This window comes from Streptomyces sp. C (genome assembly GCF_000158895.1).
Taxonomy (GTDB): domain Bacteria; phylum Actinomycetota; class Actinomycetes; order Streptomycetales; family Streptomycetaceae; genus Streptomyces; species Streptomyces racemochromogenes.
On sequence record NZ_GG657750.1, the window covers coordinates 3,370,156 to 3,468,348 of the forward strand.

At 72.1% G+C, this 98,193-nt stretch carries 100 protein-coding genes and 3 pseudogenes; 41 read left to right on the top strand and 62 right to left on the bottom strand.

Features of this window, described 5'->3' with window-relative positions; all coding sequences use genetic code 11:
* The first annotated feature begins 199 nt into the window (after window positions 1-199).
* Together SSNG_RS14940 and SSNG_RS14945 are read left to right on the top strand one after the other, a co-directional pair.
* Window positions 200-1,084: a helix-turn-helix transcriptional regulator gene (locus SSNG_RS14940; RefSeq protein WP_007264671.1), complete on the top strand. Its 885-nt coding sequence runs from the start codon at window positions 200-202 to the stop codon at window positions 1,082-1,084.
* A gap of 202 nt (window positions 1,085-1,286) precedes the next feature.
* A complete protein-coding gene (locus SSNG_RS14945) occupies window positions 1,287-1,499 on the top strand; it encodes a DUF397 domain-containing protein (protein ID WP_007264672.1) in 213 nt (70 codons plus the stop codon).
* A gap of 143 nt (window positions 1,500-1,642) precedes the next feature.
* Here the strand turns inward: SSNG_RS14945 and SSNG_RS14950 are convergent, their stop codons facing one another.
* Window positions 1,643-2,497, bottom strand: coding sequence for a hypothetical protein (locus tag SSNG_RS14950; RefSeq protein ID WP_007264673.1), 855 nt, complete (start codon window positions 2,495-2,497; stop codon window positions 1,643-1,645).
* Between the two features lie 128 nt (window positions 2,498-2,625).
* On the opposite strand from SSNG_RS14950, the gene SSNG_RS14955 reads away from it, so the two are divergent.
* Window positions 2,626-3,846: a PLP-dependent aminotransferase family protein gene (locus SSNG_RS14955; RefSeq protein ID WP_007264674.1), complete on the top strand. Its 1,221-nt coding sequence runs from the start codon at window positions 2,626-2,628 to the stop codon at window positions 3,844-3,846.
* Here the strand turns inward: SSNG_RS14955 and SSNG_RS14960 are convergent.
* Window positions 3,843-5,639: a long-chain fatty acid--CoA ligase gene (locus SSNG_RS14960; RefSeq protein WP_007264675.1), complete on the bottom strand. Its 1,797-nt coding sequence runs from the start codon at window positions 5,637-5,639 to the stop codon at window positions 3,843-3,845. The genes SSNG_RS14955 and SSNG_RS14960 overlap by 4 nt on opposite strands.
* Window positions 5,640-5,756: 117 nt before the next feature.
* Between SSNG_RS14960 and SSNG_RS14965 the strand changes: the two genes are divergently transcribed.
* Both SSNG_RS14965 and SSNG_RS14970 read left to right on the top strand, forming a co-directional pair.
* The gene (locus tag SSNG_RS14965; RefSeq protein ID WP_007264676.1) at window positions 5,757-6,767 is read left to right on the top strand and encodes an AraC family transcriptional regulator; all 1,011 of its coding nucleotides are present in this window, start codon (window positions 5,757-5,759) and stop codon (window positions 6,765-6,767) included.
* A gap of 146 nt (window positions 6,768-6,913) precedes the next feature.
* On the top strand, window positions 6,914-8,071 hold the full coding sequence (locus SSNG_RS14970) for a lipase family protein (RefSeq protein WP_007264677.1): 1,158 nt from the start codon (window positions 6,914-6,916) through the stop codon (window positions 8,069-8,071).
* Between the two features lie 28 nt (window positions 8,072-8,099).
* On the opposite strand, the gene SSNG_RS14975 is transcribed toward SSNG_RS14970, so the two are convergent.
* Window positions 8,100-9,656 carry an alpha/beta hydrolase gene (locus tag SSNG_RS14975; protein ID WP_007264678.1) on the bottom strand — a complete coding sequence of 519 codons (1,557 nt, stop codon included), beginning with the start codon at window positions 9,654-9,656 and terminating at the stop codon, window positions 8,100-8,102.
* Between the two features lie 114 nt (window positions 9,657-9,770).
* The gene (locus SSNG_RS14980) at window positions 9,771-11,681 is read right to left on the bottom strand and encodes an AMP-dependent synthetase/ligase (protein WP_007264679.1); all 1,911 of its coding nucleotides are present in this window, start codon (window positions 11,679-11,681) and stop codon (window positions 9,771-9,773) included.
* A gap of 221 nt (window positions 11,682-11,902) precedes the next feature.
* Here SSNG_RS14980 and SSNG_RS14985 point away from each other — a divergent pair, with 221 nt between their 5' ends.
* Window positions 11,903-12,634: a hypothetical protein gene (locus tag SSNG_RS14985; protein ID WP_007264680.1), complete on the top strand. Its 732-nt coding sequence runs from the start codon at window positions 11,903-11,905 to the stop codon at window positions 12,632-12,634.
* On the opposite strand, the gene SSNG_RS44840 is transcribed toward SSNG_RS14985, so the two are convergent.
* Entirely contained in the window at window positions 12,619-12,750 is a 132-nt protein-coding gene (locus tag SSNG_RS44840; RefSeq protein ID WP_277752146.1) for a hypothetical protein, read from the bottom strand. The two genes, SSNG_RS14985 and SSNG_RS44840, sit on opposite strands and share 16 nt — an antisense overlap.
* Before the next feature lie 175 nt (window positions 12,751-12,925).
* On the opposite strand from SSNG_RS44840, the gene SSNG_RS14990 reads away from it, so the two are divergent.
* Window positions 12,926-15,925, top strand: coding sequence for a HEAT repeat domain-containing protein (locus SSNG_RS14990; protein ID WP_007264682.1), 3,000 nt, complete (start codon window positions 12,926-12,928; stop codon window positions 15,923-15,925).
* On the opposite strand, the gene SSNG_RS42100 is transcribed toward SSNG_RS14990, so the two are convergent.
* A complete protein-coding gene (locus SSNG_RS42100) occupies window positions 15,903-16,619 on the bottom strand; it encodes a PASTA domain-containing protein (protein ID WP_042801039.1) in 717 nt (238 codons plus the stop codon). The two genes, SSNG_RS14990 and SSNG_RS42100, sit on opposite strands and share 23 nt — an antisense overlap.
* Before the next feature lie 125 nt (window positions 16,620-16,744).
* Window positions 16,745-17,782, bottom strand: a complete 1,038-nt coding sequence (locus SSNG_RS15000) for a DUF4173 domain-containing protein (protein WP_063749893.1) — start codon at window positions 17,780-17,782, stop codon at window positions 16,745-16,747.
* Between the two features lie 173 nt (window positions 17,783-17,955).
* Between SSNG_RS15000 and SSNG_RS45270 the strand changes: the two genes are divergently transcribed.
* The gene (locus tag SSNG_RS45270; RefSeq protein ID WP_347232450.1) at window positions 17,956-18,270 is read left to right on the top strand and encodes a hypothetical protein; all 315 of its coding nucleotides are present in this window, start codon (window positions 17,956-17,958) and stop codon (window positions 18,268-18,270) included.
* Window positions 18,271-18,752: 482 nt separating this feature from the next.
* On the opposite strand, the gene SSNG_RS42970 is transcribed toward SSNG_RS45270, so the two are convergent.
* Window positions 18,753-20,198, bottom strand: a complete 1,446-nt coding sequence (locus SSNG_RS42970) for a hypothetical protein (RefSeq protein ID WP_007264685.1) — start codon at window positions 20,196-20,198, stop codon at window positions 18,753-18,755.
* 101 nt (window positions 20,199-20,299) lie between these two features.
* Here SSNG_RS42970 and SSNG_RS15010 point away from each other — a divergent pair, with 101 nt between their 5' ends.
* Window positions 20,300-21,208 carry a DUF2199 domain-containing protein gene (locus tag SSNG_RS15010; protein WP_007264686.1) on the top strand — a complete coding sequence of 303 codons (909 nt, stop codon included), beginning with the start codon at window positions 20,300-20,302 and terminating at the stop codon, window positions 21,206-21,208.
* On the opposite strand, the gene SSNG_RS15015 is transcribed toward SSNG_RS15010, so the two are convergent.
* The 3 genes from SSNG_RS15015 to SSNG_RS15025 form a co-directional block, all read right to left on the bottom strand.
* The gene (locus tag SSNG_RS15015; RefSeq protein ID WP_050779631.1) at window positions 21,201-22,721 is read right to left on the bottom strand and encodes an FAD-dependent monooxygenase; all 1,521 of its coding nucleotides are present in this window, start codon (window positions 22,719-22,721) and stop codon (window positions 21,201-21,203) included. The two genes, SSNG_RS15010 and SSNG_RS15015, sit on opposite strands and share 8 nt — an antisense overlap.
* 120 nt (window positions 22,722-22,841) lie before the next feature.
* The gene (locus tag SSNG_RS15020; RefSeq protein ID WP_007264688.1) at window positions 22,842-23,390 is read right to left on the bottom strand and encodes a DUF1062 domain-containing protein; all 549 of its coding nucleotides are present in this window, start codon (window positions 23,388-23,390) and stop codon (window positions 22,842-22,844) included.
* Between the two features lie 179 nt (window positions 23,391-23,569).
* Window positions 23,570-24,406, bottom strand: coding sequence for a hypothetical protein (locus SSNG_RS15025; protein ID WP_042801042.1), 837 nt, complete (start codon window positions 24,404-24,406; stop codon window positions 23,570-23,572).
* A 318-nt stretch (window positions 24,407-24,724) separates the two neighbouring features.
* Between SSNG_RS15025 and SSNG_RS15030 the strand changes: the two genes are divergently transcribed.
* Window positions 24,725-25,018 (top strand): hypothetical protein, encoded by a 294-nt coding sequence (locus SSNG_RS15030; RefSeq protein ID WP_129593307.1) that lies wholly within the window; start codon window positions 24,725-24,727, stop codon window positions 25,016-25,018.
* Here SSNG_RS15030 and SSNG_RS15035 read toward each other — a convergent pair.
* The gene (locus tag SSNG_RS15035) at window positions 24,990-25,418 is read right to left on the bottom strand and encodes an ATP-binding protein (protein WP_042801044.1); all 429 of its coding nucleotides are present in this window, start codon (window positions 25,416-25,418) and stop codon (window positions 24,990-24,992) included. The genes SSNG_RS15030 and SSNG_RS15035 overlap by 29 nt on opposite strands.
* A gap of 156 nt (window positions 25,419-25,574) precedes the next feature.
* On the opposite strand from SSNG_RS15035, the gene SSNG_RS15040 reads away from it, so the two are divergent.
* From SSNG_RS15040 to SSNG_RS15055, 4 genes are read left to right on the top strand one after another with little or no spacing between them, the layout of a single operon-like run.
* On the top strand, window positions 25,575-26,432 hold the full coding sequence (locus SSNG_RS15040; RefSeq protein ID WP_007264692.1) for a helix-turn-helix transcriptional regulator: 858 nt from the start codon (window positions 25,575-25,577) through the stop codon (window positions 26,430-26,432).
* Complete coding sequence (locus SSNG_RS15045) at window positions 26,429-26,668, top strand: DUF397 domain-containing protein (protein ID WP_007264693.1); 240 nt, start codon at window positions 26,429-26,431, stop codon at window positions 26,666-26,668. Before SSNG_RS15040 ends, SSNG_RS15045 begins: the two co-directional genes overlap by 4 nt.
* A gap of 44 nt (window positions 26,669-26,712) precedes the next feature.
* The gene (locus SSNG_RS37950) at window positions 26,713-28,665 is read left to right on the top strand and encodes a serine/threonine-protein kinase (RefSeq protein WP_007264694.1); all 1,953 of its coding nucleotides are present in this window, start codon (window positions 26,713-26,715) and stop codon (window positions 28,663-28,665) included.
* Window positions 28,666-28,691: 26 nt separating this feature from the next.
* The gene (locus tag SSNG_RS15055) at window positions 28,692-29,000 is read left to right on the top strand and encodes a hypothetical protein (protein ID WP_042803563.1); all 309 of its coding nucleotides are present in this window, start codon (window positions 28,692-28,694) and stop codon (window positions 28,998-29,000) included.
* On the opposite strand, the gene SSNG_RS15060 is transcribed toward SSNG_RS15055, so the two are convergent.
* Window positions 28,997-30,232, bottom strand: a complete 1,236-nt coding sequence (locus tag SSNG_RS15060; RefSeq protein WP_007264696.1) for a glycosyltransferase — start codon at window positions 30,230-30,232, stop codon at window positions 28,997-28,999. The two genes, SSNG_RS15055 and SSNG_RS15060, sit on opposite strands and share 4 nt — an antisense overlap.
* Before the next feature lie 97 nt (window positions 30,233-30,329).
* On the opposite strand from SSNG_RS15060, the gene SSNG_RS15065 reads away from it, so the two are divergent.
* Complete coding sequence (locus tag SSNG_RS15065; RefSeq protein WP_007264697.1) at window positions 30,330-30,764, top strand: VOC family protein; 435 nt, start codon at window positions 30,330-30,332, stop codon at window positions 30,762-30,764.
* Between the two features lie 65 nt (window positions 30,765-30,829).
* Here the strand turns inward: SSNG_RS15065 and SSNG_RS15070 are convergent, their stop codons facing one another.
* The 12 genes from SSNG_RS15070 to SSNG_RS15120 all read right to left on the bottom strand — a co-directional run bounded on the left by SSNG_RS15070 (window position 30,830) and on the right by SSNG_RS15120 (window position 39,581).
* Entirely contained in the window at window positions 30,830-31,297 is a 468-nt protein-coding gene (locus SSNG_RS15070; protein ID WP_007264698.1) for a GNAT family N-acetyltransferase, read from the bottom strand.
* On the bottom strand, window positions 31,294-32,199 hold the full coding sequence (locus SSNG_RS15075) for a phosphotransferase (protein ID WP_007264699.1): 906 nt from the start codon (window positions 32,197-32,199) through the stop codon (window positions 31,294-31,296). The genes SSNG_RS15070 and SSNG_RS15075 overlap by 4 nt, the downstream gene beginning before the upstream one ends.
* A complete protein-coding gene (locus SSNG_RS15080) occupies window positions 32,115-32,813 on the bottom strand; it encodes a DUF6875 domain-containing protein (RefSeq protein WP_007264700.1) in 699 nt (232 codons plus the stop codon). Before SSNG_RS15080 ends, SSNG_RS15075 begins: the two co-directional genes overlap by 85 nt.
* Window positions 32,810-33,211, bottom strand: coding sequence for a hypothetical protein (locus SSNG_RS15085; protein WP_007264701.1), 402 nt, complete (start codon window positions 33,209-33,211; stop codon window positions 32,810-32,812). Before SSNG_RS15085 ends, SSNG_RS15080 begins: the two co-directional genes overlap by 4 nt.
* A gap of 135 nt (window positions 33,212-33,346) precedes the next feature.
* The gene (locus SSNG_RS15090) at window positions 33,347-34,195 is read right to left on the bottom strand and encodes a helix-turn-helix transcriptional regulator (RefSeq protein WP_007264702.1); all 849 of its coding nucleotides are present in this window, start codon (window positions 34,193-34,195) and stop codon (window positions 33,347-33,349) included.
* A gap of 10 nt (window positions 34,196-34,205) precedes the next feature.
* A complete protein-coding gene (locus SSNG_RS15095) occupies window positions 34,206-34,736 on the bottom strand; it encodes a DUF6879 family protein (protein WP_007264703.1) in 531 nt (176 codons plus the stop codon).
* The gene (locus SSNG_RS43820; RefSeq protein WP_007264704.1) at window positions 34,660-34,971 is read right to left on the bottom strand and encodes a hypothetical protein; all 312 of its coding nucleotides are present in this window, start codon (window positions 34,969-34,971) and stop codon (window positions 34,660-34,662) included. Before SSNG_RS43820 ends, SSNG_RS15095 begins: the two co-directional genes overlap by 77 nt.
* Window positions 34,972-35,139: 168 nt before the next feature.
* Window positions 35,140-36,465 carry a dicarboxylate/amino acid:cation symporter gene (locus SSNG_RS15100; RefSeq protein WP_007264705.1) on the bottom strand — a complete coding sequence of 442 codons (1,326 nt, stop codon included), beginning with the start codon at window positions 36,463-36,465 and terminating at the stop codon, window positions 35,140-35,142.
* Window positions 36,466-36,882: 417 nt separating this feature from the next.
* Window positions 36,883-37,188, bottom strand: a complete 306-nt coding sequence (locus tag SSNG_RS15105; RefSeq protein ID WP_042801046.1) for a DUF4229 domain-containing protein — start codon at window positions 37,186-37,188, stop codon at window positions 36,883-36,885.
* 80 nt (window positions 37,189-37,268) lie between these two features.
* Window positions 37,269-37,793, bottom strand: coding sequence for a GNAT family N-acetyltransferase (locus SSNG_RS15110; protein WP_007264707.1), 525 nt, complete (start codon window positions 37,791-37,793; stop codon window positions 37,269-37,271).
* A 106-nt stretch (window positions 37,794-37,899) separates the two neighbouring features.
* Complete coding sequence (mqnE, locus tag SSNG_RS15115) at window positions 37,900-39,063, bottom strand: aminofutalosine synthase MqnE (protein WP_007264708.1); 1,164 nt, start codon at window positions 39,061-39,063, stop codon at window positions 37,900-37,902.
* 62 nt (window positions 39,064-39,125) lie between these two features.
* Entirely contained in the window at window positions 39,126-39,581 is a 456-nt protein-coding gene (locus SSNG_RS15120) for an Lrp/AsnC family transcriptional regulator (protein ID WP_007264709.1), read from the bottom strand.
* Window positions 39,582-39,702: 121 nt separating this feature from the next.
* Between SSNG_RS15120 and SSNG_RS44845 the strand changes: the two genes are divergently transcribed.
* The gene (locus tag SSNG_RS44845; RefSeq protein WP_007264710.1) at window positions 39,703-39,837 is read left to right on the top strand and encodes a hypothetical protein; all 135 of its coding nucleotides are present in this window, start codon (window positions 39,703-39,705) and stop codon (window positions 39,835-39,837) included.
* 11 nt (window positions 39,838-39,848) lie between these two features.
* On the opposite strand, the gene SSNG_RS15125 is transcribed toward SSNG_RS44845, so the two are convergent.
* Window positions 39,849-40,520 carry a UbiX family flavin prenyltransferase gene (locus SSNG_RS15125; RefSeq protein ID WP_007264711.1) on the bottom strand — a complete coding sequence of 224 codons (672 nt, stop codon included), beginning with the start codon at window positions 40,518-40,520 and terminating at the stop codon, window positions 39,849-39,851.
* Window positions 40,521-40,611: 91 nt separating this feature from the next.
* Here SSNG_RS15125 and SSNG_RS15130 point away from each other — a divergent pair, with 91 nt between their 5' ends.
* A complete protein-coding gene (locus tag SSNG_RS15130; RefSeq protein ID WP_007264712.1) occupies window positions 40,612-41,229 on the top strand; it encodes a rhomboid family intramembrane serine protease in 618 nt (205 codons plus the stop codon).
* Here the strand turns inward: SSNG_RS15130 and SSNG_RS43825 are convergent.
* The 4 genes from SSNG_RS43825 to SSNG_RS15150 all read right to left on the bottom strand — a co-directional run bounded on the left by SSNG_RS43825 (window position 41,222) and on the right by SSNG_RS15150 (window position 44,677).
* Entirely contained in the window at window positions 41,222-41,596 is a 375-nt protein-coding gene (locus SSNG_RS43825; protein ID WP_277752165.1) for a Uma2 family endonuclease, read from the bottom strand. The genes SSNG_RS15130 and SSNG_RS43825 overlap by 8 nt on opposite strands.
* A gap of 224 nt (window positions 41,597-41,820) precedes the next feature.
* Window positions 41,821-42,729 (bottom strand): menaquinone biosynthesis prenyltransferase MqnP, encoded by a 909-nt coding sequence (mqnP, locus tag SSNG_RS15140; RefSeq protein ID WP_128637468.1) that lies wholly within the window; start codon window positions 42,727-42,729, stop codon window positions 41,821-41,823.
* Window positions 42,730-42,749: 20 nt separating this feature from the next.
* Complete coding sequence (locus SSNG_RS15145) at window positions 42,750-43,223, bottom strand: hypothetical protein (RefSeq protein WP_007264715.1); 474 nt, start codon at window positions 43,221-43,223, stop codon at window positions 42,750-42,752.
* Window positions 43,220-44,677: a menaquinone biosynthesis decarboxylase gene (locus SSNG_RS15150; protein WP_007264716.1), complete on the bottom strand. Its 1,458-nt coding sequence runs from the start codon at window positions 44,675-44,677 to the stop codon at window positions 43,220-43,222. The genes SSNG_RS15145 and SSNG_RS15150 overlap by 4 nt, the downstream gene beginning before the upstream one ends.
* A 90-nt stretch (window positions 44,678-44,767) precedes the next feature.
* Here SSNG_RS15150 and SSNG_RS15155 point away from each other — a divergent pair, with 90 nt between their 5' ends.
* On the top strand, window positions 44,768-45,109 hold the full coding sequence (locus tag SSNG_RS15155) for a PLD nuclease N-terminal domain-containing protein (RefSeq protein ID WP_007264717.1): 342 nt from the start codon (window positions 44,768-44,770) through the stop codon (window positions 45,107-45,109).
* A gap of 9 nt (window positions 45,110-45,118) precedes the next feature.
* On the opposite strand, the gene SSNG_RS15160 is transcribed toward SSNG_RS15155, so the two are convergent.
* On the bottom strand, window positions 45,119-45,484 hold the full coding sequence (locus SSNG_RS15160; RefSeq protein WP_241695057.1) for a cupin domain-containing protein: 366 nt from the start codon (window positions 45,482-45,484) through the stop codon (window positions 45,119-45,121).
* A gap of 131 nt (window positions 45,485-45,615) precedes the next feature.
* Between SSNG_RS15160 and SSNG_RS15165 the strand changes: the two genes are divergently transcribed.
* Complete coding sequence (locus SSNG_RS15165; RefSeq protein ID WP_050779633.1) at window positions 45,616-46,092, top strand: MarR family transcriptional regulator; 477 nt, start codon at window positions 45,616-45,618, stop codon at window positions 46,090-46,092.
* 83 nt (window positions 46,093-46,175) lie between these two features.
* Window positions 46,176-46,721, top strand: coding sequence for a hypothetical protein (locus tag SSNG_RS15170; RefSeq protein ID WP_007264720.1), 546 nt, complete (start codon window positions 46,176-46,178; stop codon window positions 46,719-46,721).
* Here SSNG_RS15170 and SSNG_RS15175 read toward each other — a convergent pair.
* The 8 genes from SSNG_RS15175 to hemL all read right to left on the bottom strand — a co-directional run bounded on the left by SSNG_RS15175 (window position 46,697) and on the right by hemL (window position 55,106).
* Window positions 46,697-47,200 (bottom strand): SRPBCC domain-containing protein, encoded by a 504-nt coding sequence (locus tag SSNG_RS15175; RefSeq protein ID WP_007264721.1) that lies wholly within the window; start codon window positions 47,198-47,200, stop codon window positions 46,697-46,699. The two genes, SSNG_RS15170 and SSNG_RS15175, sit on opposite strands and share 25 nt — an antisense overlap.
* A 25-nt stretch (window positions 47,201-47,225) precedes the next feature.
* Window positions 47,226-48,317, bottom strand: a complete 1,092-nt coding sequence (ccsB, locus tag SSNG_RS15180; protein ID WP_042801050.1) for a c-type cytochrome biogenesis protein CcsB — start codon at window positions 48,315-48,317, stop codon at window positions 47,226-47,228.
* Window positions 48,314-50,053: a cytochrome c biogenesis protein ResB gene (locus tag SSNG_RS15185; protein WP_007264723.1), complete on the bottom strand. Its 1,740-nt coding sequence runs from the start codon at window positions 50,051-50,053 to the stop codon at window positions 48,314-48,316. Before SSNG_RS15185 ends, ccsB begins: the two co-directional genes overlap by 4 nt.
* Before the next feature lie 13 nt (window positions 50,054-50,066).
* Window positions 50,067-50,849, bottom strand: a complete 783-nt coding sequence (locus tag SSNG_RS15190) for a cytochrome c biogenesis protein CcdA (protein WP_128636975.1) — start codon at window positions 50,847-50,849, stop codon at window positions 50,067-50,069.
* A 4-nt stretch (window positions 50,850-50,853) separates the two neighbouring features.
* Entirely contained in the window at window positions 50,854-51,498 is a 645-nt protein-coding gene (locus SSNG_RS15195) for a TlpA disulfide reductase family protein (protein WP_007264725.1), read from the bottom strand.
* 98 nt (window positions 51,499-51,596) lie between these two features.
* The gene (locus SSNG_RS15200) at window positions 51,597-52,832 is read right to left on the bottom strand and encodes a hypothetical protein (RefSeq protein ID WP_007264726.1); all 1,236 of its coding nucleotides are present in this window, start codon (window positions 52,830-52,832) and stop codon (window positions 51,597-51,599) included.
* A gap of 280 nt (window positions 52,833-53,112) precedes the next feature.
* Window positions 53,113-53,787, bottom strand: a complete 675-nt coding sequence (locus SSNG_RS15205) for a histidine phosphatase family protein (RefSeq protein WP_007264727.1) — start codon at window positions 53,785-53,787, stop codon at window positions 53,113-53,115.
* Window positions 53,784-55,106 carry a glutamate-1-semialdehyde 2,1-aminomutase gene (hemL, locus tag SSNG_RS15210; protein ID WP_007264728.1) on the bottom strand — a complete coding sequence of 441 codons (1,323 nt, stop codon included), beginning with the start codon at window positions 55,104-55,106 and terminating at the stop codon, window positions 53,784-53,786. The genes SSNG_RS15205 and hemL overlap by 4 nt, the downstream gene beginning before the upstream one ends.
* A 352-nt stretch (window positions 55,107-55,458) precedes the next feature.
* On the opposite strand from hemL, the gene SSNG_RS15215 reads away from it, so the two are divergent.
* Window positions 55,459-55,896 (top strand): hypothetical protein, encoded by a 438-nt coding sequence (locus SSNG_RS15215; RefSeq protein WP_007264729.1) that lies wholly within the window; start codon window positions 55,459-55,461, stop codon window positions 55,894-55,896.
* A 910-nt stretch (window positions 55,897-56,806) separates the two neighbouring features.
* Complete coding sequence (locus tag SSNG_RS37955) at window positions 56,807-58,396, top strand: ice-binding family protein (protein ID WP_007264731.1); 1,590 nt, start codon at window positions 56,807-56,809, stop codon at window positions 58,394-58,396.
* Window positions 58,397-58,524: 128 nt separating this feature from the next.
* Here the strand turns inward: SSNG_RS37955 and SSNG_RS15225 are convergent, their stop codons facing one another.
* Together SSNG_RS15225 and SSNG_RS15230 are read right to left on the bottom strand one after the other, a co-directional pair.
* Window positions 58,525-59,427, bottom strand: coding sequence for a helix-turn-helix transcriptional regulator (locus tag SSNG_RS15225; protein ID WP_007264732.1), 903 nt, complete (start codon window positions 59,425-59,427; stop codon window positions 58,525-58,527).
* Between the two features lie 429 nt (window positions 59,428-59,856).
* Complete coding sequence (locus SSNG_RS15230) at window positions 59,857-60,459, bottom strand: DUF2867 domain-containing protein (RefSeq protein WP_042801054.1); 603 nt, start codon at window positions 60,457-60,459, stop codon at window positions 59,857-59,859.
* Between the two features lie 95 nt (window positions 60,460-60,554).
* On the opposite strand from SSNG_RS15230, the gene SSNG_RS15235 reads away from it, so the two are divergent.
* Window positions 60,555-61,124 carry a TetR/AcrR family transcriptional regulator gene (locus tag SSNG_RS15235; RefSeq protein WP_007264734.1) on the top strand — a complete coding sequence of 190 codons (570 nt, stop codon included), beginning with the start codon at window positions 60,555-60,557 and terminating at the stop codon, window positions 61,122-61,124.
* Between the two features lie 114 nt (window positions 61,125-61,238).
* On the opposite strand, the gene SSNG_RS15240 is transcribed toward SSNG_RS15235, so the two are convergent.
* Window positions 61,239-62,135 (bottom strand): NADP-dependent oxidoreductase, encoded by an 897-nt coding sequence (locus tag SSNG_RS15240; RefSeq protein ID WP_007264735.1) that lies wholly within the window; start codon window positions 62,133-62,135, stop codon window positions 61,239-61,241.
* Between the two features lie 137 nt (window positions 62,136-62,272).
* Between SSNG_RS15240 and SSNG_RS15245 the strand changes: the two genes are divergently transcribed.
* Together SSNG_RS15245 and SSNG_RS15250 are read left to right on the top strand one after the other, a co-directional pair.
* Window positions 62,273-62,689, top strand: coding sequence for a helix-turn-helix domain-containing protein (locus SSNG_RS15245; protein ID WP_007264736.1), 417 nt, complete (start codon window positions 62,273-62,275; stop codon window positions 62,687-62,689).
* A 53-nt stretch (window positions 62,690-62,742) separates the two neighbouring features.
* Window positions 62,743-63,480: a Mut7-C RNAse domain-containing protein gene (locus SSNG_RS15250; protein WP_007264737.1), complete on the top strand. Its 738-nt coding sequence runs from the start codon at window positions 62,743-62,745 to the stop codon at window positions 63,478-63,480.
* Between the two features lie 18 nt (window positions 63,481-63,498).
* On the opposite strand, the gene SSNG_RS15255 is transcribed toward SSNG_RS15250, so the two are convergent.
* On the bottom strand, window positions 63,499-63,981 hold the full coding sequence (locus tag SSNG_RS15255) for a hypothetical protein (protein WP_241695058.1): 483 nt from the start codon (window positions 63,979-63,981) through the stop codon (window positions 63,499-63,501).
* 130 nt (window positions 63,982-64,111) lie between these two features.
* Between SSNG_RS15255 and SSNG_RS15260 the strand changes: the two genes are divergently transcribed.
* Together SSNG_RS15260 and SSNG_RS15265 are read left to right on the top strand one after the other, a co-directional pair.
* Entirely contained in the window at window positions 64,112-64,444 is a 333-nt protein-coding gene (locus SSNG_RS15260) for a YnfA family protein (RefSeq protein WP_007264739.1), read from the top strand.
* A gap of 148 nt (window positions 64,445-64,592) precedes the next feature.
* Window positions 64,593-65,360: an SDR family oxidoreductase gene (locus SSNG_RS15265; RefSeq protein ID WP_007264740.1), complete on the top strand. Its 768-nt coding sequence runs from the start codon at window positions 64,593-64,595 to the stop codon at window positions 65,358-65,360.
* A gap of 9 nt (window positions 65,361-65,369) precedes the next feature.
* Here the strand turns inward: SSNG_RS15265 and SSNG_RS15270 are convergent, their stop codons facing one another.
* Window positions 65,370-66,044 carry a polysaccharide deacetylase family protein gene (locus tag SSNG_RS15270; RefSeq protein WP_042801057.1) on the bottom strand — a complete coding sequence of 225 codons (675 nt, stop codon included), beginning with the start codon at window positions 66,042-66,044 and terminating at the stop codon, window positions 65,370-65,372.
* A gap of 136 nt (window positions 66,045-66,180) precedes the next feature.
* Between SSNG_RS15270 and SSNG_RS15275 the strand changes: the two genes are divergently transcribed.
* The 3 genes from SSNG_RS15275 (at window position 66,181) to SSNG_RS15285 (ending at window position 68,853) form a co-directional block, all read left to right on the top strand.
* Window positions 66,181-66,756: a Uma2 family endonuclease gene (locus tag SSNG_RS15275; protein WP_042801058.1), complete on the top strand. Its 576-nt coding sequence runs from the start codon at window positions 66,181-66,183 to the stop codon at window positions 66,754-66,756.
* Window positions 66,757-66,909: 153 nt separating this feature from the next.
* Window positions 66,910-67,743 carry a hypothetical protein gene (locus SSNG_RS42975; protein ID WP_129593308.1) on the top strand — a complete coding sequence of 278 codons (834 nt, stop codon included), beginning with the start codon at window positions 66,910-66,912 and terminating at the stop codon, window positions 67,741-67,743.
* Between the two features lie 276 nt (window positions 67,744-68,019).
* Window positions 68,020-68,853: a hypothetical protein gene (locus SSNG_RS15285; protein WP_042801062.1), complete on the top strand. Its 834-nt coding sequence runs from the start codon at window positions 68,020-68,022 to the stop codon at window positions 68,851-68,853.
* A 48-nt stretch (window positions 68,854-68,901) separates the two neighbouring features.
* Here SSNG_RS15285 and SSNG_RS15290 read toward each other — a convergent pair whose 3' ends face one another.
* Window positions 68,902-70,095: an RtcB family protein gene (locus SSNG_RS15290; protein ID WP_007264745.1), complete on the bottom strand. Its 1,194-nt coding sequence runs from the start codon at window positions 70,093-70,095 to the stop codon at window positions 68,902-68,904.
* 208 nt (window positions 70,096-70,303) lie between these two features.
* On the opposite strand from SSNG_RS15290, the gene SSNG_RS43830 reads away from it, so the two are divergent.
* Both SSNG_RS43830 and SSNG_RS43835 read left to right on the top strand, forming a co-directional pair.
* On the top strand, window positions 70,304-72,106 hold the full coding sequence (locus tag SSNG_RS43830) for a DUF3558 domain-containing protein (protein ID WP_241695059.1): 1,803 nt from the start codon (window positions 70,304-70,306) through the stop codon (window positions 72,104-72,106).
* Between the two features lie 107 nt (window positions 72,107-72,213).
* Window positions 72,214-73,653: pseudogene (locus SSNG_RS43835) on the top strand (DUF2637 domain-containing protein).
* Between the two features lie 84 nt (window positions 73,654-73,737).
* Here SSNG_RS43835 and lysS read toward each other — a convergent pair.
* Window positions 73,738-75,480 (bottom strand): lysine--tRNA ligase, encoded by a 1,743-nt coding sequence (lysS, locus tag SSNG_RS15310; protein WP_007264749.1) that lies wholly within the window; start codon window positions 75,478-75,480, stop codon window positions 73,738-73,740.
* Window positions 75,481-75,671: 191 nt separating this feature from the next.
* Here lysS and argS point away from each other — a divergent pair, with 191 nt between their 5' ends.
* Together argS and SSNG_RS15320 are read left to right on the top strand one after the other, a co-directional pair.
* Window positions 75,672-77,441: an arginine--tRNA ligase gene (gene argS / locus SSNG_RS15315; RefSeq protein WP_007264750.1), complete on the top strand. Its 1,770-nt coding sequence runs from the start codon at window positions 75,672-75,674 to the stop codon at window positions 77,439-77,441.
* 181 nt (window positions 77,442-77,622) lie between these two features.
* The gene (locus SSNG_RS15320; protein ID WP_007264751.1) at window positions 77,623-78,420 is read left to right on the top strand and encodes a VOC family protein; all 798 of its coding nucleotides are present in this window, start codon (window positions 77,623-77,625) and stop codon (window positions 78,418-78,420) included.
* Between the two features lie 88 nt (window positions 78,421-78,508).
* Here SSNG_RS15320 and SSNG_RS15325 read toward each other — a convergent pair whose 3' ends face one another.
* From SSNG_RS15325 to SSNG_RS15350, 6 genes are all read right to left on the bottom strand, one after another.
* Window positions 78,509-78,748: a type II toxin-antitoxin system Phd/YefM family antitoxin gene (locus SSNG_RS15325; protein ID WP_007264752.1), complete on the bottom strand. Its 240-nt coding sequence runs from the start codon at window positions 78,746-78,748 to the stop codon at window positions 78,509-78,511.
* 202 nt (window positions 78,749-78,950) lie between these two features.
* Window positions 78,951-80,984: a tetratricopeptide repeat protein gene (locus SSNG_RS15330; RefSeq protein WP_007264753.1), complete on the bottom strand. Its 2,034-nt coding sequence runs from the start codon at window positions 80,982-80,984 to the stop codon at window positions 78,951-78,953.
* A gap of 348 nt (window positions 80,985-81,332) precedes the next feature.
* Window positions 81,333-81,662, bottom strand: coding sequence for a hypothetical protein (locus SSNG_RS15335; protein ID WP_206731298.1), 330 nt, complete (start codon window positions 81,660-81,662; stop codon window positions 81,333-81,335).
* A gap of 105 nt (window positions 81,663-81,767) precedes the next feature.
* Window positions 81,768-82,316, bottom strand: a complete 549-nt coding sequence (locus tag SSNG_RS15340) for a hypothetical protein (RefSeq protein WP_007264755.1) — start codon at window positions 82,314-82,316, stop codon at window positions 81,768-81,770.
* A gap of 5 nt (window positions 82,317-82,321) precedes the next feature.
* On the bottom strand, window positions 82,322-82,825 hold the full coding sequence (locus SSNG_RS15345) for a DUF11 domain-containing protein (RefSeq protein ID WP_007264756.1): 504 nt from the start codon (window positions 82,823-82,825) through the stop codon (window positions 82,322-82,324).
* Between the two features lie 93 nt (window positions 82,826-82,918).
* Complete coding sequence (locus SSNG_RS15350) at window positions 82,919-83,284, bottom strand: ATP-binding protein (RefSeq protein WP_007264757.1); 366 nt, start codon at window positions 83,282-83,284, stop codon at window positions 82,919-82,921.
* A gap of 140 nt (window positions 83,285-83,424) precedes the next feature.
* Here SSNG_RS15350 and SSNG_RS15355 point away from each other — a divergent pair, with 140 nt between their 5' ends.
* Window positions 83,425-84,249, top strand: a complete 825-nt coding sequence (locus SSNG_RS15355; protein ID WP_007264758.1) for a helix-turn-helix transcriptional regulator — start codon at window positions 83,425-83,427, stop codon at window positions 84,247-84,249.
* On the top strand, window positions 84,246-84,485 hold the full coding sequence (locus SSNG_RS15360; protein ID WP_007264759.1) for a DUF397 domain-containing protein: 240 nt from the start codon (window positions 84,246-84,248) through the stop codon (window positions 84,483-84,485). Before SSNG_RS15355 ends, SSNG_RS15360 begins: the two co-directional genes overlap by 4 nt.
* On the opposite strand, the gene SSNG_RS15365 is transcribed toward SSNG_RS15360, so the two are convergent.
* Both SSNG_RS15365 and SSNG_RS15370 read right to left on the bottom strand, forming a co-directional pair.
* Complete coding sequence (locus SSNG_RS15365; RefSeq protein ID WP_042803571.1) at window positions 84,475-84,747, bottom strand: DUF1876 domain-containing protein; 273 nt, start codon at window positions 84,745-84,747, stop codon at window positions 84,475-84,477. The two genes, SSNG_RS15360 and SSNG_RS15365, sit on opposite strands and share 11 nt — an antisense overlap.
* Before the next feature lie 48 nt (window positions 84,748-84,795).
* A complete protein-coding gene (locus SSNG_RS15370; protein WP_241695060.1) occupies window positions 84,796-85,572 on the bottom strand; it encodes a TetR/AcrR family transcriptional regulator in 777 nt (258 codons plus the stop codon).
* Window positions 85,573-85,666: 94 nt separating this feature from the next.
* Between SSNG_RS15370 and SSNG_RS15375 the strand changes: the two genes are divergently transcribed.
* Together SSNG_RS15375 and SSNG_RS15380 are read left to right on the top strand one after the other, a co-directional pair.
* Entirely contained in the window at window positions 85,667-86,587 is a 921-nt protein-coding gene (locus SSNG_RS15375; RefSeq protein ID WP_007264762.1) for a daunorubicin resistance protein DrrA family ABC transporter ATP-binding protein, read from the top strand.
* Window positions 86,584-87,330, top strand: a complete 747-nt coding sequence (locus SSNG_RS15380) for an ABC transporter permease (RefSeq protein WP_007264763.1) — start codon at window positions 86,584-86,586, stop codon at window positions 87,328-87,330. Before SSNG_RS15375 ends, SSNG_RS15380 begins: the two co-directional genes overlap by 4 nt.
* 62 nt (window positions 87,331-87,392) lie before the next feature.
* Here the strand turns inward: SSNG_RS15380 and SSNG_RS15385 are convergent, their stop codons facing one another.
* The 8 genes and pseudogenes from SSNG_RS15385 to SSNG_RS15420 all read right to left on the bottom strand — a co-directional run bounded on the left by SSNG_RS15385 (window position 87,393) and on the right by SSNG_RS15420 (window position 94,818).
* Window positions 87,393-87,665 (bottom strand): DUF1876 domain-containing protein, encoded by a 273-nt coding sequence (locus SSNG_RS15385; protein WP_007264764.1) that lies wholly within the window; start codon window positions 87,663-87,665, stop codon window positions 87,393-87,395.
* 69 nt (window positions 87,666-87,734) lie between these two features.
* A complete protein-coding gene (gene hemB, locus SSNG_RS15390) occupies window positions 87,735-88,736 on the bottom strand; it encodes a porphobilinogen synthase (protein ID WP_007264765.1) in 1,002 nt (333 codons plus the stop codon).
* Between the two features lie 195 nt (window positions 88,737-88,931).
* Window positions 88,932-90,560, bottom strand: coding sequence for a uroporphyrinogen-III synthase (locus SSNG_RS15395; protein ID WP_007264766.1), 1,629 nt, complete (start codon window positions 90,558-90,560; stop codon window positions 88,932-88,934).
* On the bottom strand, window positions 90,557-91,525 hold the full coding sequence (hemC, locus tag SSNG_RS15400; protein ID WP_007264767.1) for a hydroxymethylbilane synthase: 969 nt from the start codon (window positions 91,523-91,525) through the stop codon (window positions 90,557-90,559). The genes SSNG_RS15395 and hemC overlap by 4 nt, the downstream gene beginning before the upstream one ends.
* A pseudogene (locus SSNG_RS45275) lies at window positions 91,522-92,133 on the bottom strand (glutamyl-tRNA reductase); the annotation flags it as partial. The gene hemC and the pseudogene SSNG_RS45275, both read right to left, overlap by 4 nt.
* A 472-nt stretch (window positions 92,134-92,605) precedes the next feature.
* Window positions 92,606-93,433 (bottom strand): annotated as a pseudogene (gene hemA, locus SSNG_RS45280) (glutamyl-tRNA reductase); the annotation flags it as partial.
* Window positions 93,430-94,266, bottom strand: a complete 837-nt coding sequence (locus tag SSNG_RS15415; protein WP_007264770.1) for a redox-sensing transcriptional repressor Rex — start codon at window positions 94,264-94,266, stop codon at window positions 93,430-93,432. The gene SSNG_RS15415 and the pseudogene hemA, both read right to left, overlap by 4 nt.
* A 273-nt stretch (window positions 94,267-94,539) precedes the next feature.
* Window positions 94,540-94,818: a glutaredoxin family protein gene (locus tag SSNG_RS15420; protein ID WP_007264771.1), complete on the bottom strand. Its 279-nt coding sequence runs from the start codon at window positions 94,816-94,818 to the stop codon at window positions 94,540-94,542.
* Window positions 94,819-94,917: 99 nt separating this feature from the next.
* On the opposite strand from SSNG_RS15420, the gene SSNG_RS15425 reads away from it, so the two are divergent.
* The 3 genes from SSNG_RS15425 to SSNG_RS15435 all read left to right on the top strand — a co-directional run.
* The gene (locus SSNG_RS15425) at window positions 94,918-95,949 is read left to right on the top strand and encodes an HAD-IB family hydrolase (protein WP_007264772.1); all 1,032 of its coding nucleotides are present in this window, start codon (window positions 94,918-94,920) and stop codon (window positions 95,947-95,949) included.
* A gap of 342 nt (window positions 95,950-96,291) precedes the next feature.
* Window positions 96,292-97,098, top strand: coding sequence for an ECF subfamily RNA polymerase sigma factor, BldN family (locus tag SSNG_RS15430; RefSeq protein ID WP_007264773.1), 807 nt, complete (start codon window positions 96,292-96,294; stop codon window positions 97,096-97,098).
* A 232-nt stretch (window positions 97,099-97,330) separates the two neighbouring features.
* Window positions 97,331-98,193: DUF5667 domain-containing protein (locus tag SSNG_RS15435; RefSeq protein WP_042803573.1), on the top strand; the 863-nt coding region annotated here is incomplete at its 3' end.

Sequence of the window (98,193 nt, forward strand, 5' to 3'; positions counted from 1 at the left end):
CCGTCGATGATCTCGTCCTGGGCGATGCCGGCGACGGGCGAACCGAGGATGACGCGGGGCAGTCACCGCAGGCCTCGGTGGTCGACCACGCGCGCCGCTTTCCCGCGTTCCCCAGCGCCGTCGCACCCTTCGGTGGCAGTCTGCTGAACACCAGACACTCAGCGAGACAGCGACAGAAGAAGGCGGAGGTGCCGTCCACGTGGCGTCCAATGTCAATCCCACCGTCCGACGCCGCCGACTGGGCATGGAGTTGCGCAAGCTCCGCGAGGACAAGGGCATGACGGCCGAGCAGGTCGCCGAGCGCCTCCTCGTCTCCCAGTCCAAGATCAGCCGTCTGGAGAACGGCCGCCGGTCCATCAGCCAGCGCGACGTCCGCGACCTGTGCGAGGTGTACGAGGTCGAGGACCCCCGGCTCGTGGACTCCCTCATGCAGATGGCCAAGGACTCCCGCCAGCAGGGCTGGTGGCACGCCTTCGGCGAGATCCCCTACAGCGTCTACATCGGCCTGGAGACCGACGCGGCCAGCCTGCGCACCTACGAGCCCCAGATGGTGCCCGGCCTGCTCCAGACGCCCGAGTACGCCCAGGCGCTGATCCGCGGCGCGCTGCCCGAGACGGCGCCCGCCGATGTGGAGAAGCGCGTCCAGGTGCGCATGCACCGCCAGAAACGGTTGTCCGAGACGGAGAACAACAACCCGGACGTCGGCCCGCTGCGACTGTGGGCCGTCATCGACGAGGCGGCGCTGCGCCGGCACGTGGGTGATCCGCAGTTGATGGTCCGGCAGCTGGAGTACTTGATAGAGCAGTCGCAGCAGCCGTACATCACCGTGCAGGTGATGCCCTTCACGATGGGCGCCCATCCGGGAATGAACGGGCAGTACGCAATTCTGGAATTCCCGGACGCGTCGGACTCGACGGTCGTCTACATCGAGGGCGTCACGAGCGACCTGTACCTGGAGAAGGCCAACGACGTCCAGAAATACAGCGTGATGTACGAGCACCTGCGCGCCCAGGCCCTCAACGTGGACCAGACGCGGCAGTTCATCTCCGGGATCATCGAACAGCACGCGGCCAAGGCGGACTGACCTCGAAGCGGACGGAAGTGGTGAGGGGGCCAGCACGGTACACCGTCGGTCCCCGGCCACAGAAGGCCTGAATGGAATATGCCACCCGGTCGAGTGAATGCCTCCTTCGGCCATCGGGAGCTGCCGGTAGCGTCGATCACGTCGGCCTGGGATATCCCCGGCCGGCACGCAACCGGAACTACTCGCTGAACCGGAGAAGAACATGTCTATTCGTCAGGGCGGCACGGAAAACTGGACCAAGTCCTCCTACTCCGGCGGGAACGGAGCCTGCGTCGAGGTCAAGTCCCCCGTCACGCAGGCCATCGCCGTCCGCGACTCGAAGGTGCAGGACGGTCCGTCCCTCACCTTCGCGCCGGGCTCCTGGACGTCCTTCGTCACCGGTGTGGTCGAGGGCGGACTGGGGCCCCTCGCCTGAACCGTCGAAACCCCCCACACAGCAGAACCCCGTACGGAGCCCTCTCGACCGGCCCGCCGTCCTGGCCGAGGGGGCTCGGCCGTGTCCGCCTCCGGCCGCCGCACCCACCCCCGCGCGCGGCCGTCAGCCACCGCGCGCGGCCGTCAGCGCAGCTGGTCCACGTACCGGTCGGTGCCCGGCACCGTCGGGACGAACGGCGCGACCAGCTCCACCCGCCCCAGCCCCGACTCCGCGACCTCCGCGTCCAGCCCCTGGAAGCGGTCCCAGCAGGTGCGCGGGTCGGCCTCCAGGAACCACAGCAGCGTGAGCCGGGTGTCGACCCCCTCGACCTGCTTGACGTAGGTCATCCGGTCGCCGGGCAGCGGCGTCGGCCGGAAGACGGTGACCATCGCCGCCGGAGAGCCGTGCAGCCGGCGCGGCAGCGCCCTGGAGCGCAGCCACTCCAGCAGCTCCGCCCGCCGCCCGGGCCCGTCGGCGTCGACGACCTGGAGGACGAGCCCGGCGTACGGGTGGTCGAGGGCGTGGAAGTCCCGCGGGCCGGCGGCCCCGTCGCGGTAGACCGTGGCCTCGTGGTCCTGGAAGGCCGTGAAGACGTGCGTGCGGTCCTGGTAGACCCGGCCGTCGCGGTTGAGGCGCTTGTTGATGCCGACGGTCCACTTCATGTGCTCGTCGTAGCGGCCCTCGGTGACCCAGTACGTCGATATGTAGCAGCCCGCGGTGACGGGCTGGGCGACCGCCGACTTCTCGGGGTAGCGCAGCTCCTGGAGGTCGCGGGTGGCCACCCAGCGGCGGCCGGCGTACATCCAGGGCATGGCCATGGCGCCGGCGTAGTAGTGGTCGTCCTCGTACCAGCGGTTGTACGCGTACTCGTGACCCGGGTGCGGTTCCACCATGGTGATCAGGGCGTGGCCGGGGCGGACCCCGTACGGGCCGACGGCCGCGAGCTCCGCGTAGTCGCCGGCCCGGGTGTCCTCTCGTTCCCGCTCGTCTCTCGTCATGACACCGGTGTATCTGATGTCCCGTCAGTTGTGGAGGGGGCATGCGGTGTTCACCCCTCGGAAGGGTAGGTGCCTACTACAGGTTTCCCCGTTAGGCTGCGGCCACCCGCCACCGAAGGAGCCGACCCATGCCCCCGAGCACCGCCTCCACCCCCACCCCTGCGGCCGCCGTCGCCCCGCCCGCCTTCGCCGCGCGGGCGCGCGCCGTGGGCGGCTCACCCGTACGGGAGATCCTCGCGCTCACCGAACGCCCCGGCGTGATCTCCTTCGCCGGCGGCCTGCCCGCGCCCGAGCTCTTCGACACCGAGGGCCTGCGCGCGGCGTACGACGCCGTCCTGACCGGCGCCGGAGCCGCCCGGGCCCTCCAGTACTCCACCACCGAGGGCGCCCCCGAACTGCGCTCGGCCGTCGCCGCCCGGGCCGCCGCGCGGGGCCTGGCCACCTCGGCGGGGGACGTGCTGGTCACCACCGGCTCGCAGCAGGGGCTCACCCTCCTCGCCGCCACCCTCCTGGAGCCCGGCGACACGGTGCTCGTCGAGAACCCCACCTACCTGGCGGCCCTCCAGTGCTTCGCCCTGGCCGGGGCCCGCGTCATACCCGTGCCCTGCGACGGGCAGGGCCTGCTGCCCGATGCCCTCGCCGAGATCACCGCCCGGGAACGGCCGAAGCTGCTCTACACGATCCCCACCTTCCAGAACCCGACCGGCCGCACCCTGCCCGGGGACCGCCGGGCCGAGGTAGCCCGGACCGCGGCGCGGCTCGGGCTGTGGCTGGTGGAGGACGACCCGTACGGCGACCTCCGCTACGAGGGCGCCCACGAGCCCTGGATCGCCGCCCACCCGGGCGCCGAGGACCGCACCGCCCTGCTCGGCAGCTTCTCGAAGGTGATGGCCCCGGGGCTGCGCCTGGGCTGGCTGCGCGCCCCCGCCGCCCTGCTCCGCGCGGCGGTCGTCGCCAAACAGGCGGCGGACCTGCACACCTCGACGGTGGACCAGCTGGCCGCCGCGCACTACCTCGGCGCCCGGGACCTCGACGCCCACGTCGCGCGGGTCCGGGACGCCTACCGCGCCCGCCGCGACGCCCTCCTCGCGGGACTCGGGGCGGCGCTCTCGGCGGGCTCGGAGTGGAACCGCCCGGAGGGCGGCATGTTCGTGTGGGCCCGCCTCCCCGAGGGGTACGACGCGGGGTCCCTGCTGAAGTCCGCCGTCGGGCACGACGTGGCGTACGTGCCCGGGGCGCCCTTCTTCACGGGCACCCCGGACCCGCGCACGCTGCGGCTGTCCTTCACCACGCACACCCCGGAGGAGATCACCGAGGGCCTGGACCGGCTCCGCCTCGCCTTCTCCTAGGAGGCGTACAGCTCCTCGATCTCGGCCGCGTACCGGCGGGCGACCTCCGCGCGGCGCAGCTTCAGCGTCGGGGTGAGGGTGCCGGCGCCCACCGACAGCTCCTCGTCCAGGACGCGGAAGGCGCGGATGCGGGCCGGACGGGAGACGGTGGCGTTGGCGGCGGCGACGGCCTCCGCCACCAGCTCCCGTACCGCCGGGTGCGCGGCGGGGGACGGGCCGAGGTCGAGGGACTCGCGGGCGGCCCAGGCGGCGACCTCCTCGGCGTCCAGGGTGATCAGGGCCACCGGGTGGGGGCGGCGGTCGCCGATCAGGACCGCGCGCGAGACGAAGCGGGAGGCGGCCTGGACGGCGAACTCCACCTCGGTCGGGGTGATGTTCTTGCCGGCGGAGGTGATGATCAGCTCCTTCTTGCGGCCGGTGATGGACAGGAAGCCGTCGGCGTCGAGTTCGCCCAGGTCCCCGGTGCGCAGCCAGCCGTCCGGGTCCAGGGCGCCGGCCGTCGCGTCCGGGTTCGCGTGGTAGCCCGGGAAGACCATCGGGCCCCGGGCGAGCACCTCGCCGTCCGGGGCGATCCGCACCTCGCAGCCCGCCACCGGCCGGCCCACCGTGCCGTACCGGACGGCGCCCGGGTGGTTGAGGCTGATCACCCCGGCCGACTCGGTCATCCCGTAGCCCTCGAACACCCGGATCCCGCAGGCGCGCAGGAAGTCGAGGGTGGCGGGGGCGATCGGGGCGCCGCCGGTCAGGGCCCACCGGAGCCGGCCCCCGAAGGCCGCCCGGACCAGGGCGTAGAGGGAGCCCTCGGCCGCCTCCCACGCCGGACGCAGCTCCGCCGGCAGGTCCCCGTCGGCGGCGAGCACGCCGAGCCGGACGGCCTCCTCGAAGCGTTCCCGGCCGCCGTCCCGGCCCTCCGCCAGGCCCAGCACCACCGCGTGGACCTTCTCGAACAGCCGGGGCACCGAGGGCAGGTGGGTCGGCCGGGCCTCGGCGAGCTCGGCCACCACGTCCTCGATCCGGCCCCCGAAGTAGCAGAGCTCCCCGCCCTCCAGCAGGGTGGTGAACTGGATCAGCTGCGCCAGCAGGTGCGCCAGCGGCAGGTACAGGTACGTCGAGTCGCCGGGCCCGCCCTGGACGAGCGGGAGGGTGGCGTCCTGGACGGCGCCGAGGTTGCCGTGGGTGAGCCGGCAGCCCTTGGGCAGGCCGGTGGTGCCGGAGGTGTAGACGATCGCGGCGTCCGCCCCGGGGGTCACGGCGGCGGCCCGCGCGGCCAGCGCGGCATCCGGGGCGTCGCGGGCCTCAAGGGCCTCACGGGCGTCCCGGGCCTCCGGGGCGTCCCGGGCCTCCCGCGCGTTCGCCAGGGCGCCGGGCCCGTCCATGCGTACGACCGCCCGCAGCGCCGGCAGCTTCGGGCGCAGCGCCTCCACCCGGGCCGCCTGGGCCGCGTCCTCGCAGACCGCCACCACCGCCTCGGAGTCGGACAGCACCCAGGCCAGTTCCTCCTCCCCCGCCGTCGGGTACACGGGCACCAGGACCGCGCCCGCCGCCAGGATCCCGAAGTGGGTGTAGGTCCACTCGGGCCGGGTCTCCGCGAGCACCGCCACCCGCTCCCCGGCCCCGACGCCCAGCCCGAGCAGCGTGCGCCCGGCCGCGCGTACGGCGGCGCCGAGTTCGACGTACGTACGGGTCTCCCAGCCGTCGCGGCCCGGTGTGCGGAAGCGGAGCGCCGTGGCGTCCCCGTACCGCTCCTCGGTCCACTGGGTGAACACCGCCAGCGTGCTCGGACGACCGTCCATCGCTTGCCCTCCCGGGATAGGTGACCCCCGATGGTGGGCACGCCCGTACCCGGTCCGGCATGACCGGAAGCGTCACCCCCGCTGACCGCGGCGCTCATTGGGGCTACCTTCGAAGCCATGGGGAGGCGGACGGTCACCGTGCACCACGTGCGGGCCGTGCTCGCGGGGGCGCGGCGGGCCGGCTTCGACCTGGTGCCGCTGCTCCAGGAGGCGCAGATCCCGCCGCTGCTGCTCGGCGACGACCGGGCGCGGGTCGCGCCCGCGCAGTTCGCGCGGCTCTTCCGGGCCCTGTACCGGACCACGCAGGACGAGTTCCTCGGGCTGTCCGCGGTGCCGAGCCGGCCGGGGACCTTCGCGATGATGTGCCACGCCTGCCTGGGCTGCCGGGACCTGGGCGCGGCCGTGGAGCGGGCGGCGGCGTTCTACGGGCTGTTCCCGGGCGGGCCGGAGCTGGCGCTGGAAACCGGGGGCGGGCAGGCCCGGTTCACCGTGCGCAACGACTTCGACGGGGACGAGGAGCGGTTCCTGACCGAGTGCGTCCTCGCGATCTGGCACCGGCTGTGCAGCTGGCTCGTCGGCCGGCGGATCCCCCTGGAACACGCCGCCTTCGCCTATCCCCCGCCGCCGCACCGGGCCGAGTACGACGCCCTCTTCGACTGTCCGGTGCGCTTCGGGGCCGGTCGGACGGAGGCCGTGTTCGACGCGCGCTGGCTGACCGCGCCGCTGGTGCGGGACGAGGCCGCGCTCGACGCGATGCTGCGCCGGGTCCCCTTCGACCTGCTGTCGCGCCCCGAGTACGGGACCACGGTCGCCGAGCAGGTCCGCCGGACCCTGACCCGGCGGCTGCGCGGCTCGCCGCGGCTGCCCGAGCTCGGTGAGGTGGCGGCGCGGCTCGCGGTGTCCCCGGCGACGCTGCGGCGCCGGCTGCGGCAGGAGGGGACCTCCTTCCAGCAGCTCAAGGACGACGTGCGGCGGGACGCGGCGATCGCGGGCCTGGCCGAGGGCGGCGAACCGATCGCGGAACTCGCCGCCCGCCTGGGGTTCTCGGAGGACACCGCCTTCCACCGCGCCTTCCGCCGCTGGACGGGCACCACCCCGGGCGCGTACCGCATCGCCGCCGGCGGGTAGCGGGGGCGACGGCCGCGCGGCGCGGCGGGGCGGGGTGGGTGGTGGGGTCAGGAAAGGTGAGCTTTCCGGTCAGCGACGTGCCGACCGGTCGGTCACTACCTTCGCCTCACCTGCCCCCACACCCACGGCCGTTGGGAGATCCCCCCATGCGTCTGCGCAGTACCGCCCTCGCCGCCACCGCCGCCCTGACCGTCCTGGCGTTCTCGGCCTCCGGGCCCGCCGCCACCGCCGAGGAGGCCGACGGGAGCCGCCCCGGCGACGTCGTCAGCAGCGCTCCCTCCGCCTTCCACCCGCTGCCCGGACAGCCGACCGGCACCAAAGCCTGGAAGGTGCACTACCGCTCGACCACCGCCGACGGCGCCCCGAACGTGGTCTCGGGCACCGTCATCGTCCCGCAGGACGGCCGCACCGGCCCGCGCCCGTTGATCACGTACGCCGTCGGGACGGTGGGCCTGGGTGACTCCTGCGCGCCGAGCGCGAACCTCCCGAACGGCACCGCCATGGAGGCCAACCTCATCCAGCAGTACACCCAGCGTGGCTGGGCCGTCGTCGTCACCGACTACGAGGGCCTCGGCACCCCCGGCGTCCACACCTACACGGTGGGCCCCTCGGCCGGCCACGCCATGCTCGACGCCGCCCGCGCCGCGATCCGGCTGCCCGGGACGGGGCTGGACGCCGACACCCCGGTCGGCATCGTCGGCTACTCGCAGGGCGGGCAGGCCGGCAGTTGGGCCGCCGAGCTGCAGGGCTCGTACGCCCCCGAGCTGAAGGTGAAGGGGACGGCGACCGGCGGTGTCCCCGCCGACCTGCTGAAGGTGGCCGCCTTCAACAACGGCTCCTACGGCTCCGGCCTGATCTTCATGGCGGCCGCCGGCCAGGACGCGGCCTTCCCCGAGCTGAAGCTCGACTCGTACCTCAACCCGGCGGGCCGGGCGCTGGTGGCCGGGATGAAGGAGAACTGCGTGGCCGTCGACGCCGTCGCCGGCTCCTTCAAGCGGATCTCCGACCTGACCACCCGCGACCCGCTCGCGCAGCCCGACTGGCAGGCCCGCCTGAACCAGAGCCGGCTGGGCCGCACCGCCCCGGCCGCGCCCGTGCTCCAGTACCACGCGCTCGGCGACGAGCTGATCCCGTACGCGGTGGGGCGGCAGCTGCGCTCGGAGTGGTGTGCGCGGGGCGCGGACGTCCAGTTCGACACGATCGTGCTCGGGGAGCACGTCAGCGGGGTCATCACGCACTCCCTGGCGGTCGGGAACTGGCTGGCGGACCGCTTCGCGGGCCGTGCCACCCGCCCCGACTGCTAGCGGGGCCCTGTCGCCCTGCCCCGCCGGTTCACTCGCCGGCGGGGCAGGAGCGCGTCCCGCCCGGCAGCTTCCCCGCGATGAGGAACTCGTCGACGTAGCCGCGTACGCAGGCGGAGGTGGCGTAGCCGGTGTGTCCGTCGCCCTTGTGGTCGATGACCACCGCCGAGCCGAGCCGGCGGGCCGTCTCCTCGGTCCATTCGTAGGGGGTCGCCGGGTCGCCGCGCGTGCCGACGAGGAGCATCCGGGGCGCGCCCGGGTGGTCGATGCGGCGGATGAAGTCGGTGCCGGCGGGGCGGCCGTAGCAGGAGAGCACGGTCATCAGCTGGCCCGGCCCGAAGACGGGGGAGGTGCGGTGGAACTCGTCCCGCAGGTCGCGGATCTCCTGCTCGATGGCCTCCGGGCTGGCCTTGTCGTTGCTCCGGTCGGGGTCGTCGGCGCAGTTGACGGCGGTGAGGGCGGCCGCGGCGTTGTCGTCGGGGACCTTGGTCGGGCCGTCGGTGGGCGGTGACGCGTCCGGGCCGCCGAGTTCCATCAGCGGGACCGGGTCGTGGTCGCGCTCCACGCGGGCGAGGGCTTCGGCGAGGTCGGGCCACAGGCTCCGGGAGTACAGGGCGGCCCCGATGGCCCCCACCGCGTCCTGGCCGGTGAAGTGGGAGCCGTCGTCCCCGACGAGGGGGTGCTCGTCGAGCCGTTCGACGAGGGCCTCTACCTTCTCGCGGGCCGTGCGGGTGTTGGTGCCGTAGACGCAGTCGTACTGGTGGGCGCACCAGCCGAGGAAGTTCTCCAGGGCCCGCTGCTGGCCGCGCGCGGAGACGAGGGCCTGCTCGGTGAGCGGTTCGGTGAGGGTGTCGACCCCGTCGAGGACCATGCGGCCGGTCCGCCGGGGGAACTGGGCGGCGTAGACGGCGCCGAGCCGGGTGCCGTAGGAGAAGCCGAGGTAGTTGAGCTTCTTGTCGCCGAGGGCCCCGCGGATGCGGTCCATGTCGCGGGAGACGTTGACGGTGCCGATGTACGGGAGCACGGGCCCGGAGTGCAGGGCGCACCGCTCGGCGACGGCGCGGAGGGCGGCCAGCTGGGAGGCGGCGTCACCGGGCACCTCGTCGCCGGTCTCCTGGGAGCCGCCGCAGGAGACGGGGGTGCTGAGGCCGACGCCGCGGGGGTCGAAGGCGACGAGGTCGTAGCGTTCGCCGAGCTTCGCGAAGGGTCTGGGGTCGGCGGCGAGGGAGGCGATCCCGGGGCCCCCGGGGCCGCCGAAGTTCAGCAGGAGGGAGCCGAGGGGCCGCCGGCCGGGGGCGGTGGCGGGGATGCGGGCCACGGCTATTCGGGTGGTGCCCTTGGCGGGGTGGGCGTAGTCGAGGGGGACGGTCACCTCCGCGCACCGCATCCCCGCGGGCACGCGTTCGAGGGGGCAGTCCCCCCAGCGTATGGGCGCACGGGTCGCCGTCGGGGTGATCGCGGGGGCCGCCGGAGCGGCCGGAGCGGCCGGGGCCGCCGGAGCGGCGGTGAGGGAGGCGGCCAGTACCACCGCGGAGGCCGCGCAGGCCGTTCCGGTGGCCGTACGCAGACGGGGACGGGGACGGGGCATGCGCCCTCCTCGGGTCGCCCCCCGGACCGGTCGGCCCAGCTCACCATAAGCGGGCCCCGCCACCCCCGCCCCTCGGGCCGGCCCCTCGGGCGGCCGCCCGGGGCCGCGTACGTCTCAGGCGGTGCGGGGCGCCCGGTACAGCTCGTCGATCTCGCTCGCGTGGTCCCGGGCGATGGCGCCGCGCCTGAGCTTCAGCGACGGGGTCAGGTGGCCGCGTTCCTCGGAGAACTCCCCCGGCAGGACGGTGAAGCGGCGGATGGACTCGGCCCGCGACACCAGCTTGTTCGCCTCGTCCACGGCCCGCTGGAGCTCGGCCAGCAGCTCCGGGTCGGTGACCAGCTCGCGGATCGGCACGCCCTGCTTCTTGTGCATCTGCCGCCAGTGCGCGAGCCCGTCCGGCTCCAGGGTGACGAGGGCCGCGATGTAGGGGCGGTTGTCGCCGATCACCAGGCACTGGCCGACCAGGGGGTGGGCGCGCAGCCAGTCCTCCAGGGGCGCGGGGGCGACGTTCTTGCCGCCGGAGGTGATGATCAGGTCCTTCTTGCGGCCGGTGATGGTCAGGTACCCGTCGGCGTCGAGCTCGCCGATGTCCCCGGTGGCCAGCCACTCCCCCGGCTGGTGGGCGGACACGTTCCAGTACCCGGCGAAGACGTGCCGGCCGCGCAGCAGCACCTCGCCGTCGTCGGCGATGCGCACCGCCGTTCCGGGCAGCGGCCAGCCGACGGTGCCGAGCCGGGGGCGCTGGGGCGGGGTGACGGTCGAGGCCGCCGTCGTCTCCGTCAGCCCGTAGCCCTCGAAGACGTCGATCCCCGCGCCGGTGTAGAAGGCCGCGAGGCGCCGCCCGAGGGGGGATCCGCCGCTGAGGACGTAGCGGACCCTGCCGCCGAGGGCGGCCCGGATGCGGCGGTAGACGAGCGGGTCGTACAGGGCGCGGGCGGCCCGCAGCCCCATCCCGGGCGTCTTCCCCTCCATCGTCTCCCCGTACCGCTGGGCGATCCGCGCGGCCCGGTCGAAGGAGGAGGCCCGGCCCATCTTCTCGGCGGTGGCGCGGGCGGTGTTGTAGACCTTCTCCAGGACGTAGGGGATGGCGAGCAGGAAGGTCGGCTGGAAGCCGGCGAGGTCGGCGAGCAGTTCCTCGGTGCCGATGCTCGGCGCATGCCCCAGCTTGACCCGGGCGCGCAGGCAGCCGACGGCGACCATCCGCCCGAAGACGTGCGACAGCGGCAGGAACAGCAGGGTGGAGGCCGGGTCCTTGCTCGCTGAGCGGAAGACGGGGTGCAGGAGCTCCACCGCGTTGTCGACCTCGGCGTAGAAGTTGCCGTGGGTGAGGGCGCAGCCCTTCGGGGTGCCGGTGGTGCCGGAGGTGTAGACGAGCGTGGCGACGGAGTCGGGCGTACGGGCGGCCCTGCGCGCGTGCACGATCGCGTCGGGCAGGTGCTCCCCGGCCTTGACGAGCCGGGCCAGGGCGCCCGTGTCGAACTCCCACAGGTGCGCGAGCCCGGGGAGGTTGGCGCGCTCGGCGCTGATCAGGCGGGCCTGGACGGTGTCCTCGACGGCGCAGGCCACGGCCCCGGAGTCGTGGATGATCCAGCGGGCCTGGAGGGCGGAGGAGGTCGGGTAGATGGGGACGGTCACCAAGCCCGCGGCCCATCCGGCGAAGTCGAGCAGGGTCCACTCGTAGGTGGTCCGGGCCATGATCGCGAGCCGGTCGCCCTCGGCGAGCCCTTCGGCGATCAGCCCCTTGGCGACGGCGAGGACCTCGCGCGCGAACTCGGCGGCGGTGACGTCGCGCCAGGTGCCGTCCCGGTCCTTGCGGGCGAGGACGGCCTCGCGGGGGGCCTCGCGGGCGTTCTGGAACGGTATGTCCCCGAGGGATCCGCTGGCCGGCGGCCCGGCGAGCGCCGGCACGTACACCTCGCGCACCACCCCGCCGACGACCGTCTTGACGGGCTCGACGGGCTCGACGGGTCCGACGGGTCCGACGGGCTTGACGGGTCCGACGGGCTTCGGCTGGCCTGCGTCCACGGCGTTCTCCTCGGTCATCCCGCTGTTACCGGCGGTAATGTACGCACGCCCCCACGCCCGGGACCACCCCCCGTACACCATCTCCCCGCCGGCTCCACACCCCGTCGACGGCGTGCACACGCCGACCCCGCATGCCCGGAACCCCTGCGTCAGCGGGCGTTGAGGGGGGAGAATCCCGCTGGGAATCCCGCTGGGCCCATCCCCACCCCTAGGAGCAGCCGGTGTCGCCGTCCCAGGAAATCGAGCTGGTACTCACCCCCGCGCAGGCCGCCACGGGCCTCGTCGTCCCGGTCACCCTGCCGACCGGCCCCCAGCGCCTGCGCATACCCCCGGCCCGCAACGGCGACCTCATCCGGGCCCGCGTCGGCGACACCGAGGTCCTCCTCCGCATCCGCGTGTCGGGCCCGCCGACCCCGACCCCGACCCCGGCCCCGTCGCAGCCGGCCCCGTCGGGCAAGAGCGGGGCGCTGGGCTGCCTGGTGGCGTTAGCGGTGGTGGCGGTGGTCATCGGCCTCGTCATCGCCAACTCCGACGACGACTCGACCCCGACGGCCTCCGCGTCCCCGACGAACAGCCAGTACACCCCGCCGACGTACAGCCCGCCGACGTACACCCCGCCCACCTACACCCCGCCGACGTACGACCCCGCACCGGCTCCGCCCCCCACCACGGAGGCGGCCCCGAGCCCCTTCGACACGGGCACCTGCCTCAACGGCCAGCTCCCGGACTCCACCACCGCGCAGACGGTCCGCGGCGTCAAGGAGGTCTCCTGCTCGGCCGACGACGCCCACTACCGCGTCATCCAGCGCTTCCCCGGCACCCACGACATGAGCCGCTGCGACGCCAACCCCCGCACCGAGTACGGCTTCTCGTACCAGTACACCCTCAACGGCAGCGTCATCAACGAGTACGTCTACTGCCTGGTCGGCATCGGCTCCTACTCCCGCGCCTGACCCTTCCCGCCCAACCGCCGCCACACCCGGACGCCCACCCCGACGACAACGGCGGCAACCACCCCACCGACCGCCTCCGGCACGGCGGCGAGCAGCAGCTCCTGCACAGCGGACATACGCATCTCCTTCACTGGAGCGCCCCGGAACCGGGACACGAGAAGACCCTGACCCGTTTGCACCCGGTCCCCGCCTGGGCAGGGACGCCCTGGGACGGACACCCGCGCCGACCGGGGGCGGATCCCCGCCCGCCGGGGACGCGCGGATCCGTCCGGGGGACGGCCAGGGAGGAACATGCGGTCCGACACCGAGGCGTGGCAGCGCTACGGGCGCTTCCTGCGCGCCCAGGCCGCGGAGGCCGGCATGGGCTCGCGCGACATCGAGCAGGCCTTCAGGGAGGCGGCCTTACGGGAGCCCGAGCGCCGGATCGGCGAGATGAGGTGTTCCAAGTCCCACATCGACCGCCTCTACAGCGCCCAGGCAAGGCCCCAACCCCCCGTCGCCTTCACCATCGAGTTCCTTCGCATCACCAACAAGGCCGCCCGCCTCACCCAGCAGGACCACGACCGCCGCTGCGACGAGGCCCGCTCCCTGCTCCGGACGGCCATGGCCCCCGCACCGCTGCCGGTGCCGCGGACGCAGGACGGGGAAGACCTCGCCTCCCTCCGCCACCAGCGGGACCTGGCCCTCGCCCAGCGCGACCTCGCCGAGGCCACCGCCACGGAGACCCGCCTCCGCTACGCCCTGCGCGACGCGGAGTTCCTGCTCCTGACCCTGTTCCAGATCACCGGCGCGCTGCGCGAGATCATCGCCGGGAACGACGTCCGCGCCCTCCGGACCGCCGACGCGCACGAACGCGCCCGGCTACGCGACGAGACCGGCCGGGCGGAGACGTACAAGACGACGGCACAACAGGAAGCGGACCGCGTCATCGCCCGCAAGGCCACCCTGGAACAGCTCTGGGACCGCGCCCGCGCCGACCTCCACCGCCTCTCCCAGCACCCGGACGTCTCGGAGCTCGCCCTGACCCACCCGGACACCACCAGCCCACCCCGCCCGATGCCCCCGGCCGACCTGTTCACCCAGCCCGCCCTGGACGACATCGCTGCCGCCCTGACGAAGGCGCACGAGGTCAACACCCGCGAGGAGGAGTCCGTCCGCGCGCTGCGCAGGACCTTCGTCGACCAGGACGGCTTCCTCGACCGTGACGGCGAGTTGGACGTCCTCCTGGCTTCGACCCGCCTCAACGACCCTGACGCGCGCCACTCGGTCATCGACGCGCTCGCCAACAGCTGGCGTCACAGCGAGGCCGCGAGGGCGGCCGTCATCCGTCTGGCCGCCGATCCGGACCCCACGGTCAGGCGCTACGCGGCCGAGGGGCTGGCAGACGGCTGGGCCGGCGACCCGGACGCCCGGGAGGCGCTGCTGCGGATGGCCCACGACGGCGACGCCGACGTTCGGCAGTCCGCCGTCCATGCTCTGAGCAGCGGCTGGAGTGGCGACCCCGTAGCCCGTGACACCGTTCTGCAACGAGCCGCGGATCCGAGTCCGGAGGTCCGCAAGAGCGTGGTGAGGGCGCTCTCCCGAGGGTGGCCCGGGGAGCCCACGTCTCTGGCCACCCTCCTGCTCCTCGCGGACGACCGGGAGCCGTCCGTCCGCGAGACGGTTCCGAAGGCGCTCTCGGACGGCTGGCCCGGCGATCACACGGCAGGCGAGACCCTCCGGCGGCTCACGGCGGACGGGGACGCGGATGTCCGCCGACGGGCCATCACTGCGCTGGCCTCGGGCTGGGCGGGGGAACCCGCGACCCTGCGCGCCGTCCGGGAGGCGGCCTCCGATACGGACGCGGTCGTACGCACGGCCGCCGCCCATGCCCTCGTGGCCGTCCGGAACGGAGATCCCGCCGCCAGGACGTTGGTCCTGCAACTGGCCCGCGACGGGAGCGCCGAGGTTCGCCAGGCTGCCGCCCGCGCGCTCCGCAGGGGCTGGAGCGGCGACGAAGAAGCCCGGCACATGCTTCTGCAACTGGCACGGGACCCCGGCCCGCAGGTACGCGAGGACGCACTCGGCTCGCTCGCCACTGGATGGCCGAACGACCAGACGAGCCGGCATGCCCTCGTCCAGCTCGTCCGCGACGACAGCGCCGAGGTCCGCCGCCAGGCGGCCGCCTCCCTCGCGAGGGGTTGGGCGGGTGACCCCTTCGCGCGGGAAGCCGCGATCCACCTCGCAGCTGATGGCGACCCGGCTGTCCGCCGTTCGACGGCGGAGGCGCTGGCGGACGGCTGGCCGGGTGCCCCTGAGGCGTTGGACGCCCTACTGGATCTGAGCTTCGACCACAGCGCGGACGTGCGCCAAGGGGTCGCCGACGCCCTGGCGCAGGGCTGGCCACGGGACCTCGCGGGCGGGGCGGCGTTGCTCCGACTGGTACACGATCCGAGTGCGGACGTCCGGCGGTCCGCCACCCGGGCCCTCGGCATCGGCTGGGGTGGGGTCCGAAGCGCCCTGGGCGCCGTCGTCCAGCTCGCTGACGACTCCAGCCCGCCGGTTCGCGCGACCGTCGCGACCGCCCTTGCGGAGGGCTGGCCCGTGGACGCCTCGGCCCGCAGCGTCGTCCTGCGGCTGGCGGACGACGGGGACGCGGATGTCCGCCAGCGGGTCGGCTCGGCACTGGCGAAAGGCTGGCCTGGTGATCCCGCAGCCCTGAGGGCGCTCTCACGGTTGCTCGACGACACCGATGTGGGTGTCCGGCAGCGGGCCGCGGACGCGGTTGCGAGGGGGTGGTCCGGGGATCCCACCGGCCGTGACGCCGTACTGAAGTTGACCGGCGACCCGGACATGCTCGCCCGCCGGCTCTCGGCCGATGCGCTGGCAGCCGGCTGGCCCGACGACCCCGTCGCCCGGGGCGCCGTCCTGGAACTGACGCACGACGTGAGTGACGAGGTCAGGGCATGGGCTGCTGACGCCCTCGCGGAGGGCTGGCCCGGCGACGCCGAGGCGCGGGACCGTGCCGTCGAGCTGCTGGCCGAAAGAGCCTGCCGGCCGTACGTCACCAGCGCGCTCGCGGAGGGGTGGCCTGGCGATCCGATCGCCCTGGACGCCGTCCTCCGGCTCGTGACCGACCGGGATGCCGAGGTCCGTGAGACGGCTGCCGAGGCGCTCGCCCACGGGTGGCCCGGCGATCCGGTGGCCGAGGGGGCCCTGCGGCGGCTGGCGGACGACCCGGCGCCCGCCGTGCGCCGGGCCGTCGAGGAGGCGATCAAGGCGCGGGACGCTACTGCCAGCGGTACGGCTTGATGCTCGGGTCGTAGGAGCAGGTGACCGTGGTGCCGTTCGTGGCGCGGGCCGTGCGGCCGCGGTCGGCGTTCGGGCAGAACTGGCCGTCCACCACCGGGTGGCCGTTCGAGGTGCAGGCGTAGCCGCTCTTGCCGTCCGGGCAGGTGGTCATGGAGCCGGACCCGCCGCCGCTCGTGCTGCCGCCGCCGGTCGTCGTGGACGGCTTCGTCTTCGCCGGCGCCGGGGCCGGGGCCTCGGTGGTGGGGGCCGGGGGCGGGGTGTACGCCGGGTCGTTCTTCTGGTCCAGGTAGCCGTGGTGGCTCACGGAGCAGTCCGCCTGCTTCGCCGCCAGGTTGAGGGTGACGTCGGTGGTCGCCGGGAGGGGGGCGCCCGCCTTGGGGGTGGTGGTGCACACGTACCAGGTGTCGTGCGCCTCCGGCAGGGTGACGTCCGTGTGCAGGGCCGTGATGGTGATGCGCGTGACCGACACGGACAGGGCCGCGAGCGCCTCCCGGGATGCCTGGGCGGTGCGGCCCGTCAGTTCCGGCATGGAAGGAGGGGCGGTGGGCGGGGCGACCGTCGGGGTGGCCTTCGGTGAAGGTGCGACCGTTGCCGCCGTGTTGGTCTTCGGGGCCGCCTGGGGGGCGCCTCCGCAGCCCGTGAGGGCGAGGACGCCGAGGACTGCGACGGGGGCGAGGTACCGGGATATCCGCACGGTGGGGGTACTCCTGGGGCGAAGCGGGCGGGCTGGCGGGCCGTCATGATGGCATGCCCACGCCCACTTCGCCCCGGAGTTCCGAGTTCCGAGTTCCGGATTCCGAGTTCCGGGTTCCGGGTCCCCTACTCCACCCGACTCGCGAACGCCCCCAGGCGGCTGCATTCCGCGACCGTCGCCGTCACCGGGCGGTCGCGCAGGATCCGGCGGGCGCGGTGTTCGCCCAGGCTCGTCGCGTACCAGGGGGTGTCGGAGGCGCGGCGCAGGTCGGCCTCGATGCCCATCAGGGCGCAGGAGCGACGGGGTTCGGGGAGGCGGTCCAGGTAGGGGGCGGCGTCCGCGGAGAGGTCGCGGAGGTAGGCGAGGTCCAGCTTGTTGTCCTGCTGGTAGCGGTTCACGTTGTACTCGGCGATGATCCCGTCCGGTGAGGCCAGCCCGAAGGCCAGCACCGCCGCCGCCGCGCTGCCGACCACCGCGCGGGCCAGCCAGCGTCCGCCCGCGATCCCGGCCGCCATCAGCAGCACGATGACCAGGCCCAGCCACAGTTCCATGGTGACCACCGACAGCCGCAGCCGCGTCAGCCCGTACGCGTCCACGTACAGGTCCATGCGGCGCACCGCCGAGGCGACGACGACCAGGGTCAGCAGGCACAGCGTCCCCAGCACCGAGCGGACCAGACGCCGGTCACCGGTCCCGCCGCGCGGCGCCCAGCGCAGGGCGAGCGCGATGACCGCGAGGACGAACACCGTCGCCCAGAGCAGCTGCCAGAAGCCCTGGCGGGCGTACTCGGCGTACGTGAGGCCCGTGCTCTCCAGCACCTTGTCGTAGCCACCGAACAGCACCGCGAGCTGTACCGCGTTGAACCCGGCGAAGAGCAGGTTCAGCACGATCAGCGGCAGGCTCCACTCCAGCCGCGAGCGGGCCTTCCACTGGCGGGACTTGACGCGGTCCCAGCGGTGCGGGGCGGCGGCCGTGCGGGCGGCGGCGAGCGCCAGGACGGCGCCGAGCAGGAAGAGCAGGAACCTGAACGGCCCCTCCCCCACCGAGACGTCGGGCAGCAGGCCGCCGAGCAGGTCCGCGAAGGCCGCGTCGGCGGAGGCGAACAGCGCCCCGAAGACGATCAGCAGGACCGCCGCCACCAGTGCCGCCAAGAACACGGACACCCAGCGGTCGCGGCCCGCCCCGCCGCCGCGCGAGCGCAGCCCCGGCCCAGGCCCAGCCCACGCCGGTGACCGCGCTGTCGAGGAAGCCGAGCGGGGCGAGCAGTACGCCGGGCCAGCGGCTGGTTCCGTGCAGGGCGAGGGCGGCGAGCAGTACGGCGGCGAGGATCGCCAGCGTGGAGGGCCAGGCGGAGTCCCGCAGCGCGGGGACGGCGAGCAGCGCCACGCAGCCGGCCGCCCACAGCAGGCTCCAGGGGCGGGCCTTGCGCCCGGCGGCGCGGGCGGCGGCGTACGCGGCCACCATGGCGGGCAGCACCGCGAGGAGCAGTCCGGGGCCCATGCCGTCTCCGAGGACGGTGGCGGTGGTGAGGCCGGCGGCGAGTACGGCGACGAGGGTGGCGGTGCGGACCGGCGCGGCCTCGGCGGGCCGGATCCGGCGCCACATGGAGTTCGCGGCCCGCGCGGCGGCCTCCTCCCGGGCCTTCTGCTGACGCAGCTGGAACTGCTGCATCTGCCAGAGGTGCCAGGCGGCCGGATCGTGCCCGCGCAACCCGGGCGCGATGGGCGGCGGAACCGGCGCGGCAGGAGGCGGCGGCCCGACGGGCCCCGCGGCCGGAGCCGGACCGACAGGCCCCGCGGCCGGAGCCGGACCGACGGGCCCCGCGGCCGGGACCGAAGCGGCCGATGCCGGGCCCTGGGCAGCGGGCCCCGCGGCCGAAGTGGCCGCCGTCGACGCCGGGTCGGCCGGCGGAACCGGCGGAACCGGCGGAACCGCCGGAACCGGAGCCTCGCCGCCCGGCAGGGCCTGCGCCGGGTCGCCCGTTCTCGCCTGCTCGGCGCCGTCTGCGTTCTCGGACATCGGGTCCCTCCCCCTGGTGCGGAGCCGCCAGCGTAGGCCCGCACCCCCCGGTTTTGAACACATTCAACTCGCCCTTGTGTCAGGATCGTGACAAACGCCGAGCCGCCGGCCCGACTACGGACGCGCCGCCAGCAGCTCGGCGTACGGCACCGCCGTGCGACCGGAGTTGTACTGGGTGACCCCGTACCTGTCCTCGCTCTCCACGTCCTTGGACAGCCGCCCCGCGGAGTCCAGCGGGGAGATCTGGACGCTGAACCCGCTGTCCGTCCCGTTGATCCACCGGGTCGAGGTGAGGTACCGCGGCCCGCGCGTCACGTTCACGATGTTGTTGTTGTGGCGCACCCGGCCGTGGTGCATGACGTAGTCCGGGCAGGGCGCGGGGCAGTCGAAGTACCTGCCCGGCTTCTCCTTCCACGAGAAGACCGGGCGGTAGTACCCGGAGTCGATCTCTCCCCGGTCACCCCTCATGAAGATGACCGCCATGTCGGACAGGACGACGTCGTACTTCTTGTCCGCGGGGATCTGCACCACCCGGTCCGTGGTGAAGTCCGTCCCCGGCGCGATCCAGGCGCCCTCCCCCGGGACGACCGGACCGGTGTGGATGAACGCGTACCCCGTGGGCCGTACGAACGTCTCCGTGTCGAGGCCGGTCTCCATGTCCGCCCGCCACTTGTCCCGGCCGAGCCCGGTCCCCGCCGCGTCGAAGGCCGACTCCCGCGCCCACACCCGGTAGAGGCTGTTGACGATGTACGCCGGAACGGCCCCGTCGTTCGTGACGCGGAGCTTCACCGGGAGGTAGACGACCGGGCGCTCCGGATCCTTCCTCGGCGTCCCGAACTTCGCCTCCACCTTGAAGTGGAAGAGCGCCGCGCTCGGCTGGTACACCGCCGAGTACGCGAAGTTCGCGGACGCCAGCACCGCCGTCGCCACCACACCGGCGGTGAAGCTCTTCGGGTGCGGGATCCCCTTCCAGGCACGCTCCCGCCACACCGTCCACGACGCCCACAGCGCCCACGCCGACAGCGCGAGGAACACCGGCAGGTACGGCGTCCACTCCCGCTCCTGGAACCACACCGCCAGCAGCAGCGCCTCGGTCCCCACCGTGACGAGTACGCCCGCCAGCACCGCCGCGCCCGAGTACGGGACCGTCCGCTTCCCCCAGTAGTCGAAGACCGCGGCCGCCGCGACGACCTGCACCGCCCCGGCGAGCACGAACAGCATCCCGGCCAGCCGCGCCGAGAAGGTCAGCGCGCCCAGCGCGTCCACCATCCCCACCCGGGCGAGGAGCAGCGCCGAGACCAGCAGCCCGGCGGCCAGCACGGCCATGACGGCGCGCCGGCGCCACGCACGGTCCGGCCAGGTGGCACCGTCCGCCCCGCGCCAGGTCACCCGGGACCGGTCCGACAGGTCCGTGCCGGGCGGCAGCCCCGCGCGGCGCAGCCGCCTGCGCAGGTCGGCCGGGGACCAGGCGCTCCCGGCCGGCTCGCCGTCGACGGTGACCGCGCGCAGCCCGCGCGCGTCCGGCGCCTGCACCACCACCCTGCGCACACCCGTACCCATGCCCCCAGGCTCGGCCCCGCACCGGGCCCCCGCACCCGGGGCTACTCCACCCCGCGCCGGGCCGCTCCTCCGCCGGGAACCGGCCCCCGTAGGGTGCCCGGGTGACGACGCACCTCCCCACCTGCTCCTGCTGCGGTGACGCGCTCGACGACGAGCGCCGCATCGACTTCGGCTTCAACCTGCCCGACGCCGCCCTCGGCCTGCCCGGTGAGGCCCTCCTCCCGCTCGGCGTGCGCGCCCTGCTCCGCGTGGACGGGGTCGGCTCCTTCATCCGCTGCCTGCTGCCCGTCCGGCTGAGCCACGACACCGAACTCGTCCTCGGCGCCTGGGTGGAGGTGGACGACTCCACCCTGCGGCGGGCCCACGAGCTGTGGGAGGAGCCCGGCTACGCCGACTTCTCCTTCACCGGCACGTTCGCCAACCTGATCCAGCCCTGGGGCGACGACCTGCTCGGCGCCGAAGTCACCACCCGAGTCGCCGACCCGGACGAACTCCCCGTCGTCACCGGCGTACGCCACCCCGTGGCCGCCCGCGTCCTGACGGAGGTCTGGGACCGCGACGAGGTCCTCAGCCGCTTCCCGTACCCGCTGCCCGTGGACGTGCGCACCGACCTCGGCGACCACTGGTCGGTGGTGCGCACCGCCGGCCTCACCGCCGGCTTCGCCGACGGCTACGACCGCTTCACCGCCCCGGACCGCACCGCGGCCGTCAGCCTGAAGCTCGACGACGTCCCGGGCCGCCCCCCGGCGGACTTCCTCACCGCCCTTCTGTCGGGCGCCCCCGACACCCGGCCCGCCCAGCGGCTGCGCGAGGAACTGCCCGACGGCGGCCTGCGGTACGCGTTCTGGCTGACCCCGCAGGACCACGGCCGCCCGCGCCACGAGTTCTACGGGTTCACCCTGCACCCCTCCGGCAGCGGCGCCGGGATCTTCTGCACCCACGAGGACCCCGCCACCCTGGACTGGGCGCAGCGGACCTGGCGCTCCCTGACGTACGACGGGGTCAGCTGACGGGGCCGGGGCCGCCGAACCACCGGGTCAGGTGGGCCGGGAGTTCGGCCGGGTCCTCGCCCGCCCAGGCCACGTAGCCGTCCGGGCGCAGAAGCACCGAGGGCGCGCCCGGCTCCGCCTCCGCGCCGGGACCGGTACCGGTGTCGGTACCGGTGTCGGTGACGTGGTCGACGCGGTCCTCCCAGCCCGCCACCGACAGCCCGCCGGTCCGGTCGAGGAGCAGACCCCGGCCGGTGTGCATCAGCTCGTACAGCCGCCGCCCCGTCCCCAGCGTGACGTCCCGCATCCGGCGACCCAGCAGCTCGTGGCCGTCGCCGAGGTCGTAGCGGACGCCGACCGCCGAGGTCAGCTCGGTCACGTACCGGTTGACCTCCTCGAAGTCCAGCAGCTTCGAGAACAGCTCCCGCAGCGCCACCGCCCCGGCGGTGTTCTCCAGCAGTGCGGTCTGCGCGCGGGTGTTGGCGATGACGGCCGCGCCCACCGGGCGGCGTTCGGCCTCGTACGTGTCGAGCAGCCCGGCCGGGGCCCGGCCGCCCACCTCGGCGGCGAGCTTCCAGCCGAGGTTGAACGCGTCCTGCACCCCGAGGCTGAGCCCCTGGCCGCCCGTCGGCGGGTGGACGTGCGCCGCGTCGCCCGCCAGCAGCACCCGGCCGACCCGGTAGCGCTCGGCCTGCCGGGTGGCGTCGCCGACCCGGGACAGCCAGCGCGGCGAGTGCGCCCCGAAGTCGGTGCCCGCGTGGGCCCTCAGCCGCTCCTTGACCTCGTCGAGCGTCGTCTCGGCCGTACGGTCCTCCGCCACCCCGTCGGCGGGCACGATGACCCGGTACACGCCCTCCCCCATGGGGACGACGCCGAACCGGACGTGGACCTTGCGCACCTCCGCCGTGACGGCGGCCACCGTCTCCGCGTCCTCCGCCAGCTCCATGTCGCCGAGCAGCGTCTCGACCTTGGCCGCCTCCCCCGGGAAGCCGACGCCGAGCAGCTTGCGGACCGTGCTGCGGCCCCCGTCGCAGCCGACGAGGTAACGCGCCCGCAGCCGCGTGCCGTCGGACAGTTCGACGTCCACCCCGTCGGCGTCCTGGGCCAGCCCGACGACCTCGCAACCGCGCCGGACCTCGGCACCCAGCTCCACCGCCCGCTCGGTCAGCAGCCGTTCGGTGACGGTCTGCGGGGTGGCGAGGCCGTACGGGTGCGCGGTGTCCATCAGCTCCGGACGCAGCTTGACCAGCCCGCCGAAGTCGGCCGTCCGGTACGGCTCGCTGACCGCGAGGAACCGGTCCAGCAGCCCCCGCTGGTCCAGCATCTCCACGCTGCGCACCTGCATCCCGCGTCCCCGGGACTGCCCGGCCGGCTCGGTGAGCCTTTCGAGCACGACCGTCCGCACCCCGGCGAGCCGCAGCTCGGCGGCCAGCATCAGCCCGGTGGGCCCGCCGCCCGCGATGACCACGTCGATCGCGTCGATGGCGTCGATGGCGTCGCTCTTCTTCAACTGCTCCCCGTTTCCCCAGGTCATGACTACGAGTGAGGATTCTGGAGCATGACGGGGGCCTTGCGGCAAGACCCCCGTCGGGCTATAACTTGATCATGGCGAGGTGCTCATGAGCTCCTCGCCATCGCGCTTTCCCAAGAGGGGTCAGCGCTTGAGCAGGAAGCTGAAGTCCCCGGAGAGCTTGCCGCCCAGCCGGACCGCCGAGACGAGCTTCCCGGCCGTGATCAGCCGCTCGACCTCGGCCCGTGGAAGACCGCACCCCTCGGAGATCAACCGCACCGGCCGGACCGGGATCCGCGCCGCGAAGCGCACCGAGACGTCGATCACCTCGCGGTCCAGGTGGTCGGAGCGCCCGGTGTCGAGGCGCCAGGCGCCGTCCCAGTCGAGGGCTACGCGATTGCGGCGCCGCACGACCGGATCCTGGAGCAGCTCGGCCGCCAGGCCCGGGTCGTTGTCGTGCATCCGGTCCAGCAGCTCGGGTCGTACGGATCGCACGTGCACCCGCTCCAGGACCGTGAGCTTCGCCGTGTCCCCGCAGCCGGTGCAGAGGACGAGGAGCCAGGCGTCGAGGAGCTTGTGGCTGGCGTTGACGCGGAACTTGCCGTTCGGCCGGAAGGACCCGGACGCGCACGAGTGGCATCGGCGGAGGACGAGAGGCAGGCAGGTGGGAGCGACCACCCAGGTATTGAGCACAGGAGTACACCGGTTCCAGTGAGAAGACCGCAGCAGAAAGGAGCGCGGCGCACAGGCGCGACGCGCGACGAATCAGCACTCGGGGGGTCTCACACGGTGTACAACGGAACGCCCTTGCCTCGACGACGTGTTCGGCAGGACGGTAACGGCGCCCGGCAGCGCAACTCCACTGGTTTTCTCTAGGCGGCGAGCGGGTCTTCGGGAGGGCATTCGCGGCAGCGGCTCGGTTCGGGGGCGCGGAAGGCGCGTTCGCAGCCGTCGCAGGTCTGCCACGGGTCCGGCCGCCGGGCGGCGTTCACGGCGGGCGGCGGGGCCGTCGGCGCGCGCGGCGGGATGCCCGCGCGCAGCCGGTACCCGATCACCGCCGCCGGGCTGCGCATGTCGGACGGCAGGCCGGTGACCAGCGCCTGCCGTACGGCCTCCGGCTCGGCCCCCCGGTCCAGCCAGGCGGCCACCCCGGGCGCGAGCCGCTGCACGTCCCGCTCGGCCAGCAGCAGCCGGGGGTCGTCACCGCGCAGCCGGGCGAGCAGGTCGGCGGCGTCCTGCCGGGCGGCGGGTTCGGGCGCGGGCTCCGGCTCCGGCTCCGGTACGGCGGCCCGGTCGGTCGGCGGCGGGGACGGTGGCGGGTCGTCGTCCGGCGGCGGGACGGTGCCGCGCGGGCAGTTGTAGGACACCGTGCGGGTGACGAGCCTGCCCTCGGGGGTCCGTACGCGGCTCCGCTCCAGGTACCCGGCCGCCTCCAGCTCCCGCAGCGCGGCGGCGATCCGGATCCCCCCCTCGGGGAAGCGGGCGGTGAGGTCCTTGATGCCGATCCTGGTACCGGAGGCCAGCGACTGGATGTGCACCGCGAGCCCGATGGCCACCAGCGACAGGGTCTGGTGCTGGGCGAGGTGGTTGCCGATCACCACGTAGTGGCCGGCGTGCCGGACGTTGACGTGGATGACACCTGATGGGATGGTCCCGCTTCGAACACGGGACGCCGCGCGCGTGGGCGCGCTAGGGTCCTTGAAAGCCATTGGGAAGGTGGGAACTTCCTGGTTGGTCAGGCCCTCGCCCGGGATGCCAGTCCCGGCGGGGGCCGTCTCATGTCTGGTTTGTTGTCGCGGCGAGCATATGCCCCGCAACCACCCGGAAATCCAGCCCAGTTGGCAGGGTTCACCCGAGCGAGTGAGCGCGGGGGTTGGGGGGTGGGTTGGTGGGTTTTACCCCGGTACTTAAAGGATGTCGAGGGTCGCCGGGTCCCGGTGGCCCACGTCCCGGATGAGTACGCGGACCGGCGGATCCTGAGTACGGCGGCGCAGGTGGGAGGCCCCCGCGACCGCTTGGCTGGGGCCATGCGAGACGAGACCAAGAACACCGCACTGGCGTGGACCACGGCCCTGGCATTGGCCCTGGTCCCGGTGGCCTTCGTCTTCGGCGCCCTGGGCGGGATGGCCGAGCAGGTCCACCCCGAGGCGGTGGCGGTGCTGAAGGTGTTCTGGCTCGCCTCCTGGACCGCCACCCCGCTGCTCGCCCTCGCCGGCTGGCTGTTCCGCCGACGCCCCGCCCTGGCCGGAGCCGGTCGCTGGACGGGCTGGATCGCGGTGGTCCCGGTCCCGGTCACGATCCTGCTGGCGTCCCGCCTGTAGGCAGGTCCACCTCCGCCCACACCGCCTTGCGCGGCGGCGGCCCCTGCTCCACCCCCCACCGGTCGGCCAGCGCCGCCACCACCGCCAGACCCCGGCCCCCTTCCGCGCAGGCTTCGGCGTCGCGGAGAATCGGGATCCGGTCCCGGCACGTGTCCACCACCTCGATCCGCAGCGCGCCGCCGCCCAGGCTGAGCACCACCAGGAAGTCCCGCCCGGCCACCCGCCCGTGGGTCACGGCGTTGGCGGCCAGCTCGGCCACGATCAGCGCGGGCCCGGCCGTGGGCAGCCCCCACGCCCGCAGCTTCTCGACGGCGAGCTGCCGCGCCTGCCGGGCCCCGCGCGGTGTGGCGGGCAGTTGGACGCCGAACTGATGTGCAGAGCACCAGATTTGAGTAGTCACGTCACCCAGCGTGGGGCGGCGTGGCTACCGTGAGAAGCGTTAACGCCGGTGCGTCCGGGGTTTGTCCGGCGCTTGTCCGGCGCTGTCCGGGCTGTCCTGGAAGCCGTGTGGGCATTGGGCGTTGAGGAACTTCGGTGCGTCGGAGGTGGGGCACGCATGGCCGTGGACAGTGACGGTACGGAAGACGCGGGCTGGGAGATCGATCCCGAGGACGAACAGGGAGCGGCGGTCCTGGCGGCACTGGGGCGCCAGCTGCGGACCTGGCGGGAGAAAGCGGGGAAGCGGGTCGCCGACTTCGGGGTGGAGATCGGGTACGGCGAAGACCAAGTCCGGAAGGTCGAGGGCGGCAAGCGGATCCCACGCCCGGAGTACCTGGACAGGGCGGACAGGACACTGGGCGCGGGCGGGCAGATCTCCGCGATGAAGGCGGACATGGAGCAGGTCCGCTACCCGAAGAAGGTCCGAGACCTGGCGAAGATGGAAGACCAGGCGATCGAGATCCACACTTACAACAACCACAACATCCATGGCCTGTTGCAGACGCCCGAGTACACACGCGCTCTGTTCAACACCTGGCGCCCTGTCTACACGCCGGACGAGATGGAGCGGATGCTGGCCGCCCGGATGGCCCGCCAGTCGATCTTCGAACGCTCACCCGCGCCGGCGCTCAGTTTCGTCCAGGAACTGGTCACGCTAAGCCGCCCGATCGGAGGGACAATGGTCCTGCGCCGACAGCTCGAACGCCTACTGGAGGTGGCTCAGTTGCCGAACGTCGAGTTCCAGGTCATGCCGACCGATGTCGAAGAGCACGCGGGCATGGCGGGGCGAATTCAGGTGCTGAAGTTCCCGGACGGCTCGGCGGTGGGTCGATCGGAGGGGGCGTTCAACGGCCGCCCGGTCTCCGACCCGAAGCAGCTCCGGATCCTCGAACTGCGCTATGGCATCATCCGAGCTCAGGCGCTCACGCCACGGAAGTCGCTGGCCCTCATCGAGGAACTGCTAGGAGAAACATGATCCACAATCCAGAGCTGGACTGGTTCAAGAGCAGCTACAGCGACAGCAGCGACGGCAACGACTGCGTTGAGGTGGCCTGGCAGAAGAGCAGCTACAGCAGCGGCAGCGAAGGCGACTCCTGCGTCGAGGTGGCCTCGACCCCCACCCGGATCCACGTCCGCGACTCCAAGGACACCACCCTCCCCCACCTCACCTTCGGTCCTTCCGCCTGGACCGGCTTCCTTGCGGCACAATGACCCCTTGCACAAGCACTAGTTGACGGTTTCGGCCAGGGGGCGGAATGCAGCCGGGGGCACAGCTGGCCGGGCGGTACCGGCTCGTCGAGCGGCTCGGGCAGGGCGGAATCGGCGAGGTCTGGCGGGCGCAGGACGTCGAGCTGGACCGGGCCGTGGCCGTGAAGGTGCTGCTGGAGTTCGACGCGTCCGAGGAGCTGCTCGGCCGGTTCCGCCGCGAGGCGTCCATCGGGGCGCGGCTCCAGCATCCCGGGCTCACCGTCGTCCACGACATCGGCCGCCACGGCGACCGGCTGTTCATGGTGATGGAGCTGCTGGAGGGGCAGGACCTCTCCCGCCTCCTGGCCCGTACGCCCGGCGTGGGCCTCCCCCTCCCCCAGGTGCTCGACCTCGCCCTCCAGACGGCCGAGGCGCTGGCCGCCGCGCACGCGCAGAAGGTGGTGCACCGGGACCTGAAGCCCGGGAACCTCTTCCTCCTCTCCGACGGCCGCCTCAAGATCTGCGACTTCGGCATCGCCCGCACCGCCGACGCCACGGGCGGGCTCACCGTCACGGGCCGGGTGTTCGGGACGCCGTCGTACATGGCGCCCGAACAGTGGCGGGGCGAGCACGTCGACGGGAGCTGCGACCTGTACGCCCTGGGGTGCGTGCTGTACGCGTTGCTGACCGGTGCGCCGCCGTTCGCGGGGACCGAGCAGGCCTGGGTGCTGATGCGGATGCACCTGGAGGAGGCGCCTCCGGCCCTGGGCGCCGTACGGGCCGACCTGCCGCCCGGGCTCGTGGAGCTGGTGGACGCGCTGCTGGCCAAGGAGCCGGGCGACCGGCCCGACGCCCTCGCCGTCGCGGACCGGCTGCGCGCGCTGCTGTACGAGCCCGCCGTACGCGACGTACCCACCATGGACCTCGGGACCACGGCCCCGATCGCGGCCGCCCCCGCCCCGAGCCGCCGGAACGTGCTGCTCGGGCTCGGCGGGCTCGGGCTGCTGGCGGGGGCCGGCGGTGGGACGTACGCCGTGTGGCGGCTGACCGGCGACGAGAACGACGGCGGCAAGAACCCCGGCGACAAGAAGAACGGCGGCGGGCCTTCCGCCGAAGGGACCACCGAACCCGGCACGGCCGGGGTGCGGACGGTGGCGGAGATCAAGAAGCACGCCGGCTCGGTGGATTCGGTGGCGATCAGCCCGGACAGCAGGTTCCTCGTCAGCGGCGGCAACGACCGCAGCATCCAGCTGTACAACTTCGCCGGCGGGGGCACCATCACCCTCTCCCCGATGCCCGAGGCGGCCGTGACCTGCGTGTCCTACAGCCCCGACGGCAAGGTCCTCGTCGGCGGGAGCGACAAGGTCCTGCGCCTGCACGACGTCTACAGCCTGGAGCTCCTCGGCATCCTGGCGGAACACACGGGGCTGGTGCGGGCGGTGGCGTTCAGCCCGGACAGCAAGACCCTCGCCAGCGGGGCCGACGACGGCACCATCCGCCTCTGGGACGTGGTGACCCGCTCCACCGTCGCCGTCGCCACCCTCACCGGGCACACCAAGCCGGTGCTGTCCCTGGCCTTCGCCCCCGACGGCACCCTCGCCAGCGGCTGCGCCGACGGCACCATCCGCCTCTGGGACCTCGCGAGCCGCACCTCCACGGCCACGCTCACCGGGCACACCAAGGCCGTCGCCGCGGTGGCGTTCAGTCCCGACGGGAAGGTCCTCGCCAGCGGCAGCGCCGACAGCAGCGTCCGCCTGTGGGACCCGGCCGCCCGCACTGGCACCAGCACCCTCCCGGGCCACAACAGCCCCGTCCGGTCGGTGGCGTTCAGCGCCGACGGACAGACCATCGCCAGCGGCGGCGGCCGGACCATCCGGCTGTGGGACGTCCCTTCCCGCGAGCACCGCGCGACGCTCAACGGACACACCGCGGCCGTGACCTCGGTCGCGTTCAGCGCCGACGGCAAGACCCTCGCCAGTGCGAGCGAGGACGACAGCATCCGGGTGTGGAAGCGGACCTGACGGCGGACGGCGGCGAAGATGGCCGGATGACGTCCATAGACCGGCCCGAGGACCAGGGGTGCCTGCGCTGGGTGCTCGCCGTACCCCTGGCCCTCTTCTACGTGCCCGCCGCCTTCTTCCTCTACGGCTCGCTGGTGCTCCAGCCGGACTCCGACTCCCCGTACGACCCGATGCGCGACGACGCGCGCGTCAACGCCACGCTCTCGCTCGGGCTGTGGTTCCTCGGGCTCCTCCTGACCGCCGTCCCCGTCTTCCACCGCAACCTGGGGCGGTGGTGGTACGCGGTGCCGTTCCTCCTCGCGTCGGTCGCGTACTGGCGGGGGCAGACGGTCTAGCGGGCGAACTCCGCCCCGGCCGCCTCGGCCAGCAGCTTCGCCGCCACCGCCGCGCCGTCCGCGTCGAACGCGGCGGCCACCGACGCCGCCCAGGCGGCGGTCTCCGGGGTCAGGGCCGTCCGCAGGGCGGCCGACAGGGACTCCACCGTCGGGGTGGGGCCGTCGTGGGCCGCGCCGATGCCGAGGCCGGCGACGCGGGAGGCGAAGTACGGCTGGTCCGCGCCCTGCGGGACGATCACCTGGGGCGCGCCGGAGCGGGTGGCGGTGGTCGTGGTGCCGGCGCCGCCGTGGTGGACGACGGCCGCGACGCGGGGGAACAGCGCCTGGTGGTTGGCCTCGCCGACGACGAAGCAGTCGTCGCCCGCGTCGGCCGCCGCCAGGTCGGCCCAGCCCCGGGAGAGCAGCACGCGGCGGCCCTGCGCCCGGACGGCCTCGACGACGGTCCGGGCGAGCCCGGCCGGGTCGGCCATGGGGATGCTGCCGAAGCCGACGTACACGGGCGGCTCGCCGGCGTCGAGGAACTCCACCAGCTCGGCGGGGAGCGGCCGCTCGTCCGGCAGCACCCACGCACCGGTCTGCACGACCTCCAGCGCGGCCGGCCGGACCCAGGGGGCGAGGGCGGGGTCGGTGGCCAGCCACGGCCGGTCGGTGAAGACGTGGTCGCGGACGTCGTCCACGGCCGGGAGGCCGACCGACTCCCGGAAGGCGTTGACCGCGTCACCGAAGACGTCCTGCGCGTCGCGGGCGTCCCGCTCCCACAGCACCTCGTTGTCGGTGATCTCCGGCGGCAGCGGCCTGCCCGGGCGCGGGATCGGCGGGTGGTGCGGGGAGGGCAGGCTGACGGGCTGGTAGCTGGCGTACACGTACGGGACGCCCAGCTTCTCGGCGGCCGCCTTCACCCCGGCCACGGCGGGCACCAGGCCGGTCGCGAGCAGGACGTCGCAGCCGTCGGCCGCCACCGCCATGACGTTCTCGTAGAACGCGGCGACCAGCTCGGCCGCCCGCTTGGCGATCCCGCCCGGCGCCGGAGGCACCTTCCCGGTCACCAGGTCGCGCACCGACGCGCCGGTCGGAACCATCTGGACGCCGACCCCGGCGAGCCGCGCCGCGAACTCCTCGTCCGGCGGCGCGCACACCAGCACCTCGGCCCCCAGCTCCCGCAGCCGCACCGCGAGCCCGACGAGCGGCTCGACGCCCCCGCGCGAATCGTAGGCGGACAGCACTACACGCATCCCGTACTCCCAATCCCCCGTGCGAAGACCCAGGTTGGAGAGTCTGCACCACGGTGGTGATCTTGTGGCAAGCCCGGGGCTGCGCTATACGTTGGGCATGGCCAAGGAAATCCAGGTGACGTACGACTGTGCCGATCCCGCCGCCCTGGCGGCCTTCTGGGCCGAGGTGCTCGGCTACCGCGTGCAGCCGCCGCCGGAGGGCTTCGCCGACTGGCCGTCCGCCCTGACGGCGTGGGGCGTGCCGCCCGAGCAGCACAACAGCCGGTCGGCGATCTCGGACCCGGAGGGCAAGGGCCCGCGGATCTTCTTCCAGCGGGTCCCGGAGGGCAAGGTGGCCAAGAACCGCCTGCACCTGGACGTCCGCTCGGCACCGGGCCTGAAGGGCACGGAGCGGATGGACGCCCTGGAGGTGGAGGCCGCGCGGCTGGAGGCCCTGGGCGCCAAGCGCCTGTACCGCCTCGACCCCGACGGCATCGACGAGGGCATCATCGTGATGGCCGACCCCGAGGACAACGAGTTCTGCCTGGACTGACGCACGAACGCCCCGCGCCCAGTCGAGTCGGTGACGGGGCCTTCGCGGTGCCGGCCTGAGGATCCCTAGCGGCGATCGTGGTCGAGCCAGTAGTGGACGAACCCGCCGTCGGCCCCGAGGCACGTGAACCCGGCCTTGGTGAGGACTCTGCCCGAGGCGGGGTTGTCAGGGTGGTGCTTCGCGCCGAGGGAGTCCAAGGCAGCGGCGGTAAAGGCCGACGCGGCGAGCTGCTCCACCGCGGCGGTCGCGTACCCGCGCCCCCACGTGTCCTCGCGCAGGACGTAGCTCACCCTCCCGTGCCCGGCGGGCCGGCGTCCGAGCTTGACCACGCCGACCAGGTCGCCTGCGACGTCCACGCCGAGGACGTACTGGGCCACCGGTGTCGCGCGGCTCCACTCGATCACCTGGGCCACGTACGCGTCGGCTTCCGGTGCGGTCATCTCGGGCCTCATCAGGTAGGTGACGGCGGCCCCGCTGTAGATCCGGCGGATCGCGGAGGCATCGGCGGGGGTGAGGACCCGCAGGATGGTCACGAGACCGTGCCTGCGGTCGTGAGGTGCGCGGCCAGGTCCTGGGCGGTGGGGCGGTCGGCCGGGTCGGGGGCCAGGCACGCCGTGATCGTGTTCTCGAAGGCGGGGAACGGCCAGGGCCGGACGCCGGCCAGGTCGGTGGTGACGCCCTTGGCGATGGCCTCCAGCTTCTTCGGCCGGTCCGTCTCGTCGTCGTAGGCGACGGGGCGGTGTCCGGTCCAGCACCAGAGCAGGGAGGCGCCCAGCCCCCACACATCGGCAAGGGGTTCGACCTGGACGTGCGCGGTGTCGGGGGTGGTGAGAAGCGCGGCGGCGACCTCGGGGGCCGTGGTGTGGGTGAGGGCACCCCGGTGGGGCAGGCGCGGCCCGTCCTGGGGGCCGCAGGCCAGTGCGTAGTCGATGACAGCTGCGCAGCCGTCGGCGGTGACGAGCGTGTTCGTGGGCTGGACGTCGGCGTGCGCCCAGCCGGCGGCGTGCATGCGGCCGAGCTGCTCCGCCCAGGTGCGGGCCACATCGAGGAGATGGCGGCGTACGGCCGGCCGATCGCCTTCCGGGGAGCGCGCTGCGGCGAGCGCGTGCCACAGCGGCTTCCCGTCGACCCAGCGGACCGCGAGCCACCGGCCGCCGTCCCACGTACCGGCGGCGATCCGGTAGCCGGGCTCCAGCGCCCCGGCCGCGGTGAGGCGGACCAGGTGATCGTCTTCCTGGGCCATCTCGGCCGTTTTGCCGCGGGTGGCGGGGTCCTGCGGGTTGTTGGCCTTGACGACGGCCTGGCCGTCCGGACCGGTCACCTTCCAGGCCCTGGAGCCACGCCGGTCGCTCAGGAGTCGCGTGGCGAGGGGACCGCCGAGCCGCTCGGCGAGGAGTTCGACGGCTTCACCGGGGGGAGGAAGCGCTTGGCCCATGTCCGGATCTCCTTCCAGTCGTGGGGGACGTTCTCGAAGACGTCGCGGCCGTCGTCGTCGGCCACGGCCAGCGCGGCGGCCAGGTCCGGGGTCGCGGCCAGGAAGCGGGGGTCACGGCGGCGTACGGCGGCGCGTACGGGGATGAACGAGACCGGGGCGGCGGGGATCCGGCCGCTCTCCCCCGCGGGCTCTTCCTCGCCGGCGTAGAACTTGCCGAACATGATCCCGACGGGCCCGTAGAGATTCTTCAACGCCCAGTGCGGCCAAGCCATCAGTTCCCGGTGCCGCACGCCCGGGACCTGGCCGAGGACCACCACGTTGTCGCACCGCAGGCCGCCGTACGGACCGCGTACGAGGGAACGCAGGCGCTCGGCGGCCTGGCCCCCGGCGTAGAACAGCTCGGCCTCCACCGCATCGGCGTCCCCGTCGGCCCGGTAAACGGTCCAGGTGGTGCAGTCCCGCTGGAGCGAGGGTGCCAGGTAGGGGCAGTGGGCCGTCATCTGCCGCACGTAGTCGGTGATGTCCACGGACGTGGGCCGGGGGGTGGAGGCCTCGATGAGGCGAAGCGCCCCGGCCGAGGGCCGGGGCGTTGCCTTGGTACGGGATGTGGTCACGGGCGGCCGGTCTCCGGACCCTCGGGGGTGAAGTCGTCGTCACCGCCGACGGGGCCGCAGTCCCATTCGGCCACGACCTTGCCGGTCTCCCGGTAGCGGGCCACGGCCGTCTCGTCCACGGTGCCGTCGGCGTCGGCGAACCAGACCTCGGGCAGGGCCCCGTAGGCGGCCTCGTAGGTGGCGACCCAGGCGATCGGGCCGGCGCCGTTGTTCTCCACGTGCCGGATCGGCCGGCCGGCGGTCTCCAGGCACAGCGCCTTGTACTCGGGGGTACCGAGGATCTCGTGCCAGGCGGCGTCCACCGCCGGGCTGAACATCTCGGGCGCGGACTCGCCGTCGCGGAAGCGCCGGCCGGTGATGGTCAGGAACCTGCCGAGCTCGATCGTTGCGGTGCTCATGTTGGTGCTCCTCTCGTCGATGGTCGAGTGGTGCGTGTGGCGCCGGGGCCTCCCTTGGAGGTCTGGCGTCAGCCCCGACCAACGTAGAGAGGCGGCCTGGACGGCCCCAACGGAGTTGCGGCTAATTGCGGAAATTCACGCCAGGGCGTCGAGCGCGGCCGTGATCAGGGTGCGGGCGTTGTCGCCGTAGACCGCCATCTTCGAGAGCCGTTCGAACGCCTTGGCGTAGTCGGCGAGTTCACGCGGCTGGGTGACGCCGATCCTGGCGGTGAGGGTCTCCACGGCCACCCGGCGGTCGTCGTACAGGTAGAACGCCTCCAACGGCCACACGGTGCGCTCGGCGGTGAAGGGGATGATCCCGAGGGAGACGGAGGCGAGGGGCATCACGGTGAGCAGGTGGCGGAGTTGGCCGGCCATCGTGCCTGCGTCGCCGATCCGGAAGCGCAACACCGACTCCTCGATCAGGACCGCGTACCGGTGGTTGCCCTCGTAGAGGAAGCGTGAGCGGGCGACGCGGGCGGCGACGGCTTCGGTCACGTCGTCGGGGGTGCCCTGGAAGTGCGTGATGCTGCTCAGCAGCGCGGTGGCGTAGGCGGCGGTCTGGAGGAACCCGGGGACGACGTTGGAGACGTAGACGCGCTGGAGGGACGCCTGGGCGTTGGCCGCGTAGGCGTTCTCCTGGGAGCGCCGCAGGCCGTTGCGGTGGAGGCGGCGCCACTCCTGGTACATGGAGTCGACGGCACGGGAGGTGGCGATCAGGTCGGCCGCCTGGTCCTCGGCGCCGCAGGCGGCGCACCAGGCCAGGATGTCCGAATCGGACGGTGCCACCTCGCCCTTCTGAATGCGGGTGGTCTTCGCGGGGTGCCAGTCGCACCGGGCAGACAGTTCCCGCCCGGTGAGACCTGCGTCCCTGCGCAGGTGGGACAGGCGCACGGCGAGGGCTTCACGGGCCGCTTGCGCGCTGGAGGAGGGGGATGCGGGCACGGGTGTGGGGTCAGACGGTGTACTGGTCGTGGGGGATCCCCCGCTCCCACACCGCCTCGAAGGCCGACGCGCACAGTTTCACCACAGCGGGGTCCTCGGTCCGCACCTTCGGCTCGTCAGGGTGCCAGTCGCCGGTACCGGTCCAGTTGTGCAGCTGGACCAGGCGGCCGTCGAACAGCCAGAAGTCCGTACCGGGCAAGGCGATGTCGAAGGCGCGGCGGCGGGGAAGCCAGCGGACCTGTTCCCCCGCGTCGATGTTCATCCGGGTGCCGGCGTGCTCGTAGCGGATGTAGTCGCTCACCGGCTCGCAAACGATACGGGCGCGGCGCATGACGACGCCCCGGGCGGTGGCGGCCGAGACCATGTTCAGCCAGTTGGAGCGCTCCGCCCGCTGGGCTTCCTCGCTCCACTCCCCGCGCAGGAAGGCCGCGAAGGTGTCGGCCTCGCCGGCCACCCCGTAGCTGTCACGCATCTCCAGATGTACTGCTGACGCCTGCGTCTGCTCCAGCAGCTCCGCGAAGGTGGGCGCGTTCTGCGGCATTGCATGCCTCCCTCAGGATCGGCACCATGCGGGCCGGGATACGGATCACTGTCTCGTGCGCGGGGATCCCCGGGGCGTGGCCGGGAACCCACTGGGTCTCGTCGATCTGTGCCCGTAGGACCGCCTCGGCGGTCACCCCCTGGATGACCAGGTCGGCGGTCTCCTCTTCAACCCACACCGTGGGAGAGCCCTCCTCACCGGTGTTGGGATCCATGCCGACGAACTGTAGATCCATGGTGATCTCCCCTGTCAGCCAGTTGCGGGTACTTGCGGACGAGACTTCTCCCCGGGCGCTGCAAGCGTCAAGGGGTCCGTCGGCCAAGCCTGTTGACACCCACGGCATACGCCGCAGCCCCCGCCCGGATCCCGGGCGGGGGCTGCGGCGTATGCCGTGGGGCGACGGTCAGGCGGCGACGGGGACCGGCGTGGCGGCGGGCTCGGCGGCCTTCTCGTCCAGCGGGGAGGAGGAGGCGGCGGCGTAGGCCTCCTTGTCGAGGATCCCCTCACGGGCGGAGACGATCACCGGGACGACCGCCTGGCCGGCGACGTTCGTAGCCGTGCGCATCATGTCCAGGATCGGGTCGATCGCCATCAGCAGGCCGACGCCGGCGAGCGGCAGGCCCAGGGTGGAGAGGGTCAGGGTGAGCATCACGGTCGCGCCGGTCAGGCCGGCCGTGGCGGCGGAGCCGACCACCGAGACGAACGCGATGAGCAGGTACTCCTTGATGCCGAGCTGCACGTCGAAGATGTTCGCGATGAAGATCGCGGCGAGCGCCGGGTAGATCGCGGCGCAGCCGTCCATCTTGGTGGTGGCGCCGAACGGGACGGCGAAGGAGGCGTACTCCTTCGGGACGCCGAGACGCTCGGTGACCCTCTGGGTGACCGGCATGGTGCCGACCGAGGAGCGGGAGACGAAGGCCAGCTGGATGGCGGGCCAGGCGCCCTTGAAGAACTGGACCGGGTTGACCTTGGCGACGGTCCACAGCAGCAGCGGGTAGACGCCGAACATGACGAGCGCCGAGCCGATGTAGATGTCGGCGGTGAAGGTGGCGTACTTGCCGATGAGGTCCCAGCCGTAGCTGGCGATGGCGGTGCCGATGAGGCCGACCGTGCCGATCGGCGCGAGGCGGATGACCCACCACAGGGCCTTCTGGAGGAGCTCCAGGACGGACTCGGCCAGGTTCAGGACGGGCTGGGCCTTGGCGCCGAGCTGGAGGGCGGCGATGCCCGCGACGGCGGCGAGGAAGACGATCTGGAGGACGTTCAGCTCGGTGAACGGGGTGACGATGTCCTTCGGCACGATGCCGGTCAGGAAGTCGATCCAGGAGCCGTGCCGCTTGGGCTCCTTGCCGTCGGCCGGGGTGAGGCCGGTGCCGGCGCCCGGGTCGGTCAGCAGGCCGATCGCGAGGCCGATGCCCACCGCGATCAGGGAGGTGATCATGAACCAGAGCAGGGTGCGGGAGGCGAGCCGGGCGGCGTTGTTCACCTTCCGGAGGTTGGTGATGGACACCAGGATGGCGAAGAACACGAGCGGGGCGACGGCCAGCTTCAGCAACTGGATGAAGATGTCGCCGACCTGCTCCAGGGTGGTCTTCAGCCAGCTGACGTCCTGGCTGCGGGCGATCCAGCCGAAGAGGACGCCGAGCGCGAGGCCGGCGACTATCTGGGCCCAGAAGGGGAACTTGAACGAGGCCTTGGCGGGAGCCTGGGCCTGGGGGGACGCGGACACGGCAATCTCCGGGAGAGGCACGGACGTACGGCGGAAGGTTTCTGCGAGGGGTGCGGTACGGCGGCAGCCGGAAAGGGGCCGGGCCGGCCGGGGACCGCTGCTGGGGCGGCTGGGCTTCAGCTTCAGCGGCGACAGCAACAGGCCGCGGACACGCGGCGGCAGAGGTCGACGTGCAGGCGCGCCACGAGCGGGACGCTCGGGCTCATCGGGTGCGCGGCTGCGGTCAACATGTTGAACACGCTAACACTTGGGCTTTGAGAATCTCAAAGGGATGCTTTGAGCACGGATCGCGCGGGACCCGGTCCGCCGCCCCGGCACGGCCCCGGGAACGCCGAAGCCCCAGCGTGGCGGGGGGTGTTCCCGGCGCTGGGGCGTGTCGGTGCGGGGAGCGGCCGGGCGGCCGCTGTGAGGAAGGACTCAGGCGCGCGCGGCGTCGTCGGCCGCGTCCTCCTGGCTGCGGTTCGCGGCGAGCCGTTCCTTCGCACCCGCGACGCGTCCGGAGATCTGCTGGGACATCTCGTCGCGCTGCTTGCGCAGCAGGACGAAGGACAGCGGGGCGGAGAGCACCAGCGCGAGGAGCACGATCCAGGCGAAGTTGGCGTCGCCCAGCCCGGCGGGCACCCAGCCCACGTTGACCAGGACGGCGACGAGCACCAGGCACCCGACGAAGATGCCCAGGCGCATCGCGGTGTAGCGGATCGTCGCGCTCGGCTTGAGGGCCACGGTGACCCCTCCCTCTCTTCGTACGTCGGCACGTGCCCGTCCAGTGAAGCACGCCGGGCCCCCGCCGCGGCCCGGCGGGGTCAGTGCAGGGGCAGCAGCATCGTGATGTCGTCGCGGTCGTCGCCGGGGGCCACGCGGATGGCGCCGGGGACCCGGCCGACCTCCTTGTAGCCGCAGGCCGCGTAGAAGTGCTCCAGCCCGACGCCGCCGCGGCACTCCAGGCGGATGGCCTCGATGCCCTCCAGCGAGCGCGCCGCGTCGGCGAGGGCGGCCATCAGCTCCCGCCCGGCGCCGCGGCCCTGGAGGGCGGGGCCGACCATGACCGTGTACGCCCAGACCCAGTGCTTCCGCAACGGGTGCGCCTCGAAGGCGAGGAAGGCGACGGCCTGCACCGCACCCTCGGCGTCCCGCCCGACCAGCAGCCGGTGGCGACCCTCGGCCAGCGCGACGAGGTGCCTGACCAGGGCGGGGCGGATGTCGTCGACGGTGACGGGCGGGACGAAGCCGACCGCGCCGCCGGCGTTGGTGACCTCGGTCCACAGCTGTGCGATGCCGTCGCGCAGGGCGGGGTCGACGACCGGATCGAAGGTGAAGGTAAGGGTCATTCCCGAAGAGTATCCATTACTTTCCCGGCGGACAACAGGTCGGCCGCACGAACGCGAAAGGCCCCGGTCCACAGGGGACCGGGGCCTCGGCGGAGCCGAGTCGGCGTCAGACGCGCATCGCCTGCGGGGTCTCGCGCAGCGAGGCGTCCGGGCCCGGGTACTCGCGGATGACCTCGTAGCGCGTGTTGCGCTCGACCGGGCGGAAGCCGGCCTCGCGGATGAGCTCCAGGAGGTCGTCGCGGCCCAGCTTGTTCGGGGTGCCGTAGTTGTCCGCGTCGTGCGTGATCTTGTACTCGACGACCGAGCCGTCCATGTCGTCCGCCCCGTGCTGGAGCGCGAGCTGGGCGGTCTGCACGCCGTGCATCACCCAGAAGACCTTGACGTGCGGCACGTTGTCGAAGAGCAGCCGGGAGACCGCGAAGGTCTTCAGCGCCTCGGCACCCGTGGCCATCGTCGTGCGCGCCTGGAGCCTGTTGCGGACCTTGCCGTCCTTCATGTCCACGAAGTCGTGCTGGTAGCGCAGCGGGATGAAGACCTGGAAGCCCCCGGTCTCGTCCTGGAGCTCGCGCAGCCGCAGCACGTGGTCCACCCGGTGGCGCGGCTCCTCGATGTGCCCGTAGAGCATCGTCGACGGGGTCTTGAGGCCCTTCTCGTGCGCCAGGCGGTGGATGCGCGACCAGTCCTCCCAGTGGGTGTCGTGGTCGACGATGTGCTGGCGGACCTCCCAGTCGAAGATCTCCGCGCCGCCACCGGTGAGCGATTCGAGGCCGGACTCGATCAGCTCGTCGAGGATCTCGGAGGCCGACAGGCCGGAGATCTTCTCGAAGTGGTGGATCTCGGTGGCCGTGAACGCCTTCAGCGAGACGTTCGGCAGCGCCTCCTTGAGGGCGGACAGCGAACGCGGGTAGTACCGCCACGGGAGGGTGGGGTGCAGGCCGTTGACGATGTGCAGCTCGGTGAGGTTCTCGTTCTCCATGGCCTTGGCCAGGCGGACGGCTTCCTCGATGCGCATCGTGTACGCGTCCTTCTCGCCCGGCTTGCGCTGGAACGAGCAGTAGGCGCACGAGGCCGTGCACACGTTCGTCATGTTGAGGTGGCGGTTGACGTTGAAGTGGACGACGTCGCCGTTCTTGCGCGTGCGCACCTCGTGGGCGAGACCGCCCAGCCAGGCCAGGTCGTCCGACTCGTAGAGGGCGATGCCGTCCTCACGCGTCAGCCGCTCGCCGGAGCGGACCTTCTCCTCCAGCTCGCGCTTGAGCCCCGCGTCCATGCCGGTGTCTCCTCTACCTGTCCCTGTCCAGCACCTGTCTGCAACCGCCACCCACCGTACTCTCAGGCGTCCTCGGGCAGCTCGCCGACCCGGTTCTCCCACTTGGTGGAGAGCACGATCGTGGTGCGGGTGCGGGAGACGCCCTTGGTGCCGGAGAGCTTGCGGATGATCCGCTCCAGGCCGTCGACGTCTCCGGCGCGCACCTTGAGCATGTACGAGTCGTCGCCGGCGATGAACCAGCAGTCCTCGATCTCCTGGAAGTCGCGCAGCCGGCGCGCCACGTCCTCGTGGTCTGCGGCGTCGGAGAGGGAGATGCCGATCAGCGCGGTGACGCCGAGGCCGAGCTCGGCGGCGGCGACCGTCGCGCGGTAGCCGGTGATCACGCCGGCGGTCTCCAGCCGGTTGATGCGGTCGGTGACGCTGGGGCCGGAGAGGCCCACGAGACGGCCCAGCTCCGCGTACGAGGCGCGGCCGTTCTCCCGAAGCGCCTGGATGAGCTGCCTGTCCACCGTGTCCATTACGTGGAGCCTTCCATTATTCGGCGATCCTGCAAGTTTAGGTATAGAATCAAAGGCACACAGGGTCAACACCCTGTGAATCTTTCAACAGATCAATGACGATCTTCAGGAGTGGTTCACCGTGTACACGATCGAGGCGGCCTACGCGCACATGCGACAGCTCCAGGAGCTGGCCAACCGATCCCGCACCGACCAGCCCGCAGCCGCCCACCGCGTCGACAAGACCCGCCGTCCGGGCAGCACCAAGAAGCGCTGACGCCGACGCCGCTACTCACGGGGGCGGGCGCTGCCAAGCTCCCCCTCCCAACGGCGGTACAGCCCGTGCGGCACACCTGCCGCGTCGAGCACCCGCCCCGCGACGAAGTCCACGAGGTCCTGGATGTGCGTCGCGCCCGCGTAGAACGCCGGAGAGGCGGGCAGCACGACCGCGCCCGCCTCGTCCAGCGCCACCAGATGCCTGAGCGTCTGCCCGTTCAGCGGGGTCTCCCGCACCGCGACCACCAGCCGGCGCCGCTCCTTGAGCGTCACGCTCGCGACGCGCTGGAGCAGGTCCTTCGACAGCCCGAGCGCCACACCCGCCACGCAGGCGGTGGAGGCCGGGACGATCAGCATCCCCTTGACGGGGTACGAGCCCGAACTCGGGCCGGCCGCCAGGTCCCCGGCGCCCCAGTACCGCACCGCGTCGAGGTCGAACCCGGCGAAGGTCCCCGGCTTGCCGTCCGCGCCGCGGCCCAGCCACTCCTCCAGGTCCGCGCGCCAGTGCGCGTCCCGGAAGGCGATCCCGGTCTCGTCCAGCAGGGTGAGCCGCGAGGCCCGGCTGACCACCAGGTCAACACTCTCGCCCGCCGCCAGCAGCCCCCGTACCACCGCCGCCGCGTACGGCGTCCCGGACGCCCCGGAAACCCCGACCACCCACGGGGTGCGCTTGCCGTCAGTCATACCTCCGAGACTATCCGGCCACGGAGCGGAGGCACTCTGTAAGGTGTCCGCACGTCCCATGGGGTGGGACGGTACGAGGGGGAACACCACCATGAGCACGCCGACGACGACCGCCGAGCCCGCCTGGAGCCGGACCGACCGCGCCAAGGCCGCCGCACAGCTGATGCTGGGCTGGGTGGCCCTGCTGTGGCTGATCGAGGCGGTCGACTACGCCACCGGGCACGCGCTGGACGCGTACGGGATCGTGGGCCGCGACCCCGACACCCTCACGGGCGTCCTCACCGGGTCCTTCCTGCACTACGGCTTCGACCACGTCGCCTCCAACAGCGTCCCGCTGCTGGTCCTCGGCTTCATAGCGGCCCTGTCCGGGATCCGGCGCTTCCTCGCGGCGTGCGTGCTGATCGTCCTGGCGGACGGCATCGGTACCTGGCTGATCGCCCCGTCGGACGGCGTGACCCTGGGCGCCTCGGGCGTCGTCTACGGACTGTTCGGCTACGTGGTGGTCCGTGGGTTCGTCGAGCGCAGGGTGCTGGGCATCCTGGTGGGCGTGGCCGTCGCCGCGTACTGGGGAGGAACGTTCTTCCTCGGCCTGCTGCCGCTGGACCCGACGATCAGCTGGCAGGGCCACCTGTGCGGGCTGCTGGGCGGCGTACTGACGGCCCTGTACTACCGCCGCCCCACACCCCGGCAGGCCGCCCCGCTCAGCTGACGGCCCCGGGGTCGACGGGAAGCGCCGAGGTGTCGACGGTCAGCTTCCCGAGGCCGGTCTCCACCACGACCGCGTCGCCGTAGGGGATCACGTCACGGCCGCGGTAGCCGTCGGGGCCCGGGTTCCACATGGTGACGCAGTGCGCCTTGTAGGGGTCGAAGACCAGGTAGTGCGGGATCCCGCGCCGGGCGTAGGCCTTGTCCTTGATCTCGTAGTCGTCGGTCGCCGTCGGCGGATCGACGACTTCCACCACGAGCGCGACCAGCTCGGGTGGGTAGACATCCAGGCTCTCGGCGATGGCGGCCTGACGGATGACCAGGAGGTCCGGGGCGCGCTCAACTGCCGGCCCGCAGGCAACCTGGCTGATTCAGCCCCATTCCTGCGGCAGACAGGCATCCAGGGCATCCCACACTTTCATGAGGGTGCACATGTGGAAGGGGCGGGATCCCCGCGGTCGCGGGGACGAGGTCACGGTCGACGGGTTCATCGGAATCGCCCTCGGAACATCCTCGCGGCCGCGAGGAACGGCCCCCAGACAAGCGGAAGGGCGGCGCAACCGGCCCCGGTTCCGCCGCCCTTCACCCCTTCGGGCTAGTTCAGCGTGAGGCCGCGCGAGATGAGATCGGCCAGCGTCGCGACGAACAGGCAGATACCGATCACGCCGTTGACCGTGAAGAACGCCCGGTTCAGGCGGGACAGGTCGTGCGGCTTGACGATGGTGTGCTCGTACAGGAACGCCGCCGCGACGATCAGCAGGCCGAGCCACAGGAAGACGCCGCCGTCGGTGAGGACGGCGTACCAGGCCAGCAGGACCGTGGTGACCACGTGGCAGCCCCGGGCGCCCCACAGTGCGGCCGGGACGCCGAAGCGGGCCGGGACCGACTTGACGCCGTCCGCGCGGTCGGAGTCGATGTCCTGGCAGGCGTAGATCAGGTCGAAGCCGCCGATCCAGACGCCGATCGCGAGCCCGAGGACCACCGCCTCCCAGGACCACTCGCCCGTGACGGCGAGCCACGCGCCCACCGGCCCCATGGCCTGGGCCAGGCCCAGGATGGCCTGCGGGAAGTTCGTGAAGCGCTTGCCGTACGGGTAGACCACCATCGGGACGACGGCGACCGGCGCCAGCGCCAGGCACAGCGGGTTCAGCAGGGCCGCCGCGCCGAGGAAGACCACCAGCGCGATCCCCGCGCCGGTCCAGGCGGACCGCACCGAGACCGCGCCCGTGACGAGCTCGCGCCCGGCCGTGCGCGGGTTGCGGGCGTCGATCTCCCGGTCGATGATCCGGTTCGCGGCCATCGCGAAGGTGCGCAGCCCCACCATGCAGACGGTGACGAGCAGCAGCTCGGTCCAGTGCATGCGCCCGTCGAGCCGGTACATGGCCGTCAGCGCGGCGATGTACGCGAAGGGCAGCGCGAAGACCGAGTGCTCGATCATCACGAGCCGCAGGAAGGCCTTGACCCTGCCGGGTGCCTGCGGGGCGGATCCGGATCCGGGTCCGATGACGCCGTCGGCGGTGGTCATCACGCCAGGCTCCCGCGGAACTCTTCGAGGTCGGCGCGGAGGGTGTCCACGGCCTCAGGGGTGATGTCCAGGGTGAGCGGGGGGACCTCCTCGCCCTCCGGCGGGGTGATCCGGGCGAGGAAGGCGCAGTCGTCGCCGGCCGGGCGGCCCTCCAGGCTCAGCACGGGGCCGGCCTCGACGGTGAACGGCTCGGCTTCGGCGAAGGACAGCTCGGCGAGCAGGCGTTCGGCGAAGTCGTCGGCGTCCGCGTCGCGCAGACCGGGCAGCTCGAAGCCGCCGCCGCCGTCCTCGTCGTCCCACATCAGCGCCCAGACGCCGCCGGGGCCGACGAACTCCTCGGGGCTGACGCCCGCCTCCGCGGCGGCCTCGCGGACCTCCGGGTCGGCGGGGTCGAGCTCCGGGCGCACGAGGGCCACGTACGTGGTGTCGTCGCCGATGAAGAGGGCGGGGCCGCCCATGACGATCGGGCTCACAGGCCGTACTCCTTCCAGCGGCGGTCCACCAGGGCCGCCGTCGCCGGGTCGGACTCCACCATGTCGGGCCAGCCGCCGTCGCGGGTGTAGCCCTCCTCCGGCAGCTTCTTGGTCGCGTCGATGCCCGCCTTGCCGCCCCAGAACTGCTGGTAGGAGGCGTGGTCCAGGTGGTCCACCGGTCCCTCGACCACGGTCAGGTCGCGCGAGTAGTCGGTGTTGCCCAGCGCCCGCCAGGAGACCTCGTGGAGGTCGTGGACGTCGCAGTCCTTGTCGACCACGATGATCAGCTTGGTCAGCGACATCATGTGGGCGCCCCAGATGGCGTGCATGACCTTCTGGGCGTGCTTGGGGTACTTCTTGTCGATCGAGACGATCGCGCAGTTGTGGAAGCCGCCCGACTCGGGCAGGTGGTAGTCCACGATGTCCGGCACGATGATCTTGAGGAGCGGGAGGAAGAACCGTTCCGTGGCGCGGCCCAGCGGGCCGTCCTCCGTCGGCGGCCGGCCGACCACGATCGACTGGAGCAGCGGGCGCTTCCGCATCGTCACGCAGTCGATCTTCAGCGCCGGGAAGGGCTCCTGCGGGGTGTAGAAGCCGGTGTGGTCGCCGAAGGGGCCCTCGGGGAGCATCTCCCCGGGCTCCAGCCAGCCCTCGACGACGACCTCCGCGTTGGCCGGGACCTGGAGGGGGACGGTCTTGCAGTCGACCATCTCGATCCGCTTGCCCGCGACGAACCCGGCGAAGAGGTACTCGTCGATGTCGCCCGGCAGCGGTGCGGTGGAGGCGTACGTGACGGCGGGCGGGCAGCCGAAGGCGATCGCGACCGGCAGCCGCTCGCCGCGCGCGGCGGCGACGGCGTAGTGGTTGCGGCTGTCCTTGTGGATCTGCCAGTGCATGCCGATGGTGCGCTTGTCGTGGCGCTGGAGCCGGTAGAGGCCGAGGTTGCGGACGCCGGTCTCGGGGTGCTTGGTGTGGGTGAGGCCCAGGTTGAAGAAGGAGCCGCCGTCCTTGGGCCAGGTGAAGAGCGCCGGGAGCCGGTCGAGGTCGACGTCGTCGCCGGTGAGGACGACCTCCTGGACGGGCGCGGACTCGCCCTTCACCTTCTTCGGCGGTACGTGGACCATCGAGCCGAGCTTGCCGAAGGCCTCGCGGACGCCGATGAAGCCCTGGGGCAGCTCGGGCTTGAGGAGGCCGCCGATCTTCTCGCTGATCTCGCCGTACGACTTGAGGCCGAGGGCCTTCAGGAGGCGGCGGTCGGTGCCGAAGACGTTCATGGCGAGCGGCATCGCCGAGCCCTTGACGTTCTCGAAGAGCAGGGCCGGGCCGCCGGCCTTGTTCACTCTGTCGACGATCTCCCCGACCTCCAGGTACGGGTCGACTTCGGCCTTGATGCGCTTGAGGTCGCCCTCCCGCTCCAGAGCCCGGAGCAGCGAGCGGAGATCGTCGTAAGCCATGGAGCCCAGTATCCGTCACCCCATACCCTGGAACCGTCACCGGGGCCCCGCGCGGGCCCGTCGTCACTTCCCGGGAGTCGGTCCCACACCGTGCTGCGCTATCTGCCGTTCCTGCTGATCCTGGCGCTGACCATCTACGCCTTCATCGACTGCCTGAACACCCCGGAGGAGGAGGTCAAGCACCTGCCGAAGACGGTCTGGGTGCTGATCATCCTGCTGTTCTCGATCGTCGGCCCGGTGGTGTGGCTGTTCGCGGGCCGCAAGCGCTCCGCGGTCGGCGGCGGGGGCGGGGGCCGGGCGCGCCGGCAGCAGTGGGTGGCGCCCGACGACAACCCGGAGTTCCTGAACTCCCTGCGCGAGGAGCAGGAGAAGAACAGGGACAAGGACAGGGACAAGGACAAGGACGGCGGCAAGGACGGCGACAAGGAGTAGGGGCGGGGGTCACCGCGCCCAGGGCAGGACGCGGGTCCCCTCGGTGCCGGGGACCGAGGCGACACCGTCGGCGCGCATGACCACGTACGCCTCGAAGCGCTCGGGGGCGTGGATCCGGCGCAGGACATCGGGCGGCAGGACGAGGGTCTGGCCGGCGGACACCTTCTCGGTGCGGCCGTCGCAGGTGACCTCCAGGGAGCCGGCGGTCAGCTGCCAGACCTGTTCGCGGCTGACGGCGTGCTCGGGGCCGGTGGCTCCGGCGGGCATGTCGACGTGCCAGGTGGAGAGCTCGGAGCTGCCGCGGCTGGGGGCGGCGAGGCCGGTCATGGTGGCGTTGGGGGAGGCGGTGACGTTCTCGGGGGAAGCGCTGATCACGTGCAAGGCGGGTCCTCTTCCGTTTCCGTGGAGTGCCGTGGAGTGCCGCGGAGTGCGGGGCGACAGATGCAAGTAAAGGGGCTTTACTCGCCTGAGTCAAGAACCTTTACTCGCCATGCCCGCATGCCACCATGGACCGCGTGACTTCCAACGAAGAGAGTTCCGGCGTCGAGCTGACCTTCCTGCTCGGGATCGGCTTCCAGCTGATGCTGGGCGAGTTCACCCGGCGCCTCGCCGACGAGGGGTACGCCGACCTGCGCCCGCTGCACGGCATGGCCTTCCAGGCCCTCAAGGGACCCGGCTCCACCGCCAGCGAACTGGCCGAGCGGCTCGGGGTCACCAAACAGGCCGCCGGGCAGATCGTCGACGACCTGGAGAAGCGCGGCTACGTCCGGCGCGAGCCGCACCCGGGCGGCGGGCGGCGCAAGCTCGTCGTCCTGACCCCCGCCGCCGAACAGCACCTGGCCACCGCCGGACGCGTCCTGCACGGACTGGAGGCGGAACTGGCCGGGCAGGCCGACCTCGGCTCCCTGCGCGGGGAGCTGGCGCGCCTCATCCGCGCCCTGCACGGGGGCGAGGGGCTGCCGCCGCTGCGGCCGGTCTGGTGACCCGGGCCACGGGCGCGACGGCGTGACGGAAACCGGCCGGAAAGATCATTGAACGCGTTCAACCCCGCTGGCAGAATCAGGCCATGCCACCACCGCGTACCCGGCCCGGGATCCGCATCCTCGACACGGTCCTGCGCAACCTGCTCGCGTACGGGGTGCTCACCTGCGCCCTGCTCGCCATGACGGGCGGCTGGGACCCGCAGCGCCACGACGCACGCCCCGTCCCCGCCGTGTACGACGCCGACATCTCGGAGATCGTCGGCACCTGGCGCTGCGTCGACGGCACCGAGGTGGTCTTCCGGGCCGACGGCAGCGCCGACGTCACCCTCCTCGACGGCCAGGACCGCGACTACGCCGCCGGCTGGCGGCTCTCGGGCCCCGGCTCCTGGCGGCTCACCGGCCGGCAGCCCGCCGACCGCACCCTCGGCCAGCACCTGCGGCTGCGGCTGCCCGCCCCGACCGCCACCGCCGGCCGCGCCGGCACGGGCCCCCCGGCGGGGGCGCCCCAGCGGTACGCGTGGACCTTCGAACTGCGCCGCGACGAGCGCGGGGCGCTGGAGCTGTACTTCGGGTTCTTCCTCGGGACCGGCCCGGCGCGCGGCTCCTACGTCCTGGAGAAGGACGCGTAGGAGGCGCGCAGCTCCGCCCAGCGGGCGTCGGTCCAGGCCGCCCAGTCCGTCGGGTGCCCGGCCATGAAGGACTCCAGCCGCTCGAAGTGGTCGTGCCAGCCGGCCAGGCAGTCCAGGCGCTCCTCCTCGGAGCCGCCGCGCTCGTTCAGGAAGCGGACCACCGTCGAGTCGGTGCCGACCGCCTCCAGGTGGAAGCGGATCCGGCCGTGCTCGGAGACCGTGTACTCGGCGACCCGCTCGGTGTCCCAGGCGGTGACCTGCCCGGACACGGTGGTGCCGGTGTTGGGCCAGCGCAGGGTGACGGCCCCGCCGAGGCGGCGTTCCAGCACGTCCGCCGCCGCCAGCCAGCCGCGCAGCCCCTCCGCCGTGGTCAGGGCGGGCCACAGGGCCTCGTACCCGTACGGCAGGTGCATCTCGAAGCGGATGGTCCAGCGGCCGGGGCCGCGCGGCTCGCTGGTGGCATGGCTCACAGGAGACATACCACCAGCGTCCCACTCCCCCGGGTCAGACGCCCGCGTACGAGTGCTTGCCGCTGAGCAGGATGTTCACGCCGTAGTAGTTCCAGATCCAGCAGGCGAAGGCGAAGAGCGCCAGGTAGGCGGCCTTGCGGCCCTTCCAGCCGGCCGTGGCCCGCGCGTGCAGGTAGCAGGCGTACGCCACCCAGGTGACGAAGGACCAGACCTCCTTGGGGTCCCAGCCCCAGTAGCGGCCCCACGCGTCGCCCGCCCAGATGGCGCCCGCGACGATGGTGAACGTCCACAGCGGGAAGACCGCCGCGTTGATCCGGTACGAGAACTTGTCGAGCGAGGCCGCCGAGGGCAGCCGCTCCAGCACCGAGCTGCGGAACTTCCCGACGGTCCGGCCCGCCTCCAGGTGGCTCTCGTAGCTGTCGCGGAACAGGTAGAGCACCGCGCCGGCCGCGCCGATGTAGAAGACCGCGCCGCAGAAGATGGCGGTGGAGACGTGGATCCACAGCCAGTACGAGTGCAGGGCCGGGACCAGCTGGTCACTGTCGGTGTAGAGCCAGGTGGTGGCGATGCCGAGGTCCAGCAGGACCGTCGTGACCAGGATCAGGCCGAGCCAGCGGACGTTCTTCTTCAGCGCCAGGAGCAGCAGGTACGCGCCGACCGCGACCGTGGAGAAGGTCACCGAGAACTCGTACATGTTGCCCCAGGGGGCCCGCTGCACCGACATCGCGCGGGCGACCACGCCGCCCGCCTCGATGAGGAAGCCGAGCACCGTCAGCGAGACCGCGATCCGCCCGTACAGGTCGCCCTGCTCGGTGCCGCCGGCCGCGCCCGGGCCGTCGGGGACGTCCCGGCTGCCCGACGCGGAGCGGGTGACGACCTCCGGCTTGTCGAGGACGGCCGTGCCCCCGCCCTTCTGGCGGACCTGCACGGCGGGGGCCGCTCCGGCCGCCGCCTTCGACGCGGTCAGCGCGGCGGCCGTACGGCCCACCTTGCTGCGGCTGCCGAAGACCCACTCGGTGATGTGCGCGAGGAAGGCGAGCGTGTAGACCGCCATCGACGCGTACACGAGCTTGTTGCTGAGATCGGCGAGGCTCTCGTTCGTCGCCGCCGCGAGCAGCGTCGTCATGCGCGCTCCCCTTCTTCTTCCTCGGTGTTTCCGGGATCGGCCGGTTGCGCCGGGCTCGGCGCCCGTTCGTACAGGGCGGCGCAGAGCACCGACAGCTCCTCCGGCAGCTTCGCCGACTCGCTGCGGCCCAGGCCCGCCAGCTCCACGACGGTCAGGCCGTCCTCGTCCCGGACCGCGCGGACCCAGATCCTGCGCCGCTGGATGAACAGGGACGCGGCGAGACCGCCGATGGCGACGAGGGCGCCGGCGAGGGCCAGCCCGTTGGCGGGCTGCTGGGTGACCGAGAAGGTGGCCCAGCGCTCGATGCCCTCGAACTTCACGGTGCCCGCGCCGTCCGGCAGGGTCATCGTCTCGCCCGGCAGCAGCCGCTGCTTGAACAGCTGCCCCTCCGGGTTCTTGAACTCCTGCATCTTGGAGGTGTTCAGCTGGTACACGTTCTGCGGCAGGCCCGCGTCGACGCCGAGGCTGCCGTGGTAGGCGCTGAGGGCGAGGACGGGGAAGTCCAGGGCCGGGAACTGCGAGAGCATCGTGCCCTTGCCCTCGCCCGCGAAGGTCGGCACGAACATGGCGTTGAAGCCGAGCTGTTCCTTCTCGCCGTTCTTGTTGCGGTAGCCGTCCGGGACCTTGACCGCGCCCGAGGAGCTCAGGTTGGCGTCGAAGGGCAGCATCGGCACGGCGTCCTTGTAGATCACCTTGCCGGTCGGGTCGGTCACCGAGATGACCGGCGCGTAGCCGTGGCCCAGCAGGAAGATCTTGGAGCCGTCGATCTCCAGCGGCTCGTTGACCTCGATCTCGGCCTTCTTCGGCTCCCCGTGCGCGCCCTCGCTGTAGGTGACGTACGCCTTGAAGTCGCGCGGGGTGCCCTTCTGCGGGCCGCTCTTCTCGTAGCTGGCGTCGAACCTGTCCAGGGTGAACGAGAACGGCGGCAGGTCGTCGGAGGAGAAGAGGCTGCCGGACTTGAAGTCGTCGTACTGGGTGAGCGTGTTCGCGAAGCCCTTGCCGCGCAGGACGAGCTTGCCGCCCTCGGACTTGAAGAGCTGGCCGCACGCGAAGGCCACCAGCATCACGATCAGGGCGATGTGGAAGGCCAGGTTCCCTGCCTCCCGGAGGTAACCCTTCTCGGCGGCGACGGCGTCGCCGCCGGACTCCGTACGGAAGCCCCGCCCCCGCAGCAGCGCCTTCCCCTCGGCGAGGACCTCCTCCGGGGAGGCCTCCGTACGCCACGTCGCGTACGCCGGCAGCCGCTTCAGGCGGCGCGGGGCGCCCGGCGGGCGGCCGGTGAGCTGGCCGACGAACTGCCAGGTGCGCGGGACGATGCAGCCGATCAGCGACACGAACAGCAGGATGTAGATCGCGGAGAACCACACCGAGCTGTAGACGTCGAAGAGCTGGAGCTTCTCGGCGACCGGCACCCAGAACTCGTGGGTCTTCTTCCACTCGGCGACCTTCATCGGGTCCACCTGCGTCTGGGGGACGAGGGAGCCCGGGATGGAGCCGAGGGAGAGCAGGAACAGCAGGATCAGCGCCACGCGCATGGAGGTGAGCTGGCGCCAGAACCACCGGACCCAGCCGACCACCCCGATGCCGACGGGGGCGGCCGCGCTCTCCTCGGCGGGGGCCGTGGAGAGCTGCGCTCCGGCGGCGGCGTCGGCGTCCGCCTCGGCGTCGGCCTCGTGGGGCGCCTCGTTGGGCGCCGCGTGGGACGCCTCGACGGGCGCCTTGTCGGTCGTACTCATGTCCGTGTAGTCCTCAGATCCCCACCGTGAAGGTTTGGGTCCAGCTCTGCATCTCGTTCACGATGCCGGTCCACATCCCCGTGACGAGCAGCAGGCCGGTCAGGATCAGCATGCCGCCGCCGATCCGCATCACCCATGCATAGTGCTTCTTCACCCAGCCGAAAGCACCGAGCGCCTTGCGGAAGGCGATCGCCGCGAGGATGAAGGGCAGGCCGAGACCGAGGCAGTAGACGGCGGTCAGCAGCGCGCCGCGCCCGGCGGTGGCCTGGTCGATGGAGAGCGTCTGGACGGCGGCGAGCGTCGGGCCCATGCAGGGGGTCCAGCCGACGCCGAAGAGCACGCCCAGCAGGGGCGCGCCGAGCAGGCCCGCCGCCGGCTTCTTGTGGAAGCGGAACTCCCGCATGGTCAGACCCGGGATGGCGCCCATGAAGAAGAGGCCGAGGACGATCACCAGGCCGCCCATCACCCGGGTGATGACCTCCTTGTTCTCGCCCTGGAAGACGTCGCCGAACTGCCCGAAGAGCGCGCCCGTCGAGACGAACACGGCGGTGAAGCCGAGGACGAACAGGCTCGCGCCGGCCAGCATCCGGCCGCGCCGGGCCTCGGCGAGGTCGGCACCGCTGACGCCGGTGACGTAGGAGAGGTAGCCGGGGACGAGGGGGAGCACGCACGGGGAGAAGAAGGAGATCAGCCCGGCGAACAGGGCGATCGGCAGGGCCAGCAGCAGCGCGCCGTTCAGGACCGTGGTGTTGACGCCGGTGACCGCCTCGGCGGCCGGCAGGAGGTACGGGTCCACCAGGTCACTGCTCCGCGAGGAGCGGGTCGACCATCGAGCGCAGCTGCTCCTCGTTGACCGCGACGAGGGTGCGGGCGGCGATCTTGCCCTGCTTGTCGAGGACGATCGTCGAGGGGATGGACTGCGCGTTGAGCGTGCCCTTGGGGAAGCGGAGCATCAGCTTGCCGTCCGGGTCGTAGAGGCTCGGGTAGGCGATCCCGAAGTTCTGCTCGAAGGCGGCGGCGTTCTGCTTGCTGTTGTCGCGGGTGTTGATGCCGACGAACGCGACGTCCTTGCCGCCGTCGGCCATGTCCTTGGAGACCTTCGCGAAGTACGGGGCCTCGGCGCGGCAGGGCGGGCACCAGGAGCCCCAGACGTTGAGGACGACGACCTTGCCCTTGAGGGTGGTGGTGTCGAGCGTCTTGCCCTCGACGGTCTCCCCGTCGAGCTTGGGCGCGTCGACGCGGTCGGCCTTGGCGACGGTGGAGATGCCGCTGGGGCCGGTCACGTAGTTGCCGCCGGCGGCACCGGCCGGCTTGCCGCCACTGCCCGAATCGCCGCACGCGGACAGGGTCAGGGCGCTCGCGAGGGTGATCGCGGTCAGCAGGACGGCGCGGCCGCTGGTCGAGCGGCGGCTGGTTCGAGGTGAACGCGCGCGGCTAAGGCTCATGTGAAAAGTTTCGCATGACCGATTTGCCGATCTTCCGCACCCCCCGACGGCCTGCCGGCCGGCCGCCAAAGCCCTGGTCAGGGGCTGTCAGTGGGTGGTCAGGGACGGGCGGAAAGGTTCCGCCAGCCGCCGGACGGGGCCTGTCCGGGGCCCAGCGTGCGCAGTCCGGCCAGCACTTTCGGGTCCTGGACGTCCAGCCAGTCGGTGAACTGCCGGAAGGATACGAGACGTACATCCTTTTTGTCCGCCATGGTCTTGAGCGCCTCCTCGACGGCGTCCATGTAGATGCCGCCGTTCCACTCCTCGAAGTGGTTGCCGATGAAGAGGGGCGCGCGGTTGGTCTCGTACGCCCGCCGGAAACCGCCGAGGTAGGTGGCGGTGGCCTGGGCGCGCCAGCCCGGGTAGTTGGCCGCCACGCCCCTCGTGGTGTTCCGCGACTGGTTGGCGAGGATGTTGTAGTCCATCGACAGCACCTCGAAGGAGTGCCCGGGGAAGGGCAGCGACTGCAACGGCAGGTCCCACACCCCCTCCTTCTTCACCGGCCAGCGCTGGAGCCCGCCGGGCGAGCTGGAGTCGTAGCGCCAGCCGAGCGCGCGGGCGGTGGGGAGCAGCGCGTCCTGCCCGAGGAGGCAGGGGGTGCGGGCGCCGGTCAGCTCCACGCGGTAGTCGAAGGGGAGCGGTTCGAGGTCGGTGAAGCCGGTGTTGGTGCGCCAGCCGGTGACGAACGCCGTCGCCTGCTCGATCTCGCTGCGCCAGTCGTCGGGGGTCCAGTGGGCGACGGAGCCGGCGCCGGAGCAGAAGTGGCCGTTGAAGTGGGTGCCGATCTCGTGTCCGTCGAGCCAGGCCTGGCGGACGAGGCGCAGGGTGCTGCGGACGTTCTCGTCCTTGAGGTAGCCGATGTCGGAGGCGCCGGCGGGGTTGTTCGGGGGCCAGTAGAGGTCCTTCTTCGACTCGGGGAGGCAGTAGAGGCCGGAGAGGAAGAAGGTCATGGCCGCGCCGTGGTCCTTGGCGAGCCGGAGGAACCGCGGGAAGAGGCCGTTGCCGATCTCGCCGGCGCCGTCCCAGCTGAAGACGACGAACTGCGGCGGCGTCTCCCCGGGCTGGAGGGGGGTCGGGCGGGGCGGCTGGTGCGGCTGGGGGCCGGTGTCGGCGGTGGACCCGTCGCCGATGGGCTTCGCCGGGGCCATCGCCCCGCCTCCGGATCCGGACCCGGACCCGTCCTTGGCGCGGGACCCGTCGGCCCCGCACCCCGCGATTCCGCCTGCGGCGGCTGCGGCGGCCCCGATTCCGAGGCCGAGCAGCGCCCTTCGGGTGATGGCGCGCGCATCGCTCATGAAACGTCATATAAACGGACATTCGACGGCTGTCGAGAGGTCGACACGACGCGCGGCGCGGAACTTTTACGAAAACAGGTCAAACCATGACGCTGCGCTGGACGGTGACGGATGCCCTGCGGGGCTGTCCCCTACCCACCCTTCCACCGTTCCCAGGGGCTCCGCCCCTGACCCCGTCGCGCTCAAACGCCGCGCGGGCTGGATTTCGCGCAGCGAAATTCCAGCCCCGCCGGCGTTTGAGGCGCGGGGGTCTGGGGGCGGAGCCCCCAGGGGGCCGGGGCTACGCCCCGAAGGCCTTGGACTTGCCCTTCACCGGCTTCGCCCCCGCGAGGAGATGCACGGGAACGAGATCCCGCGCCGGCTCGCTGTACCCCACCGACACCAGCTTGTCGTCCTGGTACGTGAACGACGTCAGCGAAGCGAGCGTGCACTGCCGCCGCCGCGGGTCGTGCCACAGCCGCCGCCGCTCCGCGAAGCTCCGTACGATCCAGATCGGCAGCTGGTGGCTGACCGCCACCGCCTCGTGCCCGCGCGCCGCGTCCCGCGCCGCCTCGATCGCGCTCATCATCCGCACGACCTGCTCGACGTACGGCTCTCCCCACGACGGCTTGAACGGGTTCGTCAGGTGCTTCCAGTTGCCCGGCTTGCGCAGCGCGCCGTCGCCGACGCCGAAGGTCTTGCCCTCGAAGACGTTGCCCGCCTCGATCAGGCGGCCGTCGGTGGCCAGCTCCAGGCCGTGCACCTTGGCGATCGGCGCGGCCGTCTCCTGCGCCCGCTCCAGCGGCGAGGCCACCACGTAGGTGACGTCCCGGTCCTGGAGGTGCTCGGCGACCCGGTCGGCCATCTGCCGGCCCAGCTCGGAGAGGTGGTAGCCGGCCCGGCGCCCGTACAGGACCCCGTCCGGGTTGTGCACCTCGCCGTGCCGCATCACGTGGACGACGGTGATGTCGCTCATGCCGTCGCCTCCGCGGCGGCCCGAGCGGCTGCCGGCAGCGCGGCCGCGATCCGCTCGACCGCCCGCTCGTCGTGGGCCGTGGACACGAACCAGGACTCGAACGCCGACGGCGGCAGGTACACGCCCTGCGCCAGCATCGAGTGGAAGAACGCGTTGAAGCGGAACCCTTCCTGCTTCTTCGCGTCGTCGTAGTTGCGGACCTGCTCCCCGGTGAAGAACACCGAGAACATGTTGGACGCGGTCTGCAGCCGGTGCACCACGCCCTCCTTGCTCAGCGCCTCCGTCACCAGGCCCTGGATCTCCTTCGAGACCGCGTCGACCTTCGCGTACGCCGCCTCGTCCAGCAGCCGCAGCTGCGCCAGGCCCGCCGCCGTGGCGATCGGGTTACCGGAGAGCGTGCCCGCCTGGTAGACCGGGCCGGCCGGGGCCAGGTGCCCCATGACGTCCGCGCGGCCGCCGAACGCCGCCGCCGGGAAGCCGCCGCCCATGACCTTGCCGAAGGTCATCAGGTCGGGCTTGACCCCGTCCACCCCGTACCAGCCGGCGCGGGAGGTACGGAAACCGGTCATCACCTCGTCGGAGATGTACAGCGCGCCGTTCTCGCGGCACAGGTCGGCGAGGCCCTGGTTGAAGCCCTCGGCCGGGGTGACGACGCCCATGTTGCCGGGCGCGGCCTCGGTGATCACGCAGGCGATCTCACCGGGGTGCGCGGCGAACGCCGCCCGCACCGCGTCGAGGTCGTTGTAGGGGAGCACGATCGTGTCGCCCGCCTGCGCGCCCGTGACACCGGGGGTGTCGGGCAGGGCGAAGGTGGCCAGGCCGGAACCGGCGGCGGCCAGCAGCGCGTCGACGTGTCCGTGGTAGCAGCCTGCGAACTTGACGACCTTGGCGCGACCGGTGAAGCCGCGGGCCAGCCGGATCGCCGACATGGTCGCCTCGGTGCCGGAGGACACCAGGCGCACCTGCTCGACGGGCTCGATACGGGCGGTGATCTCCTCGGCGAGGGCGACCTCGCCCTCGCCGGGGGTGCCGAAGGAGGTGCCGCGGGCGACCGCCGCCTGCACCGCCTCGATCACCTCGGGGTGGGAGTGGCCGAGGATCATCGGCCCCCACGAGCAGACCAGGTCGACGTACTCGCGCCCGTCGGCATCGGTCAGGTAGGGACCGGTACCGGACACCATGAACCGGGGCGTACCGCCCACGGCACGGAAGGCGCGCACGGGAGAGTTCACGCCGCCGGGGGTCACGAGGGACGCGCGCTCGAAGAGCGTCTGCGAAACTGGGGCTTCATACGGGTACGGGTAGCTCACACCAGCCATGGTCTCAGAGGCCGCGACAGACTTGCGGACGGGCGTTTCACCGCGCCGCCGCGGGGGAGGTCACTGCCATGATGATCAGGCTGCGTGGCGGGGGCCGCGGGGCCGGGGCAGGCAATACGTGTCGGGTGGAGATATGCAACGCGGTGGTGGACCGGGCGAGGGTACGGACGGCCTGGACCCGCAGCGCGCCCGTGAAGCCCGTGAAGCCCGCCGACGCGGCAAGCACCGGCGGCGTGCGGCCGAGGCCGCCGAGCCCGCACCCGCTCCCCTCCAGGGCCCGGGCCGGTCGCCCGGCACCGGGGACGAGGCGGACGACGCGGAGGACACCGGCGGCCTGCCCAAGGGCCGCGGCATGGGAGTGACGTACAAGTACTTCGGCGCCCCCGACGGCGCCACGGCCGCGCGCGTGCCGCAGACGATGCGGCCGGAGGAGCTGGGCGGCGACGAGCTCGGCATGGGCGGCATGTTCACCAAGATCAAGCCGGAGACCATGGCCGCGATGGTCCTGACCGGCATCGAGGGCATACCCCTGCACAAGGTGCCGCCGCTGGAGCTCGTCGTCCTGCACCCCGACTACGCGGTGGTCAAGCTGCCCATGACGGTGGTGGACCCGCTGCGCGGGGTGGGCGAGGAGTCGGTGGGCGCGGCCGCCTTCATCTGGTCGACGGTCCCCGACCGCGGCGGCCCGCGCGACGCCTTCAACGTCTACCAGCTGCTGCACGAATGGCAGGACTTCTCCCACCGCCTCCACGAGAACGGCCACCAGGCGTACTGCCTCGTCTGGCCCTGACCCGGGCTTTCATCCACGGTGGGCGGCCTTCCGGGAGGACTGCCCGCCCCGGTGCGGAAACCGCCCGCCGGGCGGCCGGGGCGCACTCCTTGGACAGCAGGACCGTCGTCCACGGCCCGCGTCCTGGAGCTCGCGCATCCGGCCTGGGTGGTGGACGGCTGGTTGAGTGAGCGCAGCTCGCGCCCTCCGAGGGGGGCGGGGGGGTGCGGTCGCGGACCGCGGCCTCGTACCGGAGGGCGGTCGTCTGGCCGACGGGATCCACGTCCGGCCATTTCTGCGCGTGGCCGGCGAGCGTCTCCTTGGTCTCGCTGGGGACGACGCACGTGCCGTGCCGCAGCTCGGCGTCGACCTCGGTGGCCCGGCTGCCGGCCGCCGCCCCGGTCTCGGAGTTCCCCTCGCGCCGCTGCCCGCCGAGGTAGCGGTAGCGGACCTGCCGGCGCTCGCCGGTCCCGTGGTCGGCGGTCGGCGGTCGGCGGTCGGTGGTCGGGGCCATCCGCCTCGTACGGCTCCTGTACTCGGCGCAGCCGGCCTCCGGGGCCCTTGCGGTGCGACTTGCGCCAGCGATCGTTCACGTCGGTCAAGAAGGGCCTCTCGGATGCGTCGACGCTCTCCGCTTTGACGGCACAACGGATTCGCGTGGCCGTTCAGCGCACATGGCCTCCTGACGTCGCGTCACTCATGCAGACCATTTTTTCCGATTTGCGGTCTATTGCTGCGTAATATGCGTGAATAATCCCGCATGACGGCGCATCACATCCCTGGAAGGCAATCGTTCTGCGGCTCCCGCTCAGGGCGAGCCTTCGCACCGGAGCCGGCAGGGGGGCCTGCGGCTCTGAGCAGCCATCGTCGCGGGCGCTCGGGATCCTCCTTCGGGAGGACTGAGACCCGAAGCAACAAGAAAGGTCCTGCCATGGCATTGGATGCCTTCCGGTCGGCTCCACCCGACACAAGTCCCCAACGCAATCTGCTCAAACGGGGAGCCTTCGCCCTGCTCCCCACAGCGCTCCTAGCGGCCACCCTGATCCCGACCCTCGCCCACGCCGCAGAAGCCCCCGTGCTGCTGGGGACCACCGCCAGTTACGGGGTCCTGGCCGGTTCTACGGTCACCAACACGAACGACACCGTCATCAACGGTGACCTGGGGCTCTATCCGGGTACATCGGTGACCGGCTTCCCGCCCGGCATCGTCAACGGAGTGACGCGCGTCGCCCCCAACGCCGCCGCCGCTCAGGCGAAGTCCGACCTCGTCGTCGCCTACGACGACGCGGCAGGCCGGGGACCCGGGACCGTGCTCGCATCCTCCGAGATCGGCGGACTGACGCTGGCGCCCGGCGTCTACACTGCCCCGTCGTTCATCCAACTCACCGGCACGGTCACACTCGACGGCCAGAACGACCCCAACTCCGTCTTCATCTTCCGGATCCCCTCGACCCTGACCACGGCTACCTCGAGTGCCGTGGAGTTCATCAACGGAGCAAATGCCTGCAACGTGTTCTGGCAGGTGGGCAGCTCCGCCACCCTCGGCACGACCACCCAGTTCAAGGGCACCATCCTGGCCCTGCAGTCCATCACGCTGAACAACAGCGCTGTGATCGAAGGCCGCGCCCTGGCGCGTGAGGCCGCGGTCACGATGGACAACAACACCATCACGAGGCCGACCTGCGCCGTCGGCCCGCCCGGACCTCCCGGACCCACCGGACCTCCCGGACCCACCGGATCTCCCGGTCCGACCGGGCCGCCCGGACCGACGGGCGCACCCGGACCCGCTGGACCCACCGGACCCGCCGGACCCACCGGTTCTGCTGGACCCACCGGACCCGCCGGACCCACCGGTTCTGCTGGACCCGCCGGACCCGCCGGACCCACCGGTCCCGCCGGACCCGCCGGACCCACCGGTTCTGCCGGACCCGCCGGACCCACCGGCCCCGCCGGACCCACCGGTTCTGCCGGACCCGCCGGACCCGCCGGACCCACCGGTCCCGCCGGACCTGCCGGACCCGCCGGACCCACCGGGCCTGCCGGGCCCAAGGGGCCTCGCGGCGACAAGGGCGAAAAGGGAGACTCGGGCGATCACGACCACGGCCACCACGGCCACCACGACGACGGCGACGGTGACGAGGGCCAACACGGTCGCGACGACTACGACGACGAGGGCGAGCAGGGTCACGGTCACGACGACCACGACCAGGGCAAGCCCGGCCACGGTCACGACGACCACGACCAGGGCAAGCCCCCGTGGGCCGACTTCCTGCCGGGCGGCCTCGACGACGCCCTGGGCCACATGCTTCCCGGCCAGATGGCCAAGAACGTCAACTTCGCCCACGTGGGCGCCGCCACCGGTCGGCAGCCGAAGCCGGCGTCGCCAGGCATCGCCGCTACCAGCACGAGCAGCGGGACCGGCATCATGGCCGCCGCCGCAGCCGCCCTGGTATTCGTCGGAGGCTCGGCGGTCTTCGCGATGAAGAGAACCCGCCGGGGTGCGGTGACTCGACAGGACTAGCCGGCACGAGGCCGGCGTGACAGCCTCGCACCTCTGACCGATCGGTCTCGACAGCGCCCAAAGCCGAGCCCCTGGACACGTCGTCCAGGGGCTCGGTCCTCGGTGTCAGGATGCGTACCGCACGACGCTCACGGGTTCGGCAGGGTGGGCGTCCGGGCGTCTGCCCATGATTCGGTGGCGACGTACGCCTTGATGGCTTCGTTGATGAAGTGACGGGTACTGTCCGGGCTCAGCGCCTGGGCCTGTAGGTGGGCGTACATGTCGCTGTAGATCCTGACGTCGGATCGTTTTTCCAGATAGAGATCGCTGGTGAACCTTTCCAAATACACCAGGCTCACGTCGGTAGCGTCGGCGAACTCGAGCAGGGCGAACTGCCCCGAAACACCGGGGTGCGCCCCCACGTCGTGGGGGAGGACCTGCACGGTGATGTGCGGCTGGACTCCGAGGTCGGTCAGATGCTCCAGTTGCTCGCGCATGACCTCGCGGCTGCCTACGAGGCGCCGCAGTGCCGATTCGTCCAGTACGGCCCATAAGCGCAGCGGGTTTTCCGGGGCGGCAAGCCGGCGCTGGCGCCGCAGCCGCACCTGGAGACGCATGGCGGCCTGTTCGGCGGCGGCCTGAGGGATCGTTCCTGCGATGACCGCCCGAGCGTAGGCGGGGGTCTGCAGCAGGCCGGGGATCACCAGGGGCTCGAAGCATCGGATCGCCGCGGCCTCGGTTTCCAGGCCGATGTATGCGCCGTACGGGATGTCACCGTAGGCATTCCACCAGCCCTGCTGCCCCGATTCCCTGGCCAGTCGCATCAGCTGGTCGACAAGCCGCTGGTCCTGGACTCCGTACAGCCTGCAGAGATCGCGCACGTCTCGTGGCTTGACGAGGCGGCGGCCGTTCTCCATGAGACTGATCTTGGGCTGGGAGATCAGCAGGCTCTCCGCCACCTGCGGGGTCGTCATACCCCTCATCTCCCGGAGCCGACGGAGCTCCGATCCCAGCCGGCGCCTGCTGACGGTGGGATTGACATTGACACCCACGGGCCGTGTACCTCCGCTCGAAACCCTTACGCTGGCAAGCAGACTGCCACGGCCAGGACACCTGGATCCACCGCGGTCCCGTGTCGCGCAAGTGATTCACGCCGGGCGCAGAGCGACCTGAATTTCGCATTAAACTTCACCGCGCTGACCATATTTTCCGGTCACAAAAAAACAGGAATCAGGAAATCACCCCAGAGTTGCCCGAGGAATCGAGTCCCGAACTCCCAGACCGCAGTCTTGCGCGAAACTCCGCTCCCCCAAAGGTCGCGCAGCAACCACCCAGACAAGTCCCCTTCCGATGAATTTCTGTGCAATATGCCAACCCCAGGGACTGCCCTACGTGATCGCGGCCGTCAGTTACGCCACCATCGCGCACAGGAGTCGGTACCGCCCCTCTCCCCTTGGCCGCCGACACGGCGGCCAGGGCCTTCAGGCCTGGCGGCGCGCGGCGGCGTTCTCCTGCCACTCGCGGCCGATCGCCCTGATCAGCGCCGGGTACACGCCCAGGTACCGGAAGGGCTTGATCGCGGCCATGTACGCGGCGCCGAGCAGGCCGTTGGGCTTGACCAGGACGGCCATCTGGCCGCGGTAGCCGCCGAGGCCGTCCGGGACCCAGCCGATGTGCATCACCCCGTGCACGGTCTTGTTGCCCATCTCGGCGACCCACTCGTCGTGCGTCAGGTAGACGGAGGTGAAGGGGATGCTCTCCAGGTCGGGCCCCCGCAGCCCTTCGGCGAGATCGGCCGGCAGCCGCTCCCGCAGCGAGTCCACCCGCTTTCCGACGCCGTCACCGGCCTCGTCCCAGCCGAGCAGGGCACCGAGCTTCCAGCGGATGGCGAAGAGGATCCGGTACAGGGGGGAGGAGATGCCGGACGCCTCGTCCCGGCCTTCGGCGAACTGGGCCACCAGCCACGCGAGGTCGTCCGGGCCGCCCGGTGTCGGCAGCGCCCAGACGTCCTCCAGCTGGAAGTCACCGGCGATCTCGTGGATGCGCCAGGGCCGGGAGGTGTGGGCGGTACTGGGGAGTTTCATGTGTGTGCCCCTCATCTATACGATGCCGTACAGATGAGGCTAGGCCCCTCTATACGCATGCGTATAGATCATCGGCACGTGACGGGAGACACACCATGGCCACCGCCCGCACGCCCCGCGGCAAGTGGATCGAAGAAGGCCTGCGCGCCCTCGCCGCCGGCGGCCCCGACGCCGTACGGGTCGAAGGGCTCGCACAGGCCCTCGGCGTCAGCAAGGGAGGCTTCTACGGGTACTTCCACAACCGGGACGCGCTGCTGGAGGAGATGCTCGACACCTGGGAGCACGAGGTCGCGGACGCGGTGATCGAGCGGATCGAGAGCAGCGGCGGCGACGCGCGGGACAGACTGGACCGGCTGTTCACCTTCGTCGCCGAGTCGGCCGACGGCCCGGTGCGGGGCACCGCCGTCGACCTGGCGGTCCGCGACTGGGCCCGCCGCGACCCGGCGGTCGCGGCGCGGCTGCGCCGCGTCGACAACCGCCGGATGGACTACCTGCGCGGGCTGTTCGCGGCGTTCTGCCCCGACCCGGACGACGTCGAGGTCCGCTGCCTGATGATGTTCTCGCTGCGGATCGGCGGCCAGTTCATCGCCGTCGACCACGGCGGCCGCAGCCAGGCCGAGATGACGACCCTCACCCGCCGATGGCTCCTGCGGCCCCCTTCTTGACGCGCCGCTCGCACCGCTCGGCGCCGGGGCGCCTCACCGGCTTCGCGCCGCCGCAGCGGGCTCCGTCCGGCGGACCCGGGAAGCCCGCCGGCGCTGAGCGGGGCGAGGACCACGTCAGGAAACGAGGACCACGCGGCCCCGGGTGCCCGGGACGGCCAGGGCCTCGTGGGCCTTCGCGGCCTCCGCCAGGGGGAAGGTGCCCGCCACGCGGAGCGTCAACGCGCCCGCGTCGACCAGCGCGGACAGCCGGGCCAGCAGCACGCCGTCCGGGGCGACTTCCTGTTCCGCCACCCGGATCCCCCGCTCCGCGGCCGGCGCCGCGCCCGGGATCAGGCCGACGTACGCGCCGCCGTCACGGACGAAGCCCAGCGCGGGCGCGCCCAGCACCGCCGCGTCCAGCACCCCGTCCACCGGCCCGGCGGGCGCCCCGTCCCGGGCCACGAACTCCGCCGCGCCGAGCGAGCGTACGAACTCCTCGTCCCCCGCGCCCGCCAGCGCCGTCACCACCAGCCCCGCCCGCGCGGCCAGCTGCACCGCCAGGCCGCCGACCATCCCGGCCGCGCCGGTGACCAGTACCGAGTCGCCCGGGGCGAGCCCCAGGAGGTCCAACGCCCGGGCCGCCGTCAGCCCGCTCAGCGGCAGCACCGCCGCGGCCGCGTCGTCCACCGACTCCGGCGCCGCCGCCACCGCCGAGGCGTCGAGCACCGCGTACTCGGCGTGCGTGCCGAGCGGCTTCACCGTGCCGTAGTGCAGCCCGACCACCCGGCGGCCCTCCGTCCAGCCGTCCACGCCGGCGCCGACCGCGTCGATCTCCCCCGCCACGTCCCAGCCGAGCCCGATCCGCTGCCCGGCCCCGCCGAAGACGCCCGCGCGGACGGCGCCGTCGACCGGGTTCACCCCGGCGGCCCGGACCCGGATCCGGACCTGCCCGGCCCCCGGCTCGGGGACCGCCACCTCGGCCTGCTCGACCCGCTCCGGGCCGCCGAAGGTGCTGACGAACGCCGCCCGCATAATCTGCCCGCTCATTTCTCTCTCCCCGTTGGTCTTGGCCGTTCGGCCGTTCCCGATGACCACTAACTTATGGAGAGGTACTCTCTTTTCGTAAGTACGCACTCCGGAGTGCGTACCCGACCCGGAAGTGGGCACCCATGGCCACCCGCACCGCTGCCGCCCTCCGCGAAGAGGCCCGCGCCGCCTACGACGCCTTCGTCAGGGACTGCCCCACCAGCCAGCTCCTGGCCCGCATCAGCGACAAGTGGGTCGGCCTCGTCCTCAGCGCCCTCGGCGAAGCCGAACAGGGTTCCATGCGCTACAGCGAACTCGGCCGCAAGATCCCCGGCGTCAGCCAGAAGATGCTGACCCAGACCCTCCGCTCCCTCGAACGCGACGGCATCGTCACCCGCACCGTCACCGCCACCGTCCCCGTCCGCGTCGACTACCGCCTCACCGAACTCGGCGGCAGCCTCGGCTGCCTCCTCTCCTCCGTCAAGCAGTGGGCCGAGAACCACTTCGACGAGGTCAGCGCCCACCGGGACGCCTACGACGAGGCCGCCGCCACCGCCTGATCCCACTCCGAAATTCGGCCGCACCACCGCACCCCCGATGGCATGCTGGGACCGTGAACGGTCTCGGCATCCACCTCACCCTCGCCCCCGAACTGCGCCTCTTCGCCCCGCCCAGCCGGCGCGTCGACCGCGTACCGACCGCCACCGACGGCGCCTCCAGCCTCGGACACGTCGTCGAATCCGCCGGCGTCCCCCTCACCGAGGTGGGCCGGCTGCTCGTGGACGGACAGGAGGTCACCGTCTCGTACGTGCCCCAAGGCGGCGAATCCGTCGAGGTGTTCGGCGTCGACCGCCCCCAACAGGTCACCGGCGCCCCGCTGCGCTTCCTCCTCGACGTCCACCTCGGCACCCTCGCCCGCCGGCTGCGCCTCCTCGGCGTCGACGCGGCCTACGAGAACGAGGACATCGGCGACCCCGCCCTCGCCACCCGCTCCGCCGCCGAGCAGCGCGTACTGCTCTCCCGCGACCGCGGCCTGCTGCGCCGCCGCGAGATCTTCGCCGGCGCGTACGTCTACAGCGACAACCCGGACGACCAACTGCGCGACGTCCTCGGCCGGTTCGCCCCCGAACTCGCGCCCTGGACCCGCTGCACCGCCTGCAACGGACCGCTCCGCGAGGCGGACAAGGACAGCGTGGGCGACCGGCTGGAGCACGGCACGCAGCGCTCGTACGACGTGTTCGCGCAGTGCACCGACTGCGAGCGCGTCTACTGGCGCGGCGCCCACCACTCCCGCCTGGAGCGGATCGTCCTGGACGCCCTGGCCGAGTTCGGCGACGGCGCCACCGTCTGAACCGCCCGCCCCCCGGGGTCAGAAGGCGTACGGGTCGCCCGTGTCCAGCGCCAGCACCACGTGCTCGTTGTTGGCGTGGTTGCGGTCGGCCGTACCGCCGTCCCACAGGGTGTCGATCCGCACCGCGACCTCGGCCGGCCGCTCCCGCAGCCCGAGCAGCAGCGCGATGTGACGTCCCCGCCCGTGCCGCGGCAGCGTGCCCGTCTCGCACACCACCTCGCGCCGGCCGACCCGCGCGCACCCCTCGGACAGCTCGTGCCGGTCGGCGAGGTCCGCGGACAGCCGCACCCGCACGGTCGCGTTCGGCACCTCCGCCGGACCCTCGTTCTGCGGCACCATCCACACCTTCAGCTGCCCGCGGGCCAGCTGGACCCTGCCGTGGTAGGCCACGTCGGCCTCCTCGTCCGACCCCGGCCAGGCACCCGCCGGGCCCACGGGCCCCGCCCCGCACAGCACCAGCAAGCCCGCCACCACCACACTGCGTACGGCACCACGGCGCACCGCCACCACCTCCTCGCGCGGACGCTAACCACCCCGCCCACCCATTCATCGGACCATCACACGAATGAGGGCGATCCGTCCGCCATTCGCCCGGCGGCTCCGCCCCGCCCCCGTGCGTAGGCTTCGAGCCATGCTGATCGCCCGTTCCGCCGCCCTGTTCGCCCTCGCCGCCCTTCTGGAGATCGGGGGCGCTTGGCTGGTCTGGCAGGGCGTACGCGAACACAAGGGCTGGGCCTGGATCGGCGCCGGGGTCATCGCCCTCGGCCTGTACGGATTCGTCGCCACCCTCCAGCCGCAGGGCGACTTCGCCCGGGTCCTGGCGGCCTACGGCGGGGTCTTCGTCGCCGGGTCCCTGCTGTGGGGCGTGGTCGCCGACGGCTACCGGCCCGACGGCTGGGACGTGGCCGGCGCGCTCGTCTGCCTCGCCGGAATGGCCGTGATCATGTACGCGCCGCGCCGCTGACCCGGCCTATGCTGGCGGAGATTCGCCCGTACGAACGACCGAACCGGCGGGCGAACCCGCGAGCCCGCGACCCACGCGGCCACCGGCGGCCGCCCGCGCCCACCCGCGGTCCATGCGACCCCAAGCGACCCCACGAGGAGCCCCGCCCATGAGCACGCGCCCGGCCACCCGAACCGCCGTCGTCACCGGCGCGAGCAGCGGAATCGGCGCGGCCACCGCCCGGCAGCTCGCCGCCGCCGGCTACCACGTCGTCCTCACCGCCCGCCGCAAGGACCGCATCGAGGCGCTCGCCGCCGAGATCACCGCAGCCGGCCACGAGGCCACCGCCCACGCCCTCGACGTCACCGACCGCCCCGCCGTCGACGCCTTCGCCGCCTCCCTGGAGCGCTGCGACGTACTCGTCAACAACGCCGGCGGAGCCCTCGGCGCCGAGCCCGTCGCCACCGGCGATCCGGCGGACTGGCGCACGATGTACGAGGTCAACGTCATCGGCACCCTCAACCTCACCCAGGCGCTGCTGCCCGCCCTCACCGCCTCCGGCGACGGCACGGTGGTCGTGCTCTCCTCCACCGCCGGCCACGCCACCTACGAGGGCGGCGCGGGCTACGTCGCCGCCAAGAACGGCGCCCGCGTCCTCGCCGAGACCCTGCGCCTGGAGATCGTCGGCCAGCCGGTCCGCGTCATCGAGATCGCCCCCGGCATGGTGAAGACGGAGGAGTTCGCCAAGACCCGCTTCCGCGGCGACGCCGCCAAGGCCGAGAAGGTCTACGCGGGCGTCGCGGAGCCCCTCTCCGCCGACGACGTGGCCGACACGATCACCTGGGCGGTGACGCGCCCCAGCCACGTCAACATCGACCTGCTGGTGGTCCGCCCCCGCGCCCAGGCCTCGAACACGAAGGTCCACCGCGAGCTGTGACCCCCGGTGCTACGGCACCAGCCCGGCACTCCTCAGGTGCGGCATCAGGGCCGCCGGCTTCAGCCCGGCGGCCTTCGCCGCGTCCAGGGCCCGCTGGAGGTCCGCCGCCAGCGTCGGCGTGAAGTGCAGCAGCACGATGTCCCCCGCCTTCAGCTGCGGGGTGGGCGGGGTCTGGCCCCAGGTGGTGAAGTCGTGCGTCCAGGTGACCAGCGCCTTCACCCCGCACGCCTTCGCCGCGAGCCGCACGTCGTCGTTGACCGCCCCGTACGGCGGGCGCAGCAGCTTCGGCGTCTTCCCGAAGGTCTCGGCGATCCGCTCCCCGGCCCCGCACACCTCGGCGTCCTTCCCGGCGGCGTCGAGGGTGGTGAGGTCGGGGTGGTTGACGGTGTGGTTCTCGACGGTGGCCCGGCCCTGGTCGACCAGGCCGGTGAAGTAGGCGGTGTCGTACGAGGTCGCCCCCGGGAGCAGGAACATCGACACCGGCACCCGCTTCTCGGACAGGATCCGGGCGGCCTCGGGGTCGTGGTTCCAGCCGTCGTCGATGGTGATGAAGACGACCTTCTCCTGGGTCGGCACGTGCGACACGACGGGCGGCAGCCCCACCCCCGCCTGAGCGGACCCGGCGGCCCCGAGGGCGAGCGACAACGACGCGAGGGCGGCGACAAGCACACGAGTTCTCCACATGCCGCCACCTTGGTCTAGACCAACTCCCGCCGTCAATCCCCTTCCCTGAAGGGGAAGTTGCCGCCCCGAGGCCTCTCCGGGGCCCGTATGGGTGAATCCGTACGCATTGTCGGCGGACCCCGATACGCTCCCGCCCATGAGGCACGACACCGCAGTCGCGGACGCCGCCGACCGGCTCTCCGACCGGCTCCCCGGGTACCGGGTGGAAATCCTCCAGGGGAGGATCACCGCGACCCCGCACGCCGACGGCGCACACGCCGAGACTCTGACCTGGCTCACCATCGAATGCGCGAAGGCCGGAGCCCGACAAGCAGGACTCGAATACCTCCAGGCCATCGGCCTGTGGCTGCCGTCCGGGCCGGACGACTACGCCGTCCCCGACTTCTCACTCGTCCAAGCCGGCTTCCTCGATACCCACGTCGCGAGGAACTGCTACGCCCCGCACGCCTTCCGACTGGTGGCAGAGGTGACGGAAACCGACTGGTCCGACGCCCTGGGGACCAAGGTCGACTGCTACGCACAGGCCGGCATCCCGGTGTACCTGGTGGCCGACCGCCGCCACGACGAGGTCGTGCTCCACACCGACCCGCGCGGCGGCGAGTACCGGTCGCGCAAGCCCTTCAAGCGCGGCACGTCGGTCCCGCTCCCCGAGTGCATCGGCATCAGCCTCGAACTGTCCGTGGACCGACTCCTGGACAGGGACGAGGACTGACGGCGGCTCGGCCGATCGGCGCCATTTGTGACACCTATCTGATGATCGGACCTCGTGCCTCACGTCGTACGGGCCGCGGCGGGCGAACCATGCGTGGCAGAGGCCGCCAACGCCTCGACGTCAGAACCCCGGTTCCCACGAGGAGCACCACACATGAGTCCTGAGACAAGGACACCGTCCCGCATGGGCCCGCTGCCGCGGCAGAGCAAGTGGCTCGCCGGCGGCGCGGTGGCCACGATGGCCATCGCGATGCTGGGCCTCGCCACCCCCGCACAGGCCGACACCGACGCACCGGCGACGGCCACCGTCGCCGCGGCGCCGACCGGCGACAGGTGCAAGGGCAAGGAAAAGGACGACAACGACGACTACGAGCCCGAAGTCAAGGGCGCGGCGGCCGACCCCCACAAGGACAAGTGCGTCAAGGTCGGCCCGCCCGGACCTCCCGGACCCCCGGGAGCCCCCGGCGCCCCCGGCCTGAACGGCCGCGACGGCCGAGACGGCCTGCCCGGCACCCCGGGCACGCCCGGCGCCCCTGGCGCACCCGGCGCACCCGGCGTGTGCGCCGGCATCTCCACCTCGTGGGACGAGGCAGAGGTCAAGTACAAGGCCGTCCTGTCCAACGGCATCGTGTACGCGGGCGTCTACGACTTCAACGCGCCCAACCCGGTCAACCCGGCCTACACCTGGTACAACCTGACCACCGGCTCCACGAACTTCCCGCCCAACCCCTGTGGCGTCACCATCGCCGAGACGGCCAACCGCGTCATCGTCGAGGTGCTCACCACCGCCGGAACCGTCTTCGAGACCGAGTGCGCCGTGGACCGGGGCGAGCCGGACCGGCTCGTGTGCCCGACTCCGGTCGTCTGGACCCCGGCGAGCCCCCAGCCGGGCACTCCCCCGCCCCCGCCGCCCCTCAACAGGAGCGCCACGGTGGAGCCGAGCGCCGTCGGCCCGGAGATGGACAAGGGCCTCACGAAGATCAGCTAGCCCCTCCACGCCCTTCAGGGCCCCGCTGAGCAAAACACGTGTGCCGTGCCCGGACCCATCCGGGCACGGCACGGTGCGTTCAGGGGGCAACTCCTGGCACGACACCCCACCAGCCAGGCCGGAGCGAGAAATTCCGCCACACGTTCGAGTGACGGCAGGGCAAAGCTCCGAGAACAGCCGAAGCCCACACCTACGTTCGGTGACAACACCAACGGCCCCCGACCGGGATGGCAGTCCCAGCCGAGGGCCTCACCGGCGAGGAAAAGGCACTTCCCCATGGCTGAACAGGACCCTAGCGCCCCCGTGCGCTTCATGGACCTACAAGACCCCCGCTACGCATACATGTTCGGCTTTCTCCAGGCCGACGGTCACCTGTCACAAGGGAGGGGGCAGAAAGGACAACTCGCCGCCGAGATCAACGTGCGGGACATCCACATCCTCCGCGAGTTCCAGCAGCTCACGCCCTACTACAGCTCCATCACCGAACGCGTCCGCCGGACGAACTTCGCCGAGGCTCACCACTCGGCGACCTGGTCCCTCTGCTCGCTCGAAGCGAGGACGATCGTCAACGAGTTCGGGATCCCCTACGGAAAGAAGTCCTTCAGCGTCGAGCCGCCCCGGACGGACTTCTCACGGCCCGACTACCTCCGTGGAATCATCGACGCGGACGGCTCCCTCGGCTGGACCGCCCAGGGGTTCCCCTTCCTGTCCCTGACGTCCGCCAGCACCGCGATCGCCGCCTACCTGTGCGACTACGGGAAAACGATCACCCACAGGGAGCGCACCATCTCCCGCAACACCCGGGACGGTGTCTACAACGTCTGCTACTACAAAGAGGCGGCACAGCTACTGGCCGCGCACCTCTACTACGACGGATGCCTGTCCCTGAACCACAAGAAGGCGAACGCGGACTCGATCCAGCAGTGGATCCGCCCTGCGGACATGCGGGTCGCCCCGCCCCGGCGCCGCTGGACCGTACAGGACGACCAAGAACTGCTCCGCCTCGGTGACGCGGCCGCAGCCGCCGTCGCCCTGAACCGGACCGAACAGAGCTGTTCCATGCGTCTCTGGCGAATCCAAAGCGGACACGTCCTCGTCCCCCCGCAGTAGCACCAGCCACATGCGAGGGGCTTCGCACCCGCGACGCCCCTCGCACCTTCAGCCCTTGATGCAGACGACCTGCCTGAGCTTGGCCACGACCTCCACGAGGTCCCGCTGCTGCTCCATGACCTGTTCGATCGGCTTGTACGCCGCCGGGATCTCGTCGACTACGCCGGAGTCCTTGCGGCACTCCACACCCCTCGTCTGCTCCACCAGGTCGCGTGTCGAATACCGCCGCTTCGCGGCGGCACGGCTCATCCGCCGGCCCGCCCCGTGCGAGGCCGAGTTGAAGGCGGCCTGGTTGCCGAGGCCCTTCACGATGTACGTACCGGTCGCCATCGAGCCGGGGATGATCCCGAACTCTCCGCCGCCCGCGCGGATCGCCCCCTTACGAGTCACCAGCAGGTCTACGCCGTCGTACCGCTCCTCCGCCACGTAGTTGTGGTGGCAGCTGATCTCCTGCTCGAACGAGACCTTCGCCTTCCGGAACTCCTTCCGGAGGGCCTCCTTCATCAGGCTCATCATCACGGCGCGGTTGTACTTGGCGTACTCCTGTGCCCAGTAGAGGTCGTGCCGATAAGCCGCCATCTCCGGAGTCGCCGCAAGGAAGACCGCCAGGTCCCGGTCGATCAGCCCCTGGTTGTGGGCGAGTCCTCGCGCGATGCCGATGTGGTGCTCGGCGAGCTGGTTGCCGATCCCTCGCGAGCCGGAGTGCAGGGTCAGCCAGACCGCCCCTTCCTGATCGATGTTGACCTCTGAGTGGTGATTTCCGGCGCCTAGCGTTCCCATTTGCCGCAGCGCCCGGTCCCGCCGGTATTTCACGGCGTCCGCGACGAAGTCGAACCGCTCCCACAGGTCCCCGAACCCCGCCTCCGAGAAGCCGTACAGCCGCCCCGGATCCACCGGGTCGCGGTGCATGCCCGCGCCCACCGGGATGGCCTGCTCGATGCGCGAGCGCAGCTTCGACAGGTCTCCCGGGAGGTCGTTCGCCGTCAGGGACGTCTTGACCGCCGACATGCCGCAGCCGATGTCCACTCCGACCGCCGCCGGGCAGACCGCGTCCTTCATCGCGATGACCGAGCCGACCGTGGCGCCCTTGCCGTAGTGCACGTCCGGCATCACGGCCAGGCCCTTGATCCAGGGCAGTCCGGCCGTGTTCTGGAGCTGGCGCATCGCGCTGTCCTCGACCGACGCCGGATCCGTCCACATCCTGATCGGGACTTTCGCCCCGGGTACCTCTACGTACGACATAAGTCAACGATCCCCTGAAATCCTCAGAAAAGTATGAATACGCGAAAAGCCGCGCTCATAACCCCAAAGCAGACAGGGAACCGGCGCCGGCACGTGCGTGTGCGATAGACATTGTGTCCATCCGTGCCCAAGTCGCGGCAACGGATTTTCCCGAGGGAGCCAAGGGGAGCCAGTGGACGTGGACCCAATGCCGGTACACCGGGCGCCGGTGCGTCGCCGCCGAGTCCTGCCCGGCATCGCGATGCTCACCGCGCTCGTGGCGGGCGCGACCGGATGCACCGACGGCAACGGCATCGGGACCAGCGACCCCAAGGGCGGCGGAAGCAGCGCCGCGCCCGCGCAGCCCGGCAAGTACCGCAGCCTGCCGCAGCCCTGCAAGGCCGCCGACGCCAAGCGGCTCAAGGCCATGCTCCCGGCCGCCGACTCCCTCACCACCGAGCAGCGCGAACGGCTCTACGCCGGCACCGCGGACCCCTCGTACGACGGGGACCGGCACGTCGGCTGCCGCTGGAACGCGCAGACCCCCGAGGGGAACCTGCTGCTGTCGGTCACCTTCGAGCGCGTGGTCTCGTACGACCGCGCCACGACGAGCGACGACGACAAGGCCCGCCAGGTGTACGTGCGCCTGCTGACCGCCGCGAAGCTGCCCTTCCCGGGGCCGACGGGAAGCCCGACGCCCGGCGGTGGTAACGGTACGAGTACGAGTGGCGGCCCCGGCGCGCCCTCCGGCCCCGCCCCCGGCGGCACCGCCGCCCCCTCCCCGGCCCCCTCCGCTCCCGGTCCCGCTTCGCCGACCGCGCCGGCCGCGCCCCCCTCGCCGGGATTCCCCTACCGCTGCGCCCCAGATCGCCTCGCACTCCTGGAGGGGGTCGGCAGCGAGGCGTTCCTCGACGACAAGCTCAGCGCGGCCGGTGCCACCGCCGCCCAGGCGCGTGACGGTGCGGATCGTGTTCCGCACCTCCAACGTCCTCGTCACCGTCGAGTACAGCGTCCAGCCGTCCGGGCCGGGCTCGGTCCCCCCGAGCGCGGAAACGCAGGACAGGACGCGCCAGTTGGCGCAGGCCCTGGCGGAGCGTTTCAGCGAGTGACGGCGCCGCCCCGAGGGGGCGTGCACGCCCCGCGTGACGGCGCGCACAGCAGCCGGGCGCCCGGTCGGGCTACCGTTGCTCGGGTCCAGCGCCCGCAACGCGCCCCGAAGAAGACCCCAACGTCTGAAGGAACCATGCACCGATCAGCCTCGCGCCTCACCCGCGTTCTCGCCTGCGCAGCCGTCCCGGTGATCCTCACCGTCGCCGGCTGTTCGTCCGACTCGGACAAGTCCTCGGGTGCCAAGGACTCCGGCAAGAAGTCCGAAGCCTCCTCGCCCGCCAAGCCGGGCACGAAGTCCGCGGCCCCGCTGGAGAAGGTGGCCTTCGCGAAGCTGCCCGACCCGTGCAAGGCCGTGACCGGCAAGAGCATCGACTCGCTCGTGCCCGAGGCGAAGGAGAAGAACGGGACGGCGGCCAAGTCGAACGACCTGTCCAACCGTGCCAGCTGCTCCTGGAACGGCCTCAAGACGGACGGCGTGAAGGGCTCGCAGTACCGCTGGCTCTCCGTCTCCCTGGTCCGCTACGACTCGCACGCCTCGCTGGGCAGCGGCAACAAGCGCGCCGAGGACCAGTACAACAAGCAGATCGAGCTGGCGAAGACCACCGAGGGCGCGCACGACGTCAAGGCCGAGCCGGCCGAGGGGGTCGGCGACGCGGCCACCTCCGTGGTCTTCGGCGTGAAGAAGGACGTCGAGTTCGTCAACAACTCGGTCGTCGTCCGCGCCCAGAACGTGGTCGTCACCGTCGACTACAACGGTGCCGCCTACGAGGGCGCCGGCGCTCCCGACCAGGGCAAGCTGCTCCAGGACGCGATCACCGCGGCCAAGGAGACGGTGGCCGCGATCGGCGCCGCCAACACGGGTGAAGGTGCGGCTCCGTCGGGTTCCGCTTCGGCTTCCGCTTCCCCGTCGGCGCAGTCGTAGCGAGAATCCCTCCGACAGGAGGGGGCCTAGGGCACGGGTGACGCGCAGTCACCCGTACGCTGTGCCTGCCGTAGCTCGACAACGGGAGGGGACCGCGGGTGGCCGCGATGCAGCTGACTCGTACGCACCGGATACTCATCGGTGTCGTGGTCGCCGGGGCCGTGGTCATCGCGGCCATCGGTTTCGCGGGTTCTTACGCCGCGGTCCGCGCGCTGGCCCTGAAGAAAGGCTTCGGCAGCTTCTCGCTGGTGTTCCCGATCGGCATCGACGCGGGCATCTGCGTCCTGCTGGCGCTGGACCTGCTGCTGACGTGGATCCGCATCCCCTTCCCCCTGCTGCGCCAGACGGCGTGGCTGCTGACGGCGGCGACGATCGCGTTCAACGGCGCGGCGGCCTGGCCCGACCCGCTGGGCGTGGGCATGCACGCGGTGATCCCGGTGCTGTTCGTGGTGACGGTCGAGGCGGCCCGGCACGCCGTGGGCCGGATCGCGGACATCACCGCGGACCGGCACATGGAGGGCGTGCGGATCACCCGCTGGCTGCTGTCCCCCGTGCCCACCTTCAAGCTGTGGCGTCGGATGAAGCTGTGGGAGCTGCGCTCCTACGAGCAGGCCGTGGGCATGGAGCAGGACCGGCTGATCTACCAGGCGCGGCTCCAGGCCCGGTACGGGCGGGCGTGGCGGCGCAAGGCGCCGGTGAGAGGCGCTGATGCCGCTGCGGCTCGCGCGGATCGGCGTGCCGCTGTCGCAGACGGCCCCGGAGGGGCTGGCGGCGGCGGGCATCGACCCGGTGCTCCCTGCCCCCGGCGGTGGCGAAAGGGCCCGGCCGTCGCCACCGCCGGCCCGGCGATCACGGGCCCGGACGCCCATGCCGCCGCCGCCCTCCCGGCGGCGCCGGGGGCCGCGGGAGGCGCCTCGGCCGCGGTACCGGCCCAGGCCGCACCCGCTCCCGCCCTGGCGGCCGGCGGGGCCCACGGGTCCGGCGGGGCCCACGGGTCCGGCGGGTCCGGTGGTGACGCGGCCCCGGAGGTTCCCGAGCAGCGGGAGGGCCGGGACCGGGCCGCGGCGCAGCGGCCGCAGCCCCAGGCGGTCCACGGCCCCGCGCCCTTCGCGGTGGACCCGCAGGCCATGCCGGCGGCGCACGACAGCGCCTGGTTCGCGGGGCCGCGGGCGCCGCAGGCCACGTACGAGGGCGACTACAACCCCCAGTACGTCGAGGGCCTGGAGCCGACGCCGGTCATGGCCCCGGCCGGCCCGGAGGCGGAACCGCTGCCGGAGCAGCTGGAGCTGGAGCAGCCGGAGCAGGACCCGGAGCTGGAGCTGGAGCTGGAGGACGCCGAGGAGGAGAAGTTCGTGGAGGCCGCGTACGAGGTCTTCCGGGCGTACATCGACAAGTACTCCCAGTTCCCGGAGCCGGACGAGCTGGACAAGCACCTCTCCGCCCGCCTCGGGCGGACGCACCCGCGCAGCGAGCCCGAGCTCAAGCGGCTGATGCCCGCGCTCAAGCAGCGCTACCAGCGCGACCTGGAGAGCGAGCACATCGCATAGCCCCAGGACGTGCCGAAGCATGCGGAAGGGCCCGCACCCCTGGGGGTGCGGGCCCTTCCGCATGCACGGCTCGGCTGCGCGCGATCAGGCGGCGAGCAGCTTGCGCACCCGCTCGGCGCCGACGGCGAGGAGCAGCGTGGGCAGGCGCGGGCCGGTCTCCCGGGTGACGAGCAGGCGGTAGAGCAGGGCGAAGAACTCGCGCTGGGCGACCTTCAGCTCGGGCGTCGGCTTGGCGTCGGGCTCCAGGCCGGCCATGACCTTCGGGACGCCGTAGACGAGGGTGGTGAGCCCGTCCAGCGACCAGTGCGAGTCGAGGCCCTCCAGCAGCAGCCGCAGGGACTCGCGTCCGGCGTCGTCCAGGGAGGACAGCAGCTCGGTGTCGGCGTCCTCGCGAACCAGGGTGCGCTGGTCGGCCGGGACCTGGGTGGTGATCCAGTTCTCGGCGCGGTCCAGGCGCGGCCGTACCTCGTCGAGGGAGGTCAGCGGCTGCGACGGGTCCAGGTCGGAGAGGATGCGCAGGGTCTGCTCGTCGTGCCCGGCGGTGATGTCGACGACCGACGCGAGGGTGCGGTACGGCATGGGGCGCGGGGTGCGGGGCAGCTCGTGGGAGGCGACGCGCACGGCGCGGGCGTGCGCGGCGGCGTCGGCCGGCAGCACGGAGCCGTCGGCGACCTTGGCCTCCAGCTTGTCCCACTCGTCGTACAGGCGCTGGATCTCCTGGTCGAAGGCGATCTTGAAGGACTGGTTGGGGCGGCGGCGGGCGTACAGCCAGCGCAGCAGCTGCGGCTCCATGATCTTCAGCGCGTCGGCCGGGGTGGGGACGCCGCCCTTGCTGGAGGACATCTTGGCCATGCCGGAGATGCCGACGAAGGCGTACATCGGGCCGATGGGCTGCTCGCCGCCGAAGAGGCCGACGATCTGCCCGCCGACCTGGAACGACGAACCCGGGGAGGAGTGGTCCACGCCCGACGGCTCGAAGACGACGCCCTCGAAGGCCCAGCGCATCGGCCAGTCGACCTTCCAGACCAGCTTGCCGCGGTTGAACTCCGACAGCTTGACGGTCTCGGTGAACTCGTCCTCCGTGCAGACGTAGGTCAGCTCGGTGGTCTCGTCGTCGTACGCGGTGACCTTGGTGAAGTCCTTGTTGCACTCGGCGCAGTACGGCTTGTACGGGAAGTACTCCGCGCCCTCGGCGCTGCCGTCGTCCTCGCCGGCCGCGCCGGAGCCCTCGGCGGCCTCCAGCTCGGCCTCGTCGACCTGCTTCTGCTGGGGCTTCTTGCCGCCCGGCTTCTGCTTGGTGCGGTACTGGGCGAGGACGGCGTCGATGTCGCCGCGGTGCTTCATCGCGAACAGCACCTGCTCGCGGTAGGCGCCGGAGGTGTACTGCTCGGTCTGGCTGATGGGGTCGTACTCGACGCCCAGCTCGGCCAGGGAGTCGACCATGGCGGCCTTGAAGTGCTCGGCCCAGTTCGGGTACGCGGAGCCCTCGGGCGCGGGCACGGCGGTCAGCGGGCGGCCGATGTGCTGGGCGTGGGACTCCTCGGTGACGCCGGGGATGCCCTTGGGGACCTTGCGGTAGCGGTCGTAGTCGTCCCAGGAGATGAGGTGGCGGACCTCGTGGCCCCGGCGGCGGATCTCGTCCGCGACCAGGTGCGGGGTCATGACCTCGCGCAGGTTGCCCAGGTGGATCGGACCGGACGGGGAGAGTCCGGACGCGACGACAATCGCTTTGCCGGGGGCTCGGCGCTCCGCCTCGGCGATGACCTCGTCCGCGAAACGGGAGACCCAGTCGGTCTCTGTGCTGCTGCTCTGCGCGCTCTGAGCCACGACACGTCCTTCTATCTCGAATGCTGGCTATGGCCATTCTCCCAGACGGAAGGGGCCGCTCCGGGGTTGCTTCCGCCCACTGATACGCGCCGCCATATACCGGGAAACGGGCACCCTCCGCGTGGGATACTCGGCACTTGTCGGAACAACCAAGTGCACGCGCACGTGCAACCTCACAGGAACGGCAGCTCATGGCCTCGGTCCCTTCCCTCGCTTCTTCCGTCGAACAGCGCGTCTCGGACGCCCTCGCCTCCGCCCTGCCGGAGGCCGGTGCCGCCGACCCGCTGCTGCGACGTAGCGACCGGGCCGACTTCCAGGCCAACGGCATCCTGGCGCTCGCGAAGAAGGCCAAGGCCAACCCGCGCGAGCTGGCCGCCACCGTCCTGGAGGGCCTGGACAAGAGCGGCGTGATCAAGGAGGTCGAGGTCTCCGGCCCCGGCTTCCTCAACATCACCGTCTCCGACGAGGCGATCATCAGGACGCTGGCCGCGCGCGCGGCCGACGACCGGCTCGGCGTGCCGCTGAACGGGTCCGCCGGCACCACGGTGATCGACTACGCGCAGCCGAACGTGGCCAAGGAGATGCACGTCGGCCACCTGCGGTCCGCAGTGATCGGCGCGGCGATGGTGGAGATCCTGGAGTTCACGGGCGAGAAGGTGATCCGCCGCCACCACATCGGCGACTGGGGCACCCAGTTCGGCATGCTCATCCAGTACCTGCTGGAGCACCCGCACGAGCTGGACCACAAGGGCGGGGACGAGGAGGCCTCCGGCGAGGAGGCCATGTCCAACCTCAACCGCCTCTACAAGGCCTCGCGCGCCCTCTTCGACTCCGACGAGGAGTTCAAGACGCGGGCCAGGGCCCGGGTGGTGGATCTCCAGGCGGGCGACCCGCGGACGCTGGAGCTGTGGCAGCGGTTCGTCGACGAGTCGAAGATCTACTTCTACTCGGTCTTCAACAAGCTGGACATGGACATCCAGGACCCCGACGTCGTCGGCGAGTCCGGCTACAACGACATGCTGGTCGAGACGTGCAAGCTGCTGGAGGAGTCGGGCGTCGCCGTCCGCTCCAACGGCGCGCTGTGCGTGTTCTTCGACGAGTACAAGGGCCCGGACGGCAACCCGACCCCGCTGATCGTCCAGAAGTCCGACGGCGGCTTCGGCTACGCCGCGACCGACCTCTCGGCGATCCGCAACCGCGTCACCGACCTGGCGGCCACCAGCCTGATCTACGTGGTGGACGCGCGGCAGTCGCTGCACTTCAAGATGGTCTTCGAGACGGCCCGCCGGGCCGGCTGGCTGAACGACGGCGTCAAGGCCGTGCAGCTGGCCTTCGGCACGGTCCTCGGCAAGGACGGCAAGCCGTTCAAGACCCGTGAGGGCGAGACGGTCCGGCTGGTCGACCTGCTGGACGAGGCGGTGGAGCGGGCCACTGCCGTGGTCCGTGAGAAGGCCGAGAAGGTGGGCCTGACCGAGGCCGAGATCGTCGAGAACGGCCAGTACGTGGGCATCGGCGCGGTGAAGTACGCCGACCTCTCCACCTCCGCCGCGCGCGACTACAAGTTCGACCTTGACCAGATGGTCTCGCTCAACGGCGACACCTCCGTCTACCTCCAGTACGCGTACGCCCGTATCCGGTCCATCATGCGCAACGCGGGCGACCGCAAGCCGGTCGCGCACCCGGAACTGGAGCTGGCCCCGGCCGAGCGCGCGCTGGGCCTGCACCTGGACGGCTTCGGCGCGCTGATCGAGGAGGCCGCGGCCGATTACGCCCCGCACAAGCTGGCGGCGTACCTCTACCAGCTGTCCTCGCTGTACACGACGTTCTACGCCGACTGCCCGGTCCTGAAGGCCGACACCCCCGAGCAGGTCGAGAACCGCCTGTTCCTGTGCGACCTGACCGCCCGCACCCTGTCCAAGGGCATGGCCCTCCTCGGGATCCGGACCCCCGAGAAGCTCTGACCCTGACGCACCGTCCGGCGGCCCCCGTCCCCCCTCCAGGGGGGCGGGGGCCGCCGCGTTTCCCAGCCCGGGCGGGGAGTCACCCGTACGGCCCGATTCCGGGTGTCAGGGCCGGGTAGGGGATGGCCCGTCCAGCCCCGGCAACACCACCGCACCACCGACGGAGGCATCCGTGCCCGACATGAACGGCCCCTACAAGCCCGGCACCCCGTGCTGGATCGACCTGATGGTCCCCGACCAGCAGGCCGCGATCGACTTCTACAGCGACCTCTTCGGCTGGCAGGGAGAAGTGGGCCCGCCGGAAACGGGCGGCTACGCCGTCTGCACCCTCAAGGGGAAGCCGGTCGCCGGGATCATGAAGGCGATGAACCCGGACGGGACGGTGCCTGACCCGCTGCCGCCGACGGTGTGGACGACGTACCTGTCCACGGACAGCATCGACGCGACGGTCAAGTCCGTCACCGACGCGGGCGGCACGGTCATGATGGGCCCGATGGACGTCATGGACCTCGGCCGGATGGCCGTGATCTCCGACCCGGCCGGCGCGGTCGTCGGCCTGTGGCAGCCGGGGACGTTCGACGGGGCGGGCATCGTCAACGAGCACGGCGCGCTGATCTGGAACGAGCTGACCACCCCGGACCTGAAGGCGGCCTCGGCGTTCTACTCCTCGATCCTGCCCGTCACGACGGCGGAGTCGGAGATGGAGGGCGCCGAGGGGTACGTCGAGTTCCAGGTCGCCGGGCGGGCGGTGGGCGGGATGATGGACATGAGCAAGATGCCGCCGGGCGTGCCGCCGCACTGGCAGCCGTACTTCCAGGTGGACAGCGTGGACGACGTCCAGGCCGCCGCCGTCCGCGCGGGCGCCACCGTCCTGGCCCCGGCCTTCGACATGGTCGCGGGCCGCATGGCGGTCCTGGCCGACCCCCAGGGCGGAGCGTTCTCGATCATCACGGCGTCGATGCCGGAGGACCCGGCCTAGGCTCCGTCCCCAGCCTGTGGGCAACCACCCCGTGCGCGCCGCCCTACTCCCGGGGCCGCGCGCACGGCGGGGGCGTCGTCCTCACCGATCAGTGCCCTGGCCTTCCCGTGGCCTCGTCCAGTTCCGCGATGGACTCCATCAGGGCCTGCGCGTTGCGTGGCGAGCGGAGGAGGTGGACGGTCTCCTGCCAGGACCGGAAGTCCTCGGCGGACATGATCACGACGTCACCGTGCTCCCGGGAGGTGACCTCCAAGGGCACGTGGTCCTCGTTGACCTGCCGGATCAGTGGGTAGAAACGCCGCCGGGCGTGTTTCGCCGAGATCGGCACGGGCTCACCTCCCGGTACAGGGGCGTATGGCGAAAGCGTACGAGTCGACCCGGCCGGCGGCCACCACCGCGGCGGGCCGGGGGTTCCGCAGCCACCAGCCCTGCCGCACCTCCAGCCCCGCCGGCGTTTGAGGCGCGGGGGTCCGGGGCGGAGCCCCGGGGAACGGGCGAAGGGCGGGTAGGGGACAGCTCCGCAGGACCGCTCAGGGCGGCGGGGGCGACTGACGGCCCCGCCACCTGCGGGGGCGGGCCGCCCGGCCCCGCAGGTCGGTGGCCGCTGCCCGCGCCACGGCCTCCTGCTCCGCGTCGCCGAGCCCGGCGTGGAGCGCCGCCGCGCGTTCGAAGGCGTCGGCGGCCTCCGAGGGCCGGTCCAGGTCGTACAGGGTCAACGCCAGCCCGTTGGCGAAGGCGGCCTCCGCCCGCCGTGCCCCCGTCCCCGCGACCAGCCCGCAGGCCCGCTCCAGCAACTCCCGCGCCTGGTCCAAACGTCCCGCACGACGGTGGAGCAGGCCCAGGTTGCCCATGATCTCCCCCTGCCCGTACAGGTCGCCCTCCGCCGTGACGGCGTCAAGGGCCTCCTCCCACCGCTGCCGGGCGTCCTGGTCCCTCCCCAGGTCCACCAGCGACTCGGCGAGCGCGGACAGCATCCCTACGGCCTGCTTGCGGTTGCCGAACTCCCGGTGGGTGTCGACCGCCTGCTCCCGCACGGCCGTGGACTCGTCCAGCCGTCCGGCCCGCCAGAGCACGTCCGCGAGGGAGTTCAGCGAGGACACCTCCCGGTGGGGGTCGTCGAGCGCCCGCATGAGGGAGACCGTCTGCCGCATGGTCGCAATGGCGTCGTCCAGACGTCCCGTCCCCTCGTAGATCCCGGCGAGGCCCGACAGTACGGTGGCTTCGGCATGACGGTTCCCCTCCTCCCGGAGGATCTCCAGGGCCTCCCGCTTCAGCTGTTCCGCCTCCGCCCACCGCTCCGCCGCCGCGTACACGCCGCCCAGCTGGTTCAGGGCCTTTCCCTCCAACATCCGCAGGGAGTTCTCCCGGAACACCGCCAGTGCCCGTGTGAGCGACCTCTCGGCCTCCGCCGGCTCGTCCACCGACAGAAGCGCAAGGCCGAGGTCGTACAGCCGCCCGCCGAGATCCTCGGCGCTCCCCCTGCCCTCCGTCGCAGCGAGGACCCTTCGCGCCACCACCAGCCCGTCCTGTCCGTAGTGGTAGATCTGGAGGTACGACAGCAAGCGCGAGCCCAGTTCGACGGCTGCCTCCGGCCGCCCTGACTCGATGGCGAAACCCACGGCGGCGACCAGCAGGGCGCGTTCGGCGTCGAGCCAGTGCCGGGCCTCCTCCATCGACGGCAGACCGGGCCCTGCCACCGGCCGCGTGTCCAGAGCGAGTACCTGCCGTGCCAGGTCAGCCTGGATGACCAAGTACCCCAACAGGGTGTCGACCGCCTCCTCCCGCCCGTCCTGCTCCGCGCACTCCTCCCCGCGCTCACGCGCGTACAGCCGGACCAGGTCGTGCATCCGCCAGCGGCCCGAGCCGACCGGTTCCTCCGCCAGCAGGGAGGCCCGTACGAGGGCGGCCAGCTTCGGCCGCAGGTCCGCGAATCCCTCGCCGGTCAGCAGCGCGGCGTAGGGCATGGCGCAGTCCGGGCCCGGGTTCACCGTCAGCAGGCGGAAGACCCGGGCCTGCTCGGCCGGTAGCCGCCCGTACGAGAGGTCGAACGCCGCGCGGACGCCGTCGTCCAGCTCCGAGTCCAGTGCGGACAGCCGGGTCCGGGCGTCGGCCAGCTGGGCCGCCAGCTCCGTTACGGGGAGGCCCGGGTCGCCCGCCAGCAGCGCCCCCGCCACCGTCAGGGCCAGCGGCAGCCGCCCGCACTGCTCGGCGACCTCCGCGAGGGCCTCCGGTTCCGCCGCCGGGCGGGGGTCCTGCGGCCAGGTCCGCAGCACGGCCCCCGCGAGGAGTCCGGCGGCGTGCTCGGGCGCCAGTTCGCCCAGGGGCACCACCCGTGCGGAGAAGTCCCGGTGCACGAGCCGGTGCCGGGAGGTGACGAGCAGGCGGTGTCCGGGGTGCGCCGGTACGAGGTCGCGGACCTGGGCGACCTCGCCCGCGTCGTCGGCGACGATCAGCACCCGGTGCCCCGCCCGGGCGGCTTCCGCCAGCAGCCCCCGGTACAGCGCCGCCCGGCCGTCCTGCGACTCCGGCATGTCCGCGTCCCGGATGCCGAAGTGGCGCAGCATCCTCAGGCCCGCTCACGCCGCCGCCGGGGGCGTAGCCGCGCAGGCGGAGGAAGAACACCCGGTCCCCGAACCAGCCCAGCTCCACGGCCCGGTGCGCCGTCGCGACGGCGAGCGCGCTCTTGCCGACCCCGGCCAGGCCCGAGACCACGGTGACGGTCGGCCCGCCGTCGGCGAGGAGGCCCAGCAGTTCCTCCGCCGGCCCGTCCCGCCCGACCAGCAGGGCGGGAGCCTCGGGCAGTCCGAGTCCGGCCCGGGGTGCGGGGCCGGCTCCGGGGGCGTAGTTGACCTGGTCGCCGGCGATCTGGGTGATGCGGGCGTTGCCGCTCGCCCGGGCGTGCTGCTCGGCGCTCACGAGGACGGCTCCTCGGCCTCACCGCCGCCGCGCTGCTCGATGCGGGAGTCTCCGTCCGCGCGGGCGTGCTGGCTGACCCCGCCGGAGGCGGCGCGGCCGCCGTGCTGGGTGATCTGGGAGGTGCCGGAGGCGCGGGCGCGCTGGTTGAGGGAGTTGCCGCCGGAGCCTCCGGCCCACCAGCCGACGGCCAGGGCGATGACGGCCGCCATGGCCCCCGCGAACGCGCCCGCGACGGAGACCCGGTCGGAGTCCTTCTCCGGGAACCAGCCGAAGGGGTCCCACTGCCCGAACCCGAAGGCGATCAGGAACCCGATCCCGGTGGCCACGACCACCACAACCCACCGCCACGGACGCGACATTGATCCCCCCTACGGCCCTATCTCCCGATCAGCCGAAAAACTAGCAGCCGACGCGGCGGATCCCGGCCGCCATCACCAGAACCGGGCCAGGGCACTGGCCTTGAACGGCTGCGGCGACACGCTCATGTCCCCCGCGAAGGGGCAGTCCAGGACGATGACGAGCAGCAGGCTGAAGCCGATCAGCGCCGCAACCGACCCGACGAACAGCAGCCGCCCCCGCCGGTCCCGCACCCCGTACAGCAGGGTGATCAGGATGATCACCGCCGCTCCGCCGAAGATGAGCACCTGGAGCAGGGCCGGCACGGCGTCGCGGGTGGCGGGAGGGAACGCCTCGGCGTCACGGACGATCTGCGAGACCGCGCTCGCCTCGGCGGCGACGACCGTCTCGGCGGTCTGGAGGTCCGTCCACAGGTTCACGATGACGAAGGCCAGGATGATCCCGTAGATCGCCCCGAACATCCCGAGGACGACACCGACCATGTCGTTGTTCTCACCGGCCGCCAGCACCGGGAAGAACCGCGTGGCCAGCACGCTGCCGACGAGGGCCAGCACGATGACCCCGCCGACCACCAGCAGGGCGAGCCAGGTGGTCGGCAGGTGGTTGAGCAGCCAGAGCTTCACCGTGTTCAGGCGTCGGGTTCCGTCTCGGCGACCCTGATCTCGAACTCCGTCCGGTTGTTGCTCGGGTTCCGGTCGTCGGGGCTGGACACCGAGTACGAGCCCCTGATCGTCTGCCCCGCCCTCAGATCCGGGTCCAGGCGGATCGGAACCTGGGCGGTGGCACTGCGCTTGCTCCCGAGCCCGGCCGGGAACTCGCAGAGCACACGGCGCTGGTTCGGGGACACCTGGCAGTCGTCGGGGAAGTAGGGCCCCTCGGGTTGCGTCCCGCGCGGAAGGTTGACCGTGATGGTCATCGGGGAGGCGGTCCTGTCCGGGCCGAGGTTGGAGACGAACGCATGGACCGTGACGACGCCGCCGGGCTGCGTGTCTTCCGGGTCGATGCGGACGACCGCCAGGTCCGAGTTGGACACCGCCGCCGGGGCCTGCTGCGGCACCGCCCAGGCCGGGCCGGCGACCAGCACCGTCGCCACTCCCACCATCACCGCGGCCCTGCGAGCGCTCGTGATCATTCACCACACCTTTCACATGACGGGCTGTACGCCTGCCATGGTGCGAGGCTTCCGTGGATATGGGTCCCGGTTCGTCGTTGTAACACCCATTTATCACTCTTCTGCGTGGAATTCGGCCCAGACGACTTTCCCGGGCGACCGGGGCAGCACCCCCCACAGGTCGGAGACGCCCTCGACGATCCGCAGCCCGTTGCCGTGCGGCCGTCCGAGGATCCGCGACCGCCCGGGCCCGCTGTCGTGCACCTCTACGCGCACGCAGCAGCCGAAGTTGAGGAGCCGCAGGCGGTAGGCGCGGCCGCGCGGGACGCCGTGGCGGAGGGCGTTGGTGGCCAGCTCGCTGACGCAGAGCACGATGTCCGCCTGGCGGGCCGTGACGTCCCAGGCGGTGAGGGTGTCCCGGGCGAACGCCCGTGCCGCCGCGACCGTTTGGTAGGACCGGGGGAACAACCGCTCACGCATGAGGCCGGGTTGAGTATTTAGGTTCACGGGACGATGGTGGCGGTGCGTGACTAGCCTGATGCAGTGTGTCGACCCGTACTCCGTGATGAGTACGGGTCGGCACGGGGTAATACACATGCTCAGGTGGGGAGTCCGCTGTCATGCCACCGAAGAAGCGCCTGCGGCCCAATGCGACGTCAATGAAGATGGTCGGCAAGATGGTGGCCGCTGCCAGGATCGCCAAGAATTTGACGCAGAGGCAGCTTGCTGCGCTGGTCCAGCTCGATGAGGAGACCATCGGCTCCATCGAGCAAGGCCGACGGGCCCTGATGCCTCATATCGCCGAGCTACTGGACCAGCACCTGAGTCTGCCCGGGCTGCTGGTCGTGGCTGCTCAGGAGATGCCCGCAGTGGACGTGACCCCACCGTGGGCCGAGGAGTACATGGACCACGAGCGCACGGCGATCACCCTGTCCTGGTACGACAACCAGGTCGTACCAGGCCTGCTCCAGACCGAGGACTATGCCCGGGCGGTCTTCAGGTGCCGTGTGCCGGCCCATCCGGAGAGCGAGATCGAGGCTCTGACTGCCAAGCGCCTGTCGCGGCAGGAAATACTGCACCGCAGCACCCCACCGACGATGAGCTTCGTGATCTGGGAGCCCAGCGTTCGCCACCGCATCGGCGGCACGGAGGTGTACGAAAACCTCCTGCACCACCTCATCGCCTGCACGGAACTCCCGGACATTTCCATCCAGGTGATGCCGCTGGAGCAGCCGGTCCACGCGGGTCTCAACGGTCCCTTCACGCTCCTGGAAACCCCCGACCACCAGCACTTTGGCTACACGGAGAGCCAGCGCGGAAGTCGTCTCATCTCCGACCTGGATGAGGTCAGCATCCTCGCGCGGAAGTATGCAATGCTGCGAACCCAGGCCCTCAACACCGAGCAGACGCGAGGCCTGTTGGACCGCTTGCTAGGAGAGCTATGAGCACCACACTGGAGTGGTTCAAGTCCAGCTACAGCGGAGACGAAGGCGGCCAGTGCCTGGAAGTGGCCTTCAACTGGCGGAAGTCCAGCTACAGCGGAAGCAACGGCGGCAACTGCGTCGAGGTCGCCACCACCCCCGCCACCGTCCACGTCCGGGACTCCAAGGTCGAGGACGGCCCCGTCCTCGACCTCGGGCCCGCCAGCTGGGCGGCGCTCACCGGCTGGGTCAGCGCGTGATCGGGTAGGACGTGCGTCCCGACGCCCCGTCGATCTCGTCGTGCGCCTTGGTCAGCAACTGCTCCTTCAGATCGTTGAGCGCGCGCGCCGCCGCGAGCTCCTCGCCCACCCGGGGCTGATTAGCGTCGCTCGGGTGACGGCTGGCGTAGCCGTGCGAGCGCAGCTCGCTCCCGTCCGGCAGGCGGACGAGGGCGGCGGCGCGGGTGCGTTCACTGTCTTCATCGAACTTCACGTCGACATGCCATCCGACGGCATCCTTCATGACGATCACCTCCGTGGCCGCTGCTTTCCAGCGTGCACCCGTACGCGGCTACGCGCTCGGTGGGGCCTCGCGCTCAGCGATCAGGCCCGCCAGGCCGTCGAGGATGCGGTCCAGGCCGAAGCGGAACTGGAAGTCGGGCTCGCCCGAGCCGGCGAAGGCGCCCGAGGACAGCAGGCGGGTCAGGGCGGGGTGGGTGTCCGGGGCGGTGAGCAGGTTCAACGTCTTCACGTAGCGGCCAATGACCTGGTCGGGGGCGACGCCGCCCTTGAGGATCGCGTCCATCATGTCGGCGGCCATCGTCGCCTCGTTCCGTACGAGGCCCCCGATCAGGATGATCGCCGACAGCTTCTCGCCCTCCTCCAGGGCCGTGCCCGCCATGGCGGCGAGGCCGCGTTCCATCCAGGCCAGCTGGTTCGGTGAGGCCGGCGGGGCCGTGAGCGGGATGCGCAGGATCCACGGCTTCGTCATCAGCAGGGTGCGCTGCGCGTACGCCCAGTCTGTCAGGAGCTCGCGCCAGCCGCGTACCCCCTCGCCCTCCGGAGGATCCGGCGGGGTGCCGACTCCCGCCTCGGACATCAGGATGTACAGCTCCTCCTTCGCCGTGACGTAGCGGTAGAGGGACATCGTCGAGACGCCCAGCTCCTTGGCCACCCGACCCATGGAGACGGCGTCCATGCCCTCTCCGGCGGCCAGGGCGACGGCCGCGTCGACGATCTTCGCCAGGGTGAGGGTGGGGCGGGGTCCCTTGCCGGGGCGTTCGCGCAGGCCCCAGGCCATCTGCAGGCTCACCGGGAGCCCGGTTTCATCCGGTTCGTCCTTCGCCACGGCCACCCCTCCCCTCTCGTCTCGTTGACCCACATCCTAGTTCTGTGTATTACTTACACAGAAGCGCGTAGCCCATACGCAGAAGGGACGACCCGTGAACGACCACGCCCTGTACGCCCGTGCCCTGACCAAGTCCTACGGCGGCACCCGCGTCCTCGACGGCCTCGACCTGGCCGTCCCCCGCGGCTCCGTCCTCGCCCTCCTCGGCCCCAACGGGGCGGGCAAGACCACCACCGTCCGCATCCTCGCCACCCTCACCGCACCCGACTCGGGGACCGCGCGCGTCGCCGGGCACGACATCGCCGGCGCCCGGGCCCTCGTACGCGAACGGATCGCGCTCACCGGGCAGTTCGCCGCCCTCGACGACCTCCAGACCGGCGCCGAGACCCTCCGCATGACCGGCCGGCTCACCGGGCTCTCCGCCCGCGACGCCCGCGACCGGGCCGCCGAGCTCCTGGAGCGCTTCGGCCTGACCGAGGTCGCGGGCACGCTCACCAAGACCTACTCCGGCGGGATACGGCGCCGCCTGGACCTCGCCGCCAGCCTCGTCGGCCGGCCCGAGGTGCTCTTCCTGGACGAGCCCACCACCGGACTCGACCCGCGCAGCCGCCTCGAACTCTGGGACGTCGTACGGGAGATGCGCGCCGACGGCACCACCGTCCTGCTCACCACCCAGTACCTGGAGGAGGCCGACCGGCTCGCCGACCGCGTCACCGTCCTCGACGCGGGGCGGATCGCCGCCGAGGGCACCCCCGCCGAGCTGAAGACGAGGGTCGCCGGGCACCGCCTCGACCTCACCCTCACCAGCCGCCGCGCCTACGAGGCCCTCGCCGCCCGCGCCGTGCACCACGCCCCCGACGAGCTGACCCTCGGCCTCTCCACCGACGGCTCCGCCGCCCACGTGCGGGCCCTGCTCGACGAACTCGACCCCGACCGGACCGCCGTCGGCCGCTTCACCGTGCGCAGCACGAGCCTCGACGACGTCTTCCTCGCCCTGACGGGAGCCTCCCGATGACCGCCACCGCCCTCACCATGGCCGGGCGCAGCCTGCGCATCAGCCGGCGCAGCCCGGACGCGCTGATCGCTGCCCTGATGCTGCCGGTCATGCTGATGCTGATCTTCGTCTACTTCTTCGGCGGGGCCATCGACACCGGCACCGAGTACGTGACCTACGTGGTCCCGGGGGCCATGCTGCTGTGCGCCGGCTTCGGTGCGGCGAGCACCGCCGTGAGCGTGGCCGACGACATGAGCAAGGGCATCGTCGACCGCCTGCGCTCCCTCGACGTCGGGGGCGTGGCCGTCCTCGCCGGGCACGTCGCCGCCTCGGTCGTACGCAACCTGCTCTCCACCACCCTGGTGCTGCTGGTCGCCCTCGCCATCGGCTTCCGGCCCTCCGGCGGGCCGCTCGCCCTGCTCGCCGCCGCCGGGCTGCTCGTCGCGTACATCACCGCGATCTCCTGGCTCGCCGCGGCGCTGGGGCTGCTCGCCAAGTCCCCCGAGGCGGCAGGCGGGTTCACCTTCCTGATGATGTTCCTGCCCTACCCCTCCAGCGCCTTCGTCCCGATCGACACCATGCCGTCCTGGCTGCACGGCTTCGCCGGACACCAGCCGCTGACCCCGGTCATCGAATCGCTGCGGGCCCTGCTGCTGGACCAGCCCGCCGGCAGCACCCCGTGGACGGCCCTCGCCTGGTGCGCGGGGATCACCGCCCTGGCGCTCACCCTCGCGGCGGCCCTGTTCCGCCACCGCACCCGCTGAACACGCCCGGGGGCCCGCGCCGGATCACCCGGCACGGGCCCCTTCGCGGCGGACCGGAGCGGTCAGCGGGTCAGCGGGTACGAGTGCTTGCCCGAGACCTCGTCGATCTCCGTGTGCGCCTTCTGCAGGAGCTGCGACGCGAGGTCCATCAGCGCCCGCGCGCCCGCGATCTCCTCCCCGACCCGCAACTGCTCCGGGTCGGAGGGATGGCGCATGGCGTAGCCGCGCGCCCTCATCTCGCAGCCGTCACCGAGCCTGAGCATGGCCGCCGCACCCGTGCGGTGACCGTCCTCGTCGAACTCCAGCTCCACGTGCCACCCGGCGAGCGTGGCCATGCGGGATCACCTCCACGGTCGGACTACCCCTCCAGGGTGCGCCCGCCCCGCCCGGCCCGCACCCGCGCGTCAGCGCTCGGCGCGGAGCCAGCCCGCGACCTCGGTCGCCCAGTACGTCAGGATCGTGTCCGCGCCCGCCCGCTTGATGCCGAGGAGGGTCTCCATGATCGCCCGGTCGCGCTCGATCCAGCCCTTCTCCGCGGCCGCCTCGACCATCGCGTACTCGCCGCTGATCTGGTACGCCGCCACCGGCACGTCCACGGCCTCGGCGACCCGGTGCAGGATGTCCAGGTAGGGGCCGGCCGGCTTCACCATGACCATGTCGGCGCCCTCCTCCAGGTCCAGCGCCAGCTCCCGCAGCGACTCGCGGGCGTTCGCCGGGTCCTGCTGGTACGTCTTGCGGTCGCCCTGGAGGGAGGAGGCGACGGCCTCGCGGAAGGGCCCGTAGAAGGCGGAGGAGTACTTCGCCGTGTAGGCCAGGACCGCCACGTCCTCGTGGCCCGTCTCGTCCAGCGCATCACGGATCACGCCGACCTGGCCGTCCATCATCCCGCTCGGACCCACCACGTGGACGCCCGCGTCGGCCTGGACCTGCGCCATCTCCGCGTACCGCTCCAGCGTCGCGTCGTTGTCGACGCGGCCGTGCTCGTCCAGGACCCCGCAGTGGCCGTGGTCGGTGTACTCGTCCAGGCACAGGTCCGACATGATCACCAGGTCGTCGCCGACCTCCGCCCTCACGTCGCGGATCGCGACCTGGAGGATGCCGTCCGGCTCCGTGCCCGCCGTACCCAGCGCGTCCTTGTTCTCGTCCGCCGGAACACCGAAGAGCATGATCCCCGCGACGCCCGCCTCGACCGCCTCCACGGCGGCCTTCCGCAGCGTGTCCCGGGTGTGCTGCACCACGCCCGGCATCGCCGAGATCGCCAGCGGCTCGCTGATTCCCTCACGCACGAACGCCGGAAGGATCAGGTCCGAGGGGTGCAGCCGGTACTCCGCGACCATCCGCCGCATCGCCGGGGTGGTGCGCAGCCGGCGGGGCCGCGAGCCGGGGAAGGATCCGTACGCGCTCATCTTCAGTCGCCTCTTCGAGCTTCGACAGCAGTCGCCCCCAGCCTAGAGGCCGTCCGCCGCCCGCCCGGGGACCGGCCCCGGAAACGCCGAAGGGGCCCGGGGCGTGCGCCGCACCCGGGCCCCTCCGGCCGCTAACCTCACGTCGCGCGACGCCGGCGCGCGCCCGGCCGCCGCTCGCTCGGGCGGGCCACCACCTCACCGGCCGCCTTGGCCGCCTCCCGGCGCGCCTCCCCGTACGCCGCCAGCGCCTCCGCCAGCTTGCCCACGCTCGGCTCCGGCGACAGCACGTCCACGCGCAGGCCGTGCTCCTCCGCCGTCTTGGCCGTCGCCGGCCCGATACAGGCGATGACGGTCACGTTGTGCGGCTTGCCGGCGATGCCGACCAGGGTTGCGGACGGTGCTCGACGACGTGAAGAGAACGGCGTCGAAACCGCCGCCCTTGATCGCCTCACGCGTGTCCGCCGGCGGCGGCGAAGCCCGCACGGTCCGGTACGCCGTGACGTCGTCGACCTCCCAGCCCAGCTCTATCAGCCCGGCCACCAGCGTCTCCGTGGCGATGTCGGCACGCGGCAGGAAGACGCGGTCGATCGGGTCGAAGACCGGGTCGTACGGCGGCCAGTCCTCCAGCAGCCCGGCGGCCGACTGCTCACCGCTCGGCACCAGGTCCGGCTTCACACCGAACTCCACCAGCGCCGCCGCCGTCTGCTCGCCCACCGCGGCGACCTTGATGCCCGCGAAGGCACGCGCGTCGAGCCCGTACTCCTCGAACTTCTCCCGCACCGCCTTGACGGCGTTCACCGAGGTGAAGGCGATCCACTCGTAGCGGCCCGTCACCAGGCCCTTGACCGCCCGCTCCATCTGCTGCGGGGTGCGCGGCGGCTCCACCGCGATGGTCGGCACCTCGTGCGGCACCGCACCGTACGAACGCAGCTGGTCGGAGAGCGAAGCGGCCTGCTCCTTCGTACGCGGTACGAGGACCCGCCAGCCGAACAGCGGCTTCGACTCGAACCAGGCCAGCTCCTCGCGCCGCGCCGCGGCACCCTGCTCACCGACCACGGCTATGACCGGCCGCGAACCCTCGGGCGAGGGGAGCACCTTGCCCTGCTTGAACACCTGGGCGATCGTGCCCAGCGTCGCGCTCCAGGTCCGCTGCCGGGTCGTCGTACCGCCCACGGTCACCGTCAGCGGCGTCTCCGGCTTGCGGCCGGCCGCCACCAGCTCGGCGGCCGCGCCGGCAACCGTCTCCAGCGTCGCGGACACCACGACACCGCAGTCGCTCGTGCCGACCTCGCTCCAGCAGCGCGCCGAGGCGTGCCGGGCGTCCACGAACCGCACGTCCGCGCCCTGCTCCCCGCGCAGCGGAACACCCGCGTACGCGGGCACGCCGACGGCGGTCGCCACACCGGGCACCACCTCGAACGGGATCCCCTGGTGGGCGCAGGCGAGCATCTCCTCGGCCGCGTTCCCCTCCAGTCCGGGGTCGCCCGTCACCGCACGGACGACCCGCCTGCCGGAGCGCGCGGCCTCCATGACAAGATTGGCAACGTCCGCGGCGGTCGACGGAGTACGGATCGCCGGGACACCGGCGGCGACTGACATCTCGTCAGCGACCGTCAGCTGCGGCGTGTCGACGCCCGCCCGCGCATGGGTCCGTACGACCTCTAGCACCTCGGGCTCCGCGATCAGTACGTCCGCGGCAGCGAGCGCCTCCACGGCGCGCAGCGTCAGCAGACCCGGGTCGCCCGGACCCGCACCGAGGAAGGTGACGAGCCCGGGGGCGGCTACGCCCGCGAAGGGGGAGGTGGTGGGGCTTGAGGGGTTCAAAGGGATCGCTCCCCCATCAGACCGGCCGCGCCCTTGGCCAGCATCTCGTCCGCGAGTTCGCGGCCGAGCGCCATGGCCTCGTCGTACGACTGGGGCACGGGACCGGTGGTGGACAGCTGCACCAGCGTCGAACCGTCGAGGGTCCCGACGACACCACGCAGGCGCATTTCATTGACAATCTGCCCGTCGGCCAGAAGGTCGGCGAGCGCGCCCACGGGTGCGCTGCACCCGGCCTCCAGGGCGGCGAGGAGCGCACGCTCCGCGGTCACGGCGGCCCGCGTGTGCGGGTCGTCGAGCCGGCCGAGCGCGGAGATGAGGTCCGCGTCGGAGGCGAGGCACTCCACGGCCAGGGCACCCTGGCCGGGCGCGGGCAGGACGTTGTCGACCGACAGCAGGTCGGTCGCCTCGTCGGCCCGCCCGATCCGGTTCAGGCCGGCCGCGGCCAGCACGACCGCGTCGAGCTCGCCGGAGCGCACGAAACCGATCCGGGTGTCGACGTTGCCGCGGATCGCGACGGTCTCGACGGACTTGCCCAGGCTGCGGGCGTACGCGTTCAGCTGCGCCATGCGGCGCGGCGAACCGGTACCCACGCGGGCCCCGTCGGGCAGCTGCTCGAAGGTCAGGCCGTCGCGGGCCACCAGCGCGTCGCGCGGGTCCTCGCGCTTCGGCATGGCCGCGATGACCAGCTCGTCGGGCTGCGCCGTCGGCAGGTCCTTCAGCGAGTGCACGGCGAAGTCGACCTCGCCGCGCACCAGCGCGTCGCGCAGCGCCGTGACGAACACGCCGGTGCCGCCGATCTGCGCGAGGTTCTCGCGGGACACGTCACCGTAGGTCGTGATCTCCACGAGCTCGACGGGCCGGCCGGTGATCGCCCGTACCGCCTCGGCGACGTGCCCGGACTGGGACATGGCCAGCTTGCTGCGCCGCGTGCCGAGCCTGAGGGGCTGGTCGGGACGTGTGTTCATGATGCCCGTCCTGGGTCGTCGTTCTTCGGATCGGCCGCGTCCGCCCGGCTGACGGATGCCACCGTCTGAGGGTCGAGGTCGAAGAGTTCACGCAGCGCCTCCGCGTACCCGGCGCCGCCGGGCTCGCTCGCGAGCTGCTTGACGCGCACGGTCGGCGCGTGGAGGAGTTTGTCGACGACGCGGCGCACGGTCTGGGTGACCTCCGCGCGCTGCCGCTCGTCGAGATCCGGTACCCGCCCGTCGAGCCGTGCCACCTCCATGGCGACGACCTCGGCGGCCATCGCCCGCAGGGCGACGACGGTGGGCGTGATGTGCGCGGCCCGCTGCGCGGCGCCGAACGCGGCCACTTCCCCGGCCACGATCCCGCGCACGGCGTCGACGTCGGCGGCCATCGGCGCGTCCGCGGACGCCTCCGCGAGGCTCTCGATGTCGACGAGCCGCACGCCGGGCAGCCGGTGCACGGCGGCGTCGATGTCCCGGGGCATGGCCAGGTCCAGCAGCGCCAGCCGTACGGGAACGGCCCCGTCGGCCAGCGCCCGGGCCGCCCGGCGCGGCTGCCGCTGCGCGGCGGCCTCACCCTGATCGGCCCAGGCCCCGTGCAGTTCGAGCGACCCGGCGTCGACCCCGGCCAGCGCGGAGCGGCCGCCGCCGGCGGGCAGGGACCCGTCAGCCGGCGCGTCGAGCCCGACGGGACACCCGTCGCCCTCGACGGGCGCGGGCGCGGTGATCGTCCGCACGGCCCCCGCGTCGGCGATCCGCCGCCCGCTCTGCGCGGCAGCGGCAAGCCGGGCGACGACCTCGGCGTCAACGACGCCGTCGGCCACCGTCTGGGGCACGACTGCCGCGGCCACGGCCCCGGCACCCGCAGGGACGAGGCCCTCGGCCAGCGCCGGCCCGGAGGCCTGGGGCGCAGCCCCGCTATCCAGCCCCGCCGGCGTTTGAGGCGCGGGCGTCTGGGGGCGGAGCCTCCAGGAAGCGGGGTCCGGGGCGGAGCCTCGGGGAACGGTGGAAGTGGGGGTCCCCCCGGACGGAGTCTGGGGGAGGGTGGGGGACAGCCCAGCAGGGCTTTTTATGAGAAGCGAGGGCCGCCGTAACGTCGTCCCCGGTCAGCACCAGCCCGGTGGCCCCGGTACAGGACACGACCACGTCCACCCGCGCGAGCTCCCCCGCGACGGCGGACATCGGAACCGCCCGCGCGGCGACACCAGTGCCCGAGGCAACCAAAATCTCCGCAAGACGCTCCGCCCGCTCCGCGGTCCGGTTCGCCACGACCACCTCGGCGACACCCACCCGCGCGAGCGTCGCCGCCGCCAGCGAGGACATCGACCCGGCGCCGATCACCAGCGCCCGCTTCCCGGCGGCCCACTCCCCCACCGGCTGGTGCACCGCGAGCTGCTCCAGACCGAAGGTCACCAGTGACTGCCCGGCCCGGTCGATCCCGGTCTCCGAGTGCGCCCGCTTGCCGACCCGCAGCGCCTGCTGGAAGAGGTCGTTGATCAGCCGGCCCGCCGTGTGGAGCTCCTGCCCCAGCGCCAGCGCGTCCTTGATCTGGCCGAGGATCTGGCCCTCGCCGACGACCATCGAGTCCAGCCCGCACGCCACCGAGAACAGGTGGTGCACCGCCCGGTCCTCGTAGTGCACGTACAGGTAGGGGGTGAGCTCCTCCAGCGCGACCCCGCTGTGCTGGGCCAGCAGCGTGGACAGCTCGGCGACGCCCGCGTGGAACTTCTCCACGTCGGCGTAGAGCTCGATGCGGTTGCACGTGGCCAGCACGGTCGCCTCGGCCGCCGGCTCGGCGGCCAGGGTGTCGTGCAGCAGCTTGACCTTGGCGTCGGCGGACAGCGAGGCCCGCTCCAGCACGCTCACCGGCGCGCTGCGGTGGCTCAGGCCTACGACGAGCAGACTCATGCCGGCATCACCGCCGGCACGTCACCCTCGGGACCGGCCTTGCGCGCGGCGGCGGCCGCGGCGGCCCGTCCGGCCGGCGGCTCGACGGCGGCGACGGGCGCGGCGCCCGCGGCGGCGTCCCCGCCGGGCTCGGTGTCGGCGTCCACGTCCGCGCCGGCGCCGCCGGAGCCCTCGCCGGCCTTGCGCTGCTCGTGGAACGCCAGGATCTGGAGCTCGATGGACAGGTCGACCTTGCGCACGTCCACGCCCTCGGGCACGGACAGCACGGTCGGCGCGAAGTTCAGGATGGAGGTCACACCGGCGGCGATCAGCCGCTCGCTGACCTGCTGGGCCGCGCCCGCGGGCGTGGCGATGACGCCGATGGAGACGCCGTTCTCCTCGATGATCTTCTCCAGATCATCGGTGTGCTGCACGGGCATGCCGGCCACCGGCTTGCCGGCCATGGCCGGGTCGGCGTCGATCAGCGCGGCCACGCGGAAGCCGCGCGACGCGAAACCGCCGTAGTTGGCCAGGGCGGCGCCGAGGTTGCCGATGCCGACGATGACGACCGGCCAGTCCTGGGTGAGGCCGAGCTCGCGGGAGATCTGGTAGACGAGGTACTCGACGTCGTAGCCGACGCCGCGCGTGCCGTAGGAGCCGAGGTAGGAGAAGTCCTTGCGCAGCTTCGCGGAGTTGACTCCGGCGGCGGCCGCGAGCTCCTCGGAGGACACCGTGGGCACCGATCGCTCGGAGAGCGCGGTGAGTGCGCGCAAGTACAGCGGAAGCCGGGCGACAGTGGCCTCGGGAATACCTCGGCTGCGGGTCGCCGGTCGGTGAGTTCGGCCAGTTGCCACGATGCTCCTGCGGGATGAGCGGGGCTGCAGGCGGCCTCTTGTCCCAGGACCGCCCCGTCGAATGCAGGCTATGTCTTTGTGAACGCGTGCACAAAGATTGTGTCCGCTTTGTCCGAGCAAAGTGACCGGGGTCACGCGGGCTGGGCAGGTGGGGCCCGGGCCGGGAACGGGCCGAACCCGTTCAAATCCCGAGGGGGGCAAAACGGTACACACTCCTCACCGATACGCCCCCGAGTACCCATAAATCGCCCACGATGGTAACGGGCGAAACGGTCAGGTTCCCAATGCCCGACGCAGCCGGTCAGGGTTCACCCTCCAGAAGGTGTGCTGTTCACCGTCGACCAGCACCACCGGGATCTGCTCCCAGTGCAGCCGGTAGAGCTCCTCGTCCTGCGAGATGTCCTTCTTCTCCCACTGTGCGCCCGTCTCGGCGCAGACCTTCTCGATCACTTCCTGGGCGTCGTCACAGAGGTGGCACCCGGGCTTCCCGATGAGCGTCACCATCCGCTCTTCGGGACGCTTCTTTTCCTTACGGCGCAGCAAAGGGCTCATGCCGCCATTGTCCCGCGCCTGCCCGGCATGCCCGAAGAGTTAACCGCTCCGTTTCCCGGCGGTTCGGGAACTCCCGAACACAATGGCTATGCTCGCGTCATGGCCGCTCTGGGATGGCTCACCCCCCGTAGGCGCTCCGCGACGGCGCGGAGCGTGCTGGCAGGCGAGGCCTCGGCCGAGGCCGCCCGCAAGACCGCGCAGGCCGGCGCGCCACACGCCCCCGACGAGGCGGCCGGCGCACCGGAGACCGCGCCTGCGCCCGCACCCGGGGAAGCCGCCGGGGCCGACGCCCCCGACACCGCGGCCGCCGCCGGAGCCGCGGAGCCGGAGCCCGCCGAGCCGGAGTTCCCGGTCCACGGCGACGACCTCGCCGCCGCCTTCTTCGACCTCGACAACACCGTCATGCAGGGCGCCGCGATCTTCCACTTCGGCCGCGGCCTCTACAAGCGCGAGTTCTTCCGCCGCCGCGAACTGGCCCGCTTCGCCTGGCAGCAGGCCTGGTTCCGGCTCGCCGGGGTCGAGGACCCCGAGCACATGCAGGACGCGCGCGACAGCGCCCTGTCCATCGTCAAGGGCCACAAGGTCTCCGAACTCATGGCCATCGGCGAGGAGATCTACGACGAGTACATGGCGGAGCGGATCTGGCCGGGCACCCGCGCCCTGGCCCAGGCCCACCTCGACGCCGGCCAGAAGGTGTGGCTGGTGACCGCCGCCCCCGTCGAGACGGCCACGATCATCGCCCGCCGGCTCGGCCTGACCGGCGCCCTGGGCACCGTCGCCGAGTCCGTGGACGGGGTCTACACCGGGCGCCTGGTCGGCGAGCCGCTGCACGGCCCCGCGAAGGCGGAGGCGGTGCGCGCGCTGGCCGCCGCCGAGGACCTCGACCTCGAACGCTGCGCCGCGTACAGCGATTCGCACAACGACATCCCGATGCTGTCCCTGGTCGGACATCCGTACGCGATCAATCCCGACACAAAACTGCGCAAGCATGCCCGGGCCAACGACTGGCGGCTGCGCGACTATCGGACCGGCCGCAAGGCCGTGAAGGTCGGCGTCCCGGCCGCCGCCGGAGTCGGCGCCCTCGCGGGCGGCGCGGCCGCCGCCGTCGCCCTCCACCGGCGCCGCAAGTAGCAACGCCGGGCCCCCGCCCTCCCGCGGGCCGCCCGGCGGTCATTCGCTCCCCTCTACCCGCTACCGTCGGCGCGGCACTCCGGCCTGCCCGATTCGGTCGCGAGCCACCGTGGTAGCGTTCCATTCGGTGCATCCAAGCGATCAGGAATCGATCACCAACCAGGCCTGAATATGCCCTGGACACGCAACAGAAGTGTCGGAACCGGTGATTTAGGCAACTGGGTGTAGCGCTGCCTGTACGAAGCGTTATTCTCCTCAAACGCATGCCACCGCCCATCCGTCCCCACGACGGGTGAACGGTCCCGCACTGCACGTGATGGAAGCTCTGCCTCTGGGAGTCCCGTGTACCCACCTGTCGGGGTTGACGCCTCGGGCCTGGCTACGCTGCGCGCGACGGTCCTCGACCACCTGCGCGGCTTCGTCCCCACCGCGTACGCCGTCCCCGCCTTCGCCGCCGCGGTCCCTGCCGGCCTCGGCCCGGCCGGCCCCTGCTACGCCCTGACGGACGGCGGGGCGACCGTGGGCAGACGCGGTCGCGCGGGCTCCGCCGCCGCGGCCGGCACCAGCACGCCCACCGCCCGCCGCCCCACGGCGGACAGCGACCAGGCCCGCATGATGGACCTGGTCGAACGCGCCCAGGCCGGCGAGGCGGAGGCCTTCGGCCGCCTCTACGACCAGTACAGCGACACGGTGTACCGCTACATCTACTACCGCGTCGGCGGCAAGGCGACCGCGGAGGATCTCACCAGCGAGACCTTCCTGCGCGCGCTGCGCCGCATCTCCACCTTCACCTGGCAGGGCCGCGACTTCGGCGCCTGGCTGGTGACCATCGCCCGGAACCTGGTGGCGGACCACTTCAAGTCCAGCCGCTTCCGGCTGGAGGTCACCACCGGCGAGATGCTCGACGCCAACGAGGTGGAGCGCAGCCCCGAGGACTCCGTCCTGGAGTCCCTCTCCAACGCGGCCCTGCTCGAAGCCGTGCGGAAACTGAACCCCCAGCAGCAGGAGTGCGTCACCTTGCGCTTCCTCCAGGGCCTCTCGGTCGCCGAGACCGCCCGGGTGATGGGCAAGAACGAAGGGGCCATCAAGACGCTCCAGTACCGGGCGGTCCGCACCCTGGCCCGCCTGCTGCCGGACGACGCCCGCTGACCCGCTCCCGCACACAAGACGACCCCACTACCGGTGACCCCTCGATGACGCTGTGGTCCGATCATCCTTCGTCCGTAACCCAAGTGCCGCGCCGCTCGTTGTGCGGAATGCAGGCTCCCTGTGGACAAGCCCTGCCCGAAGCCGCTCACCCGAAAGTGTGGATGTGCTCAAGGAAGGCAACCTTCCGGACACCTTGGGGAGTCGATCGTCATGACGAGAGGAGGTGCCGCCAGTGATCGCGAACGTGACTCCGCACCGGCGGGCGAACGCCTTCGCCCAGGCCCTGGAGGATCGGACCCCGTCCGCTCTTTCGGAACCGGACCCGGCGGCCGAGCAGTCCGAGGCACCTGCCGAATCCGCCGACCACGACCGGTTGTTGGCCCTGGCGAGCGTGCTCGGCGAAATGCCGCGCCCGGTGCTGGACCCCGAGGTCAAAGTGGTGCAACGAGCACAGCTCGTCGCCGCCATGGAGGCCATGGTGAAGGAGGAGAGGGCCGGGGGCGGTGCCGCCGCGGACCCTCTGGTGCCCGAGCAGCGGACCGGCCGCGGCGCCCACCGGGCGACCTCGCTCCGGAAATTGCGGCCCCGCTCCCGCTGGTCCAAGGGCATCGCAGCGGGGGGCCTCACCGTGGGTGTGGCCGCAGGGGCCTTCAGCGGAGTGGCCGCTGCCAGCACCGACGCCCTGCCCGGTGATCCCCTCTACCCGGTCAAGCTGGGTATGGAGGACCTCAAGCTGGGCATGGCCGACGACGGCGCGGACCGGGGCGAGGTCTACCTCGACCGGGCCTCGAACCGCCTGTCGGAAGCGCGCCGGCTGATGGAACGCGGCCGCTCCGGACCTCTGGACCACGAGGTCCTCGGCGAGATCCGGCGGGCCCTGGCAGGCATGCAGCACGACGCTGCCGAGGGCCACCGGCTGCTCCAGGCGGCCTACAAGCGGGACGGCTCGCTCGGGCCGATCCAGACCCTGTCCTCGTTCTCCAACTCCCACCGCGACGCGTGGGGGCGGCTCCGGTCCAACCTGCCGCCGCAGCTGATGGACGTGGGCGACCAGGTGACCTCGGTCTTCCAGGCCATAGACGACGAGGTGGCGCC

What these genes read in the sequence shown, in the direction of transcription:
- SSNG_RS14945 (WP_007264672.1), top strand. Translation starts at nt 1,287, where the DNA reads ATGTCTATTCGTCAGGGCGGCACGGAAAACTGGACCAAGTCCTCCTAC.
- SSNG_RS14950 (WP_007264673.1), bottom strand. Translation starts at nt 2,497, where the DNA reads ATGACGAGAGACGAGCGGGAACGAGAGGACACCCGGGCCGGCGACTAC.
- SSNG_RS14955 (WP_007264674.1), top strand. Translation starts at nt 2,626, where the DNA reads ATGCCCCCGAGCACCGCCTCCACCCCCACCCCTGCGGCCGCCGTCGCC.
- SSNG_RS14960 (WP_007264675.1), bottom strand. Translation starts at nt 5,639, where the DNA reads ATGGACGGTCGTCCGAGCACGCTGGCGGTGTTCACCCAGTGGACCGAG.
- SSNG_RS14965 (WP_007264676.1), top strand. Translation starts at nt 5,757, where the DNA reads ATGGGGAGGCGGACGGTCACCGTGCACCACGTGCGGGCCGTGCTCGCG.
- SSNG_RS14970 (WP_007264677.1), top strand. Translation starts at nt 6,914, where the DNA reads ATGCGTCTGCGCAGTACCGCCCTCGCCGCCACCGCCGCCCTGACCGTC.
- SSNG_RS14975 (WP_007264678.1), bottom strand. Translation starts at nt 9,656, where the DNA reads ATGCCCCGTCCCCGTCCCCGTCTGCGTACGGCCACCGGAACGGCCTGC.
- SSNG_RS44840 (WP_277752146.1), bottom strand. Translation starts at nt 12,750, where the DNA reads ATGTCCGCTGTGCAGGAGCTGCTGCTCGCCGCCGTGCCGGAGGCGGTC.
- SSNG_RS14990 (WP_007264682.1), top strand. Translation starts at nt 12,926, where the DNA reads ATGCGGTCCGACACCGAGGCGTGGCAGCGCTACGGGCGCTTCCTGCGC.
- SSNG_RS42970 (WP_007264685.1), bottom strand. Translation starts at nt 20,198, where the DNA reads ATGGGTACGGGTGTGCGCAGGGTGGTGGTGCAGGCGCCGGACGCGCGC.
- SSNG_RS15015 (WP_050779631.1), bottom strand. Translation starts at nt 22,721, where the DNA reads ATGACCTGGGGAAACGGGGAGCAGTTGAAGAAGAGCGACGCCATCGAC.
- SSNG_RS15025 (WP_042801042.1), bottom strand. Translation starts at nt 24,406, where the DNA reads ATGGCTTTCAAGGACCCTAGCGCGCCCACGCGCGCGGCGTCCCGTGTT.
- SSNG_RS15030 (WP_129593307.1), top strand. Translation starts at nt 24,725, where the DNA reads ATGCGAGACGAGACCAAGAACACCGCACTGGCGTGGACCACGGCCCTG.
- SSNG_RS15040 (WP_007264692.1), top strand. Translation starts at nt 25,575, where the DNA reads ATGGCCGTGGACAGTGACGGTACGGAAGACGCGGGCTGGGAGATCGAT.
- SSNG_RS15045 (WP_007264693.1), top strand. Translation starts at nt 26,429, where the DNA reads ATGATCCACAATCCAGAGCTGGACTGGTTCAAGAGCAGCTACAGCGAC.
- SSNG_RS37950 (WP_007264694.1), top strand. Translation starts at nt 26,713, where the DNA reads ATGCAGCCGGGGGCACAGCTGGCCGGGCGGTACCGGCTCGTCGAGCGG.
- SSNG_RS15055 (WP_042803563.1), top strand. Translation starts at nt 28,692, where the DNA reads ATGACGTCCATAGACCGGCCCGAGGACCAGGGGTGCCTGCGCTGGGTG.
- SSNG_RS15060 (WP_007264696.1), bottom strand. Translation starts at nt 30,232, where the DNA reads ATGCGTGTAGTGCTGTCCGCCTACGATTCGCGCGGGGGCGTCGAGCCG.
- SSNG_RS15065 (WP_007264697.1), top strand. Translation starts at nt 30,330, where the DNA reads ATGGCCAAGGAAATCCAGGTGACGTACGACTGTGCCGATCCCGCCGCC.
- SSNG_RS15075 (WP_007264699.1), bottom strand. Translation starts at nt 32,199, where the DNA reads ATGGGCCAAGCGCTTCCTCCCCCCGGTGAAGCCGTCGAACTCCTCGCC.
- SSNG_RS15085 (WP_007264701.1), bottom strand. Translation starts at nt 33,211, where the DNA reads ATGAGCACCGCAACGATCGAGCTCGGCAGGTTCCTGACCATCACCGGC.
- SSNG_RS15095 (WP_007264703.1), bottom strand. Translation starts at nt 34,736, where the DNA reads ATGCCGCAGAACGCGCCCACCTTCGCGGAGCTGCTGGAGCAGACGCAG.
- SSNG_RS43820 (WP_007264704.1), bottom strand. Translation starts at nt 34,971, where the DNA reads ATGGATCTACAGTTCGTCGGCATGGATCCCAACACCGGTGAGGAGGGC.
- SSNG_RS15110 (WP_007264707.1), bottom strand. Translation starts at nt 37,793, where the DNA reads ATGACCCTTACCTTCACCTTCGATCCGGTCGTCGACCCCGCCCTGCGC.
- mqnE (WP_007264708.1), bottom strand. Translation starts at nt 39,063, where the DNA reads ATGGACGCGGGGCTCAAGCGCGAGCTGGAGGAGAAGGTCCGCTCCGGC.
- SSNG_RS15120 (WP_007264709.1), bottom strand. Translation starts at nt 39,581, where the DNA reads ATGGACACGGTGGACAGGCAGCTCATCCAGGCGCTTCGGGAGAACGGC.
- SSNG_RS15125 (WP_007264711.1), bottom strand. Translation starts at nt 40,520, where the DNA reads ATGACTGACGGCAAGCGCACCCCGTGGGTGGTCGGGGTTTCCGGGGCG.
- SSNG_RS15130 (WP_007264712.1), top strand. Translation starts at nt 40,612, where the DNA reads ATGAGCACGCCGACGACGACCGCCGAGCCCGCCTGGAGCCGGACCGAC.
- SSNG_RS15150 (WP_007264716.1), bottom strand. Translation starts at nt 44,677, where the DNA reads ATGGCTTACGACGATCTCCGCTCGCTGCTCCGGGCTCTGGAGCGGGAG.
- SSNG_RS15165 (WP_050779633.1), top strand. Translation starts at nt 45,616, where the DNA reads ATGGACCGCGTGACTTCCAACGAAGAGAGTTCCGGCGTCGAGCTGACC.
- SSNG_RS15170 (WP_007264720.1), top strand. Translation starts at nt 46,176, where the DNA reads ATGCCACCACCGCGTACCCGGCCCGGGATCCGCATCCTCGACACGGTC.
- SSNG_RS15175 (WP_007264721.1), bottom strand. Translation starts at nt 47,200, where the DNA reads ATGTCTCCTGTGAGCCATGCCACCAGCGAGCCGCGCGGCCCCGGCCGC.
- ccsB (WP_042801050.1), bottom strand. Translation starts at nt 48,317, where the DNA reads ATGACGACGCTGCTCGCGGCGGCGACGAACGAGAGCCTCGCCGATCTC.
- SSNG_RS15185 (WP_007264723.1), bottom strand. Translation starts at nt 50,053, where the DNA reads ATGAGTACGACCGACAAGGCGCCCGTCGAGGCGTCCCACGCGGCGCCC.
- SSNG_RS15195 (WP_007264725.1), bottom strand. Translation starts at nt 51,498, where the DNA reads ATGAGCCTTAGCCGCGCGCGTTCACCTCGAACCAGCCGCCGCTCGACC.
- SSNG_RS15200 (WP_007264726.1), bottom strand. Translation starts at nt 52,832, where the DNA reads ATGAGCGATGCGCGCGCCATCACCCGAAGGGCGCTGCTCGGCCTCGGA.
- SSNG_RS15205 (WP_007264727.1), bottom strand. Translation starts at nt 53,787, where the DNA reads ATGAGCGACATCACCGTCGTCCACGTGATGCGGCACGGCGAGGTGCAC.
- hemL (WP_007264728.1), bottom strand. Translation starts at nt 55,106, where the DNA reads ATGGCTGGTGTGAGCTACCCGTACCCGTATGAAGCCCCAGTTTCGCAG.
- SSNG_RS15215 (WP_007264729.1), top strand. Translation starts at nt 55,459, where the DNA reads ATGGGAGTGACGTACAAGTACTTCGGCGCCCCCGACGGCGCCACGGCC.
- SSNG_RS37955 (WP_007264731.1), top strand. Translation starts at nt 56,807, where the DNA reads ATGGCATTGGATGCCTTCCGGTCGGCTCCACCCGACACAAGTCCCCAA.
- SSNG_RS15230 (WP_042801054.1), bottom strand. Translation starts at nt 60,459, where the DNA reads ATGAAACTCCCCAGTACCGCCCACACCTCCCGGCCCTGGCGCATCCAC.
- SSNG_RS15235 (WP_007264734.1), top strand. Translation starts at nt 60,555, where the DNA reads ATGGCCACCGCCCGCACGCCCCGCGGCAAGTGGATCGAAGAAGGCCTG.
- SSNG_RS15240 (WP_007264735.1), bottom strand. Translation starts at nt 62,135, where the DNA reads ATGCGGGCGGCGTTCGTCAGCACCTTCGGCGGCCCGGAGCGGGTCGAG.
- SSNG_RS15245 (WP_007264736.1), top strand. Translation starts at nt 62,273, where the DNA reads ATGGCCACCCGCACCGCTGCCGCCCTCCGCGAAGAGGCCCGCGCCGCC.
- SSNG_RS15260 (WP_007264739.1), top strand. Translation starts at nt 64,112, where the DNA reads ATGCTGATCGCCCGTTCCGCCGCCCTGTTCGCCCTCGCCGCCCTTCTG.
- SSNG_RS15265 (WP_007264740.1), top strand. Translation starts at nt 64,593, where the DNA reads ATGAGCACGCGCCCGGCCACCCGAACCGCCGTCGTCACCGGCGCGAGC.
- SSNG_RS15270 (WP_042801057.1), bottom strand. Translation starts at nt 66,044, where the DNA reads ATGTGGAGAACTCGTGTGCTTGTCGCCGCCCTCGCGTCGTTGTCGCTC.
- SSNG_RS15275 (WP_042801058.1), top strand. Translation starts at nt 66,181, where the DNA reads ATGAGGCACGACACCGCAGTCGCGGACGCCGCCGACCGGCTCTCCGAC.
- SSNG_RS42975 (WP_129593308.1), top strand. Translation starts at nt 66,910, where the DNA reads ATGAGTCCTGAGACAAGGACACCGTCCCGCATGGGCCCGCTGCCGCGG.
- SSNG_RS15285 (WP_042801062.1), top strand. Translation starts at nt 68,020, where the DNA reads ATGGCTGAACAGGACCCTAGCGCCCCCGTGCGCTTCATGGACCTACAA.
- SSNG_RS15290 (WP_007264745.1), bottom strand. Translation starts at nt 70,095, where the DNA reads ATGTCGTACGTAGAGGTACCCGGGGCGAAAGTCCCGATCAGGATGTGG.
- argS (WP_007264750.1), top strand. Translation starts at nt 75,672, where the DNA reads ATGGCCTCGGTCCCTTCCCTCGCTTCTTCCGTCGAACAGCGCGTCTCG.
- SSNG_RS15320 (WP_007264751.1), top strand. Translation starts at nt 77,623, where the DNA reads ATGAACGGCCCCTACAAGCCCGGCACCCCGTGCTGGATCGACCTGATG.
- SSNG_RS15330 (WP_007264753.1), bottom strand. Translation starts at nt 80,984, where the DNA reads ATGCTGCGCCACTTCGGCATCCGGGACGCGGACATGCCGGAGTCGCAG.
- SSNG_RS15345 (WP_007264756.1), bottom strand. Translation starts at nt 82,825, where the DNA reads ATGATCACGAGCGCTCGCAGGGCCGCGGTGATGGTGGGAGTGGCGACG.
- SSNG_RS15350 (WP_007264757.1), bottom strand. Translation starts at nt 83,284, where the DNA reads ATGCGTGAGCGGTTGTTCCCCCGGTCCTACCAAACGGTCGCGGCGGCA.
- SSNG_RS15355 (WP_007264758.1), top strand. Translation starts at nt 83,425, where the DNA reads ATGCCACCGAAGAAGCGCCTGCGGCCCAATGCGACGTCAATGAAGATG.
- SSNG_RS15360 (WP_007264759.1), top strand. Translation starts at nt 84,246, where the DNA reads ATGAGCACCACACTGGAGTGGTTCAAGTCCAGCTACAGCGGAGACGAA.
- SSNG_RS15365 (WP_042803571.1), bottom strand. Translation starts at nt 84,747, where the DNA reads ATGAAGGATGCCGTCGGATGGCATGTCGACGTGAAGTTCGATGAAGAC.
- SSNG_RS15380 (WP_007264763.1), top strand. Translation starts at nt 86,584, where the DNA reads ATGACCGCCACCGCCCTCACCATGGCCGGGCGCAGCCTGCGCATCAGC.
- SSNG_RS15385 (WP_007264764.1), bottom strand. Translation starts at nt 87,665, where the DNA reads ATGGCCACGCTCGCCGGGTGGCACGTGGAGCTGGAGTTCGACGAGGAC.
- hemB (WP_007264765.1), bottom strand. Translation starts at nt 88,736, where the DNA reads ATGAGCGCGTACGGATCCTTCCCCGGCTCGCGGCCCCGCCGGCTGCGC.
- hemC (WP_007264767.1), bottom strand. Translation starts at nt 91,525, where the DNA reads ATGAACACACGTCCCGACCAGCCCCTCAGGCTCGGCACGCGGCGCAGC.
- SSNG_RS15420 (WP_007264771.1), bottom strand. Translation starts at nt 94,818, where the DNA reads ATGAGCCCTTTGCTGCGCCGTAAGGAAAAGAAGCGTCCCGAAGAGCGG.
- SSNG_RS15425 (WP_007264772.1), top strand. Translation starts at nt 94,918, where the DNA reads ATGGCCGCTCTGGGATGGCTCACCCCCCGTAGGCGCTCCGCGACGGCG.